General features: G+C 67.6%; 101 protein-coding genes, 1 tRNA gene, 2 pseudogenes and 3 riboswitches (2 of these 107 only partly in view). Of the genes and pseudogenes, 63 read left to right on the forward strand and 41 right to left on the reverse strand.

Going from position 1 to position 114,121, the window contains the following annotated elements:
• The 3 genes from HWX14_RS32310 to HWX14_RS32320 form a co-directional block, all read left to right on the forward strand.
• Positions 1-106, forward strand: partial view of a primosomal protein N' gene (locus HWX14_RS32310; protein ID WP_175886238.1) — the final stretch only. 2,156 nt of this gene lie to the left of the window's left edge; the window shows 106 of its 2,262 coding nt (coding positions 2,157-2,262); its start codon lies off the left edge, out of view; the stop codon is at positions 104-106.
• Positions 107-534: 428 nt separating this feature from the next.
• Positions 535-4,467, forward strand: coding sequence for a trifunctional transcriptional regulator/proline dehydrogenase/L-glutamate gamma-semialdehyde dehydrogenase (putA, locus tag HWX14_RS32315; protein WP_175886239.1), 3,933 nt, complete (start codon positions 535-537; stop codon positions 4,465-4,467).
• An 84-nt stretch (positions 4,468-4,551) separates the two neighbouring features.
• Positions 4,552-5,691, forward strand: coding sequence for a branched-chain amino acid ABC transporter substrate-binding protein (locus HWX14_RS32320; protein WP_175886240.1), 1,140 nt, complete (start codon positions 4,552-4,554; stop codon positions 5,689-5,691).
• Positions 5,692-5,810: 119 nt separating this feature from the next.
• Here the strand turns inward: HWX14_RS32320 and HWX14_RS32325 are convergent, their stop codons facing one another.
• Positions 5,811-7,319, reverse strand: coding sequence for an AMP-binding protein (locus tag HWX14_RS32325; RefSeq protein ID WP_175886241.1), 1,509 nt, complete (start codon positions 7,317-7,319; stop codon positions 5,811-5,813).
• 50 nt (positions 7,320-7,369) lie between these two features.
• Positions 7,370-9,022 carry an acyl-CoA dehydrogenase family protein gene (locus tag HWX14_RS32330; protein ID WP_175886242.1) on the reverse strand — a complete coding sequence of 551 codons (1,653 nt, stop codon included), beginning with the start codon at positions 9,020-9,022 and terminating at the stop codon, positions 7,370-7,372.
• Between the two features lie 121 nt (positions 9,023-9,143).
• Here HWX14_RS32330 and HWX14_RS32335 point away from each other — a divergent pair, with 121 nt between their 5' ends.
• The 4 genes from HWX14_RS32335 to HWX14_RS32350 all read left to right on the forward strand — a co-directional run bounded on the left by HWX14_RS32335 (position 9,144) and on the right by HWX14_RS32350 (position 13,467).
• On the forward strand, positions 9,144-9,812 hold the full coding sequence (locus HWX14_RS32335) for a TetR/AcrR family transcriptional regulator (RefSeq protein ID WP_175886243.1): 669 nt from the start codon (positions 9,144-9,146) through the stop codon (positions 9,810-9,812).
• 209 nt (positions 9,813-10,021) lie between these two features.
• Entirely contained in the window at positions 10,022-11,176 is a 1,155-nt protein-coding gene (locus HWX14_RS32340) for a pyridoxal phosphate-dependent aminotransferase (RefSeq protein ID WP_175886244.1), read from the forward strand.
• Positions 11,177-11,232: 56 nt separating this feature from the next.
• On the forward strand, positions 11,233-12,021 hold the full coding sequence (locus tag HWX14_RS32345) for an ABC transporter substrate-binding protein (protein ID WP_006477297.1): 789 nt from the start codon (positions 11,233-11,235) through the stop codon (positions 12,019-12,021).
• A gap of 15 nt (positions 12,022-12,036) precedes the next feature.
• Positions 12,037-13,467 carry an FAD-binding oxidoreductase gene (locus HWX14_RS32350; RefSeq protein ID WP_175886245.1) on the forward strand — a complete coding sequence of 477 codons (1,431 nt, stop codon included), beginning with the start codon at positions 12,037-12,039 and terminating at the stop codon, positions 13,465-13,467.
• Positions 13,468-13,512: 45 nt separating this feature from the next.
• Here the strand turns inward: HWX14_RS32350 and HWX14_RS32355 are convergent, their stop codons facing one another.
• The 4 genes from HWX14_RS32355 to HWX14_RS36815 form a co-directional block, all read right to left on the reverse strand.
• Positions 13,513-14,085, reverse strand: coding sequence for a PadR family transcriptional regulator (locus HWX14_RS32355; RefSeq protein ID WP_175886246.1), 573 nt, complete (start codon positions 14,083-14,085; stop codon positions 13,513-13,515).
• Positions 14,086-14,153: 68 nt separating this feature from the next.
• Positions 14,154-14,585 (reverse strand): Cd(II)/Pb(II)-responsive transcriptional regulator, encoded by a 432-nt coding sequence (gene cadR / locus HWX14_RS32360; RefSeq protein WP_006477300.1) that lies wholly within the window; start codon positions 14,583-14,585, stop codon positions 14,154-14,156.
• Between the two features lie 37 nt (positions 14,586-14,622).
• Positions 14,623-14,976: a hypothetical protein gene (locus HWX14_RS36685; RefSeq protein WP_244130389.1), complete on the reverse strand. Its 354-nt coding sequence runs from the start codon at positions 14,974-14,976 to the stop codon at positions 14,623-14,625.
• Positions 14,949-15,077 carry a hypothetical protein gene (locus tag HWX14_RS36815; RefSeq protein WP_269113964.1) on the reverse strand — a complete coding sequence of 43 codons (129 nt, stop codon included), beginning with the start codon at positions 15,075-15,077 and terminating at the stop codon, positions 14,949-14,951. The genes HWX14_RS36685 and HWX14_RS36815 overlap by 28 nt, the downstream gene beginning before the upstream one ends.
• A 4-nt stretch (positions 15,078-15,081) precedes the next feature.
• Here HWX14_RS36815 and HWX14_RS32365 point away from each other — a divergent pair, with 4 nt between their 5' ends.
• The gene (locus HWX14_RS32365) at positions 15,082-17,190 is read left to right on the forward strand and encodes a heavy metal translocating P-type ATPase (RefSeq protein ID WP_244130390.1); all 2,109 of its coding nucleotides are present in this window, start codon (positions 15,082-15,084) and stop codon (positions 17,188-17,190) included.
• 10 nt (positions 17,191-17,200) lie between these two features.
• Entirely contained in the window at positions 17,201-17,557 is a 357-nt protein-coding gene (locus HWX14_RS32370) for a zinc ribbon domain-containing protein (RefSeq protein WP_175886248.1), read from the forward strand.
• Between the two features lie 159 nt (positions 17,558-17,716).
• On the opposite strand, the gene HWX14_RS32375 is transcribed toward HWX14_RS32370, so the two are convergent.
• The gene (locus tag HWX14_RS32375; protein WP_175886249.1) at positions 17,717-18,598 is read right to left on the reverse strand and encodes an AraC family transcriptional regulator; all 882 of its coding nucleotides are present in this window, start codon (positions 18,596-18,598) and stop codon (positions 17,717-17,719) included.
• Positions 18,599-18,877: 279 nt separating this feature from the next.
• Here HWX14_RS32375 and HWX14_RS32380 point away from each other — a divergent pair, with 279 nt between their 5' ends.
• The 4 genes from HWX14_RS32380 to eutC all read left to right on the forward strand — a co-directional run bounded on the left by HWX14_RS32380 (position 18,878) and on the right by eutC (position 24,279).
• Entirely contained in the window at positions 18,878-20,341 is a 1,464-nt protein-coding gene (locus tag HWX14_RS32380) for a mechanosensitive ion channel (RefSeq protein ID WP_175886250.1), read from the forward strand.
• Between the two features lie 233 nt (positions 20,342-20,574).
• Positions 20,575-21,987, forward strand: a complete 1,413-nt coding sequence (eat, locus tag HWX14_RS32385) for an ethanolamine permease (RefSeq protein ID WP_175886251.1) — start codon at positions 20,575-20,577, stop codon at positions 21,985-21,987.
• A 100-nt stretch (positions 21,988-22,087) separates the two neighbouring features.
• Positions 22,088-23,485 carry an ethanolamine ammonia-lyase subunit EutB gene (locus HWX14_RS32390; protein ID WP_175886252.1) on the forward strand — a complete coding sequence of 466 codons (1,398 nt, stop codon included), beginning with the start codon at positions 22,088-22,090 and terminating at the stop codon, positions 23,483-23,485.
• The gene (gene eutC, locus HWX14_RS32395; RefSeq protein WP_175886253.1) at positions 23,482-24,279 is read left to right on the forward strand and encodes an ethanolamine ammonia-lyase subunit EutC; all 798 of its coding nucleotides are present in this window, start codon (positions 23,482-23,484) and stop codon (positions 24,277-24,279) included. Before HWX14_RS32390 ends, eutC begins: the two co-directional genes overlap by 4 nt.
• On the opposite strand, the gene HWX14_RS32400 is transcribed toward eutC, so the two are convergent.
• Positions 24,272-25,156: a LysR family transcriptional regulator gene (locus HWX14_RS32400; RefSeq protein WP_175886254.1), complete on the reverse strand. Its 885-nt coding sequence runs from the start codon at positions 25,154-25,156 to the stop codon at positions 24,272-24,274. The two genes, eutC and HWX14_RS32400, sit on opposite strands and share 8 nt — an antisense overlap.
• A 163-nt stretch (positions 25,157-25,319) precedes the next feature.
• Here HWX14_RS32400 and HWX14_RS32405 point away from each other — a divergent pair, with 163 nt between their 5' ends.
• Positions 25,320-26,936, forward strand: coding sequence for an MFS transporter (locus HWX14_RS32405; RefSeq protein ID WP_175886255.1), 1,617 nt, complete (start codon positions 25,320-25,322; stop codon positions 26,934-26,936).
• A gap of 242 nt (positions 26,937-27,178) precedes the next feature.
• Here the strand turns inward: HWX14_RS32405 and HWX14_RS32410 are convergent, their stop codons facing one another.
• Positions 27,179-27,607, reverse strand: coding sequence for a pyridoxamine 5'-phosphate oxidase family protein (locus HWX14_RS32410; protein WP_175886256.1), 429 nt, complete (start codon positions 27,605-27,607; stop codon positions 27,179-27,181).
• 331 nt (positions 27,608-27,938) lie between these two features.
• Between HWX14_RS32410 and HWX14_RS32415 the strand changes: the two genes are divergently transcribed.
• From HWX14_RS32415 to HWX14_RS32425, 3 genes are all read left to right on the forward strand, one after another.
• Positions 27,939-29,465, forward strand: coding sequence for an aldehyde dehydrogenase family protein (locus HWX14_RS32415; protein WP_175886257.1), 1,527 nt, complete (start codon positions 27,939-27,941; stop codon positions 29,463-29,465).
• Between the two features lie 178 nt (positions 29,466-29,643).
• Positions 29,644-30,192, forward strand: coding sequence for a hypothetical protein (locus HWX14_RS32420; protein WP_175886258.1), 549 nt, complete (start codon positions 29,644-29,646; stop codon positions 30,190-30,192).
• 208 nt (positions 30,193-30,400) lie between these two features.
• A complete protein-coding gene (locus HWX14_RS32425; RefSeq protein ID WP_175886259.1) occupies positions 30,401-31,417 on the forward strand; it encodes a helix-turn-helix domain-containing protein in 1,017 nt (338 codons plus the stop codon).
• A gap of 114 nt (positions 31,418-31,531) precedes the next feature.
• On the opposite strand, the gene HWX14_RS32430 is transcribed toward HWX14_RS32425, so the two are convergent.
• Positions 31,532-32,629, reverse strand: a complete 1,098-nt coding sequence (locus tag HWX14_RS32430; protein WP_175886260.1) for an ADP-heptose--LPS heptosyltransferase — start codon at positions 32,627-32,629, stop codon at positions 31,532-31,534.
• Positions 32,626-34,329 carry a thiamine pyrophosphate-binding protein gene (locus HWX14_RS32435; protein WP_175886261.1) on the reverse strand — a complete coding sequence of 568 codons (1,704 nt, stop codon included), beginning with the start codon at positions 34,327-34,329 and terminating at the stop codon, positions 32,626-32,628. The genes HWX14_RS32430 and HWX14_RS32435 overlap by 4 nt, the downstream gene beginning before the upstream one ends.
• Positions 34,330-34,487: 158 nt before the next feature.
• On the opposite strand from HWX14_RS32435, the pseudogene HWX14_RS32440 reads away from it, so the two are divergent.
• From HWX14_RS32440 to HWX14_RS32450, 3 genes and pseudogenes are all read left to right on the forward strand, one after another.
• Positions 34,488-34,705: pseudogene (locus HWX14_RS32440) on the forward strand (type II toxin-antitoxin system RelE/ParE family toxin).
• Between the two features lie 119 nt (positions 34,706-34,824).
• A complete protein-coding gene (gene vapB / locus HWX14_RS32445) occupies positions 34,825-35,061 on the forward strand; it encodes a type II toxin-antitoxin system VapB family antitoxin (protein ID WP_175886262.1) in 237 nt (78 codons plus the stop codon).
• A complete protein-coding gene (locus tag HWX14_RS32450) occupies positions 35,061-35,462 on the forward strand; it encodes a type II toxin-antitoxin system VapC family toxin (protein WP_175886263.1) in 402 nt (133 codons plus the stop codon). The genes vapB and HWX14_RS32450 overlap by 1 nt, the downstream gene beginning before the upstream one ends.
• A 67-nt stretch (positions 35,463-35,529) precedes the next feature.
• On the opposite strand, the gene HWX14_RS32455 is transcribed toward HWX14_RS32450, so the two are convergent.
• The 8 genes from HWX14_RS32455 to HWX14_RS32490 all read right to left on the reverse strand — a co-directional run bounded on the left by HWX14_RS32455 (position 35,530) and on the right by HWX14_RS32490 (position 45,979).
• Positions 35,530-36,918, reverse strand: coding sequence for an L-serine ammonia-lyase (locus tag HWX14_RS32455; protein ID WP_175886264.1), 1,389 nt, complete (start codon positions 36,916-36,918; stop codon positions 35,530-35,532).
• 30 nt (positions 36,919-36,948) lie between these two features.
• A complete protein-coding gene (locus HWX14_RS32460; protein ID WP_175886265.1) occupies positions 36,949-38,091 on the reverse strand; it encodes an alginate lyase family protein in 1,143 nt (380 codons plus the stop codon).
• 154 nt (positions 38,092-38,245) lie between these two features.
• Entirely contained in the window at positions 38,246-41,173 is a 2,928-nt protein-coding gene (gene gcvP, locus HWX14_RS32465) for an aminomethyl-transferring glycine dehydrogenase (protein WP_175886266.1), read from the reverse strand.
• Between the two features lie 58 nt (positions 41,174-41,231).
• Positions 41,232-41,612, reverse strand: coding sequence for a glycine cleavage system protein GcvH (gene gcvH / locus HWX14_RS32470; protein WP_175886267.1), 381 nt, complete (start codon positions 41,610-41,612; stop codon positions 41,232-41,234).
• Between the two features lie 124 nt (positions 41,613-41,736).
• Positions 41,737-42,855, reverse strand: a complete 1,119-nt coding sequence (gene gcvT, locus HWX14_RS32475; protein WP_175886268.1) for a glycine cleavage system aminomethyltransferase GcvT — start codon at positions 42,853-42,855, stop codon at positions 41,737-41,739.
• Between the two features lie 83 nt (positions 42,856-42,938).
• Positions 42,939-43,072: riboswitch (glycine riboswitch) on the reverse strand.
• A 34-nt stretch (positions 43,073-43,106) separates the two neighbouring features.
• A riboswitch (glycine riboswitch) is annotated at positions 43,107-43,211 on the reverse strand.
• A gap of 114 nt (positions 43,212-43,325) precedes the next feature.
• Positions 43,326-43,691, reverse strand: coding sequence for a hypothetical protein (locus HWX14_RS32480; protein WP_027811833.1), 366 nt, complete (start codon positions 43,689-43,691; stop codon positions 43,326-43,328).
• Positions 43,692-43,913: 222 nt separating this feature from the next.
• Positions 43,914-44,966 (reverse strand): oxidoreductase, encoded by a 1,053-nt coding sequence (locus tag HWX14_RS32485; RefSeq protein ID WP_175886269.1) that lies wholly within the window; start codon positions 44,964-44,966, stop codon positions 43,914-43,916.
• A 305-nt stretch (positions 44,967-45,271) separates the two neighbouring features.
• Entirely contained in the window at positions 45,272-45,979 is a 708-nt protein-coding gene (locus HWX14_RS32490; RefSeq protein WP_175886270.1) for an SGNH/GDSL hydrolase family protein, read from the reverse strand.
• A 310-nt stretch (positions 45,980-46,289) separates the two neighbouring features.
• Between HWX14_RS32490 and HWX14_RS32495 the strand changes: the two genes are divergently transcribed.
• On the forward strand, positions 46,290-48,377 hold the full coding sequence (locus HWX14_RS32495; RefSeq protein ID WP_175874689.1) for a UvrD-helicase domain-containing protein: 2,088 nt from the start codon (positions 46,290-46,292) through the stop codon (positions 48,375-48,377).
• Between the two features lie 115 nt (positions 48,378-48,492).
• On the opposite strand, the gene HWX14_RS32500 is transcribed toward HWX14_RS32495, so the two are convergent.
• Complete coding sequence (locus HWX14_RS32500; protein WP_175886271.1) at positions 48,493-49,380, reverse strand: c-type cytochrome; 888 nt, start codon at positions 49,378-49,380, stop codon at positions 48,493-48,495.
• Positions 49,381-49,631: 251 nt separating this feature from the next.
• On the opposite strand from HWX14_RS32500, the gene HWX14_RS32505 reads away from it, so the two are divergent.
• Positions 49,632-49,707 (forward strand) — tRNA-Arg (locus tag HWX14_RS32505).
• 231 nt (positions 49,708-49,938) lie between these two features.
• Positions 49,939-50,263 (forward strand): annotated as a pseudogene (locus HWX14_RS32510) (helix-turn-helix transcriptional regulator).
• A gap of 175 nt (positions 50,264-50,438) precedes the next feature.
• On the opposite strand, the gene HWX14_RS32515 reads toward HWX14_RS32510, so the two are convergent.
• From HWX14_RS32515 to HWX14_RS32525, 3 genes are all read right to left on the reverse strand, one after another.
• On the reverse strand, positions 50,439-51,293 hold the full coding sequence (locus HWX14_RS32515) for a hypothetical protein (RefSeq protein ID WP_175886272.1): 855 nt from the start codon (positions 51,291-51,293) through the stop codon (positions 50,439-50,441).
• Between the two features lie 9 nt (positions 51,294-51,302).
• Positions 51,303-52,004 carry a phospholipase A2 gene (locus HWX14_RS32520; RefSeq protein ID WP_175886273.1) on the reverse strand — a complete coding sequence of 234 codons (702 nt, stop codon included), beginning with the start codon at positions 52,002-52,004 and terminating at the stop codon, positions 51,303-51,305.
• A 910-nt stretch (positions 52,005-52,914) separates the two neighbouring features.
• Positions 52,915-53,052 carry a hypothetical protein gene (locus HWX14_RS32525; protein WP_175886274.1) on the reverse strand — a complete coding sequence of 46 codons (138 nt, stop codon included), beginning with the start codon at positions 53,050-53,052 and terminating at the stop codon, positions 52,915-52,917.
• 183 nt (positions 53,053-53,235) lie between these two features.
• On the opposite strand from HWX14_RS32525, the gene HWX14_RS32530 reads away from it, so the two are divergent.
• Together HWX14_RS32530 and HWX14_RS32535 are read left to right on the forward strand one after the other, a co-directional pair.
• Positions 53,236-55,155 (forward strand): tetratricopeptide repeat-containing glycosyltransferase family protein, encoded by a 1,920-nt coding sequence (locus HWX14_RS32530; protein ID WP_175886275.1) that lies wholly within the window; start codon positions 53,236-53,238, stop codon positions 55,153-55,155.
• 66 nt (positions 55,156-55,221) lie between these two features.
• Positions 55,222-55,974, forward strand: coding sequence for a WbqC family protein (locus HWX14_RS32535; protein WP_175886276.1), 753 nt, complete (start codon positions 55,222-55,224; stop codon positions 55,972-55,974).
• 107 nt (positions 55,975-56,081) lie between these two features.
• Here the strand turns inward: HWX14_RS32535 and HWX14_RS32540 are convergent, their stop codons facing one another.
• The 8 genes from HWX14_RS32540 to HWX14_RS32575 form a co-directional block, all read right to left on the reverse strand.
• Positions 56,082-56,495 carry a hypothetical protein gene (locus tag HWX14_RS32540; RefSeq protein ID WP_175886277.1) on the reverse strand — a complete coding sequence of 138 codons (414 nt, stop codon included), beginning with the start codon at positions 56,493-56,495 and terminating at the stop codon, positions 56,082-56,084.
• A gap of 495 nt (positions 56,496-56,990) precedes the next feature.
• Complete coding sequence (locus HWX14_RS32545) at positions 56,991-57,812, reverse strand: methyltransferase domain-containing protein (RefSeq protein WP_175886351.1); 822 nt, start codon at positions 57,810-57,812, stop codon at positions 56,991-56,993.
• Between the two features lie 103 nt (positions 57,813-57,915).
• Positions 57,916-58,380: a GNAT family N-acetyltransferase gene (locus HWX14_RS32550; protein WP_175886278.1), complete on the reverse strand. Its 465-nt coding sequence runs from the start codon at positions 58,378-58,380 to the stop codon at positions 57,916-57,918.
• Positions 58,377-59,525, reverse strand: coding sequence for a DegT/DnrJ/EryC1/StrS family aminotransferase (locus tag HWX14_RS32555; RefSeq protein WP_175886279.1), 1,149 nt, complete (start codon positions 59,523-59,525; stop codon positions 58,377-58,379). The genes HWX14_RS32550 and HWX14_RS32555 overlap by 4 nt, the downstream gene beginning before the upstream one ends.
• 43 nt (positions 59,526-59,568) lie before the next feature.
• Complete coding sequence (locus HWX14_RS32560; protein ID WP_175886352.1) at positions 59,569-61,908, reverse strand: tetratricopeptide repeat protein; 2,340 nt, start codon at positions 61,906-61,908, stop codon at positions 59,569-59,571.
• Positions 61,909-62,159: 251 nt separating this feature from the next.
• Entirely contained in the window at positions 62,160-62,459 is a 300-nt protein-coding gene (locus HWX14_RS32565) for a flagellar protein FliT (RefSeq protein ID WP_175886280.1), read from the reverse strand.
• Between the two features lie 25 nt (positions 62,460-62,484).
• The gene (gene fliD / locus HWX14_RS32570) at positions 62,485-63,993 is read right to left on the reverse strand and encodes a flagellar filament capping protein FliD (protein ID WP_175886281.1); all 1,509 of its coding nucleotides are present in this window, start codon (positions 63,991-63,993) and stop codon (positions 62,485-62,487) included.
• A gap of 132 nt (positions 63,994-64,125) precedes the next feature.
• The gene (locus HWX14_RS32575; protein WP_175886282.1) at positions 64,126-65,280 is read right to left on the reverse strand and encodes a flagellin; all 1,155 of its coding nucleotides are present in this window, start codon (positions 65,278-65,280) and stop codon (positions 64,126-64,128) included.
• 531 nt (positions 65,281-65,811) lie between these two features.
• Between HWX14_RS32575 and rpsU the strand changes: the two genes are divergently transcribed.
• Together rpsU and HWX14_RS32585 are read left to right on the forward strand one after the other, a co-directional pair.
• Entirely contained in the window at positions 65,812-66,024 is a 213-nt protein-coding gene (gene rpsU / locus HWX14_RS32580; RefSeq protein ID WP_006401410.1) for a 30S ribosomal protein S21, read from the forward strand.
• Positions 66,025-66,425: 401 nt separating this feature from the next.
• Positions 66,426-67,664 carry a PepSY-associated TM helix domain-containing protein gene (locus tag HWX14_RS32585; protein ID WP_175886353.1) on the forward strand — a complete coding sequence of 413 codons (1,239 nt, stop codon included), beginning with the start codon at positions 66,426-66,428 and terminating at the stop codon, positions 67,662-67,664.
• A 153-nt stretch (positions 67,665-67,817) separates the two neighbouring features.
• Here the strand turns inward: HWX14_RS32585 and HWX14_RS32590 are convergent, their stop codons facing one another.
• Entirely contained in the window at positions 67,818-68,420 is a 603-nt protein-coding gene (locus tag HWX14_RS32590; RefSeq protein ID WP_175886283.1) for a DNA-3-methyladenine glycosylase I, read from the reverse strand.
• Between the two features lie 142 nt (positions 68,421-68,562).
• On the opposite strand from HWX14_RS32590, the gene HWX14_RS32595 reads away from it, so the two are divergent.
• A complete protein-coding gene (locus HWX14_RS32595) occupies positions 68,563-69,444 on the forward strand; it encodes a BadF/BadG/BcrA/BcrD ATPase family protein (protein WP_175886284.1) in 882 nt (293 codons plus the stop codon).
• 141 nt (positions 69,445-69,585) lie between these two features.
• Entirely contained in the window at positions 69,586-70,410 is an 825-nt protein-coding gene (locus HWX14_RS32600) for a Cof-type HAD-IIB family hydrolase (protein WP_175886285.1), read from the forward strand.
• A 129-nt stretch (positions 70,411-70,539) separates the two neighbouring features.
• Here the strand turns inward: HWX14_RS32600 and aqpZ are convergent, their stop codons facing one another.
• Positions 70,540-71,283, reverse strand: coding sequence for an aquaporin Z (gene aqpZ, locus HWX14_RS32605; protein ID WP_175886286.1), 744 nt, complete (start codon positions 71,281-71,283; stop codon positions 70,540-70,542).
• Positions 71,284-71,581: 298 nt separating this feature from the next.
• On the opposite strand from aqpZ, the gene HWX14_RS32610 reads away from it, so the two are divergent.
• Entirely contained in the window at positions 71,582-71,878 is a 297-nt protein-coding gene (locus tag HWX14_RS32610; protein WP_027783224.1) for an H-NS histone family protein, read from the forward strand.
• Between the two features lie 104 nt (positions 71,879-71,982).
• Here HWX14_RS32610 and HWX14_RS32615 read toward each other — a convergent pair whose 3' ends face one another.
• Positions 71,983-73,047 (reverse strand): glycosyltransferase family 4 protein, encoded by a 1,065-nt coding sequence (locus HWX14_RS32615; RefSeq protein ID WP_175886287.1) that lies wholly within the window; start codon positions 73,045-73,047, stop codon positions 71,983-71,985.
• A 665-nt stretch (positions 73,048-73,712) separates the two neighbouring features.
• On the opposite strand from HWX14_RS32615, the gene flhD reads away from it, so the two are divergent.
• The 24 genes from flhD (at position 73,713) to metF (ending at position 98,779) form a co-directional block, all read left to right on the forward strand.
• Positions 73,713-74,033: a flagellar transcriptional regulator FlhD gene (gene flhD / locus HWX14_RS32620; RefSeq protein WP_011350590.1), complete on the forward strand. Its 321-nt coding sequence runs from the start codon at positions 73,713-73,715 to the stop codon at positions 74,031-74,033.
• Between the two features lie 92 nt (positions 74,034-74,125).
• The gene (gene flhC / locus HWX14_RS32625) at positions 74,126-74,680 is read left to right on the forward strand and encodes a flagellar transcriptional regulator FlhC (protein WP_006493184.1); all 555 of its coding nucleotides are present in this window, start codon (positions 74,126-74,128) and stop codon (positions 74,678-74,680) included.
• 179 nt (positions 74,681-74,859) lie between these two features.
• On the forward strand, positions 74,860-75,720 hold the full coding sequence (gene motA, locus HWX14_RS32630; RefSeq protein WP_034209583.1) for a flagellar motor stator protein MotA: 861 nt from the start codon (positions 74,860-74,862) through the stop codon (positions 75,718-75,720).
• 13 nt (positions 75,721-75,733) lie between these two features.
• Complete coding sequence (gene motB, locus HWX14_RS32635) at positions 75,734-76,753, forward strand: flagellar motor protein MotB (RefSeq protein WP_175886288.1); 1,020 nt, start codon at positions 75,734-75,736, stop codon at positions 76,751-76,753.
• 16 nt (positions 76,754-76,769) lie between these two features.
• A complete protein-coding gene (locus HWX14_RS32640; protein ID WP_175886289.1) occupies positions 76,770-77,147 on the forward strand; it encodes a response regulator in 378 nt (125 codons plus the stop codon).
• A 33-nt stretch (positions 77,148-77,180) separates the two neighbouring features.
• A complete protein-coding gene (gene cheA / locus HWX14_RS32645; protein ID WP_175886290.1) occupies positions 77,181-79,463 on the forward strand; it encodes a chemotaxis protein CheA in 2,283 nt (760 codons plus the stop codon).
• Between the two features lie 48 nt (positions 79,464-79,511).
• Entirely contained in the window at positions 79,512-80,030 is a 519-nt protein-coding gene (gene cheW, locus HWX14_RS32650) for a chemotaxis protein CheW (protein WP_175886291.1), read from the forward strand.
• A 37-nt stretch (positions 80,031-80,067) separates the two neighbouring features.
• Positions 80,068-82,035 (forward strand): methyl-accepting chemotaxis protein, encoded by a 1,968-nt coding sequence (locus HWX14_RS32655; RefSeq protein WP_175886292.1) that lies wholly within the window; start codon positions 80,068-80,070, stop codon positions 82,033-82,035.
• 3 nt (positions 82,036-82,038) lie between these two features.
• Positions 82,039-83,031, forward strand: a complete 993-nt coding sequence (locus HWX14_RS32660) for a CheR family methyltransferase (protein WP_175886293.1) — start codon at positions 82,039-82,041, stop codon at positions 83,029-83,031.
• Positions 83,028-83,732 carry a chemoreceptor glutamine deamidase CheD gene (cheD, locus tag HWX14_RS32665; RefSeq protein ID WP_175886294.1) on the forward strand — a complete coding sequence of 235 codons (705 nt, stop codon included), beginning with the start codon at positions 83,028-83,030 and terminating at the stop codon, positions 83,730-83,732. Before HWX14_RS32660 ends, cheD begins: the two co-directional genes overlap by 4 nt.
• Positions 83,729-84,820 carry a chemotaxis response regulator protein-glutamate methylesterase gene (locus HWX14_RS32670; protein WP_175886295.1) on the forward strand — a complete coding sequence of 364 codons (1,092 nt, stop codon included), beginning with the start codon at positions 83,729-83,731 and terminating at the stop codon, positions 84,818-84,820. Before cheD ends, HWX14_RS32670 begins: the two co-directional genes overlap by 4 nt.
• A 67-nt stretch (positions 84,821-84,887) precedes the next feature.
• A complete protein-coding gene (gene cheY / locus HWX14_RS32675) occupies positions 84,888-85,283 on the forward strand; it encodes a chemotaxis response regulator CheY (protein ID WP_006754880.1) in 396 nt (131 codons plus the stop codon).
• Between the two features lie 2 nt (positions 85,284-85,285).
• The gene (gene cheZ, locus HWX14_RS32680) at positions 85,286-86,017 is read left to right on the forward strand and encodes a protein phosphatase CheZ (protein WP_175886296.1); all 732 of its coding nucleotides are present in this window, start codon (positions 85,286-85,288) and stop codon (positions 86,015-86,017) included.
• Positions 86,018-86,285: 268 nt separating this feature from the next.
• A complete protein-coding gene (locus HWX14_RS32685) occupies positions 86,286-86,789 on the forward strand; it encodes a DUF2844 domain-containing protein (protein WP_175886297.1) in 504 nt (167 codons plus the stop codon).
• Positions 86,790-86,805: 16 nt separating this feature from the next.
• The gene (locus HWX14_RS32690; RefSeq protein WP_175886298.1) at positions 86,806-88,044 is read left to right on the forward strand and encodes a DUF3443 family protein; all 1,239 of its coding nucleotides are present in this window, start codon (positions 86,806-86,808) and stop codon (positions 88,042-88,044) included.
• 160 nt (positions 88,045-88,204) lie between these two features.
• Positions 88,205-88,711 (forward strand): VOC family protein, encoded by a 507-nt coding sequence (locus tag HWX14_RS32695; RefSeq protein WP_175886299.1) that lies wholly within the window; start codon positions 88,205-88,207, stop codon positions 88,709-88,711.
• A gap of 396 nt (positions 88,712-89,107) precedes the next feature.
• Positions 89,108-90,307: a flagellar biosynthesis protein FlhB gene (gene flhB, locus HWX14_RS32700; RefSeq protein WP_175886300.1), complete on the forward strand. Its 1,200-nt coding sequence runs from the start codon at positions 89,108-89,110 to the stop codon at positions 90,305-90,307.
• A complete protein-coding gene (flhA, locus tag HWX14_RS32705; RefSeq protein ID WP_175886301.1) occupies positions 90,304-92,406 on the forward strand; it encodes a flagellar biosynthesis protein FlhA in 2,103 nt (700 codons plus the stop codon). The genes flhB and flhA overlap by 4 nt, the downstream gene beginning before the upstream one ends.
• Entirely contained in the window at positions 92,403-94,187 is a 1,785-nt protein-coding gene (flhF, locus tag HWX14_RS32710) for a flagellar biosynthesis protein FlhF (protein WP_175886302.1), read from the forward strand. The genes flhA and flhF overlap by 4 nt, the downstream gene beginning before the upstream one ends.
• Complete coding sequence (locus HWX14_RS32715; protein ID WP_175886303.1) at positions 94,180-94,998, forward strand: MinD/ParA family protein; 819 nt, start codon at positions 94,180-94,182, stop codon at positions 94,996-94,998. Before flhF ends, HWX14_RS32715 begins: the two co-directional genes overlap by 8 nt.
• A 25-nt stretch (positions 94,999-95,023) precedes the next feature.
• Positions 95,024-95,755, forward strand: a complete 732-nt coding sequence (locus HWX14_RS32720) for an RNA polymerase sigma factor FliA (protein ID WP_012492271.1) — start codon at positions 95,024-95,026, stop codon at positions 95,753-95,755.
• Positions 95,756-95,880: 125 nt separating this feature from the next.
• A riboswitch (S-adenosyl-L-homocysteine riboswitch) is annotated at positions 95,881-96,010 on the forward strand.
• Between the two features lie 32 nt (positions 96,011-96,042).
• On the forward strand, positions 96,043-97,461 hold the full coding sequence (gene ahcY, locus HWX14_RS32725) for an adenosylhomocysteinase (RefSeq protein ID WP_012327710.1): 1,419 nt from the start codon (positions 96,043-96,045) through the stop codon (positions 97,459-97,461).
• 99 nt (positions 97,462-97,560) lie between these two features.
• Positions 97,561-97,914, forward strand: a complete 354-nt coding sequence (locus tag HWX14_RS32730) for a phage holin family protein (protein ID WP_006477367.1) — start codon at positions 97,561-97,563, stop codon at positions 97,912-97,914.
• 34 nt (positions 97,915-97,948) lie between these two features.
• Entirely contained in the window at positions 97,949-98,779 is an 831-nt protein-coding gene (metF, locus tag HWX14_RS32735) for a methylenetetrahydrofolate reductase [NAD(P)H] (protein WP_175886304.1), read from the forward strand.
• Positions 98,780-98,888: 109 nt separating this feature from the next.
• On the opposite strand, the gene HWX14_RS32740 is transcribed toward metF, so the two are convergent.
• Positions 98,889-100,367 (reverse strand): amidase family protein, encoded by a 1,479-nt coding sequence (locus HWX14_RS32740; RefSeq protein WP_175886354.1) that lies wholly within the window; start codon positions 100,365-100,367, stop codon positions 98,889-98,891.
• 82 nt (positions 100,368-100,449) lie between these two features.
• On the reverse strand, positions 100,450-101,142 hold the full coding sequence (locus tag HWX14_RS32745; RefSeq protein ID WP_175886305.1) for a dienelactone hydrolase family protein: 693 nt from the start codon (positions 101,140-101,142) through the stop codon (positions 100,450-100,452).
• A gap of 222 nt (positions 101,143-101,364) precedes the next feature.
• Between HWX14_RS32745 and HWX14_RS32750 the strand changes: the two genes are divergently transcribed.
• Positions 101,365-102,447: a nitronate monooxygenase gene (locus HWX14_RS32750; RefSeq protein ID WP_175886306.1), complete on the forward strand. Its 1,083-nt coding sequence runs from the start codon at positions 101,365-101,367 to the stop codon at positions 102,445-102,447.
• A 437-nt stretch (positions 102,448-102,884) separates the two neighbouring features.
• Positions 102,885-104,027, forward strand: coding sequence for a branched-chain amino acid ABC transporter substrate-binding protein (locus tag HWX14_RS32755; RefSeq protein ID WP_126359198.1), 1,143 nt, complete (start codon positions 102,885-102,887; stop codon positions 104,025-104,027).
• Between the two features lie 100 nt (positions 104,028-104,127).
• Here the strand turns inward: HWX14_RS32755 and HWX14_RS32760 are convergent, their stop codons facing one another.
• Positions 104,128-105,345 carry an MFS transporter gene (locus HWX14_RS32760; protein ID WP_175886307.1) on the reverse strand — a complete coding sequence of 406 codons (1,218 nt, stop codon included), beginning with the start codon at positions 105,343-105,345 and terminating at the stop codon, positions 104,128-104,130.
• A 240-nt stretch (positions 105,346-105,585) separates the two neighbouring features.
• Here HWX14_RS32760 and HWX14_RS32765 point away from each other — a divergent pair, with 240 nt between their 5' ends.
• From HWX14_RS32765 to HWX14_RS32775, 3 genes are all read left to right on the forward strand, one after another.
• Positions 105,586-106,245 carry a pyridoxamine 5'-phosphate oxidase family protein gene (locus HWX14_RS32765; RefSeq protein ID WP_175886308.1) on the forward strand — a complete coding sequence of 220 codons (660 nt, stop codon included), beginning with the start codon at positions 105,586-105,588 and terminating at the stop codon, positions 106,243-106,245.
• 359 nt (positions 106,246-106,604) lie between these two features.
• On the forward strand, positions 106,605-106,898 hold the full coding sequence (locus HWX14_RS32770; protein ID WP_006491875.1) for an H-NS histone family protein: 294 nt from the start codon (positions 106,605-106,607) through the stop codon (positions 106,896-106,898).
• 244 nt (positions 106,899-107,142) lie between these two features.
• The gene (locus HWX14_RS32775) at positions 107,143-108,300 is read left to right on the forward strand and encodes a cation diffusion facilitator family transporter (RefSeq protein ID WP_175886309.1); all 1,158 of its coding nucleotides are present in this window, start codon (positions 107,143-107,145) and stop codon (positions 108,298-108,300) included.
• A gap of 51 nt (positions 108,301-108,351) precedes the next feature.
• On the opposite strand, the gene HWX14_RS32780 is transcribed toward HWX14_RS32775, so the two are convergent.
• The 3 genes from HWX14_RS32780 to HWX14_RS32790 form a co-directional block, all read right to left on the reverse strand.
• Entirely contained in the window at positions 108,352-108,822 is a 471-nt protein-coding gene (locus HWX14_RS32780; RefSeq protein ID WP_006477376.1) for an Lrp/AsnC family transcriptional regulator, read from the reverse strand.
• Between the two features lie 79 nt (positions 108,823-108,901).
• Positions 108,902-109,561 (reverse strand): exonuclease, encoded by a 660-nt coding sequence (locus HWX14_RS32785; protein ID WP_175886310.1) that lies wholly within the window; start codon positions 109,559-109,561, stop codon positions 108,902-108,904.
• Positions 109,558-110,202 carry an MBL fold metallo-hydrolase gene (locus HWX14_RS32790; protein WP_069232060.1) on the reverse strand — a complete coding sequence of 215 codons (645 nt, stop codon included), beginning with the start codon at positions 110,200-110,202 and terminating at the stop codon, positions 109,558-109,560. The genes HWX14_RS32785 and HWX14_RS32790 overlap by 4 nt, the downstream gene beginning before the upstream one ends.
• A 655-nt stretch (positions 110,203-110,857) precedes the next feature.
• Here HWX14_RS32790 and HWX14_RS32795 point away from each other — a divergent pair.
• Positions 110,858-111,469: a septal ring lytic transglycosylase RlpA family protein gene (locus HWX14_RS32795; protein ID WP_175886311.1), complete on the forward strand. Its 612-nt coding sequence runs from the start codon at positions 110,858-110,860 to the stop codon at positions 111,467-111,469.
• A gap of 92 nt (positions 111,470-111,561) precedes the next feature.
• Here HWX14_RS32795 and rsmI read toward each other — a convergent pair whose 3' ends face one another.
• Entirely contained in the window at positions 111,562-112,449 is an 888-nt protein-coding gene (gene rsmI, locus HWX14_RS32800; protein ID WP_175886312.1) for a 16S rRNA (cytidine(1402)-2'-O)-methyltransferase, read from the reverse strand.
• A gap of 46 nt (positions 112,450-112,495) precedes the next feature.
• Between rsmI and HWX14_RS32805 the strand changes: the two genes are divergently transcribed.
• From HWX14_RS32805 to HWX14_RS32815, 3 genes are all read left to right on the forward strand, one after another.
• Positions 112,496-112,924, forward strand: coding sequence for a YraN family protein (locus HWX14_RS32805; protein WP_175886355.1), 429 nt, complete (start codon positions 112,496-112,498; stop codon positions 112,922-112,924).
• A gap of 136 nt (positions 112,925-113,060) precedes the next feature.
• Positions 113,061-113,645, forward strand: coding sequence for an SIS domain-containing protein (locus HWX14_RS32810; protein WP_175886313.1), 585 nt, complete (start codon positions 113,061-113,063; stop codon positions 113,643-113,645).
• 17 nt (positions 113,646-113,662) lie between these two features.
• On the forward strand, positions 113,663-114,121 hold the 5' portion of the coding sequence (locus HWX14_RS32815) for a BON domain-containing protein (RefSeq protein WP_175886314.1). It continues 342 nt past the right edge of the window; 459 of the gene's 801 nt are visible here — the first part of the coding sequence; it begins with the start codon at positions 113,663-113,665; its stop codon lies beyond the right edge, outside the window.

Consider the following 114,121-nt stretch of genomic DNA (forward strand, 5'->3'; position numbering starts at 1 on the left):
GTCGCGGGCGGCGCTGCAGCATGCGTTGCGCGCGTGGCAGCCGGAGCTGCGCGCGCTGAAGGGCGTGCTGCGCTGGAGCGTCGAGGTCGATCCGCTGGATATCTGAGCGGCGTCCGCGCGGGCGTCGCGTGGAGTCACCGGATATCGGGACGTCTGCGCCGCCGGGTGCCCGAGCCGTCGCCCGTCGCATGCCCGACCGGGGCTGTCGGTGCCCCAGCCCCTCCGTCGCCTACCCGACGCCGGCACCGTGCCTCGTGTCACACCTCCCAACCTCCCAGTGCAACCTCTTTTCGGCCGCTTCCTTGCATGCCGAGGGTTGCACGCATGTGTCCAATCGCACCGATCAGGGAAAACACCGAGCCTCCGACCACGGGCAACCCCTAGGTTGCAACCACATAAGTGGCTGATTATATTGACTAACTTATGGGTGCAACCTCTCTCTCAATTTGGTTGCACCTTTTTATTGCGTGCCGTAGGATTTCGCGCATCCTCTTACACCACACTGCCGGGCTCGCACCGGCGCACGAACCCACCATGGCAAGCACGACTCTCGGCGTCAAAGTCGACGACCTTCTCCGCTCGCGCCTGAAAGACGCGGCAGCGCGTCTCGAGCGCACTCCCCACTGGCTGATCAAGCAGGCGATCTTCGCGTATCTCGAGCGGATCGAGCACGGCCAGTTGCCGCCCGAGCTGTCGGGCCACAGCGGCGTGACGGAGCTCGCCGACGGTCAGGCCGCGGACGGCGACGACGACAACTCGCCGCATCCGTTCCTCGAGTTCGCGCAGAACGTGCAGCCGCAGTCGGTGCTGCGCGCGGCGATCACCGCCGCGTACCGCCGTCCGGAACCGGAGTGCGTGCCGTTCCTGCTCGGCCAGGCGCGCCTGCCCGCGAACCTGCAGGCGGACGTGCAGGCGCTCGCGACGAAGCTGGTCGAGGCGCTGCGCGAGAAGAGCTCGGGCGGCGGCGTCGAAGGGCTGATCCACGAGTTCTCGCTGTCGAGCCAGGAAGGCGTCGCGCTGATGTGCCTCGCCGAAGCGCTGCTGCGCATTCCCGACCGCGCGACGCGCGACGCGCTGATCCGCGACAAGATCAGCAAGGGCGACTGGCGCTCGCACGTCGGCCACGCGCCGTCGCTGTTCGTGAACGCGGCGACCTGGGGGCTGATGATCACCGGCAAGCTCGTGACGACCAACAGCGAAGCGGGCCTGTCGTCGGCGCTCACGCGCCTGATCGGCCGCGGCGGCGAGCCGCTGATCCGCAAGGGCGTCGACATGGCGATGCGCCTGATGGGCGAGCAGTTCGTCACCGGCGAAACGATCTCCGAAGCGCTCGCGAACAGCCGCAAGTACGAAGCGCGCGGCTTCCGCTACTCGTACGACATGCTCGGCGAAGCGGCGACGACCGAAGAGGACGCGCAGCGCTACTACGCGTCGTACGAGCAGGCGATCCACGCGATCGGCAAGGCGGCCGGCGGCCGCGGCATCTACGAAGGCCCGGGCATCTCGATCAAGCTGTCGGCGCTGCATGCGCGCTATTCGCGCTCGCAGCAGGACCGCACGATGAGCGAGCTGCTGCCGCGCGTGCGCGCGCTCGCGCTGCTCGCACGTCGCTACGACATCGGCCTGAACATCGACGCGGAAGAAGCGGATCGCCTCGAACTGTCGCTCGACCTGCTCGAGGCGCTGTGCTTCGATCCGGATCTCGCGGGCTGGAACGGCATCGGCTTCGTCGTGCAGGGCTACCAGAAGCGCTGCCCGTTCGTGATCGACTACCTGATCGATCTCGCGCGCCGCAGCCGTCACCGCCTGATGATCCGCCTCGTGAAGGGCGCGTACTGGGACAGCGAAATCAAGCGTGCGCAGGTCGACGGCCTCGAAGGCTATCCGGTCTACACGCGCAAGATCTACACCGACGTGTCGTACCTCGCATGCGCGAAGAAGCTGCTCGCGGCGCCGGACGCCGTGTATCCGCAGTTCGCGACGCACAACGCATACACGCTGGCCGCGATCTACCAGCTCGCGGGCCAGAACTACTACCCGGGCCAGTACGAATTCCAGTGCCTGCACGGGATGGGCGAGCCGCTGTACGAGGAAGTCACGGGCCGCGACAAGCTGAACCGTCCGTGCCGCGTGTACGCACCGGTCGGCACGCACGAGACGCTGCTCGCGTACCTCGTGCGCCGTCTGCTGGAAAACGGCGCGAACACGTCGTTCGTGAACCGCATCGCGGATAAAACCGTGTCGGTGAAGGAGCTGGTCGCCGATCCGGTCGACGAAGCGTCGAAGGTCGTGCCGCTCGGCGCGCCGCACGCGAAGATTCCGCTGCCGCGCCACCTGTACGGCGACGAGCGTCCCAACTCGATGGGCCTCGACCTGTCGAACGAACACCGTCTCGCGTCGCTGTCGTCCGCGTTGCTCGCGAGCGCGCACCACCCGTGGCGCGCGGCGCCGATGCTCGCCGACGATGCACTTGCCGACGCCCCGGCGCGCGACGTGCGCAACCCGGCCGATCAGCGCGACGTAGTCGGCACGGTCAGCGAAGCGACGTCCGAGCACGTGAGCGCGGCGCTCACGCACGCGGTGGCCGCCGCGCCGATCTGGCAGGCGACGCCGGTCGACGCACGCGCCGACTGCCTGGTGCGCGCAGCCGACCTGCTCGAAGCGCAGATGCACACGCTGATGGGCCTGATCGTGCGCGAAGCCGGCAAGTCGCTGCCGAACGCGATCGCCGAAATCCGCGAAGCGGTCGACTTCCTGCGCTACTACGCGGCGCAGATCCGCGACGAATTCTCGAACGACACGCATCGTCCGCTCGGCCCCGTGGTCTGTATCAGCCCGTGGAACTTCCCGCTCGCGATCTTCATGGGCCAGGTGGCCGCGGCGCTCGCCGCCGGCAACACGGTGCTCGCGAAGCCGGCCGAACAGACGCCGCTGATCGCCGCGCAGGCCGTGCGCCTGCTGCGCGAGGCCGGCGTGCCGGCCGGCGCGGTGCAACTGCTGCCGGGCACGGGCGAGACCGTCGGCGCGGCGCTGGTCGCCGATCCGCGCACGCGCGCGGTGATGTTCACCGGTTCGACCGAAGTCGCGCGCCTGATCAACAAGACGCTTTCCGCGCGCCTCGATCCGGACGGCAAGCCGATTCCGCTGATCGCCGAAACGGGCGGCCAGAACGCGATGATCGTCGACTCGTCGGCGCTCGCGGAGCAGGTCGTCGCGGACGTGATGCAGTCGTCGTTCGACTCGGCCGGTCAACGGTGTTCGGCGCTGCGCGTTCTGTGTCTGCAGGACGACGTCGCGGACCGCACGCTGACGATGCTCAAGGGCGCGATGCACGAGCTGGCGCTCGGCAACCCGGACCGGCTGTCGACCGACGTCGGCCCGGTGATCGACGCCGAAGCGAAGCAGACGATCGACACGCACGTCGCGGCGATGAAGGACAAGGGCCATGGGGTCACGCAACTGCCGATGCCCGACGCGTGCGCGCACGGCACGTTCGTGCCGCCGACGCTGATCGAGATCGGCAGCATCGACGAGTTGAAGCGCGAAGTGTTCGGCCCGGTGCTGCACGTGGTGCGCTACCGGCGCAGCCAGCTCGACAAGCTGCTCGAGCAGATCCGCGCGACCGGTTACGGGCTGACGCTCGGCATCCACACGCGGATCGACGAGACGATCGCGCACGTGATCTCGAATGCGCACGTGGGCAACATCTACGTGAACCGCAACGTGATCGGCGCGGTGGTCGGCGTGCAGCCGTTCGGCGGCGAAGGGCTGTCGGGCACGGGCCCGAAGGCCGGCGGCGCGCTGTACCTGCAGCGCCTGCTCGCGACGCGTCCGTCGGGCCTGCCGCGCGCGCTCGCGCGGTCGCTGGTGGCGGACGGCGCGACCGAAAGCGAGGCGCGCGGCAACCCGGCGGCAGCGCTCACGACGCTGCGCGACTGGCTGATCGAGCAGCGCGAGCCGGCGCTGGCCGCGCGTTGCGACGGCTATCTCGCGCAGGTGCCGGCCGGCGCGACCGCCGTGCTGAGCGGCCCGACGGGCGAGCGAAACACGTATACACTCGGCCCCCGCGGCACGGTGCTGTGTGTCGCGGCCACGCCGGGCGGCGCGCGCGCGCAATTCGCGGCGGTGCTGGCGACGGGCAACCGTGCGTTGTTCGCCGGCGCGGCGGGCGAGGCGCTGGTCGCCGCGCTGCCGGCGTCGCTGAAGGCGCACGCGACCGTGCGCAAGCAGGCCGACGCGCCGTTCGACGCGGTGCTGTTCGAAGGCGACAGCGACGAACTGCAGACGCTCGTGAAGGACGTCGCGCAGCGCCCGGGCCCGATCGTGTCGGTGCAGGGCGTGTCGGCGGGCGCGTTCGAGAACGGCGACGCGGAAGACTACGCGCTCGAGCGGCTGCTCACGGAACGCTCGGTGAGCGTGAATACGGCCGCGGCGGGCGGCAATGCGAATTTGATGACGATCGGCTGATCATCCTTGCCGTTCGGATCAAACAAAGGAAGCGGCCAGGCGATCCCGAAGCCGCTCCATTTACCCTGGTACCAAGGAGATGCTATGCAACACACGATGAAAAAGGTGGCAGGCGCGACGTTCGTCGCCGTCATGTCGCTGGCGGGGACGGCCCATGCGGATGACGTGAAGATCGGTTACGCAGGGCCGATGACGGGCGCGCAGGCGCACTACGGCAAGGATATGCAGAACGGGATCGTGCTCGCGCTGGAAGACTTCAACGCGACGAACCCGAAGATCGGCGGCAAGCCGGTGAAGTTCGTGCTGAGCACGCAGGACGACCAGGCTGACCCGCGCACGGGCACGACGGTCGCGCAGAAGCTCGTCGACGACGGCATCAAGGGCATGCTCGGCCACTTCAACTCGGGCACGACGATTCCCGCTTCGCGCATCTACGCGAACGCGGGCATTCCGGAAATCGCGATGGCGACCGCGCCGGAATACACGCAGCAAGGCTACAAGACGACCTTCCGCATGATGACGTCCGACACGCAGCAGGGCTCGGTGGCCGGCACGTTCGCGTCGAAGGATCTCGGCATGAAGAAGATCGCGATCGTCGACGACCGCACGGCCTACGGCCAGGGTCTCGCCGACCAGTTCGAGAAGGCCGCGAAGGCCGGCGGCGCGACGATCGTCGACCGCGAATTCACGAACGACAAGGCGGTCGACTTCAAGGCGATTCTGACCAAGCTGAAGGCGGCGAAGCCGGACCTCGTCTACTACGGCGGCGCGGATTCGCAGGCAGCGCCGATGGTCAAGCAGATGAAGGCGCTCGGCTTCAACGCACCGCTGATGAGCGGCGAAATGGTGAAGACGCCGACGTTCCTGAAGATCGCGGGCAACGCGGCCGACGGCACGATCGCTTCGCTGGCCGGCCTCCCGCTGGAAGAAATGCCGGGCGGCAAGACCTACGCCGACAAGTACAAGAAGCGTTTCGGCGAAGACGTGCAGACGTACTCGCCGTACGCGTACGACGGCGCGATGGCGATGCTGAACGCGATGAAGAAGGCCGATTCGACCGATCCGGCGAAGTACCTGCCGGTGCTCGCGAAGACCGACATGGCCGGCGTCACGTCGACGCACGTCGCGTACGACGCGAAGGGCGACCTGAAGAACGGCGGCATCACGATGTACAAGGTCGAGAAGGGCGACTGGAAGCCGCTGAAGAGCATCGGCGGGAAGTAAGCAGCTTGATGTGATGTGCGGGCGGGGGCGAACGTCGCCGTCCGGCCGATCGAGCATGCAAAAAAGCCACCGGGCCTTGATGACGGCCGGGTGGCTTTTTTTATCGGCGTGTGCGGCGGCTACTCGCTGCGCACGCGCAGCAGAAACTTCTGCACCTTGCCGGTCGGCGTGCGCGGCAGCGCCTGCACGAACGTGAATGCGCGCGGGATCTTGTACGCCGCGAGCCGCTCGCCGCAGAACGTGCGCAGCGCATCCGCATCGGGCGTCGCGTTCGCCCGCATCACGACGTGCGCGACGACCGTCTCGCCCCAGTCCGGATGCGGGACGCCGACGACGGCCGCCTCGGCGATGTCCGGGTGCGCGCCGAGCACGTCCTCCACTTCCTTCGAATAGACGTTCTCGCCACCGGTGACGATCATGTCCTTCAGCCGGTCGACGATGAACAGATAGCCATCCTGATCGATCCGCGCGACGTCGCCGGTGCGATACCAGCCGCCCGGCGCGAACGCGGCGCGCGTCGCGGCCGCGTCGTCGAGATAGCCGAGCATCATGCTGTCGGCCTTCAGCCAGATTTCGCCGGTCTCGCCCGGCTGCGCATCGACGCCGTCCATTCGCACGACCCGCAGGTCGACGCCCGGGCCGCCCTGGCGGCCGATCGAGCCGGCCTTCGCGATCTGCTCGTCCGGATACAGCGTCGTGCCGGCCGGCCCGGTTTCCGTCATGCCGTACACCTGGAAGAACGCGCGGCTGCGATACGCCAGTGCAAGCCGTTCGGCCTGCGCGGCGCCGATCGGGCCGCCGCCGTACAGCCACGCGCGCACGCTCGACAGGTCGAATGCCGCGAAGCCGTCGATCGTGTCGAGCGGCAGCGTGTACGACACCGGCGCGCCGAAATACAGCGTCACGCGCTCGCGCTCGACGGTCTGCAGGAAGCGCAGCGGATGGTATTCGCGCAGCAGCACGACGGTGCCGCCCGCGACCAGCGTGCCGCCGAACCAGTTGTTCAGCGGCGACGAATGCCAGATCGGCATCGCCATCAGCGTGCGCTCGTTGCGGCCGATGCCGATCGCGAGCGCCGCCTGCATCGCGGCGAGCGTCACGGTGCGATGGCTGTGCACGCAACCCTTCGGGCGGCCGGTCGTGCCGGACGTGTAGAGGATCTGCGCGGCGTCGTCGTCGGCCGGTTCGATGCCCGCGAGGCCGTCCATCGTCGCGCACATCGTGTCGAAGTTCGGCACGCCGTCGAGTTCGCCTTCGGTCACGAGCCGCCGTGCCGGATGCACGATGCGCTCGACCACCGGCGCGAGCGCCACGTCGAACAGCAGCGCGGTGCTGCCGCTGTGTTCGAGCACGTAGTCGACTTCCGGGGCCTGCAGCTTGTGGTTGATCGGCACGAACGCCGCGCCGAGGCGCCATGCGCCGAACATCAGGTCGACGAAGGCCGGCGTGTTGAAGCACATCGCGGCGACGCGGTCGCCGGCCGCGACGCCGAGCGCGCTCAGCACGGCCGCCGCGCGGTGCGAACGCTCGCGCGCGGCCGCATACGTGATCGTCGCGGATTCGCTGACGAGGAACGGCTTGTCGGGCGTCGCACGGGCGGCGCGGTCGAGGGCGGCGACGAGGTTCATCGAGGCTCCGGGCGGGCGAACGAACGGGAATTCGGGTGAACGGGCCGGCGTCAGGCCGGGTACGCGCGCTGCAGCAGCGCGGCGACGTCGATCGCATGCGGATCGAAGCCGCCCGCGATGCGGCCCCAGTCGGGCGCGGCGAGCCGCGTCGCGACGAATGCGTCGGCGACGGCCGCCGGCGCATCGCGGCGCAGCAGGCACGCCTGCGCGACGAGCGCGAGCCGCTGCGCGAACACGCGGCCCGACGCTTCGAGCGTGTCGGCGGGGGCGGCGAGCATTGCGCGCAACGCGTCGAGCGCCGCGCGGATGCGCGGTTCGCCCGCGCCGAGGTCGGCCAGTTCGTCGAACAGCGCGGCGGCCGCGTCGGGCTCGCGCGACACCGCGCGCAGCACGTCGAGGCACATCACGTTGCCCGAGCCTTCCCAGATCGAGTTGACGGGCGCCTCGCGGAAGAGGCGCGCGATCGGGCCGTCGTCGACGTAGCCGTTGCCGCCGAACACTTCCATCACCTCGCCGGTCAGCTCGACCGCGCGCTTGCAGACCCAGAATTTCGCGGCGGGCGTGACGATCCGTTTCCATGCGCGCTCGCGCGGCGAGTCGTCGCGCTCGAATGCGTCGGCGAGCCGCATCGCGAGCGACAGTGCGGCCTCGCTTTCGAGCGCGAGATCGGCGAGCACGGTGCGCATCAGCGGTTGTTCGGCGAGCGCGCGGCCGAACGCGTGGCGCTGGCGCGTGTACGCGATCGCCTGCACGACGCCCTGGCGCAGCATCGCCGCGCTGCCGAGCACGCAGTTCAGCCGCGTATAGGTGGCCATCTCGATGATGGTCGGAATGCCGCGGCCTTCGTCGCCGAGCATGATGCCCCACGCGTCGTTCAGCTCGATCTCGCTGCTCGAATTGCTGCGGTTGCCGACCTTGTCCTTCAGCCGCTGGATCTCGACCGCGTTCTTCGTGCCGTCCGGCCGCCAGCGCGGCACGTAGAAGCACGACGGGCCGCCGGCCTCGGTGCGCGCGACGACGAGGTGCGCATCGCACATCGGCGCGGAGAAAAACCACTTGTGGCCGCGCAGCCGGTACTCGCCGCCGCGCCCGCCCGCGCCGACCGGCGTGGCGAGCGTCGTGTTCGCGCGCACGTCGGAGCCGCCCTGTTTCTCGGTCATGCCCATGCCGAACCAGATCGCGCGCTTGTCGGCGACCGGCACGTCGCGCGGATCGTAGTCGTCGCTGTACAGCTTGTCGCGCAGCAGGTCCCACAGCGCGGGCTCCTTCTGCAGCACGGGGATCGCGGCCTGCGTCATCGTCGCCGGGCACAGCGTGCCGGCCTCGATCTGGCCATGCAGGTAGAAGCCGGCGGCCGTCGCGGCCCAGCGGCCGCGGCGCGCATCGCGGAACGCGAGCGACACGAAGCCTTCGTGACGATACTGGCCAAGCAGCGTATGCCAGGCGGGATGGAAGTCGACGCGGTCGATGCGCCGGCCGCGCCGGTCGAACGCGTGCAGTTCCGGCGTGTGCTGGTTCGCTTCGTCGGCGAGTTGCGCGGTGTCGGCGCTGCCGAGCCACGCGCCGTACGCGTCTAGCTGCGGCACGGCCCAGTCGGCGCCCGCCCGGGGGAGCGCGTCGCGTAGCGCGAGGTCCGTCGCGAAGAGGTTATAGTCGACGAGTTCGTCGAACTGGTTCGTGACGGCGTGAGTCGAGTCGGTCATCGCGGTTTGTCTCCGGTCTCATGCTTCACGGTCAGCCGGCGTCGTGCCGCGCGCAACGCGCTTCGGCGCGGATTCCGGCTGCCGGTAAAACGTATTCCCTGCTGAATTCAGAGTAGCAAATATGCCGCCGCGACATGTTCAGGTTCCGGCGCCGCCCGGCTCGCCGGCGGCGCAACCCGCGCCCGCATTGCGCCGCCGGCCGCGCCAGTCGCGCGCGCAGGCGAGCTCCGACGCGCTGCAACAGGCGTTCGTTCAGCTTTTGCTCGAACGCGGCTACGCGAAGGCGACGATCCGCGAGATCGCGGCCGTCGCGGGCGTCAGCATCGGCACGTTCTACGAGTATTTCGGCGACAAGCAGAGCCTCGCGGCGCTCTGCATCCACCGCCGCGTGCAGGCGCTGGCCGACCGGCTGCGCGACACGGCGCAGCGGCTGCACGGCGCGCCGCGGGCCGAACTCGCCGCCGCGCTGGTCGACCTCCAGGTCGACACGATCGCCGCCGACGCGGCGTTGTGGGGCGCGCTGTTCGCGCTGGAGCGGCAGGTGTCGCCGCTGGCCGCCTATCGCCGGCATTACGACGCCTACGTCGCGCTGTGGCGCGACGCGCTGGCTCGCGCGGCCGATCCGCCGCCGTCCGCGCGGCTCGACGGGCTCGCGCGGATGGCCCACACGATCTGCTACGGCGGCCTGTCGCAGGCGCTGCTGACGCTCGGGCCCGCGCTCGATTTCGCCGCGCAGCGCCGCGAACTGCGGGCCGTGCTGCTCGCGTACCTCGCAGAGGCGGACGCCTAGCCTTTCGTAGGGAAAATGCCTGATTTGCATGCGGGGCCTTCGAGTCGGCCGTGCCGTTGCATGCTTCTCCTCGCGAGCCATGAGAAAAATGCATGGCCGCCATGACGAACTTTCGATTGTCCGCCGATATTGGCTCGGGCTAAATCATGCGGCAGATGCGGGGCCGCACATGGCGCGGCCCCGCCCGAAGGACATCAGGAGGAGGAGTCATGCGAAGCGCCACCGCGCCCCGTTCGAAACTGCCCGACGTCGGGACGACGATCTTCACGGTGATCGGCCAACTGGCTGCTCAACACGACGCGTTGAACCTGTCGCAGGGCGCGCCCAATTTCGCGCCCGATCCGGCGCTCGTCGAAGGCGTCGCGCGCGCGATGCGCGACGGTCACAACCAGTACGCGCCGATGGCCGGCGTGATCGCGCTGCGCGAGCGGCTCGCCGAGAAGACCGAGGCGCTGTACGGCGCGCGCTACGACCCGGCGACCGAGATCACGGTGATCGCGAGCGCGAGCGAGGGGCTGTATGCGGCGATCAGCGCGCTCGTGCATCCGGGCGACGAGGTGATCTATTTCGAGCCGTCGTTCGACAGCTATGCGCCGATCGTGCGGCTGCAGGGCGCGACGCCGGTCGCGATCAAGCTGTCGCCCGAGCATTTCCGCGTGGACTGGGACGAGGTGGCCGCGGCCATCACGCCGCGCACGCGGATGATCATCGTCAACACGCCGCACAACCCGACCGCGACCGTGTTCTCCGCCGACGATCTGGAGCGGCTCGCGCAGCTCACGCGCGACACGGGGATCGTGGTGCTGTCCGACGAAGTCTACGAGCACGTCGTGTTCGACGGCGCGCAGCACCAGAGCGTCGCGCGCCACCGCGAGCTGGCCGAGCGCAGCGTGATCGTGTCGTCGTTCGGCAAGTCGTTCCACGTGACCGGCTGGCGGGTCGGCCATTGCCTCGCGCCGGCCGAGCTGATGGACGAGATCCGCAAGGTGCACCAGTTCATGGTGTTCTCGGCCGATACGCCGATGCAGGTCGCGTTCGCGGAGATCCTCGCGCGGCCGGACAGCTATCTCGGCCTGTCGGCGTTCTACCAGGCCAAGCGCGACCTGCTCGCGCGCGAGCTGGCCGATTCGCGTTTCGAGCTGCTGCCGAGCGAAGGCTCGTTCTTCATGCTCGCGCGCTTTCGCCACTTCTCGGACGAGAGCGACAGCGATTTCGTGCTGCGCCTGATCCGCGACGCGCGCGTCGCGACGATTCCGCTGTCGGCGTTCTATACCGACGGCACCGACGCCGGCGTGATCCGGCTCAGTTTTTCGAAGGACGACGCGACGCTGGTCGAAGGCGCGCGGCGGCTGCGTTCGCTGTAAGGCCCATACGGAAACCGGCGGCGGAGACGTCGCATCGACCAGACCCAGGAGATCACATGAAGCACACGGCTACTCTGAAACTCGCGTTCGCACTCGCGTGCGCCATCGGCTCCGGCGCGGCGCTCGCCGATGCGCCGACGCTGCGCTTCGGCCTCGAAGCGCAATACCCGCCGTTCGAATCGAAGGCGCCGAACGGCGACCTGCAGGGCTTCGACATCGACGTCGGCAATGCCGTCTGCCAGACGGCGAAGCTGTCGTGCAAATGGGTCGAGACGTCGTTCGACGGGCTGATTCCGGCGCTGAAGGGCCGCAAGTTCGACGCGATCAACTCGGCGATGAACGCGACCGAGCAGCGGCGCCAGGCGATCGACTTCACGACGATCATCTATCGCGTGCCGACCCAGCTGATCGCGCGCACCGGCAGCGGCCTGCTGCCGACGCCCGAATCGCTGAAGGGCAAGCGCGTGGGCGTGCTGCAGGCGTCGATCCAGGAAACCTTCGCGAAGGCGCACTGGGAGCCGGCCGGCGTCGCGGTCGTCGCGTACCAGGACCAGAACCAGGCGTATGCGGACCTGGTCGCGGGCCGCCTCGACGCGACGCTCGTGCTCGCGCCGTCGGGCCAGCGCGGCTTCCTGTCGCGCCCGGACGGCAAGGGCTTCTCGTTCGTCGGGCAGCCGGTGCACGACGACAAGATTCTCGGCAGCGGCATCGCGTTCGGCCTGCGCAAGGGCGACGATGCGCTGAAGGCGAAGCTCGACGCGGCGATCGACAAGCTGAAGGCGGACGGCACGGTGAAGTCGCTCGGCCTGAAGTATTTCGGCGATATCGACATCTCGACGAAGTAAGCGGGGTCGCGCACGATGCCGACTCCCAACCCGACCGCCGCGGGCAGCGAACCGGGCGGCATGCCGCTGCCGGACGACGCCATCGATGCGGTGCTCGCCGCCGAACTGGGCGACGCACTCGTCACGCGCGCGGCCGATATCGACCCGCGTTACTTCACCGCGTACAACGAGCCGGCCGGCGTGCGGCCGCGCGCGCTGGTGCGCCCGCGCAGCGTCGACGACGTGTCGCGCACGCTCGCGCTGTGCGCGCGGCTCGGCCAGCCGGTCGTGCCGCAAGGCGGGCTGACCGGGCTCGCGCGCGGCGCGGTCGCGCTGGGCGGCGAGGTCGTGCTGTCGATGGAGCGCTTCTCAGGCATCGAGGCGCTCGACGCGGCGGCCGGCACGATCACCGTGCGCGCGGGCACGCCGCTGCAGACGGTGCAGGAGGCCGCGGAAGCGGCGGGTTTCACGTTCGGCGTCGATCTCGGCGCGCGCGGCTCGTGCCAGATCGGCGGCATGCTCGCGACCAATGCGGGCGGCACGCGCGCGATCCGCTACGGGATGATGCGCGAACAGGTGCTCGGGCTCGAGGCCGTGCTCGCGGACGGCACGGTCGTGTCGTCGATGAACCGGATGCTGAAAAACAACGCGGGCTACGACCTGAAGCAACTGTTCATCGGCAGCGAAGGGACGCTCGGCGTCGTCACGCGCGCGGTGCTGCGGCTGCATCCGTTGCTCGCGGCGCCGGCGACGGCGCTCTGCCGCGTGCGCGACTACGATGCGGTGGTCGAGTTGTGGAACCGCATGCGCACGCTGCCGGAAGTCGTCAGTTTCGAGGCGATGTGGCCGGCGTTCTACGACTACGTCGCGCGGCATACGCCCGGTGTGTCGGCGCCGTTCGTCGGCGATGGCGGTTTCGCGGTGTTGATCGAATGCGCGACGAGCGCGCCGGGCGGCGATGCGCACCGGGCGCTGGAAACGGGGCTGGCTGCGGGGTTCGATGCCGGGCTCGTGGACGATGCGGTGCTCGCGAGCTCCGAGCGGCAGGCGCGCGATTTATGGACGCTGCGCGAAGGCCTCGCGATCGATGCGCTGCCCCATCTCGTCAACTTCGACGTGAGTCTGCCGACCGGCGAACTCGGCGCGTTCGCCGAACGCTGCGAGGCGGCGTTGCGCGCGCGCTGGCCAGACGTCACGTGCCTGTTCTTCGGCCATGTCGGCGACGGCAACGTGCATATTGGCGTGTCGCTGGCCGCGATGACCGACGCGGACGCCGATGCGCTCGATCATTGCGTGTACGCGGTGGTGCGCGACATGGGTGGCTCGGTGTCGGCCGAGCACGGGATCGGCGTGCTCAAGCGTCCTTATCTCGCGCACACGCGCAGCGACGCGGAAATCGGATTGATGCGACGCCTGAAGGCCGCGCTGGACCCGCGCGGCATCCTGAATCCCGGCAAGGTACTTTGACGCGGCTGACGCTCGTTGCCGACGTAAAGCGGCCGGCGCGACGCGTCAGCCGTCCACCCAGCGCAGCGCGCCGATCTTCAGGTGTTCGACGACGCTGCGCGCCCAGTCGAGCTCCGCATTGAGCAGCACGAGCGCATGCTCGTTCTGCAGCAGGAACAGGCGCGGCACCTGGTCGGCCTGCGCGGTCGCGCGCAGCGCTTCCAGTCGCTCGCGTTCGGCGTCGAGCCGCGCGATGCGCAACTCGAGCTGGTGGCGCGCATCCTCGGCGTCGAGCAGCGGCAGGAACGCGAGGCCGGCGCCGAACGCGGGAAATTCACGCGCGGGCTCCGCGAGCAGCGCATGCAGCCATGCCTGCCCGGCCGTGTGCCCGGCTTCGGTCAGCGCATACACCGTGCGCTCCGGAAACGCGCCGTCGCGCTCGGTGTCGTGGACCGTGATCAGCCCGTCGCGCAGCAGCCGGTCGATCGTCTGGTACAGGCTCGTGCGCTGCCGCACGTTGACGACTTCGTCGTAGCCGCGGGCCTTCAGTTGTTGCAGCATCCCGTACGGATGCATCGGCGTTTCGGTGAGCGTCGCGAGGACGGCCAGCGCGAGCGGGGACGGGCGGCTCGTAGACATGAATAGTTAAAGTATACCTAGTAAGAATATAACTATTCTCGATCAGAATATCTGATTTGACAAGGGTTTCAGCCGAGGTGCGAGCGCTTCGCGGCCGGCGCGACGGTTTCCATCGTCGCGAGCCCGTGCACGATGCCGCAATCCTCGACCGAATGCTCGCCGACGCACTGACGGCGCAATTCGGTGAGCTGGTCGCGCAGATGCGTGAGTTCCGCGAGGCGCGCATCGACGTGTCCGATGTGATCGTCGAGCAGCGAATTGATCGAATCGCAGCGGTCGGCCGGCGTGTCGGTGAGCCGCAGCAGCGCGCGGATTTCGTCGTGCGCCATGTCGAGCGCGCGGCAGTTGCGGATGAAGCGCAGCCGTTCGACGTGCACGTCGGTGTAGTTGCGGTAGTTCGAATCGGTGCGCTCCGCGTCTGGCATCAGCCCCTCTTTCTCGTAGAAACGGATCGTCTCGGGCGTGCAGCGGGCCGCTTTGGCCAGTTCGCCAATCTTCATGCCTTTCTCCCGTGTAAGGGTTGACCTTGTAGTGGCTTCAGGGTGTTAACTCTACACCGTCAAGCCACGAAAGGAGGTTGTCATGACCGACGCCCAGCGTCCCCACGACCCACGACACCGTCATGCCGGCGGCGCCGATGCCTGTTGCGCCGAGGCGCGCGACACGCAGACGGCGACCGTTGCCGATGCGGTGCCGGCGGCCGGTGAGCGCGCGCACGGCCATGACCACGATCACAGCCACGGGCACGATCACGCCGCGCACGGCGATGCGGGTCATGACCACGATCACGACGAGGCGCGTGACGATACGCATCAACATGGCGCCACGTGTTCGCACGACCACGCCGCGCATGACCATGCCGGTCACGACCACGACCACGACCACGACCACGCGGCCGGCGACTGCTGCGCGCCGGCCGCGCTGACGCTCGCGCCGCTGCCGGTCGCGCAGGCGACCGCGTCGGGCCACGTGCGTTCCGCGTTCCGGATCATGCAGATGGACTGCCCGACCGAGGAAACGCTGATCCGCAAGAAGCTCGGCGGGATGACCGAAGTGTCGGCGCTCGAATTCAACCTGATGCAGCGGATGCTGACCGTCGAGCACGTGCCCGGCGCGCAACCGGCGCTCGAAAGCGCGATCCGCTCGCTCGGCATGACGCCGGAAGCCGCGTCGGCCGATGCACCGGGAGCGCCCATCGCGCCGCCGCCCGCGAAGCCGTGGTGGCCGCTGGCGCTCGCCGGCGTCGCCGCGATCGCGTCCGAAGGCGCGACCTGGGCCGGGCTGCCGGTGTGGCTGTCGGCGGCGCTCGCGCTCGCCGCGGTGCTCGCGTGCGGGCTCACCACGTACAAGAAAGGCTGGATCGCGATCCGCAACGGCAACCTGAACATCAACGCGCTGATGAGCATCGCGGTGACGGGCGCGATGGCGATCGGCCAGTGGCCGGAAGCCGCGATGGTAATGGTGCTGTTCACGATCGCCGAGCTGATCGAGGCGAAGTCGCTCGACCGCGCGCGCAATGCGATCCAGGGGCTGATGCAGCTCGCGCCGGATACCGCGACCGTGCAGCAGGCCGACGGCGCGTGGCGCACGATCGAGGCCGCGCAGGTCGCGCTCGGCGCGGTCGTGCGCGTGAAGCCGGGCGAGCGGATCGGGCTGGACGGCGAAGTCGTCGCGGGCCGTTCGACGGTCAACCAGGCGCCGATCACCGGCGAGAGCCTGCCCGTCGACAAGACGGCCGGCGACGCCGTGTATGCGGGCACGATCAACGAATCGGGTTCGTTCGAATACCGCGTGACGGCGGTCGCGGCCAACTCGACGCTCGCGCGGATCATCCACGCGGTCGAGGAAGCCCAGGGCGCGAAGGCGCCGACGCAGCGCTTCGTCGACCGGTTCGCGCGCGTCTACACGCCGATCGTGTTCGCGGTCGCGCTGCTGGTCGCGGTGGTGCCGCCGCTCGTGATGGGCGGCGCATGGCACGACTGGATCTACCGCGCGCTCGTGCTGCTCGTGATCGCGTGCCCGTGCGCGCTGGTGATCTCGACGCCGGTGACGATCGTGTCGGGCCTGGCGGCCGCGGCGCGGCGCGGGATTCTCGTGAAGGGCGGCGTCTATCTGGAAGAAGGGCGCAAGCTCGCGTGGCTCGCGCTCGACAAGACCGGCACGATCACGCACGGCAAGCCGGTGCAGACCGACTTCGACGTGCATGCTGACGACGCCGATGCGGCGCGCGTGCGGCACCTCGGCGCGAGCCTCGCGGCGCGCTCCGATCACCCGGTGTCGCAGGCGATCGCCGCCGCGGCCCGAGACGCCGGCACGACGGCATTCGCGGACGTGCAGGACTTCGAAGCGATCGTCGGGCGCGGCGTGCGCGGCACGATCGACGGCACGCGCTACTGGCTCGGCAATCACCGGCTGGTCGAGGAACTCGAGCGCTGCTCGGCCGCGCTCGAGGCGAAGCTCGACGCGCTGGAGCGGCAGGGCAAGAGCGTCGTCGTGCTGGTCGACGCCACGCGCGTGCTCGGCATCTTCGCGGTGGCCGACACGATCAAGGACACGAGCCGCGACGCGATCGCCGATCTACATGCGCTCGGCATCCGCACCGCAATGCTGACGGGCGACAACCCGCATACCGCGCAGACGATCGCGCGGCAGGCCGGCATCGACGACGCGCGCGGCAACCAGTTGCCGGAAGACAAGCTCGCGGCGGTCGAGGAACTGTCGGCGGGCGGCGCGGGCGCGGTCGGGATGGTCGGCGACGGGATCAACGATGCGCCGGCGCTCGCGCGCGCCGACATCGGCTTCGCGATGGGCGCGATGGGCACCGACACGGCGATCGAGACGGCCGACGTCGCGCTGATGGACGACGACCTGCGCAAGATTCCCGCGTTCGTGCGGCTGTCGCGCGCGACGCACCGCGTGCTGGTGCAGAACATCGGCTTCGCGCTCGGCGTGAAGGTCGTGTTCCTCGGACTCACGGTCGCGGGGCTCGGCACGATGTGGATGGCGGTCTTCGCCGACGCGGGCGCGAGCCTGATCGTCGTGGCCAACGGCTTGCGGCTGCTGTCGTCCTCCGGCGCGTTAGGCGGCGCCCAGGTCAAGCGTTGAGGAGCGGACGATGAGTTTTCTGAAACGGATTCTCGGCGGCCACGGCGGCGGCCATGGCAATAGCGGAAACGGGGGACACGGCGGCGGGCATCACGGCGGGTCGCGCCAGGGCGGCCACGATGCGCGCGGCCGCGATCGTCACGGCTGGGGCTGGCAGGCGCCGGCCGACGCGGGCAACGGTGGTCAGGGCGGCAATCCGGCGCTGAGCCAGCTCGCCTGCGCGGGCTGCGGCGCGCTCAATGCAGCCGACGCGCGCTTCTGCGCGCAGTGCGGCGCGGCGCAACGCGGCAAGGCCTGCAGCCGCTGCCATGCGGCGCTGGCGGCCGACGCGCGGTTCTGTCCCGGCTGCGGGACGCAGGCGGCTTGAGGCTCTCCGTGCGTTCGCGCCGGCTGCACATAAGCACAGGCCGGCAAGCTTCGTTCGACGGCCGGCGCACTGGCATGCCCGATGTCGTCCCGGGCATGCCCGCACCGGCAATATCGTCGCGATCCGTTCAGATACACGGCGCCACGACGCACCCGTCGCTCAGCGCAGCGGCAGGTGAATTTCGGTGCGCAGGTCGGCCGGCGCCGTGTCCATCGGCGTATTGAGGTACAACTCGAACGGCGGCGCGTCGGCGGCTTCGCGGCCCGAGTGACGCAGCCAGTCGCCGTACAGCCACTGGTAGGCCGTTTTCAGATCCGCATACGGCCCCATATGCAGCAGCACCGCGTATTCGCCGCCGGCGATCGTCACACGCTCGACCGGCGGCGCGGGCGCGACGTCCGGCGCGCCGTCGGCCGGCACGAAGCACGCTTGCGCGCGCAACTGCGCTTCGGGCGTCGTGTCCGGGTCGTCGTAGAAAATCCCGATCATCTTCGCGCCCGGCCCGATTAGCCCATGCTGCCCGACCCACGCGCCGATCCGCCCAAACGCGTCGCCGACCTTCATGTACGCACCGGTGTGCGCGACCGCGTAGCCGTGCAGTGCCGGCAGGCGCCGGATCTCGACCTCGTGCTTGAACATGTCTTCCTCTCCTCGCTGTAGCGGATAAATCGGCCGGTGGGTGCCGGTGCGCCGGTGCTGCGCGGGCAGCACGCCGTACGCGTCGCGAAACGCCCGCGCGAACGCGTGCGTCGAACCGTAGCCCGCACGCCGCGCGATCTCGTCGAGCGGCCGCGCGGTACAGACCAGATCCTCGGACGCCCGCACGATCCGCATCCGCCGCACCGTCACCACGATCGACTCGCCGTACAGCGCGCGGTAGACGCGCTGCCAGTGATACGGCGACAGGCACGCGATTTCGGCGAGCCGGTTCAGGTCGAGCGGGCCGTCGAGATGCGCGCCGATGTACGCATGGACGCGCGCCACGCTCGCCGCATAGCGCGCCCACGCGGGTGGGTCGGGTTTCGTTTCGGCTGGGGTCATCGGCGTGTCCGGGCTGGAACCGATGCCACGGTAGCACGGGCCGAATGGACAAATCTTGCGGAAATGCGTAGCCGTCTCGCATCAGACCCTTTTTAATTTTCAACGAAATAGGGTCTTGTCCCGCCGAGAAGTAGAACTAAAGTTAAAGACGGTGAAATCGGGTGATCGCGTCATTTTTCTCGGGTAAGTTGCTCGGACGGGGCAGCAGCACGCTTTTCGAATTACGCAGGTCGTTCGTCGATGTTCAATCGCCACACCACGTTTTCGGGAGAAGAAGAAATGGATGCTTCCAGCTTCATCACGTCGCTGCAGGCCACACTAGGCGGATACCTGCCCAAGATCGCCGGCGCGATCGGCATCCTGGTGATCGGCTGGCTGATCGCCGTCGCGGTGCGGGCCGGTGCGCTGCGGCTGCTCAACGCGCTGAAGGTCGATCAGCGGATCACCGACAGCACCGGCCAGGGCGCGTGCGTCGAACGCATCATCGCCGGCGGCCTGTTCTGGCTCGTGCTGCTCGTCACCGCGGTGGGCATCTTCAACGTGCTCAACCTGTATGCGGTGTCCAATCCGTTCTCGCTGCTCGTCACGCACATCGTCAACTACCTGCCGAACCTGATCGGCGGCGCGGCGCTGACGCTGATCGCGTGGCTGATCGCGTCGCTGCTGCGCAGCCTCGCGAACCGCGCGCTGAAGGCGAGCAAGATCGACGCCACGCTGTCCGAAAGCGCCGGCATGCAGCCGATGAGCGGCTATCTCGGCGACGTGCTGTTCTGGCTCGTGATCCTGATGTTCCTGCCGGCGATCCTCGCGTCGTTCGCGCTGTCGGGCCTGCTGTCGCCGGTGCAGGGGATGGTCGACAAGCTGCTCGCGATCGTGCCGAACATCTTCGCGGCCGCGGTGATCGGCTTCGTCGGCTGGATCGTCGCGCGCGTGCTGCGCGGCCTCGTGACGAACCTGCTGGTCGCCGCCGGCGCCGATCGTCTCACGCAAGGAATCGACAGCCCGACGCCGGTGCGCGTGTCGAGCCTGGTCGGCACGATCGTCTACGTGTTCGTGTTCGTGCCGACGCTGATCTCCGCGCTCGACGCGCTGAAGATCGACGCGATCTCGATCCCCGCGACCAACATGCTGAACCAGTTCCTCGGCGCGGTGCCGGACATCGTCGCGGCGATCGTGATCGTGCTCGTCACGTTCTACTTCGCGCGCTTCGTCGCGTCGCTCGCGCAGAAGCTGCTGGAAGCCGCCGGCGTCGACGGGCTGCCGGCCGTGCTCGGCGTCGAGCGCGTGTTCTCGGGCATCCTGCAGCCGTCGGTGCTGGTCGCGCGGCTGATCGTGTTCTTCGCGATGCTGTTCGCGTCGGTCGAGGCCGCGAACCGGCTCGGCTTCACGCAGGTGCGCGACGTCGTCACGCTGTTCATCGAATTCGGCGGCCACGTGCTGACGGGCGGCGTGATCCTCGTGATCGGCGTGTGGCTCGCGGGCCTCGCGCGCCGCGTGATCGAGCAGGCCGACCGCGAGCACAGCGTGCTGTTCGCGCGCATCGCGCAGTTCGCGATCCTCGGCCTCGTGTTCGCGATGGGGCTGCGCGCGATGGGCATCGCGAACGAAATCGTGCAGCTCGCGTTCGGCCTCGTGCTCGGCGCGATCGCGGTGGCCGTTGCGCTGTCGTTCGGCCTCGGCGGCCGGGACGCGGCCGGCAAGCTGCTCGACCGCTGGTTCAACCAGCGCGGCGGCGGCCAGTAAGGCCAGCCGGCACGGCCGATCCGGCCCGCATCGCGCGGGCCGGATCGCCGCCGCCACCCGCGCGGCCGGCGTTTCCGCAAGCGGTACCGCGATCGGTACCGCAAGCGTTTCTGCAAGCGAAATGTCAGCCGCGATCTTTGCCGAATTTCGATAACACGTCGTTTAATGACTCTCTAGCATCGATTCTCAGTCGCGCGGGCCCGCAGGCCCGGCGCCCTTGAGGAGAGAGTCCGATGAAAGCAGAGTCGAATGGCCGGCCCGCCGCCGGCGCCAAGTCCTCCGGCCAGCCCGCGCTGCAGCAGACGCTCGGGACCTGGCAACTGTGGGGCATCGCGGTCGGCCTCGTGATTTCCGGCGAATACTTCGGCTGGAGCTACGGCTGGGCGAGCGCGGGCACGCTGGGTTTCGTGATCACCGCGCTGTTCGTCGCGGCGATGTACACCACCTTCATCTTCAGTTTCACCGAGCTGACGACGTCGATCCCGCACGCGGGCGGCCCGTTCGCGTATGCGCGCCGCGCATTCGGCCCGACCGGCGGCTATCTGGCCGGCGCGGCGACGCTCGTCGAATTCGTGTTCGCGCCGCCCGCGATCGCGCTCGCGATCGGCGCGTACCTGCACGTGCAGTTTCCGGGGCTCGAACCGAAACACGCGGCGATGGGCGCGTATCTCGTGTTCATGGCGCTGAACATCGTCGGCGTGCAGATCGCCGCGACCTTCGAGCTCGTCGTCACGCTGCTCGCGATCTTCGAGTTGCTGGTGTTCATGGGCGTCGTGTCGCCGGGCTTCGCATGGAGCAATTTCGCGAAGGGCGGCTGGTCGGGCGCCGATCACTTCAGCGTGGGTGCGTTCCACGGGATGTTCGCGGCGATTCCGTTCGCGATCTGGTTCTTCCTCGCGATCGAAGGCGTGGCAATGGCCGCCGAGGAAGCGAAGAACCCGAAGCGCTCGATTCCGATCGCGTACGTGGCGGGGATCCTGACCCTCGTGGTGCTCGCGATCGGCGTGATGGTGTTCGCCGGCGGCGCGGGCGACTGGACCAAGCTCGCGAACATCAACGACCCGCTGCCGCAGGCGATGAAGTACATCGTCGGCGCGAACAGCGGCTGGATGCACATGCTCGTGTGGCTCGGGCTGTTCGGGCTCGTCGCATCGTTCCACGGGATCATCCTCGGCTATTCGCGCCAGATCTTCGCGCTGGCCCGCGAAGGCTACCTGCCGGAGTGGCTCGGCAAGGTGCATCCGCGCTTCAAGACGCCGCATCGCGCGATTCTCGCGGGCGGCGTGGTCGGGATTGCCGCGATCTACAGCGACGAGCTGATCCAGTTCGGCGGGCAGACGCTCACCGCGAATATCGTGACGATGTCGGTATTCGGTGCGATCGTGATGTATATCGTGAGCATGGCGGCGCTGTTCAAGCTGCGCCGCTCGCAGCCGAACATGGCGCGGCCGTTCCGCGCGCCGCTGTACCCGATCTTCCCGGCCTTCGCGATCCTGGCGGCGCTCGTCTGCCTCGGTACGATGGTGTATTTCAACGGGCTGGTGGCGCTGGTGTTCGTCGGCTTCCTCGCGGTCGGCTACGCATACTTCCTCGCGACCCGTTCGCAGCGCGCGAGCGCGCCCGGCGACGCGCTGCTGGAGGAGTGAGCGCGGTGACGACGGTGAACGTGAAAGGCCGTTCCTGACGGCATCCGGCGCGCCCCGTCGAACGGGCGCGCCGTCGGCTTTTGGCAAGGAGATTCGAACGATGTCCTATACGGAGACGATCGGTCCGCGCACGTACCGCTTCGCGGACCTGAAGACGCTGCTCGCGAAGGCGAGCCCGCTGCGTTCCGGCGATCAGCTGGCGGGCGTCGCGGCGGCGAGCGAGGAGGAGCGCGTCGCCGCGAAGATCGCGCTCGCGGGCGTGCCGCTGAAGGCATTCCTGAACGAAGCGGTGATCCCGTATGAAGACGACGAGGTCACGCGCCTGATCATCGACGATCACGACGCGCACGCGTTCGCCGAGATCTCGCACCTCACCGTCGGCGATTTCCGCAACTGGCTGCTGTCGCCCGCGGCCGACGGCGCGGCGCTCGAACGGATCGCGCCGGGCCTCACGCCCGAGATGGTCGCGGCCGTGTCGAAGCTGATGCGCAACCAGGACCTGATCGCGGCCGCGAGGAAGCGCCGCGTGGTCACGCGCTTTCGCAACACGGTCGGGCTGCCCGGCCGGATGTCGGTGCGGCTGCAGCCGAACCACCCGACCGACGACGTGAAGGGCATCGCCGCGTCGATGCTCGACGGGCTGATGTACGGCTGCGGCGACGCGATGATCGGCATCAACCCGGCCACCGACAGCCTCGCGGCGATCGTGAAGCTGCTCGCGATGATCGACGGGTTCCGCGAACGCTACGGCGTGCCGACGCAGTCATGCGTGCTTACCCACGTGACCAACACGATCGCGGCGATCGAGAAGGGCGCGCCGGTCGATCTCGTGTTCCAGTCGATCGCCGGCACCGAGAAGGCGAACGCGAGCTTCGGGATCTCGCTCGCGCTGCTCGGCGAGGCGCGCGAGGCCGCGTTGGCGCTGAAGCGCGGCACGGTCGGCAACAACCTGATGTATTTCGAGACGGGGCAGGGCAGCGCGCTGTCGGCGAACGCCCATTTCGGCGTCGATCAGCAGACCTGCGAAGTGCGCGCGTATGCGGTCGCGCGCAAGTTCGAACCGTTCCTCGTGAATACGGTGGTCGGCTTCATCGGGCCCGAATACCTGTACGACGGCAAGCAGATCATCCGCGCGGGGCTCGAGGATCACTTCTGCGGGAAGCTGCTCGGCGTGCCGATGGGCTGCGACATCTGCTACACGAACCACGCGGAAGCCGACCAGGACGACATGGACACGCTGCTGACGCTGCTGGGGGCGGCCGGCATCAACTTCATCATGGGGATTCCGGGCGCGGACGACGTGATGCTGAACTACCAGAGCACGTCGTTCCACGACCAGCTCTACGTGCGCGAGGTGCTCGGCCTGCGCCGCGCGCCCGAGTTCGAGGAGTGGCTGGAGACGATGGAGATCGCCGACGCGCACGGCGCGTTGCGCGCGGCGACGGCACGCGTGCCGCTGCTCGCGGGCGCGAACGACTGGATGGGGATTTCCGCATGAGCGACGCCGTCGAGAAGAATCCGTGGGCGCAACTGAAGTCGTTCACGAACGCGCGGATCGCGCTCGGCCGCGCGGGCAACAGCCTGCCGACCGCGCCGCTGCTGGCCTTCAACCTGTCGCATGCGCAGGCGCGCGACGCGGTGCACCAGCCGCTCGATGCGGATGCGCTGCGGCGCGAGATCGAGGCGGCCGGCCTGCTGCCGACGCTGCGCGTGCAGAGCGCCGCACCGGACCGCGATCACTACCTGCGCCGGCCCGATCTCGGCCGCAAGCTGTCGGACGACAGCCGCGGGCTGCTGGCCGGCTACGGGGCGGCGCTCGACGACGCGCCCGATGTCGTGTTCGTGGTCGGCGACGGGCTGTCGGCATTCGCGGCCGCGAAGCAGGCGCTGCCGCTGTTGCAGGCCGTGCGGCCGCGGCTCGACGCGGACGGCTGGCGGATCGGCCCGGTGGTGGTCGCGACGCAGGCGCGCGTCGCGCTCGGCGACGAGATCGGCGAGCTGCTGCGCGCGAAGGTGGTCGCGATGCTGATCGGCGAACGGCCCGGCCTCAGTTCGCCGGACAGCCTCGGCGTGTACCTGACGTGGGCGCCGAAGGTCGGCTGCCACGACGCGCTGCGCAACTGCATCTCGAACGTACGGCCCGAAGGGTTGCCGCACGCGGCCGCCGCGCACAAGCTGCATTACCTGATGACGCACGCGCGCCGCTTGGGGCTCACGGGCGTCGGGCTGAAGGACGACAGCGACGCGTTGCTGCCGCCGGCGGAAGCGGAGCGGATCGGGGCGGTTACCTGAACAGCCGCTCGCACAGGAAATCGACGAACACGCGCAGCTTCGGCGACAACTGCCGGCTCGACGGCCACACGATCGAGAACTGCCCCGGCGCGATCCGGTAGTCGTCGAGCACGGTGACGAGCGTGCCCTGTTCGAGCGCGTCGCGCGCGAGGAAGTCGGGCATGTAGCCGATGCCGAGCCCCGCGAGCACGGCGCCGCGCAGCGCCTCCATGTTGTTGCAGGTCATCGCGGTGCGCAGCGTGAGCGGCGTGCCGTCGTCGGCCGCGAGCGCCCAGTCCTGCAGCTTGCCGGTGGTCGGGAAGCAGTAGCGCACGCAGTCGTGCGCTTCCAGCTCGCGCGGCGTGCGTGGCGTGCCGGCCTGCGCGAGATACGCGGGCGTCGCGCACAGCACGAACGCGAACGGGCCGAGCCGTCGCGACATCAGGCTCGAATCGGACAGCGGGCCGCTGCGGATCACCGCGTCGAAGCCGCCTTCGACGACATCGACCATCCGGTCGTTGAAATCGAGATCGAGTTCGACGTCCGGATAGCGCTGCCGGAATTCAGGCAGCACCGGCAGCAGGAAGCGGTAGCCGATCACCGGCAGGCTCACGCGCAGCTTGCCGCGCGGGCGCTGCGCGGACGCCGTCACGGTCGCCTCCGCGTCGCGGAAATCCTCGAGGATTCGCTGGCAGCGCTCGTAGAAATGCCGCCCCTCGTCGGTGAGCGTCACGCGCCGCGTCGTGCGATTGAACAGGCGCACGCCGAGCGATTGCTCGAGTTTCGCGATCGTCTTGCCGACCGCCGACGCCGAAATGCCGAGCGCGCGCCCGGCCGCGACGAAGCTCAGCGCTTCGGCGGTACGGACGAACGCGACGATGCCGGTGAGGTTTTCCATCTTTCCATCGAATCGAAGGACGTGCGGTGACGCACGCTGGCAGGTGTATTGCAGAATTTTAGTCCGTTATATGCGGAGCTTTGCGTGGTTTTTCGCGGATTGAATCCGATTTATCTTCTGTCGCTCTGATGGCGCATCCGCGCCGGCTTTTCGAGGAGCGATGATGGATCACCCTGTTTCAGCCGTTTCGGCCCACGCGGCGCGCCGGCGCGCATGGGTGCTGGCCGCCGTCTGCATGGCCGCCGTCGCGCTGCCGCTGTCGTTTTCGGGCGGCGCGGTCGCGACGCCGGCGATCGGCCGCGCGCTGCACGGCAGCCCGGTCGCGATGAACTGGATCACCAACGCGTTCATGCTCGCGTTCGGCAGCTTCCTGATGGCGTCGGGCGCGCTCGCCGACCAGTTCGGCCGCAAGCGCCTGTTCGCGATCGGCGTCGGCGGTTTCACGCTGATGTCGGTCGCGCTCGCGTTCGCGCCGTCGATGCTCGCGGTCGATCTGCTGCGCGCCGCGCAAGGGCTCGCGGCGGCCGCGGCGCTGGCCGGCGGCACGGCCGCGCTCGCGCAGGAATTCGACGGCGCGGCGCGCACGCGTGCGTTCAGCCTGCTCGGCACGACGTTCGGGATCGGGCTCGCGTTCGGGCCCGTGCTCGCCGGCGGGCTGATCGGGCACTACGGCTGGCGCGCGATCTTCGTGACGAGCGCGGTGGCAGGCGCGCTGTCGCTCGTGTTCGGGCTGCCGCGCATGCACGAGTCGCGCGACCCGCATGCGACCGGGCTCGACCGGCCCGGCACGGCCGCGTTCACGGCCGCGCTGACGCTCTTCACGTTCGGCGTGATCGAGGCGCCCGCGCGCGGCTGGTCGAGCCCGCTCGTGATCGCGCTGCTGGCCGGTGCGGCGCTCGGCGCGTGCGCGTTCGTGACGATCGAGACGCGCGTCGCGCGGCCGATGCTCGACCTGTCGCTGTTCCGCATCGCGCGCTTCGTCGGCGTGCAGGTGCTGCCGGTGTCGACCTGCTGCTGCTACATCGTGCTGCTCGTCGTGCTGCCGCTGCGCTTCATCGGCATCGACGGCTTCAGCGAGATCGACGCCGGCTGGCTGATGCTCGCGATCTCCGCGCCGATGCTGGTCGTGCCGCTCGTCGCGGCGACGCTCACGCGCTGGCTGTCGGCCGGCGTGATTTCGGGGCTCGGGCTGCTGGTCGCCGCGGCGGGGCTCGTGTGGCTCGGCATCGCGCTGCGTGGCGGCGCGGGGCCGGCGGCGATCGCGCCGATGCTCGCGATCGGCGTCGGCGCCGGCATGCCGTGGGGGCTGATGGACGGGTTGTCGGTGAGCGTCGTGCCGAAGGAGCGCGCGGGGATGGCGACGGGCATTTTCAGCACGACGCGCGTGGCCGGCGAGGGGATCGCGCTGGCGATCGTCGGCGCGGTGCTGGCCGCGCTCGCGCAAACGGGGCTCGCGCAGGCGGCAGGGGCTGCCGGCATGCCCGACGCGACGCTGCGGGCCGCCGCGCGGCTCGCGACCGGCGATCTCGCGGGCGCGGCTGCCGCGTTGCCGGGCGTCGGTCGTGCGGCGTTGATCGCGAGCTACACGCACGCGTTCGACCGGCTGCTGACCGGGCTGGCCGTCGTCACGGTGCTGTGCGCGGTGGTGGTGTTCGGGTTTCTCGGCGGGCGGGCGGCCGTCGATGAAACGGGCGACGAGGCAGATGGCCGCGCGCAGGCCGGTGCGTCGGCGGCGCGCAGTCGGCGTGAACCGGCGTGTGCGGAGACGAACGGGCGTTGAGGCGGACGGGCATGCGCAAGCCGATGCGTCGGCGGGCAGCTGGCGTGAACCGGCGTGTGTGGAGACGCACGGGCGTTGAGGGTTGCATCGTGGAGCACGGGTGTTTCGATGTTTCGGTGCTCGGTGCTCGGTGCTCGGTGCTCGGTGCTCGGTGCTCGGTGCTCGGGCGCTTCGGTGTTTTGGTCACGGCAGCCGCCGTGCCGGCGTCGTCCGCTCGTTAAAGCCCTACCCGCCGCCGCGCGTCACGCCAGCACGAGCGGCGGCAGCCCCGCATCCGCACGCGCCTCTGCGCATTCCACCTCGATCACCAGATAGCGCAACGCATCCGGCCACAGATGCGCGCGTCCTTGCGCATCCTCGTCGAGCGTCGCACGACCCTGCACGAGCCAGGTCGTCTGACGGACGAAATCGACGAACAGCAGCGCGACGGCCGGATTTACGAGCAGGTTGCCGATCGTGTTGAGCAGGTTGTTGCCCGCGAAGTCGGGCAGCACCAGCGTGCGGCGGTCCGGGATATCGACCAGCGGCGCGAACGAGCCGTCGGCGCGCGGCTGGCGGCCACGATACGAACAGTCGGCGTTGCCGGCCGCGTCGGCGGTCGCGACGATCAGGAAAGCCTGCTCGCGGATGAACGCGATGGCGTCGTCGGTCAGGGGGCCGCGATCGTTCATGGTATCGGTCGGCGCGTGCGCCGTGGCGTGTGAATCCGCAGCAAGCACGCAAGCGACATGCCACGCGGCACGAGGCGCGTGCGCGGGCAGCGCGCCGCCGCGCACTGTGGAAATTCCGAACACCGGCGCCATCGCTGCGCAATCGCGGTGTTCAGAATCGGTACACCGGCCGTGTTGCGTGCATGAACACCGCACGGTGCGAGCGCGCGCCGGCCGCGATCGACGTGTTCCCGTTCCCGCCCGTTCCGTTTGGCACGCATGTTGCATGAACGGGACCAGCGCATTCCAACCGGCGCTGTACTCACACAAGCACGATGAACAGGAGACATGTATGAACCCGTTTGACCTGAAACAACTGGGCCTCGACGTCGAATACCCGTACCGTCAGCAATACGACAACTACATCGGCGGCAAGTGGGTTCCTCCGGTGAAGGGCGAGTATTTCGAGAACGTGTCGCCGATCAACGGCCAGCCGTTCTGCCGCATCCCGCGCTCCGGCGCCGACGACATCGAACTGGCGCTCGACGCCGCGCATGCCGCGCGCCGCAAGTGGGGCAAGACGTCCGTGGCCGAGCGCGCGAACCTGCTGCTCGCCGCCGCGGACCGGATGGAAAAGAACCTGAAGCTGCTGGCCGTGGCCGAGACGATCGACAACGGCAAGCCGCTGCGCGAGACGATGGCGGCCGACCTGCCGCTCGCGATCGACCACTTCCGCTATTTCGCGGGCTGCATCCGCGCGCAGGAAGGCGGCATCTCCGAGATCGACGACAACACCGTCGCGTACCACTTCCACGAGCCGCTCGGCGTGGTCGGCCAGATCATCCCGTGGAACTTCCCGCTGCTGATGGCCGCGTGGAAGCTCGCGCCGGCGCTCGCGGCCGGCTGCTGCGTGGTGATGAAGCCGGCCGAGCAGACGCCCGCGTCGGTGCTCGTGCTGATGGAGCTGATCGGCGACCTGTTCCCGGCGGGCACGATCAACATCGTGAACGGCTTCGGCAAGGAAGCGGGCGAAGCGCTCGCGACCAGCAAGCGGATCGCGAAGATCGCGTTCACGGGCTCGACGCCGGTCGGCAAGCACATCCTGCGCGCGGCGGCCGACAGCCTGATCCCGTCGACGGTCGAACTGGGCGGCAAGAGCCCGAACATCTTCTTCGCCGACGTGCTCGACCAGGACGACGCGTTCCTCGACAAGGCGCTTGAAGGGCTCGCGATGTTCGCGCTGAACCAGGGCGAAGTGTGCACGTGCCCGTCGCGGATCCTGATCCAGGAATCGATCTACGACCGCTTCATCGAGAAGGCCGTCGCACGCGTCGAGCGCATCAGGTCCGGCCACCCGCTCGACCTGCAGACGATGATCGGCGCGCAGGCGTCGCAGCAGCAGCTCGACAAGATCCTGTCGTACATCGACATCGGCCGCGGCGAAGGCGCGCAATGCCTGACGGGCGGGGAGCGCACGGCGCCGGCCGCCGAACTCGGCACGGGCTACTACGTGAAGCCGACGATGCTGCTCGGCAACAACAAGATGCGCGTGTTCCAGGAAGAGATCTTCGGGCCGGTCGCGTCGGTGATGACGTTCAAGGACGAGCAGGAAGCGATCGAACTCGCGAACGACACGTTCTACGGGCTCGGCGCGGGCGTGTGGACCCGCAACGGCACGCGCGCGTACCGGATGGGCCGCGAGGTCGAGGCCGGCCGCGTGTGGACCAACTGCTACCACCTGTACCCCGCGCATGCGGCGTTCGGCGGCTACAAGCAGTCGGGGATCGGCCGCGAGACGCACAAGATGGCGCTGTCGAACTATCAGCAGACGAAGTGCCTGCTGGTCAGCTACCAGGCCGAGGCGCTCGGGTTCTTCTGATCGCCGAAGCCGCGGCGAAGTGTCGGGGCCGGTCGGGCCCGGCACTTCGCGCGGTTCGATTTCCTTGTTCGACGGTCGGCGCCGGTCGCGCTTCGTTGCGCAGCCGGCGCCGGTAACGATTCCGGTCGTCGCGGGCTCGCGGCGGCCTGGTGCGCCCGCGCGTGCGACGGCAACCAGCATGGCAGACCTGCCCCGATCCTTTCCGCGTCACCCGGTATTTCATCCGGGCGAACTCGACGCGCAACACCGCTTCGGCGTCGCCGACGAAGCCGAGCGGATGAGCGACGTCGTGACCACGCGGCTGAGCCTTGGCGTGCGGCAATTCGTCGAATCGCAGCCGTTCATGTTCGTCGGCATGGCATCCGGCGCCGGCGCATCGATGACCTGCGACATCGTGCAGAGCCGGCGCGACGCGAGCGGCGATCTGCTGCCGGTCGTGCGCGTGATCGACACGAAGACGTTGCGGTTCGCGTTGCCGGCCGCGCATGACGGCGACGGCGGCCGGCTCGACGCGGCCGCCTGCGACGGCAGCGGGGTCGGATTGCTGTTCGTCGATTTCGTGCGCGGCCTGCGCTACCGGATCAACGGTCGCGCCACGCTGCGCGCCGATCTGCCGGAAGCGGACGCGGCGCCGTGGGCGGCGGGCAGCGAGATCGTCGAACTGGCGATCGCGCAGGCATACGGCAATTGCGGCACGCGGGTCGTGCGGCTGAAGCCGGCCCGGTAGCCGGCATCCGGGCGCGGGCGGCGGCGCGCATGCGCGGTCGCCGCGCGAATCGCACCGGTGGCGTGCGCGGCATGCCGCCTTCGGGTGCGCCCGCATGGCGCGCATCGGCCGGACAGCGTGCAATGGCGGGCGGCGCGCCGGGCCGTGCGGTTCGGCACGGGACTTGCGTGATACGCAGGGTTCCGCGCAGCAGGTGAGGGAGGGCACGATGGACCAACACGTGGCGTGTACGGAAGAACCGACCGCCGAAGACACGCGGCGCAGCGCGCAGGGCGACGACGCGTTCGCCGGGCAGGCCGTCGTCAGCGTCGCGCACGATGCGGACGAGCAGGCGCGCAACCTGATCGGCTGGCGGCAAACCTACGACCAGCTCGCGGCCGGCCGCTTCGTCGGCACGCTGACCGAGCTGCCGCTCGACACGATGAAGCTGTTTCGCGAATCGACCAGCCACCTGCTGCGCCAGGCGTGCGAAGTGCGCGGCGACGCGTACTGGTTCGGCATCCCGCTCGTGTGCGACGGCTCGGCGCGCGTCGATGCGTGCCGCATCGGCCCCGGCGCGCTCGCGTTCCGGCCCGGCAACGTCGAATTCGAACTCGTGACGCCCGCGCAGTTCTCGATCTACGGCGTCGTCGTGCGCGGCGACGTGCTGCGCCGCTATGCGGAGGAAGTCGAGCGCCGCGCACTGGACGAGCGGCTGTTCACGCAGCGCGTGATGCAGGTCGGCGACGCGCGGCTCGCGCGCCTGTGCGCGCTGCTCGGCCGCCGGCTCGACGGTGCGGTGGCGATGGCTGGCCCGCTGCCCGATGCGCAGCGCGACGACCTGCAGGCCGAAGTGCTGGCCGCGCTGTTCGATGCGTGCGCGCAACCGGCCGACGACGGCAGCGGCGCTGCGCCGTCGACGCGCCGCTGGATCGTCGACCAGGCGCGCGACTACGTGCTCGCGCACCGCACGCGGCCGGTCGGCGTGCCCGAGCTGTGCGAGCAGTTGCACGTGAGCCGGCGCACGCTGCAGTACTGTTTTCAGGACGTGCTCGGGATGGCGCCCGCGACCTACCTGCGCACGCTGCGGCTGAACGGCGCGCGGCGCGACCTGTGCGGGCGCGCGGCCGGCTCGGTGCAGGATGTCGCGGCGGCGTGGGGCTTCTGGCATCTGAGCCAGTTCGCGACCGATTACCGGCGCCTGTTCGGCAAGCGGCCGTCGGAGACGCTGCGCGATCGCGCGTGAGGCACTCGGCAGGGTGAGGCGGGCGGCCCCGGGGCGGCGTTCGCGGCGGTGCTGGCGCCAGGGCGTGCGCTGCTGACGGTGCGCCCCGTGCGCTCGCTGCCGCGCGGGCTTCGCTCAGCTGACCGTCGCTGCCACGTCGCGCGGTGCGGGCCACGCCAGCGCGTCCCAGTCGATTGCGCGGTAAGCGGCTTCGACCGCCGCCAGATCCTCCGGCCGCTCGCTGCGATGCAGCCCGTGCAATTCGGCCGGCACGTCGAGCGTGACCGGCACGCAATGCGGATAGTCGCGCACGCGCAGCGCCGGCCCGATCGTCGTGAAGCATGCGAGCGTCGGCACGTCGAAACCGTCCGCGAGATGCAAGGCCGCCGTGTCCGGCGCGAACAGCAGGCTCGCACTCTTGATCCACGCGATGAAGCGCGCGGTGTCGGTCGCGTCGCCGCTCACGTCCACGTAAGCGGGATGCGCGAGCGGGCCGAAGCCGACCACCGGCAGCCCGTAACGCTGCGCGAGCCGTTCCACGAACGCGACGCGCAGCGCGGGCGGCACGCTGCGCACGGCGGTGCTCGCAGCCGGGCAGAACAGCACGTACGGCCGCTGCCACTCGGCCGGCAGCGCGGGTAGCGGCAGCCGCGCGAGCCAGCGGTTGCGCTTCGCGGCGGCCGGTACGGCGGCCGGGTCGACACCGAGTGCGTCGAGGAAGAAGTCGATCATCGGCAGCCGCGCGAACGCGGGCCAGTACAGGTGATTGCCGACGTCGATGCAGTGCGCGTCGGCGGGCAGTGCTTCGGCGGCGTACGGCAGCGCGCGCGACGGCGCGACGACGTCGGCCGCGAGCGCGTACAACGCATCGACATAGCGCGGCGCACGCGCCGGCCGGTGCAGCGTGAAGCGCAGGCTCGCATGGGCCGCGCGCAGCGCGGCGAGCGCCGTCAGCCCGATCACCGAATCGCCGAGCGTGACGCCCATCCCGTTGATCACGTGCACGTGTCGTGTATCGCCATAGTCGAGCCGGAACGGCCGGTGCGCGGCGTGCAGCAGGCCGAGCGCCGGCGCGGCCGGCACGTGGCCTTCGGTGCGCACGTCGCCGTATTCGAGGTCGTACGGCGCGACGAGCGTGCCGTCGGGCGCGAGCAGCGTGCCGGGGCAGGCCAGCGCGTCGTCGTGCGACAGCGTGGCGACTGGCGGCGCGGTGTGCCTGTCCACCGTCGTCATGCGCCGCGCGCGCGGCGGCCCTGCTCGCGAATTTGTTCGAGCGTCGCGGCCGGCGTGCTCGCATCCTGCGGGATGCGGATCTCGATCACCGCGGGCAGCCGGCAGGTCAGCGCGCGTTCGAGCGCCGGCGCGAAATCGGCGGTGCGCTCGACCGTCTCGCCATGTGCGCCGAACGCACGCGCATACGCGGCGAAATCGGGGTTCGTGAGCCCCGTGCCGTGCACGCGGCCCGGATAGTTGCGCTCCTGATGCATGCGGATCGTGCCGAAATGACCGTTGTTGACGACGATCGCGACGATGTTCAGCCCGTACTGCATCGCGGTCGCGAGTTCGTTGCCGGCCATCATGAAGCAACCGTCGCCGGCGAGCGCGACGACGGCGCGCTGCGGATACAGCGACTTCGCGGCGAGCGCGGCCGGCAGCCCGTAGCCCATCGCGCCGCTCGTCGGCGCGAGCTGCGAGCGGAAGTGCCGGTACGCGAAGTGGCGATGCAGCCAGATCGCATAGTTGCCCGCGCCGTTGGTGAGGATCGCGTCGTGCGGCAGGCGCTCGCGCAACTGCACCATCACGTCGCCGAGCTGCACGTCGCCGGGCATCGGCAGCGGCGCGTGCCATTCGCGGTACGCGCGATGCGCGTCGGCGGCCGCGCCGGCCCAGGCAGGCCGCTCGGGCGGCTCGAGCGCGGCCAGCGGCGCGGCGATCTCGGGCATGCCCGACACGATCGGCAGGTCGGCCGCGTACACGCGGCCGAGCTCGTCCGCGCCCTGATGCACGTGGATCAGCGTCTGGCGCGTTTTCGGGATGTCGAGCAGCGTGTAGCCGCCGGTCGTCGCTTCGCCGAGGCGCGGCCCGATCACGAGCAGCAGGTCGGCGTCGCGGATGCGTTTCGCGAGCGCGGGGTTGATCCCGAGCCCCACGTCGCCCGCGTAGTTCGGGTGCGCGTTGTCGATCGTGTCCTGGAAGCGGAACGCGCACGCGACCGGCAATTGCCAGCGTTCGACGAAGGTGCGCAGGTTCGCGCAGGCGTCCGGCGTCCAGCCGCTGCCGCCGACGATCGCGAACGGTCGTTCCGCGCGCGCGAGCCGCTCGCGCAATTCGTCGATCTGCGCGGCCGACGGCGCGGCCGCGACGCGTTTCGCGGCCGGCACGACGGGCTGCGGCGCGCACGCGTCGGACAGCACGTCCTCCGGTAGCGCGAGCACGACCGGGCCGGGCCGGCCGGACGTCGCGACGTGGAACGCATGGCTCAGGTATTCGGGAATGCGGCGCGGGTCGTCGATCTGCGCGACCCATTTGGCCATCTGGCCGAACATCCGGCGGTAGTCGATTTCCTGGAAGGCTTCGCGGTCGAGGTGTTCGCGTGCGCACTGGCCGACGAACAGGATCATCGGCGTCGAATCCTGGAACGCGGTGTGCACGCCGATCGACGCGTGCGTCGCGCCGGGCCCGCGCGTGACGAACGCGATGCCGGGGCGGCCGGTCAGCTTGCCGACCGCTTCGGCCATGTTCGCGGCGGCCGCCTCATGGCGGCAGACGACCGTCTGGATGCGGGCGGTGTCGTCCGCGAGCGCATCGAGCACGGCGAGGAAGCTCTCGCCCGGCACGCAGAACACGCGTTCGACGTGATTGGCGAGCAACGCATCGACGAGCAGTCGCGCACCGGAGGTGGCGCGCGGCTCGAGATCCTTGGAATGCGACATGGGCTGCCGTCTCCCTGGGTAGCGGGACGTACAGCTTACGCCGGTTGGCCGGCCGCTGAAAAGTGTCGGAACGCTGAGGGGGCGGCGAGTGCGTGCGTGCTTCGATTGGCCATCCGGCCAGCTTGTGCGCGCTTGTGTGACGGCCGAAAGTGAGCGCGATGGATGGCGACCCGCTGGCCGCGCTCGAACTCGACGAACTGCTGGAAGAAAGGGCGGCGGCGCTACCGGCCCATGCCGAGTTGTATCGGCAAGGGCGGGTGGCCGGCACGCGTGAGCTGGTGGTCGCGCCGAACTATGTGCTCGTCTATCGCATCCGGCCGGACGGGCCATCGTGGAGATTCTCCGCGTACTGCATGCGCGGCGGCAGTGGCCGTGATGTGCGTATTCATTGCCGGCTCGTCAGCCGAAGGAGTACCTGTTATGTACACACATGGATTTACATCTCGGCCCGCATCGGATAATGTACATACAATGTACATCCGGTCGGAGATCGACATGCATACCACGAGGGTATTCAGGAACGGCAACTCGCAGGCCGTGCGTATTCCTGCGGACCTTGCCTATGAGCGCAGCGATATCGAACTGGAAATCGAGCGCGTCGGTGACGAAATCCGCATTCGGCCGGTGCGGCGGCCTTTGACTCAGGTACTGGAGAAGTTCGCGAAATTCGGGCCGGACTTCATGACAGAAGGACGTGGCGACCAGGAGCAGACCGAACGCGAGGGTTTGTGATGCCGCGCTTCATGCTCGACACCAACATGTGCATCTATCTGATGAAAAATCAGCCGGAGCAGGTCGCGAGACGATTTGCGCAGTGCTACACGGGCGACGTCGTCATGTCGGCGATCACCTATGCGGAGCTCGAGTACGGCGTGACCGCATGTGCGAGCCCTGCCCGGGAGCGCCGCCATCTCGCCGCATTGATCGAGGATATTCCCGTCGCGCCTTTCGACGCCCCGGCAGCGCAAGCGTATGGTCCGATCCGGGAGGCGACTCGCGAGCGGAAGAAGGATCACCTCGACAAACTGATCGCCGCGCATGCGGTGTCGCTCGATGTCGTCCTCGTCACCAACAACGAGCGGGATTTCGTCAGCTATCCGGGGTTGCGACTGGAGAACTGGCTGAACGACTAGCGTCGGGCGCCATGCCCGGCGGCAATGCGGGGTATCGATCCACCCCGCGCCACCGCCGGGCCGGACATCAGCACTCGACGATATTCACCGCCAGCCCGCCGCGCGACGTTTCCTTGTACTTGGTCTTCATGTCGGCGCCCGTCTCGCGCATCGTCTTGATCACGGAGTCGAGCGACACGTAGTGCGAGCCGTCGCCGCGCAGCGCCATGCGCGCCGCGTTGACGGCCTTCACCGACGCCATCGCGTTGCGTTCGATGCACGGGATCTGCACCATCCCGCCCACCGGGTCGCAGGTCAGGCCGAGGTTGTGCTCCATCCCGATCTCGGCGGCGTTCTCGACCTGCTGCGGCGTGCCGCCGAGCACGGCCGCGAGCGCGCCGGCGGCCATCGAGCAGGCCACCCCCACTTCGCCCTGGCAGCCGACTTCCGCGCCCGAGATCGACGCGTTGAGCTTGTACAGGATGCCGATCGCGGCGGCCGTCAGCAGGAAGTCGATCACGCCCTGTTCGTTCGCGCCGGGCGTGAAGCGCGTGTAGTAGTGCAGCACGGCCGGGATGATGCCGGCCGCGCCGTTGGTCGGCGCGGTGACGACGCGGCCGCCGGCCGCGTTTTCCTCGTTGACCGCGATCGCGTACAGGTTGATCCAGTCGATCATCGACAGCGGGTCCTGCAGCGCGCGCTCCGGGCTGCCCGTCAGCGTGCGGTACAGCTGCGGCGCGCGGCGCTTGACCTGGAACGGGCCGGGCAGGTTACCGTCGGCATCGGGATTGCCGATCCCGCAGCCGCGCGACACGCACGACTGCATCACGGCCCAGATCTTCAGCAGCCCGTCGCGCGTTTCTTCCTCGGTGTGCCACGCGCGCTCGTTGTCCCACATCAGCTGCGCGATCGACTTGCCCGTCGACGCGGTCAGCGCGAGCAGCTCCGCGCCCGTGCGAAACGGATGCGTCATCTGCTCGGCCGCGCTCAGCACCTTGGTGTTCGGCGCGCCGGCCGTCACGACGAAGCCGCCGCCGACCGACAGATAGGTGCGCTCGACCAGCACCGCGCCGTTCGCGTCGCTCGCGCGCAGCTTCATCCCGTTCGGATGTTCGGGCAGCGCCTGGCGGTAGAACGCGATGTTCTCCTTCAGCACGAACGGCACCGGATGCGTGCCGAGCAGCGCGAGTTGCTTCGTCTTGCGGATGTCTTCCAGCCGCGCGTCGATCGTGTCGGGATCGACGGTGTCGGGCGCGTCGCCGAGCAGGCCGAGCATCACGCCGCGGTCGGTGCCGTGGCCCTTGCCGGTCGCGCCGAGCGAGCCGTACAGCTCGACCTTCACGTGGGCCGTCGCGTCGAGCAGCCCGTCGCGCTCGAGGCCCTGGACGAACATCAGCGCCGCGCGCATCGGCCCGACCGTATGCGAACTGGACGGACCGATGCCGATCTTGAAGAGGTCAAACACGCTGACTGCCATTTCGATACCTGCCTTGCTATAAGAATGGTGCTAGCGCGCCTGCAACGGCAGGCACGCGGCGAGCCATGCGGGCGGCGTTGGGGAAAGCTGCCGCGCGACGCGGGCATAGCGTCCGTCGAGCCGCGCGGCCAGATGAAAGAGTTCGGTGGCGTTTTTCGGGTCCCACTGCCCCGTGTAACCCGGCAAGCCGGCCTCGCGGCGCTTCGCGTCGAACGGCACCGGCGAATTCACGAATTCCTCGTGCGTTTTCTCGCCGAGCGCGTACGGCACGAGCCAGTCGAGCGCGGCTTCGAGCGTCGCGCCGTTTGCGCCGCGCTCGCGCAGCCAGTTGCGGTTGAAGCGGCGCGCGGCCAGCGCGGCCGTCACCAGCGGCTGCAGATCGTAGACCGCGTAATGCAGCGCATCGCGTTCCTCGAAATCCCAGGTCTTGCCGTCCGGACCGATGTTGTCGGCGAGATGCTCGACGAACAGCCGCTGCGCGGCGTTCATCATCTTGCGGTCGCCGAGCGTGAACGCGGACAGCGCGATCAGCTTGATCCGGTGGCTCTGCCAGTTGTTGCGCCAGGTGCCGGTGAGCGGGCGCTTCTGCGCGTCGACCTGCGCGACGTAGCCGGCGCCGAGCTTCGCGATGAACGCGGCCGTCGCGTTGCGCGTTTTCACCGGCAGCGCGCTCGCGGTCATGTCGTACGCGACGATCAGGCTCTCGAAGCGCGTCTCGTCGATCGGGTTGAAGCTCGGCTGATAGGTCGACACCCACGCGGACAGGAAGCGGTCGACGAGTTGCAGGTAGCGCGGCGCGTTCGTCACGCGCCACGCGAGCGCCGCATCGCGCATCAGGTCCATGTCCTTGAGCGCGGCTTCGCTCTGGTCGTAGATGCCTTCGTGCGGCAGCGTGCCCTCGGTGTGCACGCGCGCCATCGCCTTCGGCTGCTCGCCGATGCGCGCGTCGACGCTGCGGATCAGCGCCTGCACGCCCGGCTCGGCCTGCGTCGTCTCGCTCGCCTGCAGCGCCGGCGACGCGCAGAAATTCATCGCCGCGCGCGCACTGCCGGCCACGCCGAGGCCGGCGGCGGCCAGCGACAGCGAGGCGACGAGCATCGGCACGTAGCGGCCTGCGCGCGTGCGCGGCCGCCGCGCGGTTGCACCATGGCCCGGAAACATCGGACGCACCATGCGGAACTCCTTCATTGGCTGGATCGCGTGTGATGTTAGCCGGATTGGCGGGCAAGCGTGAAACGGTTGGCCGGGCGGCGAACGTAAAAACCGCACGCAACCGGTGGCTGCGTGCGGTGGGGTCACGGTCGGACGCTCCGGTGCGAGGCGCGCGTTATGCGTAGTCCGACACCGGCACGCACGAGCAGAACAGGTTGCGGTCGCCGTACGCGTTGTCCGCGCGGCCGACCGGCGGCCAGTACTTGTTCGTGCCGAGCGACGCGACCGGGTACGCGGCCTGCTCGCGCGAGTACGCGTGCGGCCATTCGTTCGCGGTGACGACGGCCGCCGTGTGCGGCGCGTGACGCAGCGGGTTGTCTTCGCGATCGGCGCGGCCTTCCTCGACCGCGCGGATTTCCTCGCGGATCGCGATCATCGCGGCGATGAAGCGGTCGAGTTCTTCCTGCGATTCCGATTCGGTCGGTTCGACCATCAGCGTGCCCGGCACCGGGAAGCTCATCGTCGGCGCGTGGAAGCCGTAGTCCATCAGGCGCTTTGCGACGTCGTCGACGCTGATGCCGCTCGTTTCCTTGATCGGACGCAGGTCGAGAATGCACTCGTGCGCGACCAGCCCGCCCGGGCCCGAATACAGCACCGGGTAGTGCGGCGCGAGGCGTTTCGCGATGTAGTTCGCGTTGAGGATCGCGGTTTCGGTCGCGGCGGTCAGGTTCTTCGCGCCCATCATCGCGATGTACATCCACGAGATCGGCAGGATCGATGCCGAGCCGTACGGCGCGGCCGACACCGCGCCGATGCCGTCTTCCGCGCGCGCGTAGCCGGTCGAGCGCTGGTTCGGCAGGAACTTCGCGAGGTGCGCGCCGACCGCGACCGGGCCGACGCCCGGGCCGCCGCCGCCGTGCGGGATGCAGAAGGTCTTGTGCAGGTTCAGGTGCGACACGTCGCCGCCGAACTGGCCGGGCGCGGTCAGGCCGACCATCGCGTTCATGTTCGCGCCGTCGACGTACACCTGGCCGCCGTGCGCATGGACGATCTCGCAGATCTCGCGGACGTTCTGCTCGAACACGCCGTGCGTCGACGGATACGTGATCATGATCGCCGCGAGGTTCGCCGAATGCTGCTCGGCCTTCGCCTTCAGGTCGGCGATGTCGACGTTGCCCTGCGCGTCGCAGGCGACGACCACGACCTTCATGCCGGCCATGTGCGCGGACGCCGGGTTCGTGCCGTGCGCGGATGCCGGGATCAGGCATACGTCGCGATGGCCTTCGCCGCGCGATGCGTGGTACGCGTGGATGATCAACAGGCCCGCGTATTCGCCCTGCGAGCCCGCGTTCGGTTGCAGCGACACGGCCGCGTAGCCGGTGGCCGCGACGAGCATCTGTTCGAGCTGGTCGATCATCTCGCGGTAGCCGACGGTCTGCTCGGCCGGCGCGAACGGGTGGATGCCGCCGAACTCGGGCCACGTGACCGGCAGCATTTCCGACGTCGCGTTCAGCTTCATCGTGCACGAGCCGAGCGGGATCATCGAGCGGTCGAGCGCGAGATCCTTGTCCGACAGGCTGCGCAGGTAGCGCAGCATTTCGGTTTCGGAGTGGTGGCGGTTGAACACGTGGTGCGTCAGGTACGCGCTCGTGCGCTCGAGGCCGGCCGGCAGCGCGGCGACGCCGGCGAGGCCCGCGTCCAGCGCATCGACGGCCGGCGCGGTGCCGCCCGCGGCTTGCGCGAACACGTCGAGGAGATCGGCGAGGTCGTCGCGCGTCGTCGTTTCGTCGACCGATACGCCGACTTGCGTGTCGCTCACGCGGCGCAGGTTGATGCGCTTCGCCTTCGCGAATTCGTGAACCTGCGCGGTGCGTGCGCCGGTGTCGATCGTCAGCGTGTCGAAGAACGTGTCGTTGACGGTCGCGAAGCCGAGCTGCTTCACGCCGGCGGCCAACAGCGCCGCGATGCGGTTCACGCGCAGCGCGATCGTCTTCAGGCCGTGCGGGCCGTGGTAGACCGCGTACATGCTGGCCATGATCGCGAGCAGCGCCTGCGCGGTACACACGTTCGACGTCGCCTTCTCGCGGCGGATGTGCTGTTCGCGCGTCTGCAGCGCGAGGCGCAGCGCGGGCTTGCCCTGCGCGTCGACCGTCACGCCGACGAGGCGGCCCGGCATCTGGCGCTTGAATTCGTCACGCACGGCCAAGTAGGCGGCGTGCGGGCCGCCGAAGCCCATCGGCACGCCGAAGCGCTGCGTGTTGCCGATCGCGACGTCCGCGCCCCATTCGCCGGGCGGCGTCAGCACGGTGAGCGCGAGCAGGTCGGCCGCGACGACCACGTGGCCGCCGGCCGCGTGGATCGCTTCGGCGAGCGCACGGTAGTCGCGCACGTCGCCGTTCACGCCCGGGTACTGCAGCAGCACGCCGAACGCGTTCGCTTGCGCGGCTTCGGCGGCCGGGCCCGTCTTCACTTCGATGCCGACCGGCTGCGCGCGCGTGCGGATCACTTCGAGCGTTTGCGGCAGCACGTCGTCGGCCACGTAGAACACGTTCGACTTGGGCTTGCCGGTGCGCTGCAGCAGCGTCATCGCTTCGGCCGCGGCGGTGGCCTCGTCGAGCAGCGACGCGTTCGAGATCGCAAGGCCCGTCAGGTCGGCGACCATCTGCTGGAAGTTCAGAAGCGCCTCGAGGCGGCCCTGGGAAATTTCAGGCTGGTATGGCGTGTAGGCCGTGTACCACGCCGGGTTTTCGAGCACGTTGCGCAGGATCACGGCCGGCGTATGCGTGTCGTGGTAGCCCTGGCCGATATACGAGCGGAACACCTGGTTCTTGTCCGCGAGCGCACGCAGCGCGGCGAGGGCTTCGGCCTCGCTCTTCGGCTGCGCGAACGGGCCGAGCGGCAGCGTTTCGGCGCGGCGGATCGAGGCCGGGATCACGGCGTCGATCAGCGCGGCGCGCGACGCGAAGCCGAGCGTGTCGAGCATGGCCTGCTGGCTGGCGGCGTCGGGGCCGATGTGGCGTTCGGCGAACGCGTCGTGCGTTTCGAGCGCGGCGAGCGAGAGGGGCGTGCGGTTCATCAGGCGGTCCGGGTGTTCGAGCTTCATGGCGTGACTCTGGTCCCGCGCGGGCCGAGGGCGGCGCCGCGCGGTTCGGGTAGGGAAATTAGTCGATCAGCTTGCTGTAGGCGTCGGCGTCGATCAGCTTGTCGGTCGATGCGCCGGCCGCGAGCTTGATCTTGAACAGCCACACGCCGTATGCGTCGCCGTTCACTTCTTCCGGCGCATCGGTGGCGGCTTCGTTGATGGCGACGATCTCGCCGGACACCGGCGAGTAGATGTCGGATGCCGCCTTCACCGATTCGACGACGCCGACGGCGTCGCCCGCGTTCACCGACTTGCCGACTTCGGGCAGCTCGAGGAAGACGATGTCGCCGAGCGTGCTCTGCGCGTGATCGGTGATGCCGACCGTCAGCGTGCCGTCTGACTCGGTGCGGATCCACTCGTGTTCGTCGGTGTACTTCAGATCGGCCGGGACGTTGCTCATCGGATGCTCCTGGATAAAAGGGTGTGTTCGTTTTGCTGGCGCGCCGCCATGGTGCGCCGGATGGGGTTGCGCCGGGCGCCATCTCCCGGCTGGCCGGGAGGCGGCGCCGGCCGCCTCTCGGTCGTTACGCAGCGAGGACCTTGCCGTTGCGCACGAACGGCAGTTTTACCACGCGCGCGGGAAGATTCTTGTCTCGAATTTGCACCTGGACGATGTCGCCGATCTGGACGGCCGTCGGCACGCGCGCGAACGCGATCGATTCCTGCATCGACGGCGAGAACGAGCCGCTCGTGATCTCGCCGTCGCCGTGCGGCGTGACGACCTTCTGGTGCGCGCGCAGCACGCCGCCCGCCTTGCCGTTTTCCTTCTGCAGGATCAGGCCGACGAACGCGGCGCGCGTGCCGTTGGCTTCGAGTGCGGCGCGGCCGACGAAGTCGCGCGGCGCGGTGAGGTCGACCGTCCACGCGAGGCCGGCGTCGAGCGGCGAGACGGTGTCGTCCATGTCCTGGCCGTACAGGTTCATGCCGGCCTCGAGGCGCAGCGTGTCGCGCGCGCCGAGCCCGCACGGACGCACGCCGTTTTGCTGCAGCGCATTCCACAGTGCTTCGACGTGCACGGCCGGGACGATCACTTCGAAGCCATCTTCGCCGGTGTAGCCGGTGCGGGCGACGGTGAGATCGCCGAACGGCGTGCCGGCGACCTGCGCGGCGTTGAACGGCTTCAGTTCGCTGGTGGCGGCGCGGGCGGCGGGCACCGTCGCCCAGACCTTTTCACGGGCGTTCGGGCCCTGGACGGCGACGATCGCGAAATCGCGGCGCGGCGCGATCGTCAGGCCGTAGCCGCCTTGCTCGTTCAGCTGGTTGAACCACGCGATGTCTTTCTCGGCGGTGCCGGCGTTGACGACCACGCGGAAGAATTCTTCGGTGAAGTAATAGACGATCAGATCGTCGATGACGCCGCCCTGCGGGTTGAGCAGGCACGAGTAGAGCGCCTTGCCGGGCGTCTTGAGCTTGCCGACGTGGTTCGCGATCGCGTGCTCGAAGAACGCGCGCACGCGGCTGCCGGTGAAATCGACGACGCACATGTGCGACACGTCGAACATGCCGGCGTCGGTGCGCACGGCCGCGTGTTCTTCGATCTGCGAGCCGTAGTTGACGGGCATGTCCCAGCCGCCGAAGTCGACCATGCGGGCATTGAGCGCGCGGTGCGCGGCGTTGAGCGGGGTGTGATTCAGTGCAGTCATCGAGGCCTCAGGCAAGGCGCTTGCGCGCGGATCAGAACGGCCATGTGCCGACCGCCGCGGCCGATGGCCTCGAGCGATCCGGTACATGCCCCTCTGTCCTCGATACCTGAGAGATTGCGCTGCGGGCCAAGCCCGGCGAACGCGCGCCCCTTCGGTGGGCAGCTTGCCCGCGCAGCCAATGCGCTGCGGGCTACTGCCGCTCTCCAGAGTGCGGGGAGAGTAGGTGCCCGCGCAATGCGCGGACGCGATTCCCCGACGCGGTCGGTCCTTTTGCCTGAGAGTTTGCGGGTGTGCCCCTTCGGCGGCGCAACCGGTGTCGGAACAACCCCGGTCACACGCTCTCCCGACGCGTGCGGGCGACTGTACGCGAGCGGGTGGGCCTTGTCAATTTGAGCAAAAGAATGTCGCTTCGCGACAAGCGGCAGAGGCCAGCGCCGCCGCTTTTCTGCGCTCCGGCGGGCGCCGGCGCGTTACTCGCCGATCGCGCGCGCGGCGGTGTCGAGCTCCTGGTTCAGCACCCGCTGCTCGTCGCCGGACAGGCCGCCGTTGTGCTGGGCCGACATGTCGTTCGCTTCCTGGCGGATCACGTCGAGGCGGTGGTGCAACTGCGCGCCGTACGGCGGCGGGTAGTAGCCGCCGTTCACGCGCGCGTCGATCCGGCGATGCAGATTGTCGATCCGGCCCTGGACCTCCTGCATGCGGTCGTTCGCGACGACCTGCGGATTCGGTCGCGGCGGCGGAGGCGCCTGCCGGGCCGGCCGCTGCGGCTGCACGATACAGGCCGCGAGCGAGGAAACCAGGACGCAGCATGCCGCTGCGCGAATCAACCGTTGCATCACATTCTCCTGACGGATAAGTGTCGAATCGACTTTTTGAGAAACGCGTCAGACCGGACGACCGCTGACTTTCGTTCCCGCACCATTTGTAACGGAATGTTGGGGGGCCGTGCCGGCGGGGCGGTGTGGCGGCAGACGCGGCCGCGCCGCTGCCGGCGTGGCCGGCACGTGGCGGCGTGGCGCGGTGGGGAGCCGGGCCGGCACCGACCCGGCCGGCGGCCATCAGACCGTACGGCGCACGAACGGCAGCCGGCGGCCGTCGTGTTCGCTCTGCGCGGCGAGCTCGATGATCGTCATCACGTCGACCGCGTCCTGCGCGGTGACGGGGAACGGCGCGCCGTCGCGGATCGACGCGGCGAGCGCGCGGTAGAACTCCGCGTACTGGCCGTCGAGCGTCGGGACCGGCCGTTCGACCTCGACCTCGCCGTCGAGCACGCGCAACAGGCCGGGCGGGTTGCCGCCGCCGAATTCGACGTCGTTCGCGGTGAGGCCGGCCTTGAGCTGGTCTTCCTGCGTGTCGAGCCCGAACTTCTGGTAGCTGCCGCGCGTGCCGTGCAGCGTGAAGCGCGCGGGCTCGATCGCCGACAGCGCGCTCGCATGCAGCGCGACGTCCTTGTCCGGATAGCCGAGCAGCAGGTGCACGAAATCGGGCGCCGTGCCGTTCTCGCGGCGCGTCTTGACGGTGGCGCTCACCGTTTCCGGCGTGCCGAACAGCGCGAGCGCCTGGTCGATCAGGTGCGGGCCGAGGTCGAGCAGCAGGCCGCCGCCGCGGGCCGGGTCCTCGCGCCAGCGCGTGCGCGGCGTCGGCCGGAAGCGGTCGAAGTGCGACGCGAAGTAGGTGAGGCGGCCCAGCTCGCCCGATTCGACGACGCGGCGCACGGTGAGGAAATCGCCGTCCCAGCGGCGGTTGTGGAACGGCGCGAACAGCCGGCTGCGTGCGTTCGCGAGCCGCGCGAGCGCGAGCGCCTCGTCGGCGGTGAGCGTGACCGGCTTGTCGACGACCACGTGGCGGCCGGCTTCGAGCATCTGGCGCGCGAGCGCGAAGTGCGTGTCGTTCGGCGTGGCGATCACCACGCATTCGATATCGTCGAGGCCGAGCAGCGTGTCGAGGTCGGGGACGATGCGCGCGCCCGGATACGCGGCGTGCGCGCGATCGGACTGACCGGTCGCGATCGCGGCGACTTCAGTGCGGCCGCTCGTGGCGATCACGGGCGCATGGAATGTCGCGCCGGCGAAACCGAAACCCATCAAACCAATCCTGAGCAATGACGACATGGCAATTCCTGGCTGCGAAGGAAACTAAAGGATGGCGCGCCGAAGCGGCGCGAAGACGACCGGCTATTTTGGCATGGCGCCGCCGCTTGCACAGACGCGTCGGGCGAAACGCGCGACGCGATGCGGCGCTTGCGCGAGGAGTGCCGGCATTTTGCGCGGGATCGTGCCCCCTGCGGCGCGACTGTCGGGCTCGCGGCTCGGCTTTCGGCTCTGGGCGCTCGGCTCTCGGCTCTCGGCTCTCGGCTCTCGGCTCTCGGCGCGGCGCGCCGAACTGCGGCGGCCAACCCGCCCCGGAGCGCGCCGCATCATCCGCCCGCCCGCTGCCGCACGGCCGCCGCGACCTGCGCGGCCCACACCGCGCACGCCGATGCGCCGGGATGGAAGCCGTCGGCGGCCATCAGGTGGCGTTCGAGCGGCAGGTCGACCCGCAGGAACGTGCAGTGCGGCTGCGCGCCGGCCCAGTCGGCGAGCGCCGTGTTGAGCCGCTTCGCGCGCCGCCCGAGATACCACGCGAGCGGCTGCGGCAGCGCCGGGAAGCGCTCCATCGGCGGCACCGCCGACAGGATCGCGTGCCCGACCTGGAACCGCGTAGCGAGCAGCCGCAGCAGCTCGGTCTGCTGCGCGAGCCAGCGTGCGGGCGGCACGCCGCCCGTCACGTCGTTGACGCCGAGCGACGTGACGGCCACGTCGAACGGCTCGGCCGGCTCCGCGGCGAGCCAGTCGACGAGCTCCCGCGTGGTCAGGCCGGTGCGCGCGAGCAGCTTCCAGTGCACGCGATGCGTGGCCGCCAGCGCGTTCGCCAGTTGCCCGGCGAGCGCATCGTGCTGCGTCGCGACGCCGACGCCCGCGGCGGCCGAATCGCCGACCACCAGCACGCGCAGCGGCGGGCCGTCGCCGGCCACGCCGTCGCGCGGGCCGGCCGCCTCGGGCAGCCGGGGCGTGACGCGGCGTACGTAGCGCCCCTGCGCGAACAGCAGCGGGCCCAGGGCGGCGGTGGCGAACGGGTATCCCATAAGCTGGATCCGGTAACGGTTCAGGTGAATTGAAGCGGGCCGGCACGGGTGGCGCCGGGGGAGTACGTATTGTGTCCGAATGCAGCGCGGACGGGGCCAGATTGGCCGAGCGGACAGGCACGACCCTGCCGAACGGACAGCGGGCGCCCGCCCGGCAAGGCTGCGCGCCCCCGTCCGGCGGCGCTCCCGAAAACCGCGCCGGCGACGTGTTAACATGCGCGTCCTGCCCGCGTGTCCGCCTGCTTCGCCAGCCTGCCGCGCACGGCATCCTCCCGGTTTCCGCCGTCAACCAGCAACACCATCCGCCATCATGTCCGCAGGCCTCAATCCCGCTCAGAATGAAGCGGTGCGCTACCTCGACGGTCCCTGTCTCGTGCTCGCCGGCGCGGGCAGCGGCAAGACCCGCGTGATCACGCAGAAGATCGCGCACCTGATCGAAGCGAAAGGCTTCGAGCCGCGCCATATCGCCGCCGTCACGTTCACGAACAAGGCGGCCGCCGAAATGCGCGAGCGCGTGTCGAAGCTGCTGGAAGGCAAGACGCTCACCACGCCGGGCAAGGAAGGCCGCAAGGTGCCCGTCAACCAGCTCACCGTCTGCACGTTCCACTCGCTCGGCGTGCAGATCCTGCGCCAGGAGGCCGAGCACGTCGGCCTGAAGCCGCAGTTCTCGATCATGGATTCGGACGACTGCTTCGGGATGATCCAGGAGCAGCTCGGCACGACCGACAAGGGGCTGATCCGCAAGATCCAGAGCATCATCTCGCTGTGGAAGAACGGCCTGATCATGCCCGACGAGGCGATGGCGATCGCGGCCAACGAGGACGAGCACCAGGCCGCACTGGTCTACCGGAACTACGTGGCCACGCTGCACGCGTACCAGGCGGTCGACTTCGACGACCTGATCCGCCTGCCCGCCGAGCTGTTCGCGAAGAACGAGCAGGTGCGCGACCGCTGGCAGAACAAGCTGCGCTACCTGCTGATCGACGAGTACCAGGACACCAACGCGTGCCAGTACGAGCTGCTGAAGCAGCTCGCGGGCCCGCGCGCCGCATTCACGGCGGTCGGCGACGACGACCAGGCGATCTACGGCTGGCGCGGCGCGACGCTGGAGAACCTCGCGCAGCTCGGCAAGGATTTCCCGAAGCTGCACGTGATCAAGCTCGAGCAGAACTACCGGTCGACGGTGCGAATCCTGACCGCCGCCAACAACGTGATCGCGAACAACCCGAAGCTGTTCGAGAAGAAGCTGTGGTCCGAGCACGGGATGGGCGATTCGATTACCGTCACGGCGTGCAACGACGAGGAACACGAGGCCGAATCGGTCGTGTTCCGGCTGTCCGCGCACAAGTTCGAGCGGCGCGCGCAGTTCCGCGACTACGCGATCCTGTATCGCGGCAACTTCCAGGCGCGGATCTTCGAACAGGTGCTGCGGCGCGAGCGGATCCCGTACGTGCTGTCGGGCGGCCAGTCGTTCTTCGACAAGGCCGAGATCAAGGATCTGTGCGCGTACCTGCGGCTGATCGCGAACGCCGACGACGATCCCGCATTCATCCGCGCGGTCACGACGCCGCGCCGCGGCATCGGCAACACGACGCTGGAAGCGCTCGGCTCGTTCGCGGGGCAGGCGAAGGTGTCGCTGTTCGAGGCCGTGTACATGGGCGGCATCGAGGCGCGGCTGTCGGCGCGCCAGGTCGAGCCGCTGCGGATGTTCTGCGACTTCATCCAGCGCCTGACCGAGCGCGCGGACAAGGAGCCCGCGACCGTCGTGCTCGACGACATGATGGAGGCGATCCACTACGAGGCGTACCTGTACGACGCGTTCGACGAGCGGCAGGCGCAGTCGAAGTGGCAGAACGTGCTCGAATTCCTCGAATGGCTGAAGCGCAAGGGCACGAAGCCCGAGACGGAAGCCGTCGACGGCGAGGCCGAAGGTTTCCACAACGCGGACGGGCTCGCCGATACGGGCAAGAACCTGCTCGGCCTGATCCAGACCGTCGCGCTGATGTCGATGCTCGAAGGCAAGGACGAGGACCCGGACGCCGTGCGGCTGTCGACCGTCCATGCGTCGAAGGGGCTCGAGTATCCGCACGTGTTCCTGGTCGGCGTCGAGGAAGGCATCATGCCGCACCGCGGCGGCAGCGAGGACGACGGCCCGATCGACAACGAGCGGATCGAGGAAGAGCGCCGGCTGATGTACGTCGCGATCACGCGCGCGCAGCGCAGCCTGCACCTGAACTGGTGCAAGAAGCGCAAGCGGGCGCGCGAGACGGTCGTGTGCGAACCGTCGCGCTTCATCCCGGAGATGGGGCTCGACGAAGCGCCGCCGCCGACGCCGGAAGAAGCGCCGATGTCGCCGAAGGATCGGCTCGCGAGCCTGAAGGCGTTGCTGCAGAAGTGACGCGATGGCGCCGCCGCCGTAAGCACGATGGCGCGACGAGCCGGCAACGCCAAAACGAAACCCCCGCGATGCAAAGGCGTCGCGGGGGTTTTTTACGGATGGCGGGAGGCGGGCGTTACTTCGCCGAGTTGACCATGTAGTCGACGGCCGCCTTCACGTCGGCATCGGATGCGTTCGATCCGCCCTTCGGCGGCATCGCGCCCTTGCCGTGCAGCGCGTAGTTGTAGACCGTATCCATCGAGTCCTTCAGGCGCGGCGCCCAGTCTTCCTTGCTGCCGAACTTCGGCGCGCCGAGCACGCCGGCCGCGTGGCAGGCCTGGCAGGTCGACGCGTACAGCGCCTTGCCGGCCGTTGCCGCATCGGCGCCGGCCGGGGCGGCCGCGGGCTTCTCGCCGGCCTTCGGGATCGCGGCGATCGCGGCCATCGCGGCGGCGGCCTGCGCGTTCGACGCGTCGGCGCCCGACGCGGCCGCGCCGCTGGCGGGCTGCGCCGCGTTGGCGGCCGGTGCGGCCGGTTCGGGGAAGTTCGCGCCGTCGTTGTTCGCCATGTAGACGATCGCGCGGGCGATTTCATAGTCGCTGACGTCGTCGGGGCTCGTGCCGCCGCGCGCCGGCATCGCGCCCTTGCCCGCGAGGGCCGTCTTCAACAGCGTGTCGAAGCCTTGCGAGATGCGCGGCGCCCAGTCGTCCTTGTTGCCGAACTTCGGCGCGCCGGCGGCGCCGGTGCCGTGACAGGTCACGCAGACGGCCTTGTAGACTTCTTCGCCGGTCTTGTACGTGCGGGGCGCGTTGGCGTCCTTCACGTCGACCTTCGCGATCGGGGCGATACGTGCGGCGACCTGCTCGTCGGATAGCGCGTCCGTGCCGGCGCCGGAACGGAACGCATGGTTCGCGTAATTGGCGAACAGGACGATCAGGACGATCGGAATCGCGAACGACGCGATGATGACGGCAATCAGCTGCCCGGGGGTTTTGACGGGAGATTCGTGGGGTGCTTCGCTCATGCTTGCCTCGTCTCCGTGAATAGGAATTGTGAGCGCGGTGCAACGGCAAAATGGCAGTCCAATGAAGCACGGACGATTATAGACGGAACGTTTACATCACGGCGAGCGGCGCGATGGCGCGTGTTTACCCGCACGCAGCGGTGCCCGGCGGCGATTGGGCCGGCAAGGTGGACGCGTCTTGGGAAACCGGGTATCCTTGCCGTCTTGCCAATTGTGGGCGGCCTGTATATGGGGTCGCTTCACTGTCTCACGCGCCCGTAGCTCAATGGATAGAGTACTGCCCTCCGAAGGCAGGGGTTGCTGGTTCGATCCCAGCCGGGCGCGCCAAAAACATGCCTGTTCAGGCGTTCAGCGGTTTCTCCGCATCGTCGTTTTCCCGCTTGCAGTAACATCCCGGCCGATTGGCGTCATGGCGGTTATCGATCGCGTGCGCATCCGGCCCGGCGCAACCCTTCGCTGATCCGGTTCGACGTGCTCGAAGTCCGCCTGAAGACGCCGCTCGAGCCTATCGACCGAAACCAGGAGTAGCCGCATCGCATCGCGCCCGACCATCACCGGATGAGCAAATCACTTTCCGTTCAGATCATCAACGGGCCGGACGGCGCGCCGGCCTTTGTAGTGATCCCCTACGCGGAATACATGGCGCAGCGCAACGAAGAGCGCGACCTGATTCCGCATGCAGTCGTCAGCGCAACGGTCGACGGGGCGACGCCCCTGCGCGTGGCGCGAATATCTCGGGCTGACGCAGGCCGAAGTCGCGACGCGGCTCGGCATCAGCCAGTCCGCCCACGCTCAACAGGAGAGCAGCGAGAAACTGCGCAAGTCGACGCGCGAGAAGATCGCCGCCGCGCTCGGCATCACGGACACGCAGCTCGACGTCTGACGAGCAGTCGACCAGCAGCAAAAAGCCGCCAGGCACTTCGGTGCCGGCGGCTTTTTTTCGTCTATTTCCCGTGCGCCGATTGGGCGCGTTCTGGCACCGCTCAGAGAGAGCGGCCGGCCGGCGGCTCGAGCCCGCAGGTGCGACAGCGCACGGCGGGCCCGTGGTGGTGATCGAATCAGTACCTTATTCCGACAGAGTATCTATCTGGAAACTCGGCAGGCTTTCCGAGAAATACGTTGGGATTTGCTAGGCGCATCATGTCCATTTGCACCGACAAAGCGGATACCAAAGATCGAGTATCAACATTCTCTGCATGAGCAAGAGCATTTAACGCACGCGTATCACCCATAACGCTGGCCAAGGCGTATCCAGCATAGACGCCTTCAGGGGTATTTCCCTCCTTAGCGGCACGGGCTGCAAAAATGTATCCGGCGAATGGCGAGCCGCTTGCCCTGACAAGTCTTTCTGCATTGACTAATCTTTGAGACCATTGGCTATCGGTGCCGGTCTTATTAATCTTGTCAAGAACGCTCTCGCTATCTTTTCCGTAGACCTCCCTCATTAGATAAAAGTAACTCGCCTTAATATTCCCTTGGTCGACAAGATTTCCTAATTCGCTGATGCTCATTTTTTGCGCGGTGATAACATCTTGCGGCATTGGGTATCCATTTTTCACAAGCCAATCGTATTGTTCTGGTTTGGTAAACGCGATGGCGTTCTGATCGAATTTTCCGTAGAAGTCGTCCATAATCAAACGGTCCGATCCGTTAAATGAATTCCGCAAGTCCTCGTCGTTGCGAAAATCTTTGGGCGCTGTTGCTTCAGTGAGTTGATATTTTTTCGGAATGACAATTTCTCCATCTTTCGCCGTCGTTTTGCTGATCGAATCTGCGGCGGGACGAGGGCTGTCGTTTGAAACAATTTCCCGTGCATCTTTTAAAGGTGGCGTGGATTTAATCGTTGATCTATAGCCGAAGTAGCCCAACACTGCTATTGCGAGAACGATCAATATTCCCCATCTGTGTTTCATGGAAACCTCTTAAAAAATACAAAGGCTTGCGCCATAATATTGACCAACTTTATTGCGCATGTAACCAAAAAGCGCGCAAAACCATTGGTCTACTGAGTCTTGATATGGACCGTCACCAAATTTCCGAACGGCGTCAGCATAGTTTCGCGCCGTCGCTTCGCACACTCCGGAACCGCCGCACGTTTGCATCATGTCTCGCTCAAATGCGTCGTCACAGGATTTCTTGCCCCATCTGCTGCCATAACATACGTCGTGATTATTGCATGCATTGGTGAAGTCATATCCGAACGGGGCATTGGGGATGACATGCTTCATCCAGCCATTGGCCGGCCCACACCCATTTTGCAGTGCTGCTGGATTTGGTGTGAAAAAAACTGCCTTTGTAAACGGTTCCTTTTTTCCGACCTTGTTGTCAAGTTTGAATTCACCAATATTTGGCGGATTGGCAAAATTGCAGTTTTTCAGGTCTTGCCTGAGTGATTTAGTAAATTCACATTGAAGTTTAGGGCTGACAGGCATGAAGGCTACACCGAAAACGGTTGGTCCTTTTGCCGGTGGACCTATATCGCCTATAAAATCAATTGTGAACGAGTTGAGGTTTGGTCTGGATGCACTTACATTGATAGTTGGGAGAACCTCTTGTCCATGCGTCACATCGATGCAAAGCAGTGCGCTAAGTAAGAGCAATATTGATGCGAATATGTTCTTCATTTTATCCCGTGGTCATAAAATATTTAAATTTAATGTCACATGAATTACCGAATCTATTTCTATGCTTGATTCGCTCGCCAACGGGTGGCCATGGTGCGGACACCCGCTGACATTGCAAATGCGAATAATTATCATTTGCATTTGTAGGGAAGCTACATCAACACTTGATGGAGGTCAAGTTCTTGGCGGTTACGAATGGAGCGGTGGATCTGAGCGGCTGGCTTGGAGATGAGGTCGTAGTCGTGGCCTGCACGATTACGAGATTCCTTCGATGCCGCCGACCTCGTAGCGCATACGGAGATGCGAAGTCATGCGGCAGGACCGCATGCCGAACAGCCAACCGCAGCCAATCTTGAGTTTGGGACCGGCGCGATTGTGTTTCAGTGGCGACACGGACCTGTCAGAGTCGCTAGGGCGGGACGGTTGCCGCGCGGGGAGAAAGTGCTTAAAGCTGTTTCGCTATATAGCGATGGGGTACAGTGGAATTACAGTTTGGATGAGCTTGGACAGCCCTGATTGACCTTGATTAGCCTTGGTTTTGCCGATTGCGAGTCGTGTAAGGCTTTGATTTTCAAAGGGTCATGGAGTGTCGGTAAAGCTCCGAAGGCAGGGGTTGCTGGTTCGATCCCAGCCGGGCGCGCCAAATAGCCTGATTCCAGGCGTCGAATTTCCCGATCCGTTTTCCTGAAGTCGTCCAAGCGTAGCGTCGTTGCACGCGTATATCGGCATCGCGTCGTCATTTCCCGCACCGTTTCCCCCGCTATTCCCCCGCCGTTTCATTGTTCGAGAATCGCCCGCAACGACTACTCCAAGCGTCGATCGCCGCCGCCGCGAGGGACGTCGATTGCCGCGGCGAAAACGGGGGCGGCACGTCGTTCGATTCGTCGGACAGCAGTGGCTCGTCGTCGAGCTACGGTTCGTCGAGTTCGTGCAGTTCCAGCTCGTGCAGTTCGAGCAGTTCGAGCAGCTCCGGCGGCTGTTCGTCGAGCTGAGCGCACGGCCGGCGCCGCACGGCGAGGCCCGGCCACGCGCGACGCGGCAGACCCATCGCCCGAACAGCCGCGCGGAATGGGCTCAGATCGCCGCATTGCGCGCATGCCCGCTTCGGTAACCTGTCAATCGACGCTCTCCGTGCCGAAACGGTCGCCCGGGCGCGGCACGCGTCGCGCATGCCGGGCCGTCGCCACGACGGCCGGATGCGATGACTGTCCGCCGCCTTGCCCAGCCTTTCATGACGACACCTGCTTCCGACGAATCCGCACCGGTTCAACACGCCGCGGCCCTGTGCCAGAACGGACGGTTTGCCGACGCGCTGTCGCGCATCGCGCCGCTGCTCGAGCAGCCGTCGCCGGCCGTCGCGGCGCTGCACGTCGCAGCCGTCAGCGCGCTCGGCCTGACCCGGCTGGCTGATGCGGAAGCCTGGTGGCGGCGCGCGATCGACGCGATGCCGGCGTTCGAACCGCCCTACGACGGCCTCGGCGCGCTGCTGGTGTCGCAGGGCCGCCTGCCCGAAGCCGAAGCGCTGCTGCGCCGGCAGATCGCGTCGATCACGCCGCTACGCGCGTCGCACCATCACCGGTTCGGCAAGGTGCTCGAAGCGCTCGGCCGGCTCGACGAGGCCGAACAGGCGTTCGGTCACGCACTGCTGATCGAGCCGCAGTCGCCCGACGTGCTGACCGATCTCGGCAACCTGCTTCGCGTGCTCGTCCGGCCGGCGGAGGCGGAGCTCGCGTACCGCCTCGCGATCGCCGTCCGCGCCGACCACGTACTCGCGCACGCGAATCTCGGCGCGATTCTCGTCGACATGCAGCGGTTGCCCGAAGCGGAAGCGGCCAGCCGGCAGACCATTGCGCTGTGTCCGGATCACCCGGAAGCGCATTACAACCTCGGCGTCGCGCTGCAGAACCTCGATCGCCTGCCCGAAGCGGAAGCGGCCTATCGCGACGCGATCCGCTGCCGGCCTGGCCTGCCGCAGGCGCACAACAATCTCGGCTGCGTCCTGCGGGCGCAGGGCCGCCACGATGAAGCGGCCATCGCGTTCGCCGACGCGCTGGCGCTCGCGCCGCAGATGGCCGAGGCGCACTACAACCTCGGCACGACGTTCGCGCATGCGGGCCAGCTCGACGAAGCCGAACGCGCCTACCGCCGCGCGCTCGACCTGCGCGCGGACTACGACGATGCGCGCTTCGGGCTGGCGACGCTGCTGCTCAGCCGCGGACGGTTCGACGAAGGCTGGCGCCGCTACGAATCGCGCTACGAACAGTCGACTTTCGTGCACCGTCGGACCCGCGAGGTGCTGCGGTGCGCGCAGTGGCAAGGCGAGCCGCTGGCCGGCAAGACGCTGCTCGTGTGGCAGGAGGACGGCCTCGGCGACATGCTGCAGTTCAGCCGCTATTTCGCGGAATTTCGCGCGCGGCGGGCGGCGCGTGTGGTGTTTGCGTGCCAGCCCGCGCTGCATCGTCTGATGGCGACGGTCGACGGCGTCGACGCGGTGCTCGATCACGAGACGGCCACCGCTCAGGCCGCGCAATTCGATTACTGGACGAGCCTGTTGAGCGCGCCGATGCACGCCGGCACGACGCTCGACACGATCCCGCCGCCGGTGCGTTTCGTACCCGATCCGGCGCGTGTCGCCCGCTGGGGCGCGCGCCTCGATGCGCTGCCGGCCGGCCCGCGCGTCGGCCTCGTGTGGAAAGGCAACCCGAAGCATCACAACGACGCGCACCGTTCGCTGCCGTCGCTGGCGTTGCTGACGCCGCTGTGGAGCGTGCCGGGCGTGAACTTCGTGAGCCTGCAGAAGGGGCAGGGCGAGGACGAGGCGCGCCAGCCGCCGGGCGGTCTGCCGTTGCTGCACCTGGGCTCGGAGATTGGCGATTTCGCCGATACGGCCGCGATCGTCGCGCAACTCGATCTCGTGGTGTGCGTCGACACGTCCACGGCCCATCTGGCCGCATCGCTCGGCAAGCCCTGCTGGGTGCTGCTGCCGAATCAGGACGTGGACTGGCGCTGGATGCACGATCGCGACGATTCGCCGTGGTATCCGGGCACGATGCGGCTGTTCCGTCGCGGGCGCGGCGACAGCTGGATTCAAATGGCCGAGCGGCTGCGGGCGGCGTTTGCCGCGCATTTCAGAGAGTGCGTCGATGCGTAGCCTGTTTGGCATGCCGCGCCGCTCTCCAGCCATTTTTTGTGCCGTTTGTCCGTCAGGGGTGAGGCGATGAAAGTCGCGATCATGCAACCGTATTTCCTGCCGTATATCGGCTACTTTCAACTGATTGGAGCGGTTGACCGGTTTGTTGTATACGACAACATCAAGTACACGAAGAAGGGGTGGTTCAACCGGAACCGCTTCCTGCTCAACGGCAGCGATGCGCTGTTCAGTATTCCGCTGAAACGAGATGCCGATTCGCTCGATGTTCGTGATCGCGAGGTGTCGTCTGATTACGATCCCGTGAAACTTGCCGCCCAGTTGAAGGGAGCCTATGTTCGTGCGCCGTTCTTTGAGCAAGGATTCAACCTCGTGAGCGCCGTGATCGACTCTGACGAGCCGAACCTGTTCAAGTTCATCAAGCGATCGATCGATGTCGTCGTGGATCGGCTCGGCATCGACACGCGTATCGATGTGTCGTCGTCGATCGACGTTGATCCGTCATTGAAGGGGCAGAGTCGCGTACTCGCGATCTGCGAGTCGCTGGGGGCGACGACGTATGTCAACGCGATCGGCGGTGTTGATTTGTACTCGCACGAAGATTTTGCGGCGCGCGGCATTGATCTGCGGTTTCTCCGGTCGAGGCCGATCGAATACGTTCAGTTCGGGGCGCCGTTCGTTCCCTGGCTGTCGATCGTGGACCTGCTGATGTTCAACTCCGTTGCGGAAGTAAGGGGCATGCTGACGGAATACGATTTGACTCAGGCAGTCCCTGCGGACGGGGTCGCGATGCCCGACGCGGTGCAGCGGGTATCGGGGTGACCGGTCACGGCCGTGTCCTGTCGGGGACGCGGCCGTTCGAGCTGCTGGCCTTGCTTGTGCAGGTAGGGCGATACGCACGCGCGCTGCGTGCACCGTGCAAATTGAGCTTAGTTTACCGGCTGAATTAGGAGCGTCGCCTGTCCGACGTTGTCGCCACAGTAGTCATCGCTGACGTAGGCGAAAACATCGTTGAGGTCGCTGGTCATCAGGATGACGGTGGGTTTGGCCGTGACTGCGGTGCCCCATCGGATGCTTCCGTAGCCGTAGCCGCCTTGCATCATCACGGTATCGATGTTGCAGCCATTATCGAGTGAGCCGCCACCGCAACTCATCGTGTTCGACACAAGAGAGACGGCGTATTGGCCCCTTGCGAGCCTGAATTTTGCCGACGTGCCGCCGGAGACGGTCCCGACGAAGCTGGAAAGGCAATTGGCTTTTGCATCGATCACGACGCTGGTGGCTGCGCTGCACGTCAAAGAAACCATGGCCGTGAGCGCGGTGGCGATCAGTTTGATACGCATCAGTCGAGTTCTCTCAATATTCAATTAGTTGGTATGTGCCCGGCGTTACCGAGAGTGCACCGGAAAACCGGTTTCTCTTGCCTGGATTGCACTTCTTGGCGAAGCGCGATAGGAGGAGGGGAATCCGGTGGTATGCGTCGCGCCCGATGCTTGATTGACGCGCGATACGGTTGCCTCGCCCCGGCAGCGATTCAGGCCCGTGGCGTAAGTGTCGGCGAAATGCACAAACGTCGATTCCTTTCGGAATTGCATTCGTTGCATGACACCATACCTACTTTTGCTATAACGGTAGTTCTGTCCCGGAATTTAGGTTTTGCTTGTAATTGCGCAGATAAACCGGAGAGCGTCGGTCGCCACCCGACGTCGAGTGCGTTGCCTGCTTCGGAAGCTGGCATTCGATTCCCGGCCACGCATTGCCCGCCGGTATGCGCGGGTCGTCCTGTCAGCTCACGTGAAGGACGGGGCATCGATACATTTCGTCACATGCAGGCCGATCTAGAATCCCTTCCAGTAGTCGACGAATCCTTCCTTGTAATGGAACCACGTGGTCTGGAGTTCGCGATTGATCGATGCGACCGTTTCGCCGATATGTGCGCATTTGTCGCGAAGCAGAACCCAGCACTTGGCCTGAGGACAGTAGAGTGATGCCCGATAGCCCCATTGCTCCATCAGGATGGTCATACTTCGATTGGTATGAAAGGCGGTATGCACGGGAGGGCGCAAGTAGAACCATTCCGGGTCGTTCGGTACGCGTTCACAGACGACGGTATGGATGACCAGTGCGCCGTCGCGATCGACCATGTCATGTACGAAATCGAGATCGCTTCGGTGCAGGACATGCTCGAACATCGCCGAATTGATCACGGTCTTGTAGCGACCGAGGTTGGATGGATCGATATATCTGCCCGAGCCGTCGTTTTTCACGTAGAGATCGAAGATCGGCAGTTCAAGATCGTAGTACTTCGCCAGAACGTTGCTCAATGTACCGTACCCGGCAGCATAGTCGACCATGTTGTCCAAACGAATCACGCCGTTCTTTCCGAGCAGGGCGAGCATCATCGCTTGTTCGGCGTACGGCGGCTGGTTGCCCTTCGTTTCGTTGGCGGGATTCTCGATGTAGTGATGAAACTGGCGATTCAATTCGCTCCATTTCTCGGCCGGCAGCGATTGATGTGTACCGGACCAAACGAAGCCGCATTGCCGACATTTGTGATAGTCGACCTTGCCGATTGAGCTCATGAAGTCGGAAAGAGGTCGCTCGGTATAGGTCTTCGAGAAATAGTAGTCGCCTTCGGCGTCGCAAATCATGCACTTCATTTTGTCGCGCTCTCTTTCTGCTGAGTGATGCGATAGGCGGCCGCTGGGTGGCGGAGCCGTGTTCAGTGACACCGGGCTTCGGGCGTACCGGGTTAGAGAAATGTCACAACATGCGTTCGAGCACGATAGCGTCCGATCGCGCATCGATTGGTTTGAAACCCAGCCGCGCGTAAAAGTCGCGAGCGCCGGGATTGTCCGGATGCACCTCGAGGCGGCATCGCAGGAAACCTCGTGCATGGGCGAGTTCGAGGGTTCTGGTAAGCAGGCGTTCGCCAAGACCAGTACGGCGGCGCGTCGGCGATACAAGGATCAGGGTCACGTACAGTATTCGCGTCGCGTAGTCGTTACAGTAGAACGCGACGAAACCGTGACAGATGCCATCTATTCCTTCGGCGATGAACTCGGCGCGCGTCTCCAGTTTTTCGAGATAAGCGGGTAGCGCGGTACGGATGAAGTCCGCGTTTCGCACCTGTTCCTGCTTGATCAGATCGCGAATCGAGCTGAATGCGATGGCGCTGGAAGTGCATGAGGACGACCGCGACAGGTCACTGATTGCCGCCGACGTCACGCGCGCTCCTTGATGACCTTCACGATTCGTTCGACGTCTTCGTCGCGCAGTGCCGGGTAGATCGGAAGGCACAGCACGCGCTCGGATGCGTGTGCGGCGGCTGGCAGCAGCGACTTGTGCGCCGACGGCAACCCGCGATACATCGGAAATTCCGAGATGAGCGGGTAGAAGTAACGGCGCACATAAATTTCGTGTGCACGAAGCTTGCTATAGAGCGCGTCGCGGCTGATCGGATATTCGTCGTCGACGAGAATCGGAAAGTACGAGTAGTTGTGTCGTACGTCGTCGCCGTGCTCGATGCATCGAAGTCCACGCAACCCGCTCAGTTGCTCGCGATACATGGCATCGATGTGCGCGCGACGCTCGATTGCCGTATCGACATGCTGAAGTTGCAGCAATCCGAATGCCGCGTTGATCTCGCTCATCTTGCCGTTGATGCCGGGCGCGACGACCGTGACTTCGTCGACGAACCCGAAATTCTTCAAGTGATCGATGCGTTGCTTCGTTTTCGCATCGGGACAGATGATCGCGCCTCCTTCAAAGGTATTGAATACCTTGGTCGCGTGGAAACTCAGTACCGATAGATCGCCATGCCGCAACAGACTGCCCGTCGGCGTGTGAACACCGAACGCGTGTGCTGCATCGTAAATCACGCGCAAGTTGTAGTTGTCCGCGATTTTTTGGATCGCTTCGACGTCGCATGGCCGGCCGTAGCAGTGCACCGGCATGATCGCGGTCGTTTGCGGTGTGATGGCGGCTTCGATCTTCGCAGGATCCAGATTCAGCGAATCGGGGTCCACGTCGACGAACACGGGTTTGATGCCGTTCCACAGCAACGAGTGCGCAGTCGCGACGAACGAGTATGGCGTCGTGATCACTTCGCCGGTGATTCTTAGCGCCTGCAGCGCGGTGACGAGCGCGAGCGTACCGTTCGCGAAAAGCGATAGGTGAGGCACGTCGAGGTAGTCGCATAGTGCCCGTTCGAATTGCTGGTGAAACGGGCCGCCATTGGTGAGAACCCGGCTATCCCAGATCTGTTGGAGGTACGGTATGAATTCGTCGAGTGGCGGCAGGTACGGTTGCGTGACGTAGATGCTGTCGCGCGGCAGTTGTGCGACGGACGAGGCGGGAAGGCTGGCGGTCATGATGTCCATTTCCCCAAGTACATGTGTGTTCTACGCGAATCGGTCACGCGGGCCGGGAGACATCGTCCGGCGTGGCCGGCACGGCGTCGAACGAGACGGGCGGTTCGCCCGTGCACCATCGTGCCCACATGGTGCGCCATGCGGTGGACAAACCGGCTGCAATTGTCGCGGGCTGGAATGCCGGCGATGCCAGGCAGCGTTCACGCATCGAGGCGCGCAATGCGCTCAGTCGGCCGAGATCCTTCGATAGCGCGAGCGAGCGGTCGACAAAGTCATCGGCGTCATTCGAGATGAACTCGTCGAGTCCGAGATGACTCAACCACGCTTCGCTGCCTCGGCTCGGCAGTTTGCGTCCCGAGATCGTGACGGTTGGCACGCCCATCCAGAGTGCATTGAGCGTCGTGGTCGAGCCTGCATACGGGAAGGTATCGAGACAGATATCCACGTGGTGATGCTGCTGTAGATAGACTGCGGTCTGGGCGCGCGGCTGAAATGTGAGTCGTTGCGCGGAGATGCCTTCCGCGGCAAACCAGTCGACGTATGTGCGTTGGTCCCGGTCCTGCCCGATCGCGCCGATCACCATCCGTGCCAGCGGATCGGCGCGCAAGACTTTGGCCCACAGCGCGATCACTTCGGGGCGCAACTTGTTTAGGCGGTTGAAGCTTCCGTACGTGACGTGTCCGGCATGCAGCGCTGGCAACCCATTGACCGGCGGGCAATGCGGCGGCGGTGAGAATGGCGCGACGGCGGGCAGGCGCACGAGTTTTTCAACGAACTGCGAGTCGAGCAAGCCAGGCGGAGAGAAAAAGCGATCGCTCAGGACATAATCGACCGAGTTCAGGCCAGTCGTTCCGGGATAGCCAATCCATGATGCCTGGACGGGAGCCGGCTTGCGGGCAAATACCGGCAGACGGTTGTGGCCGGTATGGCCGGACAGGTCGATCAGGATATCGATGCCGTCGCGTCGAATCTTGTCGGCAAAGGCGTCGTCGTTAAGTACGGTGGCGTCGGTCCAGGAGTCTGCCTGCTCACGCAACGTTGCCGTTACATGATCCTCGAACAGGTGATTGGAATAGAAGTGCAGCGACAGGCTGGGATCGTCCGCGAGATAGCGGACGGTAGGGGCGAGATACGACGAGACCGCGTGATTAAATAGGTCGCCGGAAACGAGACCTACGCACAGCTTACGGCGCGGGTCCCGCCGGTTAGTATGGCGTATGGGCTTGACGCGCGCCTCGTGCAGTTTCCCGAATGCACGATGTTCGCGCATCAACAATTCATCGTCGATTGAATTGTCATGAATCAAGCAGAACAGCAGGCTGCTGTGCGTGATGCTGTCCATCGGATTGATTTCGATCGCGCGCCGAAGCCACTGAATGGCTTCGATCGATGCGCCTTGATCGAGCAACAGGAAGCCGAGTGCAGAATGCATCGACGCGACCTGCGGCGCCAGTTCGACAGCGCGACGGCATGCCGCAATCGCTTCGTCATGCCGACGTAGGCTATGCAGGACAAGGCCGAGAATACGGTGGCCTTCCGCGTTGTCAGGCTGCATCGCAATGATGTGCCGACATTGCGTTTCCGCCTCGGTTGATCGGTCTGCCGTGCGTAGTGCCTCGGCTAGCAGCGTGCGCGTCATCAGGTCGTGAGGCTCGCGCTTGATCAGTTCATAACCGGCGTCGATGGTTTCGCGGTAGCGGTGATCACGATACAACGAGACGGTAAGTGCCCGCCAACTCGCTGCGTCCGTCGGATATGCTGCGACCAGTTCTCTGGCGAGTGCGATCGCTTCGCTGTTGCGTCCTCTGTTGAACAGCGCCGTGTGAGCTTGCAGTTTGCGCTGCGGCACTCGATGAAGAACCGTATGCGTCGTCGTCGGCGATATCGTCTGCGTGGCGTCGTTGACGGTCAGTGTCACCAAGGATACGTCCAGCGTCGCGGGCGCGGGCGAGGCTGGTGCGGTCGGGAGCACGACAGACGGCGTGGCCATCTGCGCGATCAGACCATCAAGCGCGGGACCGTGTACGCCTCGCTGCTGCGCCATTTCCACCGCAATCCAAGCGGCCTGCGTCTGGTCGCTGCGATACAGCGCGTTGATGTAGCCGATCCAGTAGTTGCCGTTGTTCGGTGCCGTTCCGAGTGCGACTTCAAAGTGCGAAACAGCTGATTCGGGATTGCCCGTGTCGACCTTTAGGATTGCAAGGTTGTAATTCGTGTCGCCGTGCTTGGGTAGCGCGCCGAGTATCGCTTCATACAACGCCTTTGCATCATCAAGTGCGCCGGCATGGTGACGCTCGATAGCGCTTTGCAGGACGAGTGCAATATCGTGCTCGAACTGTTGGTCGGATGCCGGCGCGGCGACGGGCGAATCGGACGAGGACATGATGATGGTCACGGGAAATCGGTCGTTATCATTATCTGCAGTGTGGTGGCAAGCCAATGCAGCGAGATGACGCCAAAAGCCGCGCCAGTTTGCTTGATTGGCGTGTTGGCGGTGCGGGCCGTCGTGCTATGACGAAAAAAACGCCCGCACGAGGCGGGCGGGGAGGCGAACGAGCACGCCCTCACATCAGCGCGTAGTTCTTGTTGTCGGGTGGGCGGCGCGTGCGTGCCGGGCACGCCGCGCGGCGGGTCTTAGCGGTTCGCGATGCTCTGGTACTGGCCGACGGCCTGCACGCGGCTCATCGCCGCCTGGTATTCGTCGGTCAGTTCCTGCTGCGCGCGTTGCGCGTCGGCGAAGATGCGGTCGTTGCTGGTCTGGATGCGGCGGATCGCGGCGATGCCGACGGGCGGCTGGTCGGCCGAGAGCAGCGCGATGAGCGAGCCGCGCGCATCGACGAGGCGCACGGCCTCGGCCCAGTCGGCCATCGCGGCCGCGTGTTCGATCGCGTCGGTGAACGCGTCGATCTGCGCAATCAGTTCGGTCTGTTCCATCTGGGCTCTCCGGTCCGGCTAGCGGTCAGCTCTTGTTGTTCGCCAGCGCGCCGCCGCTGTTCGCGCCGCCGAACAACTGGGTCAGGTATTGCGAGTTGCTGTTCATCGTCGCCATCAGCGTATTGAGCGCGGTGAACTGCGCCTGGTACTGGCTCGTGAGCTGTGCCGCGTAGTTCGACAGCGTCGTCTGCTGCTGGGCGACGTTCTTCAGATCGTTGCTGAGCGCGGTCGTGCGCGCGGCGATCAGCCCGTTCGTCTTCGTGTAGTTCGTGATGTTCGTCGTCAACTGCTCGCCGATCCCGTTGGTCGAGTTGAACAGCGACGCGACACCAGTCGGATTGTTCTGCAGCGCGCCGTTGAGCGCCGTGCTGTCGACCTGCAGCGTGCCGTCGGCCTGCAGCGTGACGCCGATCGACGCGAGGTTGACCGTCGAGCCGTTGCTGGTCACGCCGCTCGCGACGATCGACGCGAGTGCGTTCTTGATCGTGTTCAGCGTCGAGTCGCCGAGCAGCGGGCCTTGCGACGACGAGCCGGACGTGAAGCTCGACAGCGAGCCCATCGTCGTGACGAGCGTGTTGTAGAGCGTCGCGAAGTTGTTGATCGCGGCGGCCTGGGATTTCGTGTCGGTGGCGACCGTCAGCGTTTGCGGTTGCGTGGCGCTGACGGCGGCGCTGGTCAGGTTCAGCGTGACGCCGGTGATCGCGCTCGTCACGGTGTTGCTCGCGCTGGTGCCGGCGATCCCGTTGATCGTGAACGCGGCGTCCTGCGCGGCCGTGCTCTGCTTCCACGCGGCGCTGCCGTTCGCGGACGTGATCGTCGACTGGCCGCCCGTCGTGCTGGCCGTCGACGTGACGCCGAGGCTGGACAGGCCGTTGTCGCCGGCGACGTTGCTGAGCGCGACGCCGATCGTGCTCGCCGCGCCGGTCGGCGTCGAGCTGAGCACGAGGTGGGCGCCGTCGCTGCCGTTGACGACCGATGCGACGATGCCCGGGTTGCCGGTCGCGGTGTTGATCGCGGCGGCGATGCCGGACAGCGTGTTGTTGGTGCTGTTCACGTCGACCGTGAACGACTGGCTGCCGAGCGACAGCGTCATCGTGCCGGTGCCGAGCGCGGTCGACGCGCCGAACGCGGCCGACGACAGCGACTGCGACGTCGCGATCTGCGTGACGCCGACCGAATAGCTGCCGGCCACTGCGCCGGCACCCGCGGTCGCGGTGAGGCCGGTGCCGCTCGCGGTCGCGGTGAAGGTGTTCTGCAGCGAGCCGTTCGACAGCGTCGTGAGGCTCGCCTGCAGTGCGCTCAGCGCGGCCGACAGCGCGCCGTACGCGGAAATCTGGGTGTTGTCGCTGCTTTGCTGCGCGTTGAGCGCGGCGGCCTGGCCGGCGGTCTTCGCGTTGACGAGTGCCGTCACGAGCGAGTTGACGTCCATCGACGAGTTGCCGGTCGAACCGCTGATGATCGATTGGGCAGCCTGTTGCAGCTGGCTGTTGGCCGAATTGTTGGCGGCAGTGACGGCGGAATTGATCGTCGACATCGTAGTGCTCCGTGCGGCGGGTGATCCGTGGAATTCTGGGTGAAGACCTGGCGGCGGAGCGGGGCCCCGCGCGCCAAGTGACTGCGGCCGGGCCGCGCGTTACGCGGGGCCCGGCCGTCGGTTGCTACGCGATTACTGCAGGAGCTTCAGGACCTGCTGCGGCAGCGAGTTCGCCTGTGCGAGCACCGAGATGCCAGCTTGTTGCAGCACCTGGTTCTTCGACATGTTCGCGGTTTCCTGCGCGAAGTTCGCGTCGGTGATCTGCGACTGTGCCGACGACAGGTCGGTCGATTCTGCCTGCTGCGACGTGGCGATTGCCGTGAAGCGGTTTTGTGCCGCGCCGAGTGCCGCCTGCACGTTGTTCACCGTCTGCAGCGCGTTGTCGATCGACACCATCGCGACGTTCGCCCCGCTGACGGTGCTGATGTCGAGGCCCGACACGGTCTTCGGAGTGTTGACCGCGTTGATCTGCGCGATCGCGTTATTGATCGCCGTGAGTTGAGCGGAGGTCGTGCCAGCACCCGTTGCGCCGGCCTGCAGCGACAGTGCGCCAACTTGGGTGCCCGTGCCGGCGGTTGCGTTGGCACCGAACACTGCTTGCGCGACCGTTGCCGTGATGCTTTGGCCGTTCTGGTCGGTGAACGAATAGCCGCCCTTGCCGTCGGAAATCACGTTGATCGCGGAGATCGTTGCGGTAGCCGACGTGTATGCGCCTGCGGCGTCGAGGTTCAGACCCGTCACCGTACCCACCGTCTGGCCCTTCTGCACCAGGCCGCCGCCGATCTTCGCAGCCGACATGCTTTGGCTCAGGTCCAGCGAAATCGTCTGGCCGACGTTCGCGCCGACCTGGAACGACACGATGCCTGCCGAGCCGTCGAGAATGTTCGTGCCGTTGTACGTCGTTTGCGACGCGATACGGTTCACTTCCTGGATCTGCTGCGAAACTTCCTGTTGCAGCGCTGCCTGGTCGGTCGTGGACATCGTGCCCGTCGACGCCTGGACGGCCAGCTGGCGGATACGCTGCAGGCTGTTCGTCAGCGACGACAGTGCGCTCGATGCCGTTTGAATCATCGACACGCCGTCGTTGGCGTTCGACACGCCCTGGTTCAGACCGTTGATCTGGGTCTGCATCCGGGTCGAGATCGCGAGGCCTGCCGCGTCGTCCGCTGCGCTGTTGATGCGCTTGCCCGACGACAGGCGCGTGATGGCCTGGGACAGGGCGTTCTGCGAGCCGTTGAGGTTCTGCTGTGCAACCAGCGAGTTGATGTTGCTGTTAATTCCGAGCATGGAAAATCTCCTGTTTAAGCCGAAAGCCCTGGAAAGCCGTTTTGGCGTCGGCGGAAGCACTCGTTCATTGCTGGCCGCCTCAGAGCAGGATTTCGGCGTACCAAAACAAAACTTGAGGGGCACTTGGAGATTCGGCCCGAATTTTTATCCTTCTTTGTCATTTCGGACCGGGCCCGGCGCGACGCCGGGATTAAACGGGGGCAGAAACCGGCCCGGCACGGTCCCGGCACTCAGTCGTGACGCTGTGCACACACGACCGACAAAAGGGTGGTTTTGTCTGTGATTCCCTGCTATGATGGCGGGCTGAATTGAGATTTTCTGTCACGCCTTTGCCGGTTTCGGCATGTCTGCTGGCAGTCAAACGCGGCGCTGCACGCGGTTGTGAAGCGTACTCGCGGTGCTTTCCGCCTCTCTTTTCCGGCCTCCGAGGCCGTATTTCCGCTCGTTTCGCCTGTTGTGGGGACGCTCGGATGGCCGGTGCGTGGCGCTTGGCCGCTACGTTTTTGACCGTTTAAGCAATTTAGGAACGACATGACGACGATTCTTCTGAAAGAAAACGAGCCGTTCGAAGTGGCGATTCGCCGCTTTCGTCGCGCTATCGAAAAAAATGGCCTGATCGCTGAACTGCGTGAGCGCCAGTCTTACGAAAAGCCGACCGCAGTCCGCAAGCGCAAGAAGGCAGCAGCCGTCAAGCGCCTGCACAAGCGCCTGCGCAGCCAGATGCTGCCGAAGAAGCTCCACTAAGAGCGTCTGACGGTTCGCCGCGAAACGGCGGAGTGTGCCTCGAAAGAGGCCGCTCCGCCGTTTTGCTTTTGCGGGCCGGGAAAATCCCGGGGCCGTTGCGGCGGGTCCGTTCCCGCGGACTGTCGAGGCCCGGCGACAGGCGTCCGGCGGTCGAGTGCCAGCGCGCGTGCTCGCTCGTGCGAAAAATGCGAGTAAGAATCATTCGCATTGAGTTAAAATGTCGCGGATCGTATCAAAACTCGCCGAACGCGCAACAATCCATGCCGCATGCAAGCGCATCCGGCGTTGCCTTGCCTGACCGGCCGGATGACCGTTGCGCGGCGCCCGACATCAATGAACTGCCTCCCGTCGAATCGGGGCCGCCGCTCGTGCCGGCCCGCTTTCCGTTCGCTGCGCACGCGATGAATGCGTTCCTGCGACCATTTCTCGTGCGCCTGCACCGCTGGTTCGGGCTCGCCATCGCGCTGTTCCTGTTCGTCGCGGGGCTCACCGGCGCGCTGATTGCGTGGGACCATGAACTCGACGCGGCGCTGAACCCGGATTTCTATACCGCGCGCAGCGGCGCGGCGCCGCTGGCGCCGCTCGAACTCGCGGCGCGCATCGAGGCCGCCGATCCGCGCGTGCAGGTGACCTATCTGCCGCTCGCGATCGAACCGGGGCACACGCTGCAGGCGGGCGTGATGCCGCGCACCGATCCGGCGACCGGCCGGCCGTACGCACTCGGTTTCAGCCAGGTCGCCGTCGATCCCGCGACCGGCGCGGTGCAGGGCCGCCGCGAATGGGGCGTGCTGTCGCTCGCGCGGCTCGACCTGATGCCGTTCATCTACCGGCTGCACTACTCGCTGTTCCTGCCCGTGTACGGCGGGATCAACTTCGGGTTCTGGGTGATGGGCGTCGTCGGTATCGTATGGGCGATCGACAGCCTGATCGCGCTCGTGCTCGCGTTTCCGAACCTGAAAAGCTGGCGCAAGTCGTTCGCGTTCCGCGTGCGGCGCGGCGGCTATCCGCTCGTGTTCGACCTGCACCGCTCGGGCGGCGTGTGGGTGTGGGGGCTGCTGCTGGTCGTGGCGATCACATCGATCTCGATGAACCTCGCGGTTCCCGTCGTGCGCCCGCTGGTCTCGCTGGTTTCGCCGCTCGCCGAAACGCCGTACACGAATCCCGAACATTTCCCGCCGGCGCCGCCGGGCAGCCAGGTGCTGCCGCGCGAGCGGATCGTCGAGATCGCGCGCTCGGCGGGCCGCGACGCGGGGATCGCCGCGCCGCCGGGTGCGCTGCTGTTCGCTCCGGCGATGAACGCGTACGCGGTCGGGTTCTTCACGCCAGGCAACGACCATGGCGACGTCGGGCTCGGCAACGCGTGGCTGTACTGGAATGCGGTGACCGGCAAGCCCGTCGCGACGCAGGTACCGGGCCGCGGTTCGGCCGGCGACCTGTTCATGCAGGCGCAGTTTCCGCTGCACTCGGGGCGGATCGCCGGTGTCGCCGGACGTGTCGCGGTGAGCGTGCTCGGCATCGTGATCGCGATGCTGAGCGTGACGGGCGTCTGCATCTGGGTGAAGAAGCGCAGCGCACGCGTGCGGGCTGCGCGGAGCGCGCGGCCGGCCGTGCCGGTGGCGTCGTCGCGCGCCGCGCGGTAGGGCCAAGCGGCAAGTAGCAAGTAGCAAGTAGCAAGTAGCGAACGGCGAATGGCGAATGGCGAATGGCGAGCGGCGAGCGGCGAGCGGCGAACGAGCGGTGCAACCGCCGCGGGTCAGCGGCGCAGCGCCGGCGCCACGCATGCGCCTGCGCCGTCAGCCCGCCTTGCGCCGGCGTGCCGGCTGCTTGCCGCCGAGCGCCGCGCATTGCGCGTGGCACGGGCAGCCGGCTTCGTGATCGTTGACCATGCCGGTCGCCTGCATCAGCGCATAGCAGATCGTCGAGCCGACGAACTTGCAGTCGTACGCCTTCAGCGCCTTGCTGAGCGCGTCGGACTGCTCGGTCGATGCGGGCGCGTCGCGGTACGACTGCCACGCATTCTGGACCGGCGTATCGCCGACGAACGACCACAGGAACGCGGCGAGCGACCCGTGCTCTTCGCGGATGCGCTGCACCGCGCGCGCGTTCGCCACCGCCGATTCGACCTTCGCGCGGTTGCGCACGATGCCCGGGTTCTCCAGCAATTTCTCGATGCGCTTGGGCGTGAAGCGGGCGACGGCATCGACGTCGAAATCGGCGAACGCCTCGCGATAGCCCGCGCGCTTGTTCAGGATCGTCGACCACGACAGTCCGGCCTGCGCGCCTTCCAGGATCAGCATTTCGAACAGGTGGCGATCGTCGTGCGACGGCACGCCCCACTCGGTATCGTGATAGTGAGCGTCCGCTTCCGTCTTCACCCAGTTGCACCGCTGCGACATCGTCTGCCTCGTTCTCAGTGTCGATTCGATCGCGCCAGCATAGCGGAAGCCCTTTTGGCGGGATAGCCGGCCGAACGGCAGATGGGCGCGCGGCGCCGATCCGGTTAAGCTTGGCGCCTGTTCGAATCTGCGGGATGAAGGCATGGCGGCACTACTTTTTGCGATCGGCATCGACGGCGGCGGCACGGGCACCCGTGCGGTGCTGGCCGACCGGCATGGGCGCGAGCTGGCGCAGGGGCGCGGCGGCCCGTCGGGGCTCGGTCTGGGCATCGAGCGGGCATGGGCGTCGATCGGCGCGGCCTGCGCGGCGGCGTTCACGCAGGCCGGTCTCGCGTTCGAGTGGTCGCAGTGCGCGCTCGGCTGCGGGCTCGCCGGCGTCAACAACGCGGCGTGGCTCGCCGCGTTCCGCGCGCAGGCGCCGCTCGGCGCGCTCGCGATCGAGAGCGACGCGTACACGACCGTCGTCGGCGCGCATGGCGGCGCGCCGGGGCTCATCGTCGCGCTCGGCACCGGCAGCATCGCGGCGGCGCTCGATGCTGCCGGTGCGTGCCGGATCGCGGGCGGCTTCGGCTTTCCGTCCGGCGACGAGGCGAGCGGCGCGTGGCTCGGCGTGCGCGCGCTCGCCTATGCACAACAGGCGCTCGACGGCCGCGTGCCGCGCGACGCGTTCGCCGCCGCCCTGCTCGCGGAAACGGGCGCGCAGGATCGCGACGCGCTCGTCCAGTGGTCGTGCGATGCGAACCAGACGATCTACGCGCGTCTTGCACCGATCGTGTTCGCGCACCGCACGCATCCGGTCGCGAGCGCGCTGATCGCGCAGGCCGGCGACGAGATCGGCAAGATGATCGACGCGCTCGATCCGCAGCAGGCGCTGCCGGTCGCGCTGTGCGGCGGGCTGGCGGACGCGCTCACGCCGGCCGTGCCGGCGCGGCACGCCGCCCGGCTGCGCGCGCCGCTCGACGATTCGGCGCATGGCGCGCTGCGGCTCGCGCTGCAGGCGTTGCGGGCGGCGGAAGGCGGCTGAAGCCTGGGGCGACGCGAGGCGGGTGGATCGCACGTCGAAGCAGCGCCCCGGGCGGCGCTTGACGGCAACGGCCGGGCGCGCTGCCGGGCACGACGTTAAAATGACGCTTCCTCCGTGCCGCGAGCGCCGCTCTCCCGCCCCATGTACAAAGTCATCGCCACCGATCTCGACGGTACGCTGCTGAACAGCGACCACCAGCTCGACCCGTACACGATCGACACCGTTCGCCGGCTCGACCGTGACGGCGTGCAGTTCGTGATCGCCACGGGGCGCCACTATGCGGACGTCGCCGGCATTCGCGACGTGCTCGGCATCCGGCCGTACCTGATCACGTCGAACGGCGCGCGCGTGCATGCGCCGGACGACACGACCATCCACGCGCAGGACGTCGACGCGGCGATCGTGCGCCGCCTCGTGCAGCCGGAAGTCGTCGGCGCGCACGGCCGCGTGATCGTCAACCTGTTCACCAACGACGGCTGGCTGATCGACCGCGAAGCGCCGCACCTGCTCGAATTCCATCAGGATTCGGGCTTCCGGTACGACGTGATCGACATGGCCGCGCACGACGGCGCGGATATCGCGAAGGTGCTGTATATCGGCGAACCGGCCGATCTGGCGGTCGTCGCCGAGCAGATGCGCGTGCAGTTCGGCGAGACGCTGTACGTCACGTACTCGCTGCCCGACTGCCTCGAAGTGATGACCGCGAACGTGTCGAAGGGGCGTGCACTGCGCACGGTGCTCGCGCGGCTCGGCGTCGACACCGGCCACTGCATCGCGTTCGGCGACAACATGAACGACATCGACCTGCTCGAAACCGCCGGTCATGCGTTCATGATGAACAACGCGAACCCCGACCTGGTCGCGCGGCTGCCGCACATTCCGCGGATCGGCAACAACTTCGACGCGGGCGTCGCCCGCCACCTGCGCACGCTGTTCTCGCTCGAAGACGACGTCGTCGCATCCTGAGCGCCCGCCCCGCGCGTTTCCCGCGCGGAAATGAAAAACGGGCGCCAGGGGCGCCCGTCGAAATTGCCTGCCTCGATGTTCTTCGACAGCGTGAGGCTCGCTGCTCTGCTCGCTTGACCCCGTAGTGTTTTATTCGCTTGTGCGAGCGGATGCCGGCAGCAGGTCGACGGCGTCGTCACGCCCGGCGACCAGCGGGTAGATGATCCCTGCGAGTACCGCGCCGATCAGCGGCGCGACCCAGAACAGCCAGAGCTGGCCGATCGCGTCGCCGCCGACGAACAGCGCCGGGCCGGTCGAGCGCGCCGGGTTCACCGACGTGTTGGTGACCGGGATCGAGATCAGGTGAATCAGCGTGAGGCACAACCCGATCGCGATCGGCGCGAAGCCGGCCGGCACACCGCGCTTGTCGGTCGCGCCGAGGATCACGAACAGGAAGAAGCCCGTCATCACGACTTCGCAGATGAACGACGCGGCAAGCGAGTAGTGGCCGGGCGAGCGATCGCCGAAACCGTTCGTCGCGAAGCCGCTGCCGACCACGTCGAAACCCGGCTTGCCGGTTGCGATCAGGTACAGCACGAATGCACCGAGCGTCGCGCCGACGACCTGCGCGACGACGTACGGCGCGAGATCGCGCGCCGGGAAGCGGCCGGCGACCGTCAGGCCGACGCTCACCGCCGGATTCAGGTGGCAGCCCGAGATGTGGCCGATGGCGAATGCCATCGTCAGCACGGTCAGGCCGAAGGCGAGTGCGACGCCGGCGAAACCGATGCCGAGGCCCGGAAAGGCGGCGGCCAGCACGGCGCTTCCGCACCCGCCGAGCACCAGCCAGAACGTGCCGAATACCTCTGCAGCGAGACGCTGAGAAAGATTCATGTAAGGACCTCGTCCAAGTGGGTTGAAGACCCGGACGACCCAACGAATTTATTGCGTCGTCCGGAATTGGTCTGGATTATAGGAAATGAATCGGGCCCAGGAGGGTAAACGATTGTTAAATTTGAATGGCTGACGAATGCCTTTTATTAGAATAAGTCCGCATTCTCGATTTAGACGATTCGGTTAAAGATGGCAGCATTAATTTCGAAGGGCAGGGCGGCAGTGCGGATGACGTAACGGATGTTGGTGTTCCGGCCGGATTCGCCGGGGCCGCATCATCGAAAAGGGGAGTCGAAAAATGTCTCAATACGCGAAACTCAAGGCGCAGATCGCCGATCTGCAGGCCCAGGCGGACGACGTGCGCCGCCAGGAAGTGGCGGCGGTGATCGCCGACGTCCAGCGACTGATTGCCGAATATGGCCTGACGGCCCAGGACCTGGGCTTCGCGGAGCGGGCGCGGCGCGGGCGTCCGCCGAAGAAGGCGCCGCTGCCGCCGAAATACCGCGATCCGAAGTCGGGTGCAACCTGGAGCGGCCGCGGCAAGCCGCCGAATTGGATCGTCGGTAAAAACCGCGATCGTTTCCTGATCGAGTGACCGAAAGCCCAATAGAAAAAGCCGCATCGTCGATGCGGCTCTTTTGGTTTTGCGCGCCGATTTCGGCGCGGATTTACCGGCTATTTTCCGCGCGGATTTCCGTGTCAGGCGCCCGCGACCCGGCGCAATGCCGGTTGCTTGGTTGCCGCGCAAAGCGATTCGTAAGTTTCGACGTAGCGTTGCGCCATCGCCTTCGAGCTGAAACGCGTGTCGAAACGCTCGCGGATCGCGGTGCGCGACAGGCTGTCGATCCGGTGCAGCGCGCCGACCGCGCCCTGCACGTCCTCGACGATGAAGCCGGTCACGCCGTCCTCGATCACTTCCGGCACCGAGCCGCGGTTGAACGCGACGACCGGCGTGCCGCAGGCCATCGCCTCGATCATCACCAGGCCGAACGGCTCCGGCCAGTCGATCGGGAACAGCAGCGCCTTCGCGCCGGACAGGAACGCGGGCTTCTGCGCTTCGTTGATCTCGCCGATGAATTCAACGTGCGCCTGGTCGAGCAGCGGCTCGATCACTTCCTTGAAGTAGTCCGCGTCGGCCTTGTCGACCTTCGCGGCGATCTTCAGCGGCAGCCCGCTTTGCGCGGCGATCCGGATCGCGGTGTCGACGCGCTTTTCGGGACAGATCCGGCCGAGGAACGCGAGATATTCGGGCTTCATGTCCGGCTGCGGCGTGAGCAGCGTGTCGGGCAGCCCGTGGTACACGGTGCCGGCCCACGCGGCCTGCGGCAGCGGCTTGCGCTGGTTGTTCGAGATCGACACGACCGGCGAATCCGGGAACGCGTCGAACACCGGCTGCAGCTCCGGCAGGTCGAGGCGGCCGTGCAGCGTCGTCACGTACGGCGTGTCGAGGCGCGACATCAGCGGGAACGGCAGGTAGTCGAGGTGGAAGTGCAGCACGTCGAATTCGTGCGCGACCCGCGCGACCTGCTCGAGGAGCCGCATATGGGGCGCCATCGAATCGCGGACCGACGGGTCGAGCCGCAGCGCGCGCGGCCACGCCGCCTCGAGACGGGCCGACGTGACGGAGTCGCCGCTGGCGAACAGCGTCACGTCGTGGCCGAGTTCGACGAGCGCCTCGGTGAGGTAGGACACGACACGCTCGGTGCCGCCGTAGAGTTTCGGCGGGACGGCTTCGTAAAGCGGCGCGATCTGGGCAATTCGCATGGATGTTCTCCTGTGTCGATCCGAGCGCGCGACGGCGCCGATGCGGATCCCGTACAAGGTTGCGGAACTTGCCGACGCACGCGGTTCGCGGTACGTGGCCGGGCCCTGGGCGGGGTGCGCGGGGCGCCGGACGGCAAGCTGCGGGGCGGGCCGGCACGGCTCGCGCCGCCGCCCATTGGAGTCCATTATCGATATCGCCCTGAGGGGTTCGAGTGTTTTTTCAAACACTTAAGGCTTGTTACACGATGAAATACGCGAAAACCCCGAGAAAAAGGGCGCGGAAACATGAATCGCGACAGCCATAACTATTGTTGCGCTATCGTGAAAAAGCACTATAATTTTTACCGATCCGATTGTCGGCAGCCTGCCGGCAAGCCTTCCGCCACCGGCGCGGCGGCCATCGGGGCCCCTCGCAACCGAATCCGCGTTGCAACCCGTTTTTCCAATCGTCCCTTTCAATTCGCCTTGTCGGAAAAATTCCTACACGGTTTACAGACAAATCCTGCGTGGCATACGCCACTTCGCTGATACCGACATAAATCCCGTTTGGCCAAAATTCGCCCTGTAAGACTATAAACGAGCCGACTGAGCGCCCGGTGCGAACTGATCGAGCAAACGTTTTCATAACATGAATGGCCAAAGCAAAGCTTTTTAACGGGGGAATCATGAGCGCTACCAGCGAAATGCTCAGTGAGATCAAAGAGGTCAACCTGTCGTACCTCCTCCTCGCGCAGCGACTGCTGCGGGAAGACAAGGCGATGGGCATGTTCCGCATGGGCATTTCCCAGGAACTCGCCGACGTGCTCGCCAACCTCACGCTCGCGCAGACCGTGAAGCTGGCCGCGTCGAACCAGATGCTGTGCCGCTTCCGCTTCGATGATCACGCGCTGCTGTCGTCGCTCGCCGACAAGGGCCGCAGCGACGTCGTCGCGCACGCCCACTCGGCCATCCTGATGGCCGGGCAGCAGGTCGAAGGCGTCCGCTGATCCATCCCGCCTTGCGTGTGTCCCGGCGTGCCGCGCCGGCCGGCAGCGTATTGGCCATTCATTCGCACAACGTCAAGCGGACGGTTATCACCATGGCAAGCAAAAGCGTCGTGATCGAGGTGAAGGAAATCACCCTCGCCATCGAACTGATCGAACTGGGCGCCCGGCTGCAGCTGCTGGAGGCGGAGACGAGCCTGTCGCGGGACCGTCTGATCAAGCTGTACAAGGAACTGAAGGGCGTGTCGCCGCCGAAGGGGATGCTGCCGTTCTCGACCGACTGGTTCATGACGTGGCAGCCGAACATCCACTCGTCGCTGTTCTACAACATCTACCGGTTCATGCAGGACCACGGCCGCTGCGAGCCGATCCAGTCGATCGTGAAGGCGTACCGGCTCTATCTGGAGCACGTGAACCTGTCCGGCGACGAGGCCGCGCTGAGCCTCACGCGCGCATGGACGCTGGTGCGTTTCTTCGATTCCGGGATGCTGCAGATGACGCCGTGCACGCGCTGCGGCGGCCACTTCGTCGCGCATGCGCATGATCCGCATCAAGGTTTCGTGTGCGGGCTGTGCCAGCCGCCGTCGCGCGCCGGCAAGACCCGCAAGGCCGCCGCCGCGCGCGCCGAACTGGCCGCCGCCGTGGCCTGAGCGCCGGCGGACGGGGCGCAAGCGGGGCGCGAGCGACGCCCGCGGGCCGCGCGAATCGTCTGCGCATTGCTGGTAAACACCGTCGGGCCGCCGCCGCGCGGCCGCGAAAGTTTTCCTGCCGACTGCCGTAAACCTGTTTAACGGCGGTCTCCCCGCCGGTCTTTCGTGAGGGACAGGCAGTGCTGATTATCGTGGGAACACTCGTGACGCTGTTGTCCGTCTTCGGCGGTTATGCGCTGGCAGGCGGGCATCTGGGCGCCTTGATCCAGCCCGTCGAGATCCTGATGATCGTGGGCGCCGGCGTCGGCGCGTTCATCCTCGGCAACGGCGGCAAGACCATCAAGGCCACGCTGCGCGTGCTGCCGACGCTCTTCAAGGGCTCGAAATACACGAAGGACGTCTATATGGAGCTGATGGCGCTTCTTTACGTGCTGCTCGCGAAGGCACGCAAGGAAGGCACGCTGACGCTCGAGGCCGACATCGACGATCCGCAAAAGAGCCCGATCTTCACGCAATACCCGAAGATCCTCGCCGATCACCACATCGTCGAATTCCTGACCGACTACCTGCGCCTGATGGTAGGCGGCAACATGAACGCGTTCGAGATCGAAAGCCTGATGGACGAGGAGATCGAGACGCACCACGCGGAAGGCGAAGGCCCGGCGCACGCGCTGATGCGCGTCGGCGACGCGATGCCGGCGTTCGGGATCGTCGCGGCCGTGATGGGCGTCGTGCACACGATGGCTTCGGCCGACAAGCCGCCCGCGGTGCTCGGCGCGATGATCGCGCAGGCGCTGGTCGGCACGTTCCTCGGGATCCTGCTGTCGTACGGGCTGATCGGGCCGCTCGCGAGCCTCGCGGAGCAGCGCGTGGCCGAGTCGACGAAGATGTTCCAGTGCATCAAGGTGACGATCCTCGCGACGCTGAACGGCTATGCGCCGGCGATCGCGGTGGAGTTCGGCCGCAAGGTGCTGTTCTCGACCGAGCGTCCGTCGTTCTCCGAGCTCGAGGAACATGTCCGCCGCGTGAAGGCGAAGTGACGCGGAGCGACCGATGAGCAAGAGCAAGGATCGCGCGATCGTCGTCAAACGGGTGGCCCCGGCGAAGAAGGGCCACCACGGCGGCGCATGGAAGCTCGCGTACGCGGACTTCATGACCGCGATGATGGCGTTCTTCCTGCTGATGTGGCTGCTGAGTTCGGTCACGCCGGTGCAGCTGAAGGGGATCGCCGAATACTTCAACATGCCGCTGAAGGCGGCGATCCTCGGCAGCGGCGACCGCAGCTCGCAGGAGTCCAGCATCATCAACGGCGGCGGCCGCGACCTGTCGAGCGTCGACGCCGGCACGCTGCGCCGCACCGACGGCACGACGTCGCTCGCCGAGCGGCTCACGAAGGCGGGCGACGACAATTCCCGGTCGCAGGCACAGGGCGCGCAGGACCGGCTCGAGCAGACGCGCCTGCACGACCTGCAGATCAAGCTGATGGCCGCGATCGAGGCCAATCCGACGCTGCGCCAGTTCAAGCAGCAGATCCGCATCGATTCGACGCTGATGGGGCTGCGCATCGAGATCGTCGATACGCAGAAGCGGCCGATGTTCGCGATGTCGAGCGACCACGTCGAGCCGTACATGCGCGACATCCTGCGCGAGATCGGCAAGACGCTGAACGACGTGCCGAACCGGATCATCGTCCAGGGCCACACCGACGCCGTGCCGTACGCGGGCGGCGAGGGCGGCTACAGCAACTGGGAGCTGTCGGCCGACCGCGCGAACGCGTCGCGCCGCGAGCTGATCTCCGGCGGCATGGACGAGGCGAAAGTGCTGCGCGTGCTGGGCCTCGCGTCGACGCAGAACCTGAACAAGGCCGATCCGCTCGATCCGGAAAACCGCCGGATCAGCGTGATCGTGCTGAATCGCAAATCCGAAGAAGCGCTGATGCGCGACGACGCGACGACGACGACGCTGTCCGCCGACGCGGCCGGCTCGAAGCTGCTCGCGCAGCAGCTCGGCGGCCCGGCGCCGGCGGTGCGTCCGGCCGTGGCGAGCGCCGTCGCCGTGGCGCCGAAACCCTGACGTTTCCGAGACAGACATGATCCGAACCATTCTCGCCATCGACGACTCCGCGACCATGCGTGCGCTGCTGCAGGCCACGCTTGCGCAGGCCGGCTACGACGTGACGGTGGCGCCGGACGGCGAAGCCGGCTTCGACATGGCGGCGACGGCGCCGTACGACCTGGTCCTGACCGACCAGAACATGCCGCGCAAGAGCGGGCTCGAGGTGATCGCCGCGCTGCGCAAGCTGAGCGCGTACGCGCACACGCCGATCCTCGTGCTGACGACCGAGGGCAGCGATGCGTTCAAGGACGCCGCACGCGACGCGGGCGCGACCGGCTGGATCGAAAAGCCGATCGACCCGGGCGTGCTGGTCGACCTGGTCGCCACGCTGTCCGAGCCGGCTGCCTCCTGACATGAACGCGACGATTTCAACCGGTGACCGGGCATGACTCTCGACATCACTCAGTTCTACCAGACCTTTTTCGACGAAGCGGACGAGCTGCTCGCGCAGATGGAGCAGCTGCTGCTGAACCTCGACGTCGATTCGCCCGATCCCGAGGATCTGGCGGCGATCTTCCGCGCCGCGCATTCGATCAAGGGCGGCGCGGCGACGTTCGGCTTTTCCGCGCTGACCGATACGACGCACATCCTCGAATCGCTGCTCGACCGCGCGCGCAACCATGAGCTGACGCTGACCAAGGAAATGATCGACGCGTTCCTGGAAACCAAGGACGTGTTGTCCGACCAGCTCGTCGACTACCGCGCGAGCGCCGAACCGGACGCGGCCGCCGCCGCGACGATCTGCGCGAAGCTCGAACGGCTGAAGGCCGAAAGCGGTGCGGGCGCGCCCGCCGCCGCAGCCGAGCCCGCGCCGGTCGCGCCTGCGCCGGCCGCGCCGGTTGCCGCCGCCGTCGCGCCCGCGGCCGAGCCCGCTGCCGCCGGCGACCGTGCGCCCGATCACGTGGTCGAGCAGGCCGTCGCGGCCGCGCATCCGGCGGCCGACGCCGATGCCGGCGGCCCGCACCTGAAGATCACGCTGGTCGGCGTCGACGCGAAGGATCAGGCGCTGCTCACCGAAGAACTCGGCAACCTCGGCCGGATCGTCGCGCGCGAGGAAGTGGGCGCCGACCTGTCGCTGTGGGTCGAATCGGACGTGCCGTCGGACGACATCGTCGCGGTGTGCTGCTTCGTGATCGACGAAAGCCAGATCCGCGTCGCGCACGGCACGGCGCCGGCCGCGCAGGCGGCACCGGCCGTCGCGCAGGACGCCGCCGTGGCCGCTGAAGCCGCCGAACCGCCCGCCGCCGCGCCGCCCGCGCGCGTCGAGGTGTTCGCGCCGCAGGCCGCCGCCCCGCAACCGGCCGCGCCGGCACCGGCGCCGGCCGAGCCGGCCGCCGCCGCGACACCCGCCGCCACGCAGCCGCAGCAACACGCTCAACCGCAGCCCGCCGAACACGCAGCACCGGCCGCCGCGCATCACGACGACAAGCGCGCGCGCCCGGCCGCCGCGGCCGCGGCGGGCGCCGAAGGCAGCTCGATCCGCGTCGGCGTCGAGAAGGTCGACCAGCTGATCAACCTCGTCGGCGAACTGGTGATCACGCAGGCGATGCTGGCCGAAACGGCGACCGCATTCGATCCGGCGCTGCACGACCGGCTGTTCAACGGGATGGCGCAGCTCGAGCGCAACGCGCGCGACCTGCAGGAAGCGGTGATGTCGATCCGCATGATGCCGATGGACTACGTGTTCAGCCGTTTCCCGCGGCTCGTGCGCGACCTCGCCGGCAAGCTCGGCAAGCAGGTCGAACTGGTCACGTTCGGCCAGGCGACCGAGCTCGACAAGAGTCTGATCGAACGGATCATCGATCCGCTCACGCACCTGGTGCGCAACAGCCTCGACCACGGGATCGAAACCGTCGACAAGCGCGTCGCCGCCGGCAAGGACGCGGTCGGCCAGCTCGTGCTGTCGGCCGCGCATCACGGCGGCAACATCGTGATCGAGGTGAGCGACGACGGCGCGGGCCTGAACCGCGAGCGGATCCTCGCGAAGGCCGCGAAGCAGGGCATGCAGATCTCCGAGAACATCAGCGACGACGAAGTGTGGCAACTGATCTTCGCGCCGGGCTTCTCGACCGCCGAGACGGTGACCGACGTGTCGGGCCGCGGCGTCGGGATGGACGTCGTGAAGCGCAACATCCAGTCGATGGGCGGTCATGTCGAAATCTCGTCGCAGGCCGGCCGCGGCACGACCACGCGGATCGTGCTGCCGCTCACGCTCGCGATCCTCGACGGGATGTCGGTCAAGGTCGGCAGCGAGATCTTCATCCTGCCGCTGAACTTCGTGATGGAGTCGCTGCAGCCGTCGAACGACGACATCTACACGGTCGGCAACGGCGAGCGCGTGGTGCGCGTGCGCGGCGAATACCTGCCGCTCGTCGCGCTGCACGAGGTGTTCTCGGTCGAGGACGCGCGCACCGACCCGACCCAGGGAATCGTCACGATCATGGAAACCGAGGGGCGCCGTTTCGCGATGCTGATCGACGAGCTGGTCGGCCAGCAGCAGGTGGTCGTGAAGAACCTCGAAACGAACTACCGCAAGGTGCATGGCATCTCGGCGGCGACCATTCTCGGCGACGGCAGCGTCGCGCTGATCGTCGACGTCGCGGCGCTGAACCGCGAAACCCGTGCGATGCACGGCGCCCGAGCCGGCGCCGAGCTCGCCGTCTTCTGACTCTCGCCATTCAACCGATTGGGGGCAAACGTGTCTGCTGAAGTCCAAATGATCAATACCGCCGCGGCGAACGCGGCGGCGACCAGCCGCCGCGACGCCGCACACGGCGACGCGACGGGCCAGGAATTCCTCGTCTTCACGCTCGGCGACGAGGAATACGGGATCGACATCCTGAAAGTGCAGGAAATCCGCGGCTACGACAGCGTCACGCGCATCGCGAACGCGCCCGAGTTCATCAAGGGCGTGATCAACCTGCGCGGGATCATCGTGCCGATCGTCGACATGCGGATCAAGTTCCACCTCGGCCGCGTCGAGTACGACCACCAGACCGTCGTGATCATCCTGAACGTGTCGAACCGCGTGGTCGGGATGGTGGTCGACGGCGTGTCGGACGTGCTGACGCTGCAGACCGACCAGATCATGCCGGCGCCGGAATTCGGCGCGACGCTGACGACCGAGTACCTGACGGGCCTCGGCACCGTCGACGGCCGGATGCTGATCCTGATGGACATCGAGAAGCTGATGTCGAGCCGTGAAATGGCGCTGATCGAGACACTCGGCGGGTAAGCGCGCCGCGCGCGCAGCAATTTCGGGAGAATCTGCAATGTTGCATAACTGGTCGATCCGCACGACGCTCACGGCGGTCGGACTCATCCTCGTGTGCCTGGCCGCCGCGGTCGGCGGGCTCGGCCTCTACGCGCTGAATCACGCGAGCCGTTCGCTCGACGAGATCGCGCACGTCGACCTGCCGGCGATCCACACGCTGGACGACACGGCCGCGTACCTGCTGCGCTCGCGCGTGGCGCTCGACCGCTTCCGTACGCTGACCGAAGCCGGCAATGCGGCCGACGCGGCGAAGGTGCTCGACCGCGCGCAGGAGCTGTATGCGAAGTCGAACCAGAACTGGCAGACGTTCCAGTCGACGCCGAAGCTCGGCGTCGAGCAGGCGCTCGTCGACGAGCTCATCGCGCGTTACACGACGATCATGAAGGAAGGCGTCGAGCCCGAATTCGCCGCGGCGCGCGCGGGCGACATGGCCGCGTACCACGCGATCGCCGACGCGAAGATCAGCCCGATGTTCGTCGCGTTCGACCAGACGGCGGCAGCGGTGATCGCCGCGCTGCAAAAGCGCGCGGAAGAACGCCAGGCCGCGACGCAGTCGCAGATCTCGATGATGATCGCGCTGATCGCGGCCGGCATCGCGCTCGCGTTCGTCGTCGTGATCGCGATCCGCTTCGTCCTGCGCGGGCTGATCGTCCAGCCGATCGAGGACGCGATCGCGCACTTCGAGCGCATCGCCGGCGGCGATCTCACGCAGCCGGTGAGCGTGTTCAGCACGAACGAGATCGGCCGGCTGTTCGGCGGCATCAAGCGGATGCAGGACGCCGTCACGACGATGGTGCAGGCCGTGCATCGCGGCACCGAATCGATCGACGTCGGCGCGCGCGAGATCGCGACCGGCAACATCGACCTGTCGCAGCGCACCGAGGAGCAGGCCGCGTCGCTGCAGGAAACCGCGTCGAGCATGGAGCAACTGACGGGCACCGTGCGCCAGAACGCGGAAAACGCGCGGCAGGCGAGCCAGCTCGCGGTGAACGCGTCGGACATCGCGACGCAGGGCGGCGAGGTGGTCGGCCAGGTCGTGTCGACGATGCAGGACATCGCGGCGAGCTCGGGCAAGGTCGTCGACATCATCGGCACGATCGAAGGCATCGCGTTCCAGACCAACATCCTCGCGCTGAACGCGGCCGTCGAGGCGGCGCGGGCCGGCGAGCAGGGCCGCGGCTTCGCGGTGGTCGCGGGCGAGGTGCGCTCGCTCGCGCAGCGCAGCGCGAGCGCCGCGAAGGAAATCAAGCAGCTGATCGGCGATTCGGCCGAGAAGGTCGACAGCGGGTCGGCGCTCGTCGCGCGCGCCGGCTCGACGATGGACGAGATCGTGCAGGCCGTGCGCCGCGTGACCGACATCATGGGCGAGATCAGCGCCGCGTCCGAAGAACAGTCGACCGGCATCGAGCAGGTCAATCGCGCGGTCGGCCAGATGGATGCGGTCACGCAGCAGAACGCGGCGCTCGTCGAGCAGGCGGCCGCCGCGGCCGCGTCGCTCGAGGAGCAGACGCGCCAGATGAAGGCGATCGTGTCGGGCTGGCGCGTCACGGGCGGCATCGCGCTCGCGCCGGCCAGCGGCGTCGCGCGGCCGGTGGCCCATGAACCGGCGGCGCTGCCGTCGGCAGCGCGCCGCGATGCGCCGGTCGCCGCGCTGCCGGCGCCGGCCGCGGCTCAACCGGCCGCACGGCGCGCCGCGCCGGCGTCGCGCGCGGCTGCCGCGGCTGCGGCTGCGGCTGCGGCACCCGAACCGAAACATGCTGGCGATGCCGCCGCGCGTACCCAGAAGGATGCCCCGGCTTCCCGTGGCGGTACCGCCGCAGGCGGCTACGGCCCGCGCCTCGCGAAGACGGCCGCGCCGGCGGACAAGCCGGCCGCGAAGCCCGCGCTCGTGCGCCCGGCGCTGAACGGCGAGAAGCCGGCGCTGGCGGCCGCCGGTGCGTCGGACGACGACTGGGAGACCTTCTAAACCATGCCGCACGCGCGCGCGCCGTTTCGACCCGATGCACCGGATGCCCCGCCTCGCGCGGGCGAGCCGGGGCGCGACTTCGCGTTCACCGGCGCGGATTTCGCACGCATCCGCGCGCTGATCCACCAACGCGCGGGCATCTCGCTGTCCGAGCACAAGCGCGACATGGCCTACAGCCGTCTCGCGCGACGGCTGCGGGCGCGCGGCCTCGACACGTTCCGCGACTACCTCGACCTGCTCGAGCAGGAAGACGATCCGCTCGAGTGGGAAGCGTTCACCAACGCGCTGACGACCAACCTGACCGCGTTTTTCCGCGAGTCGCACCATTTCCCGATCCTGTCGGCGTTCGTGAAATCGCGGCCCGCGCCGGTGTCGGTCTGGTGCTCGGCGGCGTCGACCGGCGAGGAGCCGTATTCGATCGCGATCACGCTGATCGAGGCGCTCGGCGAAACGGCGGCGCGCAACGCGTCGATCCTCGCGACCGATCTCGACACGCAGGTGCTCGCGAAGGCCGAGGCCGGCATCTACACGTACGACCAGGTCAAGCACCTGTCGCCGGAGCGGCTCAAGCGCTTCTTCCTGAAGGGCACGGGCGCCCAGGCCGGCCGCGTGAAGGTGCGCCCCGAGCTGCGCGCGATGATCCGCTTCGAGCAGTTGAACCTGACCGATGCGGACTACGGGATCGCGAAGCCGTTCGACGCGATCTTCTGCCGCAACGTGATGATCTATTTCGACAAGCCGACGCAGGGACAGGTGCTGTCGCGCTTCGAGCCGCTCGTGAAGCCGGGCGGGCTGCTGTTCGCCGGCCATTCGGAGAACTTCACGTACGTGACGCAGGCGTTCCGGCTGCGCGGGCAGACGGTGTACGAACTGACGCGCGACGCCGCGCAGGGTGCGCGCCCGCGCGCCGCGCAGCCGAGCGCGGCGGCCGCGATGCCGTCGCCCGGGCGCGCGCGGGCCGCGGGCGGCGCACCCGCCTATGGAGAGCGCGGATGAGCGCACTGCCGATCGCGACCAATCGCTACTTCGACAACCACTTCGAGCGCCCCGGCGTGAAGCTGTTGCCGAACGAGTTCTACACGACGGCCGAGGACATGGTGCTGATGACCGTGCTCGGCTCGTGCGTTGCCGCGTGCCTGCACGACCCGTACGCGGGCATCGGCGGGATGAACCACTTCATGCTGCCGGACGACGGCGCCGATCCGGGCGCGGCCGCGTCGGAATCGATGCGCTACGGCGCGTATGCGATGGAAGTGCTGATCAACGAGCTGATCAAGGCCGGCGGGCGCCGCGAGCGCTTCGAGGCGAAGGTGTTCGGCGGCGCGGCCGTGCTGGCCGGGATGACGACGATCAACATCGGCGATCGCAACGCGGATTTCGTGCGCCGCTATCTCGCGCTCGAGCGCATCCGCATCACCGCGGAAGACCTGCAGGGCGTGCATCCGCGCAAGGTCGCGTTCATGCCGCACAGCGGGCGCGCGATGGTGAAGAAGCTGCGGCTGCAGGTGCCGGGCGTGACCGAGCGCGAAGCCGCGCTCGCGCGCGAGGCCGATCGCGCCCGCCGCGCGCACGTCGAGCTGTTTGCCGCGAAGCGGCCTGCGGCGCCGCAACCGGCGCGCCCGCGCATCGAGCTGTTCGGCGCGGGCGGGGCCGGCGGCGGACGGGCGGCGAACCTATCCAGAAAGCAGGAGGCATGACCGCAGTGCAGAAGATCAAAGTGTTGTGCGTCGACGATTCGGCGCTGATCCGCAGCCTGATGACCGAGATCATCAACAGCCAGCCCGACATGACGGTGGTCGCGACCGCGCCCGATCCGCTCGTCGCGCGCGAGCTCATCAAGCAGCACAACCCCGACGTGCTCACGCTCGACGTCGAAATGCCGCGCATGGACGGGCTCGACTTCCTCGAGAAGCTGATGCGCCTGCGGCCGATGCCGGTCGTGATGGTGTCGTCGCTGACCGAGCGCGGCTCCGAAATCACGCTGCGCGCGCTCGAACTCGGCGCGGTGGATTTCGTCACGAAGCCGCGCGTCGGGATTCGCGACGGGATGCTCGACTACGCGGAAAAGCTCGCCGACAAGATCCGCGCGGCATCGCGCGCGCGGGTGCGCCAGACGCCGCAGCCGCAGGCCGCCGCGCGCTCGGCGGATAGCGCCGCGGCCGCGCCGATGATCAACAACCCGCTCGTCAGTACCGAGAAGCTGATCATCATCGGCGCGTCGACGGGCGGCACCGAGGCGATCCGCGAAGTGCTGACGCCGCTGCCGCCGGATGCGCCGGCCGTGCTGATCGCGCAGCACATGCCGCCCGGCTTCACGAAATCGTTCGCGCAGCGGCTGAACGGCCTGTGCCGGATCGCGGTGAAGGAAGCCGAGCACGGCGAACGCGTGCTGCCGGGCCATGCGTACATCGCGCCGGGCCACGCGCACCTGTTGCTCGCGAGAAGCGGCGCGAACTATATTGCGCAACTGTCGGACGAGCCGCCGGTGAACCGGCACCGCCCGTCGGTCGACGTGCTGTTCCGCTCGGCGGCGACGCACGCGGGCAAGAACGCGATCGGCGTGATCCTCACCGGGATGGGCCGCGACGGCGCGGCCGGCCTGCTGGAAATGAAACGCGCGGGCGCTCACACGTTCGCGCAGGACGAGGCAAGCTGCATCGTGTTCGGAATGCCGCGCGAGGCGATCGCGCTCGGCGGCGCGGACGAGGTCGCGCCGCTCGGCGACATGAGCCGGCGCGTGATGGCGCGCCTGGCGACGATGGGCGATCGCGTGCAGCGCGTGTGAATGGACTGTCACGGGGCGCGTGCCACGCTGCGCGTCCCGACACAAACGAATCTGGAAAGGAACGACGATGGACAAGAGCATGAAAATCCTGGTGGTGGACGATTTCCCGACGATGCGCCGGATCGTCCGCAACCTGCTCAAGGAACTGGGCTACACGAACGTCGACGAGGCCGAGGACGGCGCGGCCGGCCTTGCGCGGCTGCGCGGCGGCGGCTTCGACTTCGTGATCTCGGACTGGAACATGCCGAACCTCGACGGCCTCGCGATGCTGAAGGAAATCCGCGCGGACGCGACGCTCACGCACCTGCCGGTGCTGATGGTCACGGCCGAGTCGAAGAAGGAGAACATCATCGCGGCGGCGCAGGCCGGCGCGAGCGGCTACGTCGTGAAACCGTTCACGGCCGCGACGCTCGACGAGAAGCTGAACAAGATCATTGACAAGATGGCCAAGGCCGGGAGCTGAACGTGAACGAGCCGATCCATGCGGCGCTTGCCGGTGCGGCGGTCAACGCCGACGGCCATGCCGAGGGCGCCGATTACGCGAGCGACCGGATCCTCGCGCGCATCGGCCACGTCACGCGCACGCTGCGCGATTCGATGCGCGAACTCGGGCTCGACAAGCACGTCGAGCGCGCGGCCGAAGCCGTGCCCGATGCGCGTGATCGGTTGCGCTACGTCGCGACGATGACCGAGCAGGCCGCGGTGCGCGTGCTGAATGCGATCGAGATCGCGAAGCCGATGCAGGAGCGCGTGCAGAACGAGGCCGAGGCGCTCGACGCGCGCTGGGCGCAGTGGTACGCCGCGCCGATCGAGCACGCGGAAGTGCGCGAGCTGATGGACGATACGCGCGCGTTCCTGCGCACGCTGCCTGAGTCGACGGCGGCGACCCGCGCGCAACTGCTGGAGATCATGCTCGCGCAGGATTTCCAGGACCTGACCGGGCAGGTGATCAAGAAGATCATGGACATGGTCTACCTGATCGAGCAACAGCTTCTCACCGTGCTCGTCGAGAACATCGCGCCGGAGCGGCGCGAGCAGTTCGCGGCCACCGCGGCCGCGCTCGCGGCCGAGCAGATGAGCGCGACCGGCAGCCCCGAATCGCTGCTCAACGGCCCGCAGATCGCGCCGGAAGGCAAATCCGACGTCGTGCAGGACCAGGGGCAGGTCGACGACCTGCTCGCTAGCCTCGGCTTCTGATCCTGCCGTAGCGCAGCCGCGCGCCCCGGGGCGCCCCTTCCTCGGGGCCGCCCGACGCGCGCATTCCCCGTCCCCGCCCGGTTTCCCCGTGCCCGCCGCCGCTGCGCGGCGCGGCGTCTTCCTGCGTCGAATTGACACTTCGACACACTCCGCAGGCATACTACGCGTCAGCAGCAACGTGGCGTCATTCGTAAGATTCATAAGTTGGCAGGCGGCGCGGGCCGGCGGCGGCATCGTCGGCAACGAAGCCAGTCCCTTGGGGGGGAACGTGAAGCTGAAACGCTTGGGCTGGACCGTCGCGCATGCGACGGCTGCAATGGGTGTGCTGTGGACCGTCCACGCACATGCGGAACTGGGCGGCGCGCCGATGTCGCCGCCGGCGGACGATCAGGCCGCCACCGTGCGCGCGCTGCAGCGCGCCATGCGCTCGGCGGACGGCGTGCAGACGAGCACGGCCGCCTATACCGTGCGCGAAATCACGCTCGGATCGGGCACCGTCATCCACGAATACACGTCGGCCGCCGGCAGCGTGTTCGGCCTCGCGTGGCGCGGGCCGACGATGCCGGATCTCGCGTCGCTGCTCGGCAGCTATTTCCCGCAGTACACGGCCGGCGTCCAGGCGGCGCACCAGGCGCGCGGCTGGCGCGCGCCGGTGGCCGTCGAGACGAGCGGCCTCGTGATCCGGACGGGCGGCCACATGGGCGCCTTCTCCGGCCAGGCATGGCTGCCGTCGGCGCTGCCTGCCGGCGTGGCCGGCACCGATATCCAGTGACAGCGGGAGAGCGATCTTGAGCATTCCTCGTACATTCAAGCGCTGGCTCGGCGTGCTGGGCCTCCTGGCCGCGACGGCCGTGCTCGTGACGGCATGCGGCGGCGGCGATGGCGGCGGCGGCAGTTCGGGCAACAGCGGCAATACCGGCAACAACGGCTCGGGCGGATCCGACGGCAACAGCGGCAACACGGCCGTCGTCACGGTCGCCGCCGGCGCCGCGAACGTGATCAACATCCCGACCATCAGCCTGAAGATCTGCGTGCCGGGCACGTCGAACTGCCAGATCGTCAACAACGTGCTCGTCGATACCGCGTCCTACGGGCTGCGGCTCGTCGGCAGCGCGGTGGCGGGCGTGCACGACAGCCTGCCGCAGGTGACGAGCGGCGGCGCGCCGGTCGCCGAATGCGGCAAGTTCGTGTCGAGCTACACGTGGGGATCGGTGCGCACCGTCGACCTGTCGATCGGCACCGAGCAGGCGACGTCGCTGCCCGTGCAGATCATCGGCGACCTCGGCACGACCAACGTGCCGAGTTCGTGCACGAACGGCGGCGCGTCGGCCAACTCGACGAGCGCGCTCGGCGCGAACGGGATCCTCGGCATCGGGCCGGCGCCGTACGACTGCGGCACGACCTGTGCGACGTCGACGTCGACGAGCAACAACTACTACGCGTGCCCGAACGGCGACAACGCGCGCTGCGCGGTCGCGCTCGTGCCGCTGGCGCAGCAGGTGGCCAACCCGGTGCATCGGTTCGCGAACAACGACGGCGTGAGCGTGCAGATGCCGACCATCTCGAGCAACGGGCAGGCGAGCGCGACCGGCACGCTGACGTTCGGCCTGCCAAGCCTGAGCGGGAAAACGGTGCTGACGTCGACCACGACCGGCGACGTCAGCGCGACGTTCCAGGGGCGCAGCGTGACCGCGTTCTTCGATACGGGCTCGAACGCGTATTTCTTCAACGATTCGGCGCAGACGGTCTGTTCGCGGAACACGCAGTTCTATTGCCCGGCATCCACGACCACCTATTCGGCCACGCTGAGCGGCCAGAACGGCGCGTCGGGCACCGTGTCGATGCCGGTCGCGAACGCGGATTCGCTGTTCTCGAACTCGTCGACGTTCGCGTTCAACGACATTGCCGGCCCGTTCGGCTCGTCCAACTGGCTCGACATCGGCATGCCGCACTTCTACGGCAAGACGATCTACTTCGGGATGGACAAGACCGCGAGCGGCGGCGCGCAGCCGTTCGTCGCGTTCTGACGCGGCACGGCGGACGCGGGAACGAGGGGGCGAGCGATCGCCCCCTTTTTTTCGACCCGGCGGGCGCGCGGCTACGGATCGGCGCACCGCCAGGCGCCGGCATAGCGTCTACGATGTAAGACCGGCAGCGGTGCCGGCACGACATGAGAGGAGACAGCGCATGAACTCGCATATCCAGCGCATCACGCCGTTCCTGTGGTTCGACCGCGACGCCGAGGCGGCGGCCGGCTTCTACGTCTCGGTGTTCGACAACGCGCGCATCGTGCACGTCGCGCGCTACGGCAAGGCCGGCGCGCAGGCGTCCGGCAACGCCGAGGGCGCGGTGATGACCGTGGCGTTCGAGCTCGACGGGCAGGCGTTCGTCGCGCTGAACGGCGGCCCCATGTTCCAGATGACGCCGGCCGTGTCGTTCGTCGTCAACTGCCGCGACCAGGCCGAGATCGACCATTACTGGGCGCGCCTGTCCGAAGGCGGCGACGCGCGTGCGCAGCAATGCGGGTGGCTGCGCGACCGCTTCGGCGTGTCGTGGCAGGTCGTGCCCGTGCAGATGGCCGAACTGATGACGGGCGACCCGGCCCGCGCCGAGCGCGTGATGGCGCAGGTGATGACGATGAAGAAGCTCGATCTCGGCGCGCTGCAGCGGGCGGCGGCCGGCGAATCCGCTTAGGTCGCTCAGGCCGCTCAGGTCATTCAGGCCGGCGGTGGCCGTCCGGCCGTCCCGACGCCGACCCACGACGCCGACGCCCGACCCACGACGCCGTTGCGTCGGGGCCGATTTCCCACGCCGTTCCCGCCCGTCGTTTCACCGTTCCCCTCGCATTCCGCCGCGGCTGTCCCGCTTGCAGCCGTCGCTTCGCCCGTGCGCCGAGCGGCCCGTTTCCCGCCGCGCCGCACGTCGCTCCGCCCCCATTCCGCGCCGTTCCAGCCGCGTTCGCGGCGGCTCGCCCGATTCCCCGAAATACCCCCCTTTCCCGGCTTTGCTCGACCGATCGGCGTTTGACGCCTCCATGAATAATCGGTGTCACTGGAAAGCGGCATTCCGCCGTACCCGACCGGAGGCCCCGTGGCAGACGAGAGCGATCTCGACAAGACCGAAGCCGCCACTCCCAGGCGCCGCGAAAAGGCGCGCGAGGAGGGGCAGGTCGCGCGTTCGCGCGAACTGGCTTCGTTCGCACTGCTCGCGGCGGGGTTCTACGGCGCATGGCTGCTCGCGGGCCCGTCGGGCGGGCATCTGCAGGCGATGCTGCGCGGCGCGTTCACGTTCGATCGCGCGACCGCGTTCGACACCCACCGGATGCTGTCGGCGGCCGGCAGCGCGAGCCTCGAAGGCTTCGCCGCGCTGCTGCCGCTGCTCGCGCTCACCGGCGTCGCCGCGCTGCTCGCGCCGATGGCGCTCGGCGGCTGGCTGATTTCGCAAAAGACGTTCGAGCTGAAGTTCGACCGCCTGAACCCGATCTCGGGCCTCGGCCGGATCTTCTCGATCCAGGGGCCGATCCAGCTCGGGATGTCGATCGCGAAGACGCTGGTGGTCGGCGGGATCGGCGGCATCGCGATCTGGCGCAGCAAGGACGAACTGCTCGGCCTCGCCACGCAGCCGCTCGGCGCCGCGCTGCCCGATGCGCTGCATCTGGTCGCCGTGTGCTGCGGCACGACGGTCGCCGGGATGCTGGTGGTCGCCGGGCTCGATGTGCCTTACCAACTCTGGCAGTACAACAAGAAGTTGCGCATGACGAAGGAAGAAGTGAAGCGCGAGCATCGCGAGAACGAAGGCGATCCGCACGTGAAGGGGCGGATCCGCCAGCAGCAGCGCGCGATCGCCCGCCGCCGGATGATGGCGGCCGTGCCGAAGGCCGACGTGGTCGTCACGAACCCGACGCACTTCGCGGTCGCGCTGCAATACACGGATGGCGAGATGCGCGCGCCGAAGGTCGTCGCGAAGGGCGTGAACCTCGTCGCCGCGCGCATCCGCGAGCTCGCGGCCGAACACAACGTGCCGCTGCTCGAAGCGCCGCCGCTCGCGCGTGCGCTGTATCACAACGTCGAAATCGAGCGCGAGATTCCCGGTTCGCTGTACTCGGCGGTCGCCGAAGTGCTCGCGTGGGTCTACCAGCTCAAGCGCTTCCGTTCGGAAGGCGGCGCGTTCCCGGCGATGCCGGTCGATCTCGACGTGCCGGCCGACCTCGACAAGGGCACGTCGGTCGCCGCCGACGACGAACGTGAAGAAGCCGAGGACACCCTCGGCAAGCAAGGGACCGCAGCATGAGCACCCCGACCACCGGCCTGTTCGCGAAGCGCCCGAACCCGTTCGCGGGCGCCAACCTGCGCGCGCTCGCGGGCCCGATCCTCATCTGCATGATCCTGGGGATGATGATCCTGCCGCTGCCGCCGATGCTGCTGGATCTGCTGTTCACGTTCAACATCGCGCTGTCCGTGATGGTGCTGCTCGTCAGCATGTACACGATGAAGCCGCTCGACTTCGCGGCGTTCCCGAGCGTGCTGCTGTTCTCGACGCTCCTGCGCCTGTCGCTGAACGTCGCGTCGACGCGCGTCGTGCTGCTCGAAGGCCACACCGGGCCCGACGCGGCCGGCCAGGTGATCGAGGCGTTCGGCCACTTCCTCGTCGGCGGCAACTTCGCGGTCGGCATCGTCGTGTTCGTGATCCTGATGATCATCAACTTCATGGTGATCACGAAGGGCGCGGGGCGGATCGCCGAAGTGTCCGCGCGCTTCACGCTCGACGCGATGCCCGGCAAGCAGATGGCGATCGACGCCGACCTGAACGCCGGCCTCATCAACGAGGAACAGGCGCGCAAGCGGCGCCTCGCCGTGTCGCAGGAAGCCGAGTTCTACGGGTCGATGGACGGCGCGTCGAAGTTCGTGCGCGGCGACGCGATCGCCGGCCTGATCATCATGGCGATCAACGTGATCGGCGGGCTGATCGTCGGGATGGTCCAGCACGACATGTCGTTCGCCGCGGCCGGCACCAACTACACGCTGCTGACGATCGGCGACGGCCTCGTCGCGCAGATCCCGTCGCTCGTGATCTCGACCGCGGCCGGCGTGATCGTGTCGCGCGTCGCGACCGACGAGGACATCGGCACGCAGATCACCGGCCAGCTGTTCACGAACCCGCGCGTGCTGAACATCACCGGCGCGATCATCGTGCTGATGGGGCTGATCCCCGGGATGCCGCACTTCGCGTTCCTCGCGCTCGGCGGCGGCGCGATCTGGCTGGCACGCACGCAGACCAAGCGCGCGGCGGCCCGCAAGGCGGCCGGCGACGTGACCGACATCGCGCCGCCCGCCGTGCTGCCGGCCGACAGCCACGAAGCGACCTGGGACGACGTGCAGCTGATCGACCCGCTCGGCCTCGAAGTCGGCTACCGGCTGATCCCGCTGGTCGACAAGAACAGCGACGGCGAGCTGCTCAAGCGCATCAAGAGCATCCGCAAGAAATTCGCGCAGGAAATCGGCTTCCTGCCGCCGGTGATCCATATCCGCGACAACCTCGAACTGCGGCCGAACGCGTACCGGATCGCGCTGAAGGGCGTCGAGATCGGCGTCGGCGAAGTGTTCCCCGGCCAGTGGCTCGCGATCAACCCGGGCCAGGTGACGGCCGCGCTGCCGGGCGCCGTCACGCAGGATCCGGCGTTCGGGCTGCCGGCCGTGTGGATCGACGTCGCGCTGCGCGAGCAGGCGCAGGTGTACGGCTACACGGTGGTCGACGCGAGCACGGTCGTCGCGACGCACCTGAACCACCTCGTCGTCCAGCACGCGGCCGAGCTGCTCGGCCGCCAGGAAGTGCAGGCGCTCGTCGAGCGCACCGGCAAGGACGCGCCGTCGCTCGTCGAGGACCTGGTGCCGAAGACGATCTCGCTCACCACGCTGCAGAAGGTGCTGCAGAACCTACTCGAGGAAGGCGTGCCGATCCGCGACATGCGCACGATCCTCGAGGCCGTGTCCGAGCATGCGGGCCGCGGCGACGCGTTCGAGATCACGGCCGCGGTGCGGCTCTCGCTCGGCCGCGCGATCACGCAGCAGTGGTATCCGGGCGCCGGCGAAATGCAGGTGATGGGCCTCGACGCGAACCTGGAGCGCGTGCTGTCGCAGGCGCTCGCCACCGGCGCGAACCCGGGCCTCGAACCCGGCCTCGCGCACAACCTTCTGACCGGCACGCAGCAAGCGATGCTGCGTCAACAGAATCTCGGGCTGCCGCCCGTGCTGCTCGTGCAGCACGCGCTGCGCGCGATGCTCGCGCGTTTCCTGCGCCGCAGCCTGCCGCAATTGAAAGTGCTGTCGTACGCCGAAGTGCCGGACACACGCACGATCAAAGTCGTTAACGTCATCGGGGGTTCCGCTTGAACATTCGCAAATTCACCGGCGCAACGAGCCGCGACGCACTTCGTCTCGTGCGCGAGGCGCTCGGCGCCGACGCGGTCGTGCTGTCGAACCGCACGCTCGATGACGGCAGTGTCGAAATCGTTGCACTCGCCGATTCGGATCTCGCCGCGGTGGCGCCGCCGGCCGCGCGTCCGCGCTTCGCCACGCCGCGCGTGCCGGAATCCGTGCCGGCCGCGGCCGTGCCGGGCATCGTGTCGCGTCCGGGCATCGCCCCGCGCCCGGCCGTCAATCCGTATGCGGCGGGCGAAGGCGGGCTGCCGGACGTGTTCTCGTCCGTGTTCGGCGCGAGCGCCGATGCGCACGAGGCGGATGCGCATGCCGCGCCGATCGATGCGGACGCGCCGGCTGCGGCCGTGCCGTCGATCGCTGCGTCGGCCGCCGGATCGCCTGCCCCGGCCTCCGAACCCGCACCGTGGCTCGTCGAGCACGCGAAGCGCCTGACGCAGCAGCGCGACGCGCTGATCGCCCGTGCGCAGGCGCCGGCCGAGCCGCAGGCGAGCGCGCCCGCGCCGCAAGCCGCGGCCGGCGCGACGCCGCCCGACTGGGCGCGCGACATCGTGCGCGACGCCGAGCGCCGGATGCCGGCCGCCGCAGCACCGACCACCGGAGCGCCGGCCGCCGCGAAGCGCGCCCTCGACATGGGTGTCGCGTACGGCGCCAGGGCGACCGACCGCACGCGCCTGTCCGCCGACGCGGCCGCCGTGGTGGCCGATGCGGTGAAGTCGCGCATCGAGCGGATCGTCAACGACACGGTGATGCAGGAGCTCGGCGAGCTGCGCGGGATGATGGAAGAGCAGTTCGACAGCCTGATGTGGCACGACCGCCAGCGTCGCAGCGCCGTCCACAGCGCGCTGACGAAGCACCTGTTCGCGGCCGGCTTCTCCGCGCAGCTCGTGCGGATGCTGGTCGACAACCTGCCGGCCGGCGACGGCGCGCAGACCTTCGAGCAGGCCGCCGAATGGGCGCAGTCGGTGCTCGCGTCGAACCTGCCGGTGCTCGACAGCGAGGACGCGCTGATGGAGCGCGGCGGCGTGTTCGCGCTGATGGGGCCGACCGGCGTCGGCAAGACGACCACCACCGCGAAGCTGGCCGCGCGCTGCGTGATGCGCTTCGGCGCGAGCAAGGTCGCGCTGCTGACCACCGACAGCTACCGGATCGGCGGCCACGAGCAACTGCGCATCTTCGGCAAGATCCTCGGCGTACCGGTTCACGCGGTGAAGGATGCGGGCGACCTCGCGCTCGCGCTGTCCGAGCTGCGCAACAAGCACATCGTGCTGATCGACACGATCGGCATGAGCCAGCGCGACCGCGCGGTGTCCGACCAGATCGCGATGCTGCACGGCGCGAATGCGCCGGTGCAGCGCCTGCTGCTGCTCAACGCGACGAGCCACGGCGACACGCTGAACGAAGTCGTGCAGGCGTACCGCAGCGCGGGCGAGCATCCGGATCTCGCGGGGCCTGACCTGGCCGGCTGCATCCTCACGAAGCTCGACGAGGCGACCCACCTCGGCGGCGTGCTCGACACGGTGATCCGCTACAAGCTGCCGGTCCACTACGTGTCGACCGGCCAGAAGGTGCCGGAGAACCTGTACGTCGCGTCGACCCGATTCCTGCTGAAGAGCGCGTTCTGTGTGCCGCGCGACGGCTCGCCCTTCGTGCCGCAAGACGAGGACATGCCGACGCTGCTTTCCGCACTGACCGCACGTTCCACCGCCGAGCTGCACGAGGTGCGATTTGGATAAACGGATCATCGACCAGGCCGAAGGGCTGCGGCGCCTGCTGGCCGGGCGCGCGTCGCGCATCGTCGCGGTGACGGGCGGGCCGGCGGGCGTCGGCTGCACGTCCACCGTGGTGAACCTGGCGGCGGCGCTCGCGTCGCTCGGCAAGGACGTGCTCGTCGTCGACGAGCGCGCCGACGTGCATTCGGCGAGCGCGACGCTCGCCGGCGCGTGGCTGCGCGACGGCGAACGCACGCGGGTGGCGGCGGGCTTCGGCCTGTGCGGCGCCGCGCGGCTCGCGCGCGTCGGCTACAGCGACGCGCAACTGAGCGACTTCATCGACGGCCCGGCCGACATCGTCCTCGTCGACGCGCAGCTCGGCGCCGACGGCTCGTTCTCGGCGCTCGCGCGCGAAGCGCACGACGTGCTGGTCGTCACGCGGGTCGCCGCGCAGGCGATCACCGAGGCGTATGCGTGCATGAAGCGGCTGCATTTCGCGCACGCGTTCGCGCAGTTCCGCGTGCTGACCAATCAGGTCGGCAGCCACGCGGACGCGAAGACGGCGTTCGACAACCTCGCGGGCGTCGCGAGCCGCTACCTGACCGTGTCGATCGCCGACGCGGGCTGCGTGAACGCCGATCCGCTCGTCGAGCATGCCCGCGAACTGATGCATGCGGTGGTCGACGCGTTCCCGTCGTCGGCCGCCGCGCGCGACTACCGGCAGATTGCCGCCGACCTGTTGTACTGGCCGATGCGCCCGCGTTCGGGTGCGGGCCGCGCGGTCCACGCCGGCGGCAAGCCGTCGTATGAGGCGGGCGCGGCACACGCCGCGTGAGCGCCACCCGAAGGAGAGAGCCACGATGTACAACGCTCAAGGAAAGATGTCCCAGGCCGACGTGCTCGCGCAATACGCGCCGCTCGTGCGCCGCCTCGGGCTGCAGCTCGTCGCGAAGATGCCGGCGAGCGTCGATCTCGACGACCTGATCCAGGCCGGCATGATCGGCCTGATGGACGCGGCCGGCCGCTACAAGGAAGACCAGGGCGCGCAGTTCGAGACCTACGCGACGCAGCGCATTCGCGGCGCGATGCTCGACGAGCTGCGCAGCAACGACTGGCTGCCGCGCAGCCTGCGCAAGACGTCGCGCGAGGTCGAGCACGCGGTGCACCAGGTCGAGCAGCACCTCGGCCGCTCGGCGAGCGAGACCGAGATCGCGCAGCACCTGAACATGCCGCTCGACGAATACCAGGGGATGCTGCAGGACCTGCACGGCAGCCAGCTGATCTACTACGAGGATTTCGACCGCGCGGCCGACGACGAACCGTTCCTCGACCGCTATCGCGTCGATCACGCCGATCCGTTGTCGGCGCTGCTCGACGAGCACCTGCGCGAGGCGCTCGTCGAGGCGATCGAGCGGCTGCCGGAGCGCGAGAAGCTCTTGATGTCGCTGTACTACGAACGGGGTCTGAATCTGCGCGAGATCGGCGCGGTGCTCGAGGTGAGCGAATCGCGCGTGTGCCAGCTGCACAGCCAGGCCGTCGCGCGCCTGCGCGCGCGGCTGCGCGAACAGGCGTGGGTCGGCGCGGAGTCCTGACCCCGAAGTCCCGACCCTTCGGCCACGGCTGCGCGCGCCGGCGCCGCACGCCCGTGCCGCTGGTGCGCTGTCCTTGCGCGCCGTGCTTGCGCATTTCACGCGCCGATTTGCTACAATCCCCTCCGTTTTCCGAGGAGCGTTGCGACGGACCATCTGCGTCCGCCAGGCTCGGAAGGCTTCACCAAGCAGCCGTGCGGCGAGACAGACGTTTCGCGTTTCGCGCCGGCCCCGCTTCCTGAACGGCGCTCACGTCACCAATCTAGAAACTTTTTAGAAAGGAGGGCGTGATGAACGCCATTATCGATTCCAAGGCTTCCCACGATTACGTCGTCGCCGACATGGCGCTGGCCGGCTGGGGCCGCAAGGAACTCAACATCGCCGAGACCGAAATGCCGGGCCTCGTGCAGATCCGCGACGAATACAAGGCGCAGCAGCCGCTGAAGGGCGCGCGCATTGCCGGTTCGCTGCACATGACGATCCAGACGGGCGTGCTGATCGAGACGCTGAAGGCGCTTGGCGCCGATGTTCGCTGGGCGTCGTGCAACATCTTCTCGACCCAGGATCACGCAGCGGCCGCGATCGTCGAAGCCGGCACGCCGGTGTTCGCGTTCAAGGGCGAATCGCTCGACGAATACTGGGAGTTCTCGCACCGCATCTTCGAATGGCCGAACGGCGAATTCGCGAACATGATCCTGGACGACGGCGGCGACGCAACGCTGCTGCTGATCCTCGGCTCGAAGGCCGAGAAGGACCGTTCGGTGATCGCGAAGCCGACCAACGAGGAAGAAGTCGCGCTGTACAAGTCGATCGCCGCGCACCTCGACGTCGACGCGAACTGGTACTCGAAGCGCCTCGCGCACATCAAGGGCGTGACCGAAGAAACCACGACCGGCGTGCACCGCCTGTACCAGATGGAAAAGGACGGCCGCCTGCCGTTCCCGGCGTTCAACGTGAACGATTCGGTCACGAAGTCGAAGTTCGACAACCTGTACGGCTGCCGCGAGTCGCTCGTCGACGGCATCAAGCGCGCGACCGACGTGATGATCGCGGGCAAGGTCGCGGTCGTCGCGGGCTACGGCGACGTGGGCAAGGGTTGCGCGCAGTCGCTGCGCGGCCTGGGCGCGACCGTGTGGGTCACCGAAATCGATCCGATCTGCGCGCTGCAGGCGGCGATGGAAGGCTACCGCGTCGTGACGATGGAATACGCGGCGGACAAGGCCGACATCTTCGTGACGGCGACCGGCAACTACCACGTGATCAACCACGATCACATGAAGGCGATGCGTCACAACGCGATCGTCTGCAACATCGGCCACTTCGACTCGGAAATCGACGTCGCGTCGACGCGCCAGTACCAGTGGGAAAACATCAAGCCGCAGGTCGACCACATCATCTTCCCGGACGGCAAGCGCGTGATCCTGCTGGCCGAAGGCCGCCTCGTGAACCTCGGCTGCGCGACCGGCCACCCGTCGTTCGTGATGTCGAACTCGTTCGCGAACCAGACGCTCGCGCAGATCGAGCTGTTCACGCGCGGCGAGCAGTACGAGAACAAGGTGTACGTGCTGCCGAAGCATCTCGATGAAAAGGTCGCGCGCCTGCACCTGGCGCGCATCGGCGCGAACCTGTCGGTGCTGTCGGACGAGCAGGCTTCGTACATCGGCGTGCAGAAGGACGGCCCGTTCAAGCCGAACCACTACCGCTACTGATGTACTGATGCGCTGCCGCCGCGCCGCGCGCCCGTTGCGGGCGCACGGCGCGGCGGCGCTCACCGATCGTACCGATCGACAACCGAACCGGAGCCCTCCATGAGCGTCATCCTCACCTGGGTCATCAACGCGCTGGCGCTGCTGATCATCACGTACCTCGTGCCGTCGATCCACATCAAGAGCTTCGGCACCGCGCTGATCATCGCGGTCGTGCTCGGCCTGATCAACACGGTGATCCGTCCGGTGCTGATCCTGCTGACGCTGCCCGTGACGATCGTCACGCTCGGGGTGTTCATCCTCGTCGTGAACGCGCTGTGCTTCTGGTTCGCGTCGTCGCTGCTGAAGGGCTTCGAGGTGTCGGGGTTCTGGTCCGCGTTCTTCGGTTCGATCCTGTACAGCATCGTGTCGTGGCTGCTGTCCGCCCTGATCTTCGGCCAGCGCGACATCGGCTGAGGGCGAGCGGGCGCAGGCCCAACCCCATCGAATCATGAAACCGATCGAACTCTCGTTTGAATTCTTCCCGCCGAAGACGGCGGACGGCGTCGAAAAGCTGCGCGCCACGCGTGCGCAGCTGCTGCCGCTGAAGCCGAAATTCGTCTCCGTGACGTTCGGCGCCGGCGGCTCGACGCAGCAGGGCACGCTCGATACGGTGCTCGACATGCAGAAGGACGGCCTCGAGGCCGCGCCGCACCTGTCGTGCATCGGCTCGTCGCGCGACAGCCTGCGCGCGATCCTCGACCAGTACCGCTCGCACGGCATCCGGCACATCGTCGCGCTGCGCGGCGACCTGCCGTCGGGGATGGGCGAGGTCGGCGAGCTGCGCTACGCGTCCGAGCTCGTCAGCTTCATCCGCGCCGAGCATGGCGACTGGTTCCACATCGAGGTCGCCGGCTACCCGGAGTACCACCCGCAATCGCGCTCGCCGAAGGCCGATCTCGAGAATTTCGCGCGCAAGGTGAAAGCCGGCGCGAATTCCGCGATCACGCAGTACTTCTTCAACGCGGATGCGTATTTCCGCTTCGTCGACGATGCGCGCAAGCTGGGGGTGGACGTGCCGATCGTGCCGGGCATCATGCCGATCACGAACTTCTCGCAGCTGATGCGCTTCTCCGAGATGTGCGGCGCCGAAGTGCCGCGCTGGGTCGCGCGCCGGCTCGAGAGCTTCGGCGACGATCGCGATTCGATCCGCGCGTTCGGCGCGGACGTCGTCACGAACCTGTGCCAGCGCCTGATCGACGCGGGCGTGCCGGGGCTGCATTTCTACACGCTGAACCTGGCGACCGCCACGCGGACGATCTGCGAACGGCTCGCGGTGTAACGAGCGCCGTCACGCGGTTGCATGCGTGAAAGCCCCGCCGGGTTGCGCCGGCGGGGCTTTTTTATCGTGACGCGCCGCGCATGCCGCGAGGCGGAAACGGCCGCGCGCGTCAGCGCTGCGCCTGCATCAGCGGCGGGCGGCGGTCGAACCACGGCCGCGCCTGTTCGAGCTGCCGCGCGAGCCGGAGCAGCAACGCTTCGTCCGCGTGGCGCGCGGCGAACTGCACGCCGATCGGCAGCCCGCGCGCATTCCAGTACAGCGGCACCGACATCGCCGGCTGGCCGGTCAGGTTGAACAGCTCGGTGCAGCCGGCCCATGCGAACGCCTTCTCCGACGACTTCGCGAGCATCTCCTTCAGCAGCGGCTTCACCGGCAGCGCAGAGACGAGCTTCATCTGCGCGGATTCGAACGGCGTCGGCTGCAATTCGCCGATCTTCACCGGCGGCCCGGCGAGCGACGCGCACAGGATCGCGTCGTAACGCGACACGAGGCCGGCGACCTGCACGGTGAGCTGGCGCTGCCATTCGAGCACGTCGGGCAGGCGCGTGCGCGCGAGCCGGCGGCCGACCACCGCCATCGCCCACGTCGCGGCCTCGAATTCGCCGCGCCGCGGCGTGCGGCCCGTCAGTGCGCGCGCGCCGAGCACCATCTCCTCGGCGATCGTCGCCCATAGCGTCAGGAAGGTTTCGGCCGCGCGTGCGTAGTCGATGGGCAGCGTCGCCGGCTCGACGTGATGGCCGAGCGATTCGAGCAGCGCGGCCGCGTCGTCGAGCGCCGCGCGCGTGTCGTCGGCGAGCGCCGGCGCGAGCATCGGATCGACGACGAGGCCGATCCGCAGCGGGCCGGGCGGCGTGTCGAGCGCGCCGAGAAAGGTGCCGGGCGCGCCCGGCGGCAGCGTCTGGCCGGTCGTCACGTCGAGCAGCAGCGCACTGTCGCGCACGCTGCGCGACACCGCGTGCTGGACGACGAGTTCGCCGTTCGACGGCAGGTCGACCAGCACCGGGTTGCGGCTCGGCTTCAGGCCGAACAGCCCGCAGCACGACGCCGGAATGCGGATCGAGCCGCCGCCGTCGGACGCATGCGCGAGCGGCACGATGCCGGCCGCGACGGCCGCCGCCGCGCCGCCGCTCGACCCGCCGGGCGTGTGATCGAGATTCCACGGGTTGCGGCACGCGCCGAACAGTTCCGGTTCCGTGTACGGCATCTGGCCGATCTCGGACGTGTTGGTCTTGCCGAATACGTTCAGGCCCGCCGCGCGGCTGCGCGCGATCACCGGCGAATCGTCGGCCGGCACGAAGTAACGATAGTGCCGGCTGCCCATCGACAGCGGCAGCCCGGCGACCGCCGCGCCGAGATCCTTGACGAGATAGGGCACGCCCGCGAACGGCGCATCGGCGCCCGGTTCGGGCGCGGCCGCCGCGCGCGCGCGCGCGGCTTCGTAGTCCTGCAGCACGATCGCGTTGATCGCGCCGTTGACCGCTTCGGCCTGGCCGATCGCGGCGTCGAGCAGCTCGCGCGGGCTGGCGTGGCGGTCGCGCACGAGCGCGGCGAGGCCGATGGCATCATGCGCGAGATAGTCCGAGTGCATCGCGGTCACCCCCGTTGTGACTCGTGGCGATGGTGCGAGCATAACGCGGGGCCGGCGTGGCCGGCCCGCGGCCGGGCGTTTTTTAGAGGTGCTCGGCGAGGAAGGTCAGCGTGCGGCCGTGCGCGAGCGCCGCGGCGCGCTGGTTGTACGACGCGCGGTCCGTGCAGTTGAAGCCGTGCTCGGCGCCCGCGTACACGTGGAACGACGCATCGCCGTGGCCGGCGAACGCGGCCTTCACCTGGTCGACGGCGGTGAGCGGAATGCCGTGGTCGTTTTCCGCGTAGTGGAACAGGATCGGCTGCGTGATCTGGCCGGCGAGGTCGAGCGCGTTCTGGATGCCGCCGCCGTAATACGACACCGCGGCATCGAGCTTGCCGCTTGCCGCCGCGCGGTACGCGAGCTGGCCGCCGAAGCAGTAGCCGATCGCGGCGAGCTTGCCGGCCACCTCGGGGCGTGCGCGCAACGCGTCGGCCGCCGCGCCGATGTCCGCGACCGCGAGACCCACGTCGGTCTTCTTCATCAGCTCGATGCCCTTGTCGCGATCCGCGCCTTCGTAGGTCAGTTCGACGCGCGGCTGCGTGCGCCAGAACACGTCCGGCGCGAGCGCGACGAAGCCGTCGGCCGCGTACTGGTCGGCGACCGCACGGATGTGCGCGTTCACGCCGAAGATCTCCTGGATGATGATGACGGCAGGGCCCTTGCCGCGCTTGGGCAGTGCGAGATAGCCGCCGAAGCTGTCGTTACCGGTCGGAATGTCGATCCATTGGGCAGTCACGTTCTGAACTCCTGGCGTGCGGGGTGCGCGAGGCGCCCCGGGGGTGAAAGAGGGCGGCCTAGTGTGCCACCAATCGCCCGGTGCTGCAGCGCACGTGGGCGCTTCTCGCGCAGCGATCGTTTCGATCTCGATTATTCATTTTTCGGCGCCGCGCGGCTTCGATAAAGTCGATGTGTCGGCCTTTACAAAGCGCTTTCGCGCATCGTCATCGAAGGATTCGCCATGTCCGCCCGCTCGTTTTCCACGCCCTTTTCCGAACGCTTCGGCCTGCGCCTGCCGCTCGTGCAGGCGCCGATGGTCGGCGCGACCACGGCCGCGATGGCCGCGGCCGCGTCGAATGCCGGTGCGCTCGGCAGCTTCGGCGCCGGCGCGCTCGCGCCCGAACGTATCGAGGCCGAGGTCGCCGCGATCCGCGCGGCGACCGATCGCCCGTTCGCGATCAACCTGTTCGTGTTGCCCGATGACGCCGCGCCGGACGCGGCGACCGTCGCGCGCGCACTCGCGGCGATCGCCCCGCTGCATGCCGCGCTCGGCCTGCCGCCGGGCACGGCGCCCGCGCGCTACGCGCCCGATTTCCGCGCGCAGCTCGATGCGCTCGTCGCGCTGCGCGTGCCGGTCGCGAGCTTCACGTTCGGCGTGCTCGACGCGGCCGACGTCGCCCGCCTGCATGCCGCCGGCACCTATGTGATCGGCACCGCGACGCACGTGGCCGAAGGGCTCGCGTGGCAGGCGGCCGGCGCTGACGCGATCTCCGCGCAGGGCGCCGAGGCGGGCGGCCATCGCGGCACCTTCATCGGTTCCGTGGACGATGCGCTGATCGGCACGCTCGCGCTCGTCCCGCAGCTCGTCGACGCGACGGGCCTGCCCGTGCTGGCCGCGGGCGGCATCATGGACGGCCGCGGCATCGCGGCCGCGCTCGCGCTCGGCGCGCAGGCCGCGCAACTCGGCACCGCGTTCCTCACGTGCGCGGAAAGCGCGATCGCCGCGGACTGGAAGGCGCGCCTGCTCGCGAGCACCGACACGTCGACGCAGGTCACGCGCGCGATCACCGGCCGTCATGCACGCGGGCTGCGCAACATGCTGATGGCGCGGCTCGGCGAGCACGTGGCCGACGTCCCGCCGTATCCGGTGCAGAACGCGCTGACCCAGCCGCTGCGCCAGGCGGCCGCGCGCGCGAACGACGGCGACTATCTGTCGCTGTGGGCCGGCCAGGGCGCGCCGCTCGCGCGGCGGCGCGGCGATGCGCTGACGACGTCGCAACTCGTCGCCGCGCTCGACGCGGAATGGCGCGCATCGGCGGCCTGAACGCGGCTTCGACCGTCACGACCATTGATATCCGACGACGAAACGCGCGTGTTGTCACGCGCGTTTCATTCAATGATCCCGGGCACAAAATACCGAATCGAAATGCCCCGGGAATGGATTGAAACGACCTTTCGACAGACCGCCAGGAATTAGCGGAAACCCTTATCCGTCGGGGCTTGCAGCGCTATTCGAGTCATCCTTCCAAAGCGCGTATATCGGTAGTGTCACCACTATCCTAAAAAAGTCCCACAAATTAATTTGATCGCCTACACTTGCGCGCAAGTACGAGCGGGCGGCTGCTAAAAGCGGCGGTTTTCACGTGCTTGAGGCCAAGTGCATGAACGATGCAACCGGCGAATCGTCCAGTGATTGCAAACACGGGGATGGCAGCGGGGCACCGGGCGATGGCGTTTTTTGGGACCGAACTGGAGACTTACATGAATATCAAGATGCAAAAGCTGTTGCCGATCACCGCAGCGGCGATGCTGTGCGCTGCAGCTGCAAGCAACGCGTCCGCCGATCAAGTCGTCAAGATCGGCCACGTCGCGCCGTTGACGGGCGGCATTGCACACCTGGGCAAGGACAACGAAAACGGCGCGCGTCTCGCAGTCGAGGAGATCAACGCGAAGGGTCTCACGATCGGCGGCCAGAAGATCACGCTGCAACTCGATCCGCAGGATGACGCGGCCGACCCGCGGCAGGCGACGCAGGTTGCGCAGAAGCTCGTCGACGACAAGGTCGTCGCGGTGGTCGGCCACCTGAACTCGGGCACGTCGATCCCGGCCTCGAAGATCTACAGCGATGCGGGCATCGTGCAGATCTCGCCGTCGGCGACCAACCCGGCCTACACGCAGCAAGGCTTCAAGACCACGTACCGCGTGGTGGCGACCGATGCGCAGCAGGGCCCGGCACTGGCGAACTACGCGCACTCGAAGGGCATCAAGAGCGTGGCGGTGGTCGACGATTCGACCGCGTACGGCCAGGGTCTCGCGAACGAGTTCGAGAAGAAGGCGAAGGCGCTCGGCCTGAAGGTGATGTCGCATGACGCGACGAACGACAAGGCGGTCGACTTCCGCGCAATTCTGACGAAGATCAAGGGCGAGAACCCCGACGCGATCATGTACGGCGGCATGGACGCCACCGGCGGCCCGTTCGCGAAACAGGCGAAGCAGCTCGGCCTGCGCGCGAAGATCTTCGCGGGCGACGGCGTGTGCACGGAAAAGCTGGCCGACCTGGCCGGCGACGCGACCGACAACATCGTGTGCTCGGAAGCCGGTGCCTCGCTCGAGAAGATGCCGGGCGGCGGCGCGTTCAAGGCGAAGTACGAGAAGCGCTTCGGCCAGCCGATCCAGATCTACGCACCGTTCACGTATGACGCCGTGTACATCATCGCCGACGCGATGAAGCGCGCGAACTCGACGGACCCGGAGAAGATCCTCGCGGCGATGCCGGCGACGAAGTACACGGGCGTGATCGGCACGACGACCTTCGACTCGAAGGGCGACCTGCAGCACGGCGTGATTTCGCTGTACAACTACAAGAGCGGCAAGAAGTCGCTGCTCGACGAAGTGAAGATGTAACGCAATAAAGCGGTCGGCTAGCGGTCGACAGGAGGGTGAAAGCGCGCATGCGGCAACGCATGCGCGCTTTCTTTTTGGGCCGGCGCGCGCGGCCGCGCGGTCAGATCTTCAGGTGCGCGAGCACCTTCGGCGCGACGAGCGCGACGAGCGCCGCGCACAGCGCGACGACCGACAGGCCGACCGTCAGGTTCGCGGCCTGCGCGACCGCGCCGATCACGACCGGACCGAACAGCAGTCCGAAATACGCGAGCCCGGCCACGTGCGCGAGCCCTTCGGCCGCGTGGATGCCCTTCACGCGCGCGGCGGCCGCGAACAGCACGGGCATCATGTTGGCCAGCCCGAGCCCCATCAGCGTGAAGCCGGTCAGCACCGCGACCGGCTTCGGCAGCAGCAGCGCGCCGATCATCCCCGCGCAGGCGAGCGACGCGCTCGCGAGCACGAGCTGCGGCGCGCCGAAGCGGGCGCGCACCGCGTCGCCCGCGAAGCGCGCGACGGCCATCCCGCCGGAGAACGCCGCGTACGCGGCGCTCGCGAGCGCGGGGCTCGCCGCGACGACGTCGCGCATGTAGACCGTCGCCCAGTCGTACATCGCGCCTTCGGCGATCAGCGCGATCAGCGCGATGCCGCCGAGCATCCACAACGCGGGCGAGCGCCAGCGGTTGCCGCCGCCGTGCGCCTGTTCGTGGTGCGGCACGTGCGGCAGCACGGCCGGGCTTGCGGCCACGAGCACCGCGGCGCTCGCCGCCGCCGCGAGCGCGAGATGCGCGGCCGGCGCCATGCCGGCCGACAGCAGCGCGCCGCCGGCCGCCGCGCCCCCCATCCCGCCGAGGCTGAACATCCCGTGCAGCGACGACATGATCGGCTTGCCGAGCGCGATTTCGACCGCGCTGGCCTCGGCGTTCATCGCGACGTCGAGCGTCGCCATCGAGAAGCCGAACAGCGCGAGCACCGCGAGCAGCATCCAGTAGTCGGGCACGACGAGGATCAGCGCCGCGCACGCGGACATCACGAGCCCGCCGGCGACGCACGCGGTGCGCGAGCCGACGCGCGCGATCCAGCGCGCGATGGTCAGCATCGCGGCGATCGACCCGCCGGCGACCGCGAACAGCGCGATCGACAGCAGTCCGGGGCTCAGCGCGAACTTGTCGCGCACGGTCGGCACGTGCACGCCCCACGACGCGTACATCATGCCGGCGACGAAGAACAGCGCCATCGACGCCGTGCGCGCACGCTGGCGGGCCGGCAGCGGCAGCACGCGATGCGCGTCGGGCGGCGCGGCGAACGGGGACGACGATTCGGGGGAGGAGGATTCGGACACGGGAAGGCTCGTCAGGAAAATGCGCGGGCGCACACGGCGCCCGTCGGATTTGTCCGATTCTATCGAACCGCTTACGTTCTTGCCGGGCGCCGGCCGTTCGGCCGATGCGCGGGCGATCGGGGCATCCCGCCGCCGCGGCCCGGTGCCGCATTGGCCGTTTGGCCGATGCACGGCGTGCGGCGCCCGCGGGTAACATCGAAACCCTGGCCGACGCGCCGCCTTTCGACCGCAGGAGTCTCCTTGAACATCGATCCCGCCTTCGCGCTGCATCTGCTGCACCGCTGCGCGCTCGGCACGCTTGCCACCCATACGCGCGAACCGCAGGGCTTCCCGTATCCGACGGTCGTGCCGTTCGCACCCGATGCAAGCCATCGGCCCGTGATCCTGGTGAGCGGCCTGGCCGAGCACACGCGCAATCTCGCCGCCGATCCGCGCGCGGGTTTCCTCGTCGTCGATGCGAGCGACGGCGATGTCCTCGACGCCGAGCGCGCGACGCTGCTGGGCCGGTTCGTGCCGCTCGGCGACGATCCGCACGTCACCGCGCGTTACCTGCGCTACGAGCCGGACGCCGCGCGCTATCTCGCGCTCGGCGATTTCGGGTTCTGGGCGCTGGAGATCGAGCGGCTGCGCTATATCGCCGGGTTCGGGCGAATGGGCTGGGTCGACGGCACGCAGCTCGATGCGCTGCCGCCGCTCGCGTTCGACGAAGAACGGGCGCTGTGGGAGGCCTACGAGGCGGGCGACGCACGCCGCGACGGGCTCGACCTGCTCGGCGTCGATCGCCATGGCGCGGACTGGCGATGTGGCGACCGCCGCGTGCGCACGCCGTTCGACGCGCCGTCGGCCGATACCGCTGTGCTGCGCGAGCGGCTGCTCGCCTGTGCGAAGGATGTGACGTGACGTCACGGGTCAGGGATTTGTCCGTTTAGCAAACCGCGTCATGTGGTTTTCGCAAAACTGTCGTCCGATGAAAGCTTTGATTTTTTCGAATGCGGGTAATTGCGTATGTTGATAGACCGAATAGCCAATCGCTAATGTCCTAATCTCTATGCAAGCGCGTAAAAATTTGAGAAAAGGCCGCGGCCGGTCAAAATGACACGTGCGAATTACAATTGACCTCGGGATTTTCATGAATCTCGCTTCTATCAAATCTTTTTTGTGCTAATCTCTGCCTTCGAAAATCCGAGGCACATATATTTCATGAATGGTGAGCTGGCTGCAGACCGGCGCCATTGGTCAGATAGATAGAAAGGGAAACTATGTCTTCTTACAAGGACCTGCTGGCCCAGCGGGAGAAGCTGGAGAAGCAAATCGAAGAAGCGAAGTCGCGTGAATACGCTGAAGTGCTGAATGACGTGAAGCAGAAAATTGCCGACTACGGCTTTTCGCTCGCCGAACTCGGCCTCAGCCGCGCGAAGGCCGGCAAGGTCGGTCGTCCGCGCGCAGGCGTGGCGGCCAAATACCGCGATCCGGAAACGGGCGCGACGTGGTCGGGTCGTGGCAAGCCGCCGCGCTGGATCGCCGGCAAGAACCGCGAACAGTTTGCGATTTAAACGTTCGTTTAGGTTGTCCGCTCTTCGAAAGAGCCGCGTGTCCGTCGAGGAGCGCGGCTTTTTTGTTTTCGGGACACCGGCGGGCCCATCCGCGATGTCATGAAAGTGTAAGAATGGGCGTGTGAATGAAAATGCGACACGTTCGTATAAGCGATTGATTTAAATGAGAAATTTGTGGATATTGGAAGGGCTTGCGGGGCGCCTTTGATAGAATTGGGTACCACACACCGATATCTCATATTTCATGTCCACGTTTTCCGGCGACGCGCAGAGCGCAGATAAGCACGCCGTTGCGCGCAAGAGCACGCTCGTCAGTATTGTCCTCAATGTCGTGCTTGCGACATTTCAGATCGCCGTCGGCGTGATTGCGCATTCGCAGGCATTGATTGCCGACGGTGTGCATTCGATTTCCGATTTGATCTCGGATTTTGTCGTCCTGGTTGCGAATCGGCATAGCGGCGCATCGCCGGATGCCGACCACAATTACGGCCATAGCCGCTACGAGACGGTCGCGTCGCTGTTTCTCGGCGCGATCCTGATAGCAGTCGGTATCGGCATGCTCTGGCGTGCCGGCGACCGCCTCGTTAATCTCGAAAACATTCCGGCCGTGCATTTCTCCGCGCTGCTCGTTGCGCTCACCGTGCTCGTGTCGAAGGAAGCGCTGTTTCGCTACATGCTGCGCGAAGCGCGGCGCGTGCGCTCGGCGATGCTCGTCGCCAACGCGTGGCATGCGCGTTCGGATGCCGCGTCGTCGCTCGTCGTCGCAATCGGCATCGTCGGCAGCCTGGCCGGCGTGCGGCTGCTCGACCCGATCGCAGCGGCGATCGTCGGCTTCATGGTCGCGCGCATGGGCTGGACGTTCGGCTATGACGCGTTGCAGGACCTCTCCGACCGCGCGCTCGATACGGCCGACACGGCCGAGATCCGCGCGCTGCTCGTCGCGACGCCCGGCGTGCGCGACGTGCATGACCTGCGCACGCGCAAGATGGGCGATGCCGCGCTCGTCGATGCGCACATCCTCGTCGATCCGAAGATCTCCGTCTCCGAAGGGCATTACATCGCCGAGACCGCGCGGGCGCGCGTGCTGTCCGACCCGCGCGTGCTCGATGCGCTGATCCATGTCGACCCGGAGAACGACGCGGCGCGCCGTCCGGCGCTCGCGCTGCCGCCGCGCGGCGAGCTGGCGGCCCGCCTCGAGGCCGCGCTCGCGCAGCGCGGGCTGCGCGCGGCGGCGATCAACCTGCATTACCTGAGTACGGGGCTCGAGGTCGACGTGACGCTCGACAGCGATCCGCGCGACACCGATGCGGCGCTGGCCGGCCGGCTCGACATCGACACGCTGAAGCGCGAGTTCGGCGCGCGCCGGATCGGCTTCACGCGCACGTTGCCCGTGCAGACGTAATCGGCAACCGCCAACCGCGAACGCGGCCCGTCGCTGGGGCAGGCGCGCGCGTTACAGCGGCAGTTGCGTGTCGAACTTGATTTCGCGCAGCACGACGCTCGTGCGCACCTGCGACACGGCCGGGATCTTGAAGATGCGTTCGTGCAGGAACACGTCGTAGGCCTTGATGTCCGGCGCGACGATCTTGAGGATGTAATCGGCCTCGCCGGTCGTGCTGTAGCACTCGGTGACTTCCGGGCAGGTCGCGATCTCGCGCTCGAACTGCTCGACGCCGCCTTCGTTGTGGCGCGTCAGGTGCACGTGCGCGAGCGCGCAGACGTGCAGGCCGAGCTTCTCGCGATCGAGCAGCGCCGTGTAGCGCTGGATCACGCCCGACTGTTCCATGTCCTTGATGCGGCGCCAGCACGGCGTGCTCGACAGCCCGACCTGGTCGGAGATTTCCTGAACGGAACGGCGCGCGTCGAGCTGCAACAGGCGAAGGATTTTTTGCGAAAAGGAATCGAGCGTCACCTGTGCCTCCATGCGGCAGCTACAACACGCTGAATGTTAGAGGGCCGGGAAAGGAAAGGCAATCTGGCGACGCGCCGTTGAGCGAGATTCGCTAATTTGCTCGCGGATCCGTGGGATTTTGTCCTGCCCCCGCGCTGTCCGACCGATCGGTATCCGATACGGCGAGGCCCGCGAGCGCGGCCTGCTGACGGCGCAGGTCGGCGAGCATGTTGCAGAACAGCGCGCCTTGCTCGATCGCGTCGTCGAGCGCGACGTGCGTGTGCGGATGGTCGTCGAACCAGTGCTTCGGAAAGCGCGGCTTGATCGCCTTGCGGTACGGCAGGCCCGTCATCGCGAACGCGAGCGTCTTGATGTCGAGCGCCGACCACGAGAACGGGCAGCGCCCGGCGAACCGCATCATGTACCAGAACATGAACGTGAAATCGAAGCCGGCCGGCATCGCGACGAACACCGGCTTGCCGGGCAGCGCCTCGACCCATTCGACGTAGGCGACCAGCGCCGCCTCGGGCGCTTGCAGATCGCGCCGGCAGGCGGCCCAGGCTTCGGGCTCGGTCTTCCACCACGCTTCCTGCACCGGGTGGGCGCTGGCGCCGGGCAGCGTCTCGAGGTTCGCCGAGAACGTCGCGATCAGCTGCTTGTCCTCGGTGTAGGCGGCCGACGCGAAGCTCAGCATCGAGTGCGGGCCGGGGATCGGGCCGTCGGCTTCGACGTCGGTGCTGACGTAAATTTCCGGGATGGCGGTCTGGTTCATCCGAATACCTTGTCGGACACGAACGGGTTCGTGCGGCGCTCGTCGCCGAACGTCGACACCGGCCCGTGACCGGGCACGAACGTGACGTCGTCGCCGAGCGGCCACAGCTTTTCCTTGATCGAACGGACGAGATCCTCGTGATTGCCGCGCGGGAAATCGGTGCGGCCGATCGAGCCCGCGAACAGCACGTCGCCGACGATCGCGACGCGATGCGCGCGGCTGAAGAACACGACGTGGCCGGGCGTGTGGCCCGGGCAGTGATAGACCTCGAGCGTCTCGTCGCCGAACCGCACGGTGTCGCCGTCGTTCAGCCACTGGTCGGGCTCGAAGACGTCGGCGGCCGGAAAGCCGAAGCGCTCGCTCTGCATCGGCAGCTTCTCGATCCAGAAGCGCTCTTCTTCCTGCGGCCCCTCGATCGGCACGCCGTAGTGCGTCGCGAGCGTCTTCGCGCCCGCGCAGTGGTCGATGTGCCCGTGCGTGAGCAGCACCTTCTCGACCTGCACGTTCTGCCGCGCGACTTCCTGTTCGATCCGGTCGAGGTCGCCGCCCGGATCGACGACGGCGGCGCGGCCCGTCTTCTCGCAGACGAGCAGCGAGCAGTTCTGCTGGAACGGCGTGACCGGAATGAGCGTGACTTTCATGGGGGCACCGGCGGCTAAAAGGAGCGATTGTACCGGTCGCGCGCGTGGCCTGCCGCGCGTGCGATGCATGCCGCGGCGCGCTGGTGAGGGCATTCCCGGAGCATGCCGATTGTTACAGCCATAGAGAGAATCAATGGTGCGCCGGGGGTGCTTTTCGAGACAAGGTTTTGATTTATGTATAATGCGCTCCATTGCACGTGAATTTCACGCAATTCGCTGGTGTTTCGGCCCCGTTAAACGAGGCGTCCGATTCACCGTCAAGCATCAGCCGCCGGGGAGTCCGGCGGTGTATCCAGCACCGAGCAGTCGGTGCTCACGTCTTGTCCGGCCGGGTGCTGCGCGCCCGCCTGCGGCCCTGCTGCCGCGCCGCCGGATGAGGCCTGTGCCGCCGTTCCTGTGCGTTGGTCGTAGCGACGCGCGCGAACGTGAAGCCATGTTCGATGGCGGCATGTGGGGTCTGGTCAGGCTGTTGGGGACAGGTTGCGCCAGACGTGAAAGCTAATCAGGACGGTTGCGGCCTAGACGAACGCCGCGCCCATGCTAGCCGCCTGCTCGCATTCGAGCGGGGCGTGCACGCATTTGCCGTCCGGGCCGTATCTCTGCGTTGTGAAGCAGCGTTGTATCGATGCGGCCCGAACCACAAGGCGACACGTCGATGAATTTACGTTTTCCGAGCCGATTCGGAACCATTGCATTGTTTTTTGCGCTGACGGGCTGTGCGGTGCCATCCAGCCAGACCACCGGCAGCGTGAGCCAGAAGAAGGCGGTCGACAAGACCGCCGCCGCCGCGAAGGCGGACGACGACAAGCAGCCGCTCAGTTTCGATTCCGCGCTGGCGTCGATGCCGGCTGCCGACAGCAAGGACGCGAAGAAGTCGTCGCTGGCGGACGCCGAGCCGATCGACGGCAAGGATGTGTCCGAGTTCCGCCAGAACGGCCGCGCATCGTGGTACGGGCGGGATTTCCACGGCCGCCGCACCGCGAACGGCGAGCGCTTCAACATGAACGCGTTCACCGCCGCGCACCGCACGCTGCCGCTGTCGTCGTACATCAAGGTGACGAACGCCTCGACCGGCAAGTGGGTCGTCGTGAAGGTCAACGATCGCGGGCCGTTCAAGCGCGGCCGCGTGCTCGACCTGTCGTATGCGGCGGCCAAGGTGATCGGCCTCGTGCACGCCGGCACGGGCCGCGTGAAGATCGAAGGGCTGTCGCCGCAGGAAGCGCGCGAGGCGCGCGACGAAATGTTCGCGTCGATCTCGGCGAAGTAACGCGGCGCAATACCCCGGGCGGATGCTCCGCTCATGCGCAAAGGGCTGCCTTCCGGCAGCCCTTTGTCGTTTCCGTGCGGCGGTGTCGCGCGTCAGCCTTCCTTGGCTTCCTTCAGCGCGAGCGCACGCGCATACAGCGTGTTGCGCGATGCGCCCGTCAGCGCGGCCGCGAGCTTGGCCGCGCTCTTCACCGGCACCTCTTCGAGCAGCAGCCTGAGCAGCGCGTCGTGCGCGGTGTCGTCGGCTTCGCCGCTTGCCGCCGGCGCGCCTTCGACGACCAGCACGAACTCGCCGCGCTGCCGGTTCGCATCGCCGGCGAGCCAGCTCTGTCCTTCGGCCAGGGTGCCCTGGAACAACTGCTCGTGTAGCTTGGTGAGCTCGCGCGCGATCAGCAGCCGGCGCGCGGGGCCGAACGCGTCGGCGAGCGCGGCGACGGTTTCTTCGATCCGGTGCGGCGCTTCGTAGAACACCAGCGCGTACGGGTGCGACGCCAGCGCCTGCAGCGCGGTCGCGCGCTGTTTCGCCTTCGGCGGCAGGAAGCCTGCGAACGTGAACGCGCCGGCCCAGTCGCCGGCCACGCTCAGTGCGGTCACGGCCGCGCTCGCGCCAGGCAGCGGAACCACCGCGAAGCCGGCCGCGCGCACGGCGTCGACGAGCCGCGCGCCGGGGTCGGAGATGCCGGGCGTGCCGGCGTCCGATACATAGGCCACGCGTTCGCCGCCGCGCAGCAGTTCGATCACGCGCTGCGCGGCTTCGCGTTCGTTGTGCTCGTGCACGGCGACGAGCGGCTTCGAGATCCCGTAGCGGGCGAGCAGCTGGCCGGTGTTGCGGGTGTCTTCGGCCGCGATGCGGTCGGCGAGGCCGAGCACGTGCAGCGCGCGCAGCGTGATGTCGGCCGTATTGCCGATCGGCGTGGCGACCACGTAGAGCGTGGCGTCCGGGTAGTGCTGCGTATGCGCGAGTTCGAGGAGGGCAGTCATGGCAGGCAATGCACGCAATCGCGGCACGAGCGGAACAAGGACGGCATTGTGCCACGCGGCGCCGGCCCGGCCGGAGGGTGCGCGCGATCGGCCGCATTCGGGCGACAACTTTTCCGGCGCGGCGCGATCCAAGCCGGTCGGCGCGGCGTTCGAGCAGCGTGCGCGGCAGTTTCTCGAGCGTCATGGCCTCGGGTTCGTCGCGGCGAACGTGACGATGCGCGGCGGCGAGCTCGATCTCGTGATGCGCGAGCCCGACGGCATGCTCGTGTTCGTCGAAGTGCGCGCGCGGCGCAGCACCCGGCACGGCGGCGCGGCCGCGAGCGTCGGCTGGCGCAAGCGGCGGCGTCTGGTCGCGGCCGCACTGCAGTTCTGGTCGCGGCACGGCGCCGGCGCCGCGTGCCGTTTCGACGTCGTCGCGTTCGAGGCCGGACGGCTTGCGTGGTTGCGCGATGCATTTCGTACCGACGATGCGTAGCCGCGAGCTGTGACGAGATGTAAAGAGTTCTTGCCGGACCCCCGGAGAGGGCGCCGGAGTACGGTAAACTCGCCGCACCCACGATGTCGCGCGAGTGGTGCCACGTTGTGCCACGCGCCCAGTTCACCAGGAATCGATGTCAGTCGAACGTATTCAGCAACAATTCCGCGACAGCGCCGCGCTTCACGCCGAAGCGGCCGACGCGCTGTCGCTGCCGATCGCAGCCGCGGTCGATGCGATGTTCGCCGCACTGGCGAACGGCAACAAGATCGTCGCGTGCGGTGACGGCCCGTCGTCCGCCGCCGCGCAGTATCTCGCGGCGTCGCTCGTCGGCGGTTTCGAGCGCGAGCGTCCGGGCCTGCCCGCGATCGCGCTGGCCACCGACGCGTCGCAGGCCGGCCTCGCGGGCGCGGCGGCCGCCGAGCAGTTGTTCGCGCAGCAGGTGCGCGTGCTGGGCCAGACCGGCGACATCCTGCTGGTGCTCGACGCGCTCGGCGCGTCGCCGCGCGTGCTCGCGGCGATCGACGAGGCGCACGAGCGCGAGATGACCGTCGTTGCATTGACGGGCGGCAGCGACCACACGGTCGCGGCCGCGCTGTCCGATACCGATATTCCGATCAGCGTGCCCGCCGTTCGCGCGGCGCGCATCCACGAAGTCCATCTGCTGACCATCCACTGCCTGTGCGACGGCATCGACGCGATGCTGCTGGGTGAGGATTGAACGAAGGAGAGCCGTCGATGAATCAAAGCCGCGTCAAACAGACGCTCGTCAGAACCACGCTGCTCGCCGCGCTGACGGCGGGCCTCGCCGTGTCGCTGCAGGGTTGTGTGCTCGGGGTCGTGGGCGCAGCGGCCGGCGGCGGCGCGCTGATCGCGACCGATCGGCGTACGCTCGGCGCGCAGACGGAAGATCGCGAGATCCAGGTCAAGTCGCTCACGCAGATCAACAACGGGCTGCCGGATCAGTCGCACGTGAACGTGACGGTGTTCAACCGCCGCGTGCTGCTGACGGGCGAAGTGCCGAACGATGCATCGAAGCAGCGCGCCGAGGAAATCGTGCGCGGTATCAACAACGTGAACGGCATCGTCAACGAGCTGTCGGTCGGGCCGGCGTCGTCGCTGTCGTCGCGCGCGAACGACTCGTACCTCGAAGGGCGCGTGAAGTCGGAGCTGATCGCGACGAAGGGCATCTCGTCG

The sequence above is a fragment of the Burkholderia sp. BCC0044 genome (assembly GCF_902832955.1).
GTDB lineage: Bacteria > Pseudomonadota > Gammaproteobacteria > Burkholderiales > Burkholderiaceae > Burkholderia.

Bases quoted from the DNA above. Each gene is read 5' to 3' on its own strand.
- putA (WP_175886239.1), top strand. From the start codon at position 535: ATGGCAAGCACGACTCTCGGCGTCAAAGTCGACGACCTTCTCCGCTCG.
- HWX14_RS32320 (WP_175886240.1), top strand. From the start codon at position 4,552: ATGCAACACACGATGAAAAAGGTGGCAGGCGCGACGTTCGTCGCCGTC.
- HWX14_RS32325 (WP_175886241.1), bottom strand. From the start codon at position 7,319: ATGAACCTCGTCGCCGCCCTCGACCGCGCCGCCCGTGCGACGCCCGAC.
- HWX14_RS32330 (WP_175886242.1), bottom strand. From the start codon at position 9,022: ATGACCGACTCGACTCACGCCGTCACGAACCAGTTCGACGAACTCGTC.
- HWX14_RS32335 (WP_175886243.1), top strand. From the start codon at position 9,144: ATGCCGCCGCGACATGTTCAGGTTCCGGCGCCGCCCGGCTCGCCGGCG.
- HWX14_RS32340 (WP_175886244.1), top strand. From the start codon at position 10,022: ATGCGAAGCGCCACCGCGCCCCGTTCGAAACTGCCCGACGTCGGGACG.
- HWX14_RS32345 (WP_006477297.1), top strand. From the start codon at position 11,233: ATGAAGCACACGGCTACTCTGAAACTCGCGTTCGCACTCGCGTGCGCC.
- HWX14_RS32350 (WP_175886245.1), top strand. From the start codon at position 12,037: ATGCCGACTCCCAACCCGACCGCCGCGGGCAGCGAACCGGGCGGCATG.
- HWX14_RS32355 (WP_175886246.1), bottom strand. From the start codon at position 14,085: ATGTCTACGAGCCGCCCGTCCCCGCTCGCGCTGGCCGTCCTCGCGACG.
- cadR (WP_006477300.1), bottom strand. From the start codon at position 14,585: ATGAAGATTGGCGAACTGGCCAAAGCGGCCCGCTGCACGCCCGAGACG.
- HWX14_RS36815 (WP_269113964.1), bottom strand. From the start codon at position 15,077: ATGATCCGGAACGCGGAACGCACGTGGCCCGACGCGGTCGCCTGCGCG.
- HWX14_RS32365 (WP_244130390.1), top strand. From the start codon at position 15,082: ATGGACTGCCCGACCGAGGAAACGCTGATCCGCAAGAAGCTCGGCGGG.
- HWX14_RS32370 (WP_175886248.1), top strand. From the start codon at position 17,201: ATGAGTTTTCTGAAACGGATTCTCGGCGGCCACGGCGGCGGCCATGGC.
- HWX14_RS32375 (WP_175886249.1), bottom strand. From the start codon at position 18,598: ATGACCCCAGCCGAAACGAAACCCGACCCACCCGCGTGGGCGCGCTAT.
- HWX14_RS32380 (WP_175886250.1), top strand. From the start codon at position 18,878: ATGGATGCTTCCAGCTTCATCACGTCGCTGCAGGCCACACTAGGCGGA.
- eat (WP_175886251.1), top strand. From the start codon at position 20,575: ATGAAAGCAGAGTCGAATGGCCGGCCCGCCGCCGGCGCCAAGTCCTCC.
- HWX14_RS32390 (WP_175886252.1), top strand. From the start codon at position 22,088: ATGTCCTATACGGAGACGATCGGTCCGCGCACGTACCGCTTCGCGGAC.
- eutC (WP_175886253.1), top strand. From the start codon at position 23,482: ATGAGCGACGCCGTCGAGAAGAATCCGTGGGCGCAACTGAAGTCGTTC.
- HWX14_RS32400 (WP_175886254.1), bottom strand. From the start codon at position 25,156: ATGGAAAACCTCACCGGCATCGTCGCGTTCGTCCGTACCGCCGAAGCG.
- HWX14_RS32405 (WP_175886255.1), top strand. From the start codon at position 25,320: ATGGATCACCCTGTTTCAGCCGTTTCGGCCCACGCGGCGCGCCGGCGC.
- HWX14_RS32410 (WP_175886256.1), bottom strand. From the start codon at position 27,607: ATGAACGATCGCGGCCCCCTGACCGACGACGCCATCGCGTTCATCCGC.
- HWX14_RS32415 (WP_175886257.1), top strand. From the start codon at position 27,939: ATGAACCCGTTTGACCTGAAACAACTGGGCCTCGACGTCGAATACCCG.
- HWX14_RS32420 (WP_175886258.1), top strand. From the start codon at position 29,644: ATGGCAGACCTGCCCCGATCCTTTCCGCGTCACCCGGTATTTCATCCG.
- HWX14_RS32425 (WP_175886259.1), top strand. From the start codon at position 30,401: ATGGACCAACACGTGGCGTGTACGGAAGAACCGACCGCCGAAGACACG.
- HWX14_RS32430 (WP_175886260.1), bottom strand. From the start codon at position 32,629: ATGACGACGGTGGACAGGCACACCGCGCCGCCAGTCGCCACGCTGTCG.
- HWX14_RS32435 (WP_175886261.1), bottom strand. From the start codon at position 34,329: ATGTCGCATTCCAAGGATCTCGAGCCGCGCGCCACCTCCGGTGCGCGA.
- vapB (WP_175886262.1), top strand. From the start codon at position 34,825: ATGCATACCACGAGGGTATTCAGGAACGGCAACTCGCAGGCCGTGCGT.
- HWX14_RS32450 (WP_175886263.1), top strand. From the start codon at position 35,061: ATGCCGCGCTTCATGCTCGACACCAACATGTGCATCTATCTGATGAAA.
- HWX14_RS32455 (WP_175886264.1), bottom strand. From the start codon at position 36,918: ATGGCAGTCAGCGTGTTTGACCTCTTCAAGATCGGCATCGGTCCGTCC.
- HWX14_RS32460 (WP_175886265.1), bottom strand. From the start codon at position 38,091: ATGGTGCGTCCGATGTTTCCGGGCCATGGTGCAACCGCGCGGCGGCCG.
- gcvP (WP_175886266.1), bottom strand. From the start codon at position 41,173: ATGAAGCTCGAACACCCGGACCGCCTGATGAACCGCACGCCCCTCTCG.
- gcvH (WP_175886267.1), bottom strand. From the start codon at position 41,612: ATGAGCAACGTCCCGGCCGATCTGAAGTACACCGACGAACACGAGTGG.
- gcvT (WP_175886268.1), bottom strand. From the start codon at position 42,855: ATGACTGCACTGAATCACACCCCGCTCAACGCCGCGCACCGCGCGCTC.
- HWX14_RS32480 (WP_027811833.1), bottom strand. From the start codon at position 43,691: ATGCAACGGTTGATTCGCGCAGCGGCATGCTGCGTCCTGGTTTCCTCG.
- HWX14_RS32485 (WP_175886269.1), bottom strand. From the start codon at position 44,966: ATGTCGTCATTGCTCAGGATTGGTTTGATGGGTTTCGGTTTCGCCGGC.
- HWX14_RS32490 (WP_175886270.1), bottom strand. From the start codon at position 45,979: ATGGGATACCCGTTCGCCACCGCCGCCCTGGGCCCGCTGCTGTTCGCG.
- HWX14_RS32495 (WP_175874689.1), top strand. From the start codon at position 46,290: ATGTCCGCAGGCCTCAATCCCGCTCAGAATGAAGCGGTGCGCTACCTC.
- HWX14_RS32500 (WP_175886271.1), bottom strand. From the start codon at position 49,380: ATGAGCGAAGCACCCCACGAATCTCCCGTCAAAACCCCCGGGCAGCTG.
- HWX14_RS32515 (WP_175886272.1), bottom strand. From the start codon at position 51,293: ATGAAACACAGATGGGGAATATTGATCGTTCTCGCAATAGCAGTGTTG.
- HWX14_RS32520 (WP_175886273.1), bottom strand. From the start codon at position 52,004: ATGAAGAACATATTCGCATCAATATTGCTCTTACTTAGCGCACTGCTT.
- HWX14_RS32525 (WP_175886274.1), bottom strand. From the start codon at position 53,052: ATGGGTCTGCCGCGTCGCGCGTGGCCGGGCCTCGCCGTGCGGCGCCGG.
- HWX14_RS32530 (WP_175886275.1), top strand. From the start codon at position 53,236: ATGACGACACCTGCTTCCGACGAATCCGCACCGGTTCAACACGCCGCG.
- HWX14_RS32535 (WP_175886276.1), top strand. From the start codon at position 55,222: ATGAAAGTCGCGATCATGCAACCGTATTTCCTGCCGTATATCGGCTAC.
- HWX14_RS32540 (WP_175886277.1), bottom strand. From the start codon at position 56,495: ATGCGTATCAAACTGATCGCCACCGCGCTCACGGCCATGGTTTCTTTG.
- HWX14_RS32545 (WP_175886351.1), bottom strand. From the start codon at position 57,812: ATGAAGTGCATGATTTGCGACGCCGAAGGCGACTACTATTTCTCGAAG.
- HWX14_RS32555 (WP_175886279.1), bottom strand. From the start codon at position 59,525: ATGACCGCCAGCCTTCCCGCCTCGTCCGTCGCACAACTGCCGCGCGAC.
- HWX14_RS32560 (WP_175886352.1), bottom strand. From the start codon at position 61,908: ATGTCCTCGTCCGATTCGCCCGTCGCCGCGCCGGCATCCGACCAACAG.
- HWX14_RS32565 (WP_175886280.1), bottom strand. From the start codon at position 62,459: ATGGAACAGACCGAACTGATTGCGCAGATCGACGCGTTCACCGACGCG.
- fliD (WP_175886281.1), bottom strand. From the start codon at position 63,993: ATGTCGACGATCAATTCCGCCGTCACTGCCGCCAACAATTCGGCCAAC.
- HWX14_RS32575 (WP_175886282.1), bottom strand. From the start codon at position 65,280: ATGCTCGGAATTAACAGCAACATCAACTCGCTGGTTGCACAGCAGAAC.
- rpsU (WP_006401410.1), top strand. From the start codon at position 65,812: ATGACGACGATTCTTCTGAAAGAAAACGAGCCGTTCGAAGTGGCGATT.
- HWX14_RS32585 (WP_175886353.1), top strand. From the start codon at position 66,426: ATGAATGCGTTCCTGCGACCATTTCTCGTGCGCCTGCACCGCTGGTTC.
- HWX14_RS32590 (WP_175886283.1), bottom strand. From the start codon at position 68,420: ATGTCGCAGCGGTGCAACTGGGTGAAGACGGAAGCGGACGCTCACTAT.
- HWX14_RS32595 (WP_175886284.1), top strand. From the start codon at position 68,563: ATGGCGGCACTACTTTTTGCGATCGGCATCGACGGCGGCGGCACGGGC.
- HWX14_RS32600 (WP_175886285.1), top strand. From the start codon at position 69,586: ATGTACAAAGTCATCGCCACCGATCTCGACGGTACGCTGCTGAACAGC.
- aqpZ (WP_175886286.1), bottom strand. From the start codon at position 71,283: ATGAATCTTTCTCAGCGTCTCGCTGCAGAGGTATTCGGCACGTTCTGG.
- HWX14_RS32610 (WP_027783224.1), top strand. From the start codon at position 71,582: ATGTCTCAATACGCGAAACTCAAGGCGCAGATCGCCGATCTGCAGGCC.
- HWX14_RS32615 (WP_175886287.1), bottom strand. From the start codon at position 73,047: ATGCGAATTGCCCAGATCGCGCCGCTTTACGAAGCCGTCCCGCCGAAA.
- flhD (WP_011350590.1), top strand. From the start codon at position 73,713: ATGAGCGCTACCAGCGAAATGCTCAGTGAGATCAAAGAGGTCAACCTG.
- flhC (WP_006493184.1), top strand. From the start codon at position 74,126: ATGGCAAGCAAAAGCGTCGTGATCGAGGTGAAGGAAATCACCCTCGCC.
- motB (WP_175886288.1), top strand. From the start codon at position 75,734: ATGAGCAAGAGCAAGGATCGCGCGATCGTCGTCAAACGGGTGGCCCCG.
- HWX14_RS32640 (WP_175886289.1), top strand. From the start codon at position 76,770: ATGATCCGAACCATTCTCGCCATCGACGACTCCGCGACCATGCGTGCG.
- cheA (WP_175886290.1), top strand. From the start codon at position 77,181: ATGACTCTCGACATCACTCAGTTCTACCAGACCTTTTTCGACGAAGCG.
- cheW (WP_175886291.1), top strand. From the start codon at position 79,512: ATGATCAATACCGCCGCGGCGAACGCGGCGGCGACCAGCCGCCGCGAC.
- HWX14_RS32655 (WP_175886292.1), top strand. From the start codon at position 80,068: ATGTTGCATAACTGGTCGATCCGCACGACGCTCACGGCGGTCGGACTC.
- HWX14_RS32660 (WP_175886293.1), top strand. From the start codon at position 82,039: ATGCCGCACGCGCGCGCGCCGTTTCGACCCGATGCACCGGATGCCCCG.
- cheD (WP_175886294.1), top strand. From the start codon at position 83,028: ATGAGCGCACTGCCGATCGCGACCAATCGCTACTTCGACAACCACTTC.
- HWX14_RS32670 (WP_175886295.1), top strand. From the start codon at position 83,729: ATGACCGCAGTGCAGAAGATCAAAGTGTTGTGCGTCGACGATTCGGCG.
- cheY (WP_006754880.1), top strand. From the start codon at position 84,888: ATGGACAAGAGCATGAAAATCCTGGTGGTGGACGATTTCCCGACGATG.
- HWX14_RS32695 (WP_175886299.1), top strand. From the start codon at position 88,205: ATGAACTCGCATATCCAGCGCATCACGCCGTTCCTGTGGTTCGACCGC.
- flhA (WP_175886301.1), top strand. From the start codon at position 90,304: ATGAGCACCCCGACCACCGGCCTGTTCGCGAAGCGCCCGAACCCGTTC.
- HWX14_RS32720 (WP_012492271.1), top strand. From the start codon at position 95,024: ATGTACAACGCTCAAGGAAAGATGTCCCAGGCCGACGTGCTCGCGCAA.
- ahcY (WP_012327710.1), top strand. From the start codon at position 96,043: ATGAACGCCATTATCGATTCCAAGGCTTCCCACGATTACGTCGTCGCC.
- HWX14_RS32730 (WP_006477367.1), top strand. From the start codon at position 97,561: ATGAGCGTCATCCTCACCTGGGTCATCAACGCGCTGGCGCTGCTGATC.
- metF (WP_175886304.1), top strand. From the start codon at position 97,949: ATGAAACCGATCGAACTCTCGTTTGAATTCTTCCCGCCGAAGACGGCG.
- HWX14_RS32740 (WP_175886354.1), bottom strand. From the start codon at position 100,367: ATGCACTCGGACTATCTCGCGCATGATGCCATCGGCCTCGCCGCGCTC.
- HWX14_RS32750 (WP_175886306.1), top strand. From the start codon at position 101,365: ATGTCCGCCCGCTCGTTTTCCACGCCCTTTTCCGAACGCTTCGGCCTG.
- HWX14_RS32755 (WP_126359198.1), top strand. From the start codon at position 102,885: ATGAATATCAAGATGCAAAAGCTGTTGCCGATCACCGCAGCGGCGATG.
- HWX14_RS32770 (WP_006491875.1), top strand. From the start codon at position 106,605: ATGTCTTCTTACAAGGACCTGCTGGCCCAGCGGGAGAAGCTGGAGAAG.
- HWX14_RS32775 (WP_175886309.1), top strand. From the start codon at position 107,143: ATGTCCACGTTTTCCGGCGACGCGCAGAGCGCAGATAAGCACGCCGTT.
- HWX14_RS32780 (WP_006477376.1), bottom strand. From the start codon at position 108,822: ATGGAGGCACAGGTGACGCTCGATTCCTTTTCGCAAAAAATCCTTCGC.
- HWX14_RS32785 (WP_175886310.1), bottom strand. From the start codon at position 109,561: ATGAACCAGACCGCCATCCCGGAAATTTACGTCAGCACCGACGTCGAA.
- HWX14_RS32790 (WP_069232060.1), bottom strand. From the start codon at position 110,202: ATGAAAGTCACGCTCATTCCGGTCACGCCGTTCCAGCAGAACTGCTCG.
- HWX14_RS32795 (WP_175886311.1), top strand. From the start codon at position 110,858: ATGAATTTACGTTTTCCGAGCCGATTCGGAACCATTGCATTGTTTTTT.
- rsmI (WP_175886312.1), bottom strand. From the start codon at position 112,449: ATGACTGCCCTCCTCGAACTCGCGCATACGCAGCACTACCCGGACGCC.
- HWX14_RS32810 (WP_175886313.1), top strand. From the start codon at position 113,061: ATGTCAGTCGAACGTATTCAGCAACAATTCCGCGACAGCGCCGCGCTT.